The following is a 115,343-nucleotide window of genomic DNA, read 5'->3' as shown; positions in this document are numbered from 1 at the left end:
TGCCACAGTCATCGGGTGAGGTACCGCAGGCCAGTGCAACCATGGCCATCTCGCCCTGGCCTCGAACGAAATACCTTACTAGCGGATATGTGCGTTCCAATTGGCCCTTGGCCATATAAGAGATTTGCGGCCCACCAAGGACAACCTCTGCTCCGGTATTCTGAATCGAATGAGTCAAGGCGCGAACCTTGTCGTCGTTCCAGACAAAGGTGCCGAAGCCAACCAAGCAACCAGGGCCGGTCTGTGTGATGGCTTGCTGCAAACGAGCCTGTACCTGCTCCAGTGAGAAAGAAGGGCTGTTCACTTGTGCGTCGATAATCTGAAATGACACACCGGCTGCGCGCAAAGCCGCAGCGATAGAGGCGATACCTAATCCGGTTTTGCCGTCCTGCGGCCGACGCCAATCCAATGAAACCAAGATTACCGGCCTCATGGCGTCAGCTCCTGACCGGTGTGCCGGTATCGCTCGGCGTGACCACGTAAGCGTTGCTTTACATCACGGCGGAAGTTCTGGAATGCGCGGCAATCTCCGGGCGTGCTAGGCACGATAACCATGCCGCAGCCATTGGGTGGAAAGAGCTTGTAGTGCCGTCCTTTTGCATAGCTCCAGTCAAGTTGAAGCAGATCCAATACGAGTTTGTTGATGTCCTTGTTCTTACTGAAATACATGGTGGTTCCTCTGTTGCGTGGCTTGGCGCGCACGATGCAACAGAGGCTCAGATCAGGCCCGACAGCCAGCCGAAAGAAAAATCGAAAAATGTATCGTCAGTTTGTTGCGCGCTCAGGCAGCAGCGTCAGCAGGTACTCGATCACGCTGTGCCGCTTGTAGCTGACTGCGACCCAAAGCGCATTCTTCTCATCCCTAGGGCTGTCCTCGTCCAGTGAAAGCCAAGGGTTCCCACCAGCCTCGATCATGGCTTTGAGTACATCAAGATCACCCAACTGCGCTGCAAATAACGTAGGCGTCCAGAGATCGCGATGGCCGTTGAAGTCTGGGTAGCGCCGATTTGGATCTGCGTTCTTATCCAGCAATGCCATGACCACCTCACGACGCTCATCGGGGGGGCGGCTGTAATGCTGCTTTACAGCCTCGAAAATCAGCTTCTTTTGCGGGTTAGCGAGCATCGCATACACATCGAGGCGTTGAGCCGATAGTTCACAATCCAGAATGGCACCGTTCTTGGCATCGAAAGAATCGGCTGGAACGCGCCCTTCAAGGTAGGCTTTAAGCTGCGCAGGATCATTCAAATGGATGCTGTCATGGAGCAGTGCCATGGCATAAACCAGAGCACTAGGTGAGTTGAAACAGGGCTGTTCGATATCGGCTTTAAGATCAATGAGTCGCTCAACAATCTTCGCATCAGCCATATTCATGGCGATCTGCAATGGCGTTTCCCGCTTGCTGGACGCTGGCCGGTTGGCCATTTCTGGAGCGATATCCAAGGTCAGCAGATACTGCAGTATTTCCGGGTCCTTGCGGTCATAGGCTCGACGCAGCGCCATGATCAGGGCGTTCTCGCCTGATTCCGGGATAAAAACATTTGGATCTCCGCCTGCCAAAACAAGCTTTTTGACATCCCCAAGCGTCCCCAGCAGAACTGCATCCATCAGGGGTGTATAGCGGACGCGTCCATCGGACTGGGCGCGCTTTTGGTTTGGACTTGCAAGGTCTTTGGGTGACAGGACAAACGGTCCCACTACATAACGCATCGCTGGTGGAATGCGCTTCGCAGCCGTCTGTGGTGCAAACAGTCGTTCGAACTCAAAGGAGATTAGGCGCATTGCCTGTTCATCCAGCTCTCGTTTGGGTGGGTTGTTCAAACCCAGCAAAAAACATTTGTCCCAGTAGCGGTTTGCTTGAATCTGATCACCCATGCCAACGGCATAGCACAATGCTTCGTGGATGAGTGGATGCTGGTTAGACCCGGCCCGCCACCAGGCTGCATGGCATGCTGTTGCGTAGAGCTTTAGTGCATTGTCCTTCTCACCAAGATTTGCGGCCAACCTTGCCGAGAACCAGCACCAGAGGTACTCGTGGGCCACATGGATCTCAGGTGTGCTGCGTTGACAGAGCGAGCGTAGCCAGTCAAGGCGATCGCAAATGGCGTTTTGGTTGCCCACGGGATTGGCAAACAAACTTTGGATCTCGTTGAGCACGGGGGCTACCTGGTCGCGCACAGGCAGGCTATGCCGGTCTGCTGCCTCATGCTTCATTAAGGCGATGAGCTGCTCCTCTGTCCTAAGAGGCTGCTGACCTTGCTTAAAAAAATCGTGTTTGATGGCATCGCGCGTCTCGGCTTGCAATGACTGTATTGCGACCACCATGGTCAGCCAGCCTGTTAGACGCTCGATCTGAAGGCGGGGCAATTTGCAATCGCCAACGAGTGCCGTAACCGTATCGCGGTAAGGCCACAAGCCTTTACCGATAGCGTTACCCTGCTGCCAGCGTTCCAGCGTGCGCTCATCCAGATCCAAATGATTGGCAAGACGCTCTAGCAATTGTTGTGCAGAAAGTGAGCATTGTTGCTGTGCGACGATAAGCCAGGTGTCAAAGGGTGAATCCCACCACTGCCGCACATCTAGCAACGGTAACTCCTGATGTACGCGACGAACAAAGCCTGAGATTTCGGGGATCACAAGCATCCTCAAGATGGCAGACCTCGCACCATCCTGAATCATCCCGGTAGTATCTGCCTTTCGAGCTAGTGAGCGCAGCAGGTTGCTGTGCCTATTCCAGGCTGACTCGACCAAATTGCTCCAGTCCGCCCCAGCATCGTCCCGAATGGCCCGTAGCCATTGAGCTTGGCAGTTCTCCAATAAGTCGAAGTTGCCAGCCGGACGTTCTTCGAGGGCTAGGTGATCGATATCCCGGCCTAATCCTTTGCTTTCCAGGCAGGGGCGGTAACCGGTAGCGGTTAGCAATGTCCTAAAGAGATTACTAGGGGTAGGCAAAACCACCAAATCATTCATTTCGCATCCTTGCTACACATTGTTTACGAAGCCTGGCGCCAACAATGTACCAAATAGATGCTACTAGAGAACCCTGAACAGACGAGCTTCTCAAGCTGCTGGTGCTATCAAGTGATCTGTCTGCTTTTGGCCGCTAGCTGCCCTCCGCCGAGGGCGGTATCCACTCGAAATGTTTCAACCAACTCCCAGCGGATACCGTGCGGTGCCTCTATTTAAAGAACTTCAAGCATATGAACCCGGTCTTGATTTTCAGTTGTTGAATGAGGTCGATGTTTTCCTAGCCGCCGACTTTCTTGATGACGCCTATGCCACAGAAATGTTGCTCGCGGTTGAGGATCGGAAGAATGCCTGCCTGGGGCTTGCTCCAGAAACCTTGGGTCAAGGTATAGGTGGCGCCGTCCTCGGGCGTAAAGGAGAACGGTATCTTGCAAGCGCTGCCTCCTGCGGTCTGCCAATAGGTCAGGATCAGCTCCTTGTTCACGGCGACCCGAGACTCGATGTAGTCGCCGTCAGTGGGCAGGATGGTGTAACCCGCATAGCATCCATTGTCGCTGAATGTCATGGCATCCAGTCTCGCGCCATTTCCAGTCTTTGCTCTCTTGCCCCAGCCTTGCCAGGCATTGTTTCGATGTCTTCAAGCTTTGCTGTACGGACCGGAAAAGGACCGGATAAGCAAAGCACCACCCAATCCGGTCCCACAGTCACTAAAGCTTCAACGCGGCTCCACCCGCTCCAACGATCGATCCAGTTCAGTCCTGGCCATGCCGATCAGATGCACGACTGAAAAAGCCAGATCACGTTTCGGTCCATTGAGGCTGTCGCCGGATTCGTAGGCGGTGGCGGCTGCGCAGCGCAGCAGTTCGGAGATGTGCAGCAGGGATTCTTCGAGCGATGGAGCAGGTGGGGCGGGTGTTAGTTTTTTCATGGTAAGTATTCCTTATGGGGCCACCTTTCACTCGCTGCTAAACGAATGAGGGTGGCGGCTTTGTCGCGGGTTAGCAGACCGGGAATACTCACCAAAAACCGGCGCACCCGAAGGTGCCCCACGCAAAGCCGCCATAAGCAGTACCTTGCATGGTGAGTAATTAACGCAGGCTGCTAAACCCGATCACTGATGAGCAGTGACCGGCACAGCCTAGAGAGCCAAAAACACCGATGCAAGGGGATGGGATTTTCTAGGAAACTTCGTGCGGATGATAGGGAAAGGTCCGTAAGAAATGCCCTGCAAGCAGGGCATTTTCGTTAGTTTAAGTAACACCGAGGCCGGTCCTGAATGCCATATTCAACCCCGTCACGGAATCCTGAACCGCGCACTGACCTTGGTCTTGCCATCCGCCAGGGTCAGCAGGGCGCTGATCCGTGAACCCGACTGGTAACTCACGCCCTTGCTTTGCAGTTGATTGCCGCTGAGCGCGACGATGTCGGTTTTTACCCGTTTATGGCGGGTGGTGATGGTGAGTACCCCGGTGACGTTTTCGGCACTGATCGGCTGGTCGTGATCGGTCAGGTACAGGTCCACGGTATCGCCGTTGGTGACTATTTCGATGGCGACCAGCCCGGCATCCTCGATCAGGCCGCCGTGCTGTGGCTGAGGAACGCCATGGGCATTGGCCTGGTTCATGAACAGGGCACAGGCAACTAGCAGGCAATGGAAAACAGCTTTCATTGACAGGTTCCCCTCAATTACTTCTTGTTCAGACGAGCGATTTCCGACGCTGGCAGCGTTGATTCTGCGCGGGGCAGAGGTGCCAGACCGCTCGCCTTGTGGAACGAGAGCGACGAGCTGTAGGCCAGGATGTCGTATTTTTCCTTGTTGCCATCAAGGCCGACACGTTCTCCACCCGCCGAGCGGTCGCGGTATTCGATACCCAGCACATAGGTGCCTTTCCAGGGCAGCTTGAAGCTGACCTTGCCTTCGCCATCGGTATTGGCCAGCCGCACCCAGCCGGAGCCCGAAGACAGGGTCACGGGAACATTGCCCAACGGGTCTTGCAGGTGAAAGACCTGGAACTCCACTTCATCGCCCTTTACGACGCCTGTCGGTACGATATCCAGGTCCAGCTCTGGCTCGCGGGCACGAAAGTCGCTGACCCAGCGGGTGGCTGGCGTCCAGTAGGCGCTGACGGTCTTGCCTTCGTCCTTGACCTGAAAGATCGGGTACTGCTTGTCGAAGGCCAGCCATGAATCATTCTTGCCGGGCTTCTGAGCAACCGAAAAGTGGTCGCGCTCGAGTTTCATTTTCAGCGGAGTCGTTCCTGATGCGCTTGTCCACTGAGCTTCCAGGGCCTTGAAGCGATCCATGCCGCCAGGAGTGACCTCCAGCATATTGTTGTCATATTCGCCGTAGTAGAACGTCATGCTGCGGTCCGGGGCTTGCTCGAACCAGATCTGGTGAGCCTGTACTGAGGGGGCTGCAAGCAGGATTGCCGAAGCGGTAAGCAAGGTGCTCAGGGTTTTCTTCATGACGGTTTCATATCCATTGGGCCAAGCCGGCCAGAATACCCAGCGAAAGCTTCTGTGTCAGGCTTGTGCGAGCTTCTTCAGAGCTAAGGTCATGATCTGGCCGTTAATTTTTTTCGTATGAGCCCCAAAGCTTTTTCCGTTCAGGGCCGGAACACGTCTACTGTTTCAATACGGAATATGGACAAGGGAAGCGAGCAAATCTTGGAAATGATGGCAAAAGAATGGTACAGGGTTGGTGCACATCATGAGTGCGCAGGTTCAATGATGAATCCGTGTACGTCGAACATGTTTTCAACCTGCCTTGGAGGCTGCCTTTGAAGAGTGATCTTCGTCTTGCCTCATTGCTGATTTTTGTTGTGTGCCTGTGCGTCGTGTTACTGACGGTATGGCAGATAGTGACGGTGCGCCAGAATACGCTGGTGAGTATCGAAACCAATACCGTCAACCTCACCAGTGCCCTGAGCAACTACACCGAGGGCATGTTCAGGCAGAGTGAGCTGATGCTGGTCGGCCTTATCGAAAGGGTCGAGAAAGAGGGCGTGGGTGAAAAGCAGATCGAACGCCTGAGGTCGGTGGTTGCCCTGGAAATGGCTACACTGAAACCCTTGAACAGCGTGGTGCTGTATGACGCGGACGGCAGTGGGGTATTCCTGAGTAACCGGCATATTCCGAGGATGGGGGGGGAAGATCGAGAGTTCTTCATGTACCACAAGGAAAATCGCGACCGTGGAGTGTTCATCGGGCCTGCCTTTCGCAGCCGAGTCACCAATGCCTGGCTGGTTTCGATCAGTCGGCGGATCGATAATCCTGACTCGAGCTTTGGCGGGGTCATGCTGATCACCATCAGCATCGATCATTTGCTCAACTTCTATTCCAATATCGATGTCGGGCATACCGGGGTCATCAGCCTGAGTTCGTCTCAGGGACGGTTGCTGGTCAGGTATCCCTTCCGCGAGGCGGATATCAACCGCGACCTTTCCTCGGCACCGATTTTTGCCATTACCCGTAAAAATTTGTCCGGCACGGCCGAGTTCATTTCCAATGTGGACGGGGTTGATCGTCTCTACGCTTTCAAGAGAAGCGAGCATTACCCGTTGGTGACCACAGTTGCGGTTGGCCGGGAAGAGGCCATGCAAATCTGGTGGAACCAGGCCCGCCAGTCGATAGTGGTGGTGCTGGTGCTATTGGGGTTGCTGGTTGGATTGGGGATTCGCCTGATTGGCCATATCCACCGCCGCATACGGGCCGAAAGCGAGCTGCTGGTTTCCCAGGCCGCACTGATCGAACTGAACCAGAGCCTGGAACTTCTGGCTTCTCAGGACAAACTGACGGGCCTGGCCAACCGCAGGCGCTTCGATCAGTTTCTGGATATCGAATTCAAGCGGGCCAAGCGCGAGCGACGGGCCTTGTCGCTCATCCTTATCGATGTGGATTATTTCAAGCTCTATAACGACCATTACGGTCATCTGGCGGGTGACGAGTGCCTGAAGACCATCAGCCGGATCATCGAGCAATGCATCAGACGCCCCGGAGACATGGCGGCCCGCTATGGCGGTGAGGAGTTTGCGGTGGTCATTCCCGATACTGACGAGGCGGGTGCCCGCGCGGTCGCCGAGGCGATTCTGGAGCGCATCCGCACTCAATGCATCGAGCATATATCCAGCCCCTTCAACATCGTGACCATCAGCCTGGGTGTTGCAACGCTTGCGCAGCGCAATGAGCCGGTGAATCAGGAAGGGTTGATCGAACTGGCTGACCGGGCACTCTATTCGGCCAAGTCACAGGGCAAGAATCAGGTGAGCATGGCGTCGAAGTTCCTCCTCGACGCCAGCCCGGCCTGGTCACAGATCACGGCAAAAAATAATCCGTAGCGAATTCATTCGCGAATGAATTCGCTCCAGTACAGATTGCTGAGCTCTGCCTACTCCTGTTCGACTGGATGGGGCTTGCGACGCAATACCGACAGCACCCATACGAAGAAGATCGGTACCAGAATCACCCCCAGCAGTGTCGCGCTGAGCATGCCGCCGATCACGCCTGTACCGATGGCACGCTGGCTGGCAGCGCCAGCACCGGTGGCGATGGTCAACGGGACGACACCCAGGATAAAGGCCAGCGAGGTCATGACGATCGGGCGGAAGCGCAGGCGTGCTGCCTGGAGAGCCGAATCGCGCAGGGAATGCCCCTGTTCCCACAGTTCCTTGGCAAACTCGACGATCAGAATCGCGTTTTTCGCCGCCAGACCGATAATCGTGATCAGGCCAACCTTGAAGTACACATCGTTGGGCATGTCGACCGCGGTTACAGCCAGCACGGCTCCCAGGGCTCCGACCGGCACGATCAGCATGACCACCAGCGGAATCGCCCAGCTCTCATAAAGCGCAACCAGCAACAGGAACACGACCACCAGCGCCAGTGCGAACAACACCGTCGCCTGACCACTGGCCACTTTCTCCTGATAGGAGAGGCCGGTCCACTCGTAACCAATGCCCGGTGGCAGCTCGGAAACAATCCGCTCGATCTCGGCCATCGCCTCGCCGGTACTGACACCCGGTGGTGCATCGCCCGAAATCTTGAACGCCGGGTAGCCGTTGTAGCGGGCGATCTGCACCGGGCCTTCTTCCCAGTGAGTGGTGACGAACGCACCCAGCGGAACCAGTGTGCCGCTGCTGTTGGGAACATGGAGTTTCAGAACGCTTTCCGGTGTCATCCGCGAGTCCTGATCGGCCTGAACCACGACTCGTTGCTGTCTACCGGCGTTGGCAAAGTCACTGATGACCGAGGAACCAAATGCCGTGGACAGGGCATTGTTGATCGACTCGAAACTCACCCCCAGTGCGCGGGCTTTTTCCCGGTCGATACTCAGACGCAGTTGTGGCGCTTCGGCCAGGCCTTCCATCATGGCGTAGAGGATTTTCGGGTTGCCATTGGCCTTGCCCAGCAATTCATTACGTGCTGCCAGCAGTGCTTCGCGACCCAGACCGGCTCGGTCCTGCAAGCGCAATGCGAAGCCGCCCGAAGTGCCGAGGCCTTCGATAGGCGGTGGCGTGACCGCCATGACCGTACCGTCGCTCAGGCCGGCGAAATGCTGGTTGAACGCTGCCGCTTCGTCGGCGGCCGATTGCCCTTTGCCGCGCTCGGACCAGTCCTTCAGGGTCGGGAAAGCCAGACCGGCGTTTTCGCCCATGCCGGAGAAACTGAAACCCAGCAGCATCGTCACCGAGTCGGTGCTCTCGCGGGACATCAGGTACTTTTCCAGTAACTGTGCCGTTTCATCGGTCCGCGCACGGGTCGCACCGGGCGGCAGTTGCACGTCGACGATCAGGTAGCCCTGGTCTTCGACCGGCACGAAGGATTCCGGCAGGCGCAGATAAAAGAAGCCCAGCAGGCCGACGATGCCGACATACACCAGCATGTAGCGGCCCGCACGTTGCAGCATGCTCGAACTCAGTCGCTCGTAGCGGTGTGTCAGCTTTTCGAACAGGCGGTTGAAGCCGCCGAAGAAACCGCGTTTTTCGTGATGCCCGGCCGGAATAGGCTTGAGCAGGGTGGCGCACAGCGCGGGTGTGAACGTCAGGGCCAGGAAGCCCGAGAACAGGATCGACACCGCCAGCGACAGCGAGAACTGCTGGTAGATCACGCCGACCGAACCGCCCATGAAGGCCAGCGGCAGGAACACGGCAGCCAGCACCAGAGTGATGCCCAGAATCGCACCCGACACCTGACCCATCGCCTTGACCGTCGCGGCCGCCGGGGACAAGCCTTCTTCGGCCATGATCCGCTCGACGTTCTCCACCACCACAATGGCGTCGTCTACCAGGATACCGATGGCCAGGACCATGCCGAACATGGTCATCATGTTCACCGAGAAGCCCAGCAGGTACATGATCGCCAGCGTACCCGCCAGACAGACCGGCACCACGATGGTCGGGATCAGGGTATAGCGGATGTTCTGCAGGAACAGGAACATCACCAGAAACACCAGCACCATGGCTTCGATCAGGGTGTAGATCACCTTGTCGATGGCCACATCCACAAAGCGCGAGGTGTCATAGGGTACGGAGAACTCGACGTCGTCCGGGAAATTGACCGACAGCTCGGTCAGGCGTTGCTTGACGGCCTTTACCGTCTCGATGGCGTTGGCGCCCGGCGAGAGCTGGATGGCGGCTGCCACGGCACGCTTGCCGTTCAGGCGCGACTCGAAGTTGTAATCCTGGCTGCCCACGGCAAGGCGTGCGACATCGGCCAGATGCACGGTGGAGCCATCCTGATTGGCGCGCAGCACGATGCGCCCGAACTCTTCGGGATTATCCAGCGTGCCCTTGACCGCCAGGGTTGCGGTCAGCTCTTGCAGTGATGAGCCAGGCGTACTGCCGAAGCTGCCGGCAGGCACCTGAACGTTCTGGCCACGAATCGCCGTATTCACGTCATCGATGGACAGGCCGAAACCCACCAGTTTCTGTGGGTCGATCCACACGCGCATGGCCGCTTCTGCGGCAAAGAACTGCAGCTTGCCGACGCCGTTCACACGGCTGATTTCATTGTTGACGTTACGCGCCGCATAGTCGGCCAGGGCAACGGTGTCCTTGTTGGTCGAATCGCCCTTGTAGCTCAGGGCGAAAATCATCAGGAACCCGGAGCTGGCCTGTTCCACCTGCAAACCCTGGCTCAGCACCGGCTGCGGCAGGCGCGCTTCGGCTTTCTTGATGCGGTTCTGCACTTCGACCTGAGCCATGTCCGGGTTGGTCCCCGGATTGAAGGTCACGTTGATTTCGGCAGAACCGGTGGAGTTGCTGGTCGACTCGTAATACAGCATCCCCTTGGCGCCGTTGAGTTCGTCCTCGATGACGCTGGTGACCGAGTCCACCAACACCTTGGCGGAAGCGCCGGGGTAGGTGGCGGTGATGGTGATCTGCGGCGGCGCCACGACCGGGTATTGCGCCACCGGCAGCGACGGCAGCGCCATCAGGCCCGCCAGCAGGATGAACAAGGCAACGACCCACGCGAAGTTGGGGCGCTTGATAAAGAACAGTGACATAGAAAGTTATCCTTGATCGCGCTGAAGTCGGCCTTACTGAGCCTTGGCCTGCTGTTGAGCGGGTTGCGATTTGGGGACGACCTTGTCACCAGGATTGAGGCCGGTCATGTTGCCGACAATGATCTGCTCGCCCGCATTCAGGCCCTCGGTGATCTGCCAGCGCGAGCCCTGCATCGCACCGGTTTTCACCGGTCTGGACTCCACTGTCCCGTCCTTGCCGATGACCAGCACCTGAGCCGCGCCGTCGCTGGAGCGCTTGATGGCGCGCTGAGGAACAAGGATGGCGTTATCGTTCGTGCTCTGTGGTGTACGAACCCGCACATACATGCCCGGCAGCAGAATGCCGTCAGGGTTGGGGAAGCGGGCACGCAGGGAAACCTGTCCGGTGGTGGGGTCTACGGCGATATCGGTGAACAGCAGGGTGCCGCGGCTCTGGTAATCGGTGCCTTCGACACTCAGGGTCAAGGCGTCTTCACCGCCCTTGGGCAGGTTGCCGTTCTGGATGGCGGTACGCATGCGCAGGGCATCGGCCACCGGCTGGGTGAAGTCGGCATACACCGGGTCCAATTGCTGGATGGTCGCCATCAGTGTGGTTTCGCCCTGGCCAACCAGCGCACCTTCGGTGACGGTGGCGCGGCCGATACGACCGGAGATGGGCGCCTTGACCGTGGCATAACCCAGATCCAGCCGAGCCGTTTCGACGTCGGCCTGGGCCGAGCGCCTGGCAGCGCTGGCGTTCTGCAGTGCGGCTTTGGCGGTGTCGTAATCCTGCTGGCTGACCGCTTCGATTTTCACCAGGGGTTCATAGCGTTTGACGGTGGCCTGGGTTTCGTAAAGCGTTGCTTCGGTGCGCGCCAGCTCACCCTGTGCTTTGGAAAGGGCGGCCTTGAAAGGGGCAGGGTCGATCTGGAACAAGATATCGCCAGCCTTTACATCGGCGCCTTCCACGAAGTTGCGACTGAGTACGATACCCGCGACCCGGGCGCGTACCTGGGCGACCCTGACCGGCTCGATACGGCCGGGCAGCTCGTTGATCAGGGTGAAAGCCTCGGTCTTGACGGCAACAGAGTCGACCTCCCGTGGTGCGCCTGACGCTCCCCAGCCTTCCTGGGCCTTTTGATCACAACCTGCCAGACCCAGAGCTGCCAGCAGCATGACAACCGGAATAACACGCCATTCGCGCAACGTACTCATGCTTTCACCCGGGCAGCGCCCATTAATCGCTAAAGTTGCGAATGATCTGTTTTGTACTAATGTGAGTCAATATTGCCTCATGTGAATCTTTTGTGAGCAATTGTTAATGTGCTTTGAGGACACGGGCTTTTTCTGCACAATGCCCGCCATGCAATCTTGACGAGTGAAAGAACACCCAATGGATTTACCCGCTGCTGATGAAAAACTCCTGAAAGCCCTGGCTGTCGCGCTCGTCGAGCATCCGGCGGGTACGTTCAAGGACATCGCCCAGGCTGCAGGCGTGAGCAAAGCCACCCTCAATCGCTTCTGTGGAACACGCGGCAACCTCATCGAAATGTTGCTCAACCACGGCTCGTCCCTGATGAATCAGGTCATTGACGCGTCCGATCTGGAGCATGCTCCACCGCTGGAGGCATTGAGCCGCTTGATCGAAGGGCACCTGACTCACCGTGAAATACTGGTGTTCCTGTGCTTCCAGTGGCGCCCGGATTCCATGGACGAACGCTGTGGCGGCACCCGCTGGATGCCGTATTCGGGGGCGCTGGACGCCTTTTTCCTGCGCGGCCAGCGCGAAGGTGTTTTCCGGATCGATATCGGCGCGCCGGTGCTGACAGAAATCTTCGCGTCCCAGCTGTTCGGGCTGGTGGATGCAGAGCGACGTGGCCGGGTGGCACGTTCTGGGATGGCTGCGTTGTTGCAGCAGTTCTTCCTGCAAGGGGCAGGTGTGAAGTAAAGCTGGCTGAATCACAATCCGTGGTAGGGGCCTTGGCCGCGACAGCCGACTTTCAGGCGCTGAAAATATGCTGCTTGTAAGCAGGTCGTCGCGGCCAAGGCCCCTACCACACGTGACAGGTATCTCCTGCCGCTGGCCTATCCTTGTAACGCCTCACGCATGGTCTGCATCTTCAGATCACTCTCCCGATACTCGCTCTCCGGCTCCGATTCACTGACCAGCCCGCACCCGGCAAACAGTGTCGCCCTGTGGCCATCCAGCAGGGCAGAGCGCAGGGCGACGGCAAATTCGCAACTGCCGCGATCATCCAGCCAACCCACCGGCCCGGCGTACCAGCCACGGTCCAGATGCTCGTGATTGCGGATGTAATCCAGCGCCTTGCTTCGCGGCAAACCGCCCACCGCCGGGGTGGGGTGCAGGCTTTCGGCGATGCCCAGCAGGCTGGTGGTGGGTGCCAGCGTGCCCTGCACCGGTGTCAGCAGATGCTGAATATGCGGCAGCTTGTGCAGGCGCGGCTGCCTGGCTATATCCAGTTCCAGGCAGTGCTGGCTCAGACACTCCTTCAGGCTGGCGACCACCATCGCATGCTCGGCATTGTCCTTCTGACTGGCCAGCAATTGCTCGCCCAGCCTTGTATCGTCAGCCGTGTTCCGACCGCGAGGTGCGCTGCCGGCCAGGGCCATGGTTTGCAGCCTGTTGCCCTGCACGGTCAGCAGGCATTCGGGCGAGGCACCCATGAAGCAACTGTTCTGCCGGGCGAATGCAAACAGATAGGCATTGGGCTGTTTGTGCAACAGACGCTGCATGACCTGATGCAAGGGCTGTGCTGCCGGTATGTTCTGCGAGCGGGCCAGCACGACCTTTTTCAGATCGCTGCGCCGGATCTGACTGACGGCATTGCTCACGTCCTGTTTCCAGAGGTGCGCCATGGACAGGCGCACATAGTTATCGACCGGCACAGGGTCGCCTGGCACCGGGCGTGCGAGAACCGCTGCCCATTCATCCATGAGCTGTTCAGCCACCTGCTCGCAGACGGTGCCTTGCTCCACCAGCACATTGACGATCAGGCGTGTCCGGCCTTCGTTTTCGTGCAGCTCGAAACGCGGGAGGGTCATCGCGGCATCGGGAAAGTCGCGCCACAAACGGGTCCGGTGATGCTGCCGGTCGAAGGCAAAACCACCGAACAGCACCGGCCGGTGGGGACCATGCACAACGGCATCGGCCGCCAGACTTTGCCAGCGTGTTTCCAGCGTTTGCCAACTCTCGCTACCGTCGGCATTGAACTCATGGGCAAGCCCCAGCCCAAGGCGGTATTGCGCCTGAGCCTTGACGTGCCACAGGCTGGCCGGTTGCAGATGCTGCCGGTTGGCGCTGAACAAGGTCAGCGGTTCGACTTCCGGTGACGGCGTGGAGAACGACGCCAGCACCCGAGGCCGCTGCGGGCTGACCCGCTGCCGGGCTTGCTTCAAACACTCCAGAAGCCCGTCGAACGAGGGAAGTGGGTTCATTGTTCACCAGCCTCCGGATGCAGGGTGCGCCAGTGAGTGATCTGCTGATTGATGAACCAGTGGATCAGGTCCTTGAAGAAATCTTCGGTCTGATCCACCGGCAGGCCGACTTCTGCAGCCCATTGCCGCCGTTCTTCAAGCATGGCCGCGACCCGCTCCGGGGCCGGAATGCTCTGTTCGTCGGCCTTGAAACGGGTCGCGGCCTTTACATAGGTCAAGCGTCGGGCAAGCAGGTTGACGATCTGCTGGTCAATGCTGTCGATGCCCAGGCGTATGTCGCCCAGGTTCTGGCAATCGGGCGCGGACTTGATGGCATTCATGGAAAACTCCGGATTCACTGAGCCATGACGGCGAGTTGGCGTTTGTCGATCTTGCCCACGGCGGTCAGGGGCCAGGCCCCGATCCACTCGAACTGGTCGGGCAGCTTGTCTTCGCCCAGCCCGCATTGACGCAACTGGTCACGCACCTGCTGAGCCGCGCCCGGAGGTTGTTCGCCAAGAATGAAGGCACAGATGCGCTCGCCCAGCAGGGTGTCCGGCACGGCAACCACAACGGCTGCCTCGACTTCAGGCAAGGTATTGAGATGGGATTCGATCAGTGCGGCAGAGATCTTTTCCCCGCTGCGCTGGATCTGCTCCTTGATCCGGCCTTCGACGATGATGTTGCCTTCCGGTGTCCAGCGCGCCAGGTCGCCGCTGCGGTAAAAGCCATCCGGGGTAAAGCTGACGGCGTTGTGAGCATCGGCCCGGTAGTAACCGGAGATGGTGTAAGGGCCGCGGGTCAGCAGTTCACCGGTCTGGCCCGGTGCGACGTCCTGCAGATCGGCGTCCACCAGCCGCACTTCATCGAAGGGCGACAGCGGACGACCCTGGGTGTTGATCACCACATCCAGCGAGTCTGAGGGACGGGTGTAGCACAGCAGACCTTCGGCCATGCCGAATACCTGTTGCAGCCGACAGCCGAGGGCGTCCAGCAGTTGCTGCGCCAGAACCGGATCGAGCCGCGAGCCGCCGACCTGCAACAGCTTCAGGCTCGACAGGTCGCTGTCTTCCCATTCCCGGCCCTGTGCCCAGAGTTGCGCCAGTGGCGGCACCAGCGCCACATGGGTGACACGCTCGCGCTCGATCAACGGCATCGCCTGGTCGCAGCTGGCGCTTTCTCCCAGAATGACTGTCGCTCCCGCCGCCAGACTGCCCAGTATGCCGGGGCAGGCCAGGGTGAAGTTGTGGGCGGTCGGCAGCACTGCGAGGTACACGCTGCTGCTGTCGATTTCGCACAACGCTGCCGAAAGGGAAAAGTTGTAGGCGTAGGCCGCATGGCTGCGCGGAATCAGCTTGGGGGTTCCGGTGGTGCCGCCGGAAAGCAGCAACAGCGCCGTGTCTCGCGGATCGATGACTGGCCATGGCGGGCAGGGCGCATCCAGGGAAGACAAGGCCGTGAAGGTGCCCGGTTCGCCGTCGACAATGACATGGCGCAGTGAGGGCTGGCGCTCGACGATGCCAGCGGCCATTTCCCGGTAATCGAAGTCACGGATGCGATCGGGGATCAGGTAGGCCACCGGTTCGGCCAGTTGGCACAGCGCCTCGATATCCTGGGCCCGCTGGGTGGGCATGGTCAGGATCGGCAGCGCACCGAGGCGCATCACGGCGAAAAAGGCGCTGACAAAGGCCAGTCTGTTGGGCAGTTGCAGCATGACCCGGTCACCGGCCACGATGCCCAGTGCCGCCAGCCCGCCTGCCAGGCGTTCGACCCGTTGCTGGAGTTGCGTGTAACTCACGCGCAGCTCGCCCGCGACCAGGGCGGTGCGCGAGCCGTTGGCATGGGCCCAGTGTTGCAGGCGCTGGGGAAGCGTCACGTCGAGATAGGGTTGCAGCGGGTCATTGGCCAATCTGTGTTCTGTGTTCATGTCCGGTTCCCGTTAATGATGGAAAAGGCTGATGCTGTTCTCGATGAAGCCGAGAACCCGGGCCGCAAAGGCCCTGGGACGCTGAGTCAGATAAAAGTGATCGCCTGCCATGGCGTGTTGCTGGTAGTCGCCACATAGCCATTGGCTCCAGGCGGCGACTTCCTCGGCATCGGCTTCCGGGTCATGGCTGCCGTGCAGAAGCAACGTCGGGGTGCGTAGCCGCTGACGCTGTGGGTCAAGCTGGCGGTGATAGCTTTCGGTGGCCTGGAAGTCGGCGCGCAGCAATGGCATGAACAGCATCAGCAGGTCGCGGTCGGCCAGCAGCGCCTCGCTGCAACCCCCAATGGCGACCAGTTGTTCGATAAAGCGCTGGTCATCCAGATGGCTGAGCAGGCGTCTGCCGCTCAGGTGCGGTGCGTGGCAGGCAGACAGCACCAGTCCGGCAGGCGGTTTACCGGCTTTTTCCAGCAACAGGCAGGTCTCGAAAGCCACCTGGGCGCCCATGCTGTGCCCGGCCAGAATCAGCTTCTGGCGCTGCGGATTGGTCAGTGCCTGGATTTCCTCGGCAAGGCTTTCGGCCAGTGGCTGGACCTGGCGCACACAAGGTTCGTGCATGCGCTGGTCGCGTCCCGGATAGACCGCCAGCGACAGGTTCATGCCCAGTTCATCCAGGCCTCGCCAGCTGTGGAACGCACCACTGCTGGCCCCGGCGAACGGGCAGAGCAGCAGATGAGTGTCGCAGTGGTCGGCCTGAATATAAGGTCGCAACATCCCCATGACGTCAGACCTCCGCCCGCAATTGTCCGGCATCGATGATGCGCGGCGGCGCAGCCGAACGCTGCTCGGCAGGCCCCGCGCAGCGCAGGGTTTCCTGCCAGAGCCGGGCCAGGGCGAGTTGGTAGTCGCTGCTCAGGCTTGCAGCGACAGGTTCGCCCTGAATGCAGGCTTTCAGGTGTTGCAATAGCCAGGTGACGCCCGCAGGGCCTTCGATTTCATGGGCGCTGCGCCAGTGGCTGGCTGCCGGGTGCAGGGGCAATGCCGTGGCTCGCTCAAGATAGTGGGCGGTGCTGGCGTAGAGCGTCTGCCGATCGTCGTTGTGGGTATCGGCATGCAGCGCGGGCGTCCAGTTGACCGGGCCATAACTGGCGTCCAGCGACAGGTATCCGCTGCTCCAGGCCAGGTTCAACTGATGCATGACCAGGCTGTGCAGGTCGGGATCGTCGGGGTCCATCCAGCTTTGCAGGCGCAGCAGCACACGGCTGCCCGGCAGAGTGAGCGACAGGGTGTGAAAGTCCGTGTCGCGATCCACCAGGCTCACGCTGGCCTGTGCCGCCAGCTCGCAGCCCAAGGCTTGCAGCAGCAGGTCCAGGCTCGAATAGAGCAACTGGCGGCTGGTGGTCAGTTGCGCCAGTTGCGGCTTCTGACCGTCCAGCAACTGGCTGACACGTTGCGCTGCACCGGTCCAGCAACGACCGGCTTCGGTATGCGGGTAGAAACTGTTGACGATGTAATGCAACCCCGACTGTGCGGCCAGTGATTGATGACGGGCGATTTCATCCGGGTGAACCGGGTGCTCCTGAATGACGTGCAGGCCACGGCGCAGCAGCTTTTCCGTGAGCTGCCCGCCGACACCGCCAACGATGGCCGATCGCACCACGACACAGGCAATGTCCAGGTCGCCGGGCACTTGCTCGATGTCGGTGTAGAGCGGGATGCCGAAGGCATTGGCCAGCGCTCTGGAGCGCGGGTTGCCAGTGGCCAGCAGGCCAGCCAGTTGCAGGCCGGGTTGCTCGTCCAGAAAACTGTTGAGGTACAGCTCGCCGAATTTGGCCCCGACGATCAGGACTTTCAAAGGCGTACTCATTGTTGATGCTCCTTGTCAGTGGCGGCCAGCCAGTCATTGATGACGGCAGCGGTACGTTCGACCTGTTGCGGATCGAGCAACAATTGCCAGTGATCGCAGGCCATGGATTGGCGCCTGGCCTGTGCAGCCCAGTCCTGCCAGTCCTGTTCGGCGGGTTGCCAGTGCTGCGGGCGACCTTCGGCGGTCAGCCACAGGCACGGCAGGTCCAGGTGGTGCGGGCGTGAGTGGCGGGTCAGCAGCTTCATCAAGTGCTCGATGCGTTCCAGCCACTGTCGGGCCTGCTCCGGTTCCGGCGGGTTTTTCAGGACGCCGGCACGGGTGGCATTGCCCATGAACACTTCCAGTTGCCGGGATGCGGAAAGTTGTTCCAGATCGTCGGGCAACTCGACGGTCTTCGCGCCCTGGGCCATCAGGCGCAACAGGCCCGAACGGTTCTCGACGTGGAAGTCTTCACGGCAGACCGGGTCGAGCAGGATCAGACGCACCTGCTGACCATCGCGCTGCAACAGATGAGCAGCCGCTTCGGCCACGAATGTCCCGTAGGACCAGCCCAGCAGCACATACGGCCCGCTGGCCTGTTGGCGGCGAATGGCGCGAACGTAATGCGCTGCCAGCTCTTGCAAAGACTGAATACCCGGCGCATCGGCGGCCTGCAGGCCGAAGACCTGCAGATCCAGCGCCTGAGCCAGCGGCAGGTAAGAGCCTATTTCGCCATCGGATGCATGGAACACAAACATTGGCAGCGTGTTGCGGCCACGGGCCAGCGCCAGCGGGTTGTCGTCGGCGCGGGCCTCGGTGGTCTGCAATGTGGCGCAGAAGTCGCCCAGACGCGGGTTGTCGAACAGATTGCGCAGGCTGCTGCCGGGGTAACCCATGCGGTTGAGGCGCGCGATCATGCGGGTCGCGATCAGGCTGTCACCGCCACTCTGGAAGAAGTCGCTTTCGGCATCCAGACTTTGCCCGAGCAGTTCCTGCCATAGTCGGGCGACGGCATCCAGTGTTGCCGGGTTCACGACTGCTGCGGGACGAGACTCGGTGCTGGCTGCTTCGGCACGCTGGGTTTCAGTCGCGCTCAACAACTGTTCGACCTGACGCAATGCCAGTGGCCAGTGTGTCTGCTGCTCGATATCGGCCTGTACCGCCGCCAGATCCAGATGCGTGTTGCCTTCGGCGCGGGCCAGCATGAAATGCTGGCGCATGCTGTCCTGAGCCTGTTGCGGCCAGTTCATCACCCAACTGAAGCCCGAAGCCTGCACGGCAGTGCGCCAGCGCGGCAGATCCAGCATGGCCTTGTCGTCTTCGCTGCGCTCGTCTTCGAAGTTGCTCAGGCCTTCGATGAACCCGATGCTCGCCAGTTGCAGCGCGCTGTCGCGTTCGGTTGCCTCCAGCAGCAGCAAATGCCCGCCACTGCGTAACAGGCGATGCAAGCGCTTGAGTGAGCGTGTCACATGGGAAGCATCGTGCATCACGTTGACCGCCACGATCAGGTCGTAGCCTTGTGCCGGATGCTGGCTGAAGTCCACGGGCTGGTTCAGGTCCAGAATCGAGCTGGTCAGTTGTGGCCAGGCTGCGAAGCGCTCCTGGGCCTGCTTGAGGAACAGGCTGGAAACATCGGTAAAGCGGTATTCACTCAGATGGCTTTCCAGCATCGGCAGCAAATGGTTGGTGGTGGCACCGGTACCGGCGCCCACTTCCAGCACCCGCAGGTCACGACGTTTTCCGGCCAGCGCCTTGGCGGTCTGTGCGAGTGCGCTGTTCAGGCAATGCAGGACCGGGTTGTTGCTGTACAGGGCTTTCACGACTTCGTCGCTGTTACCGAACAGCAGGCTCAGCGGCGAGCGATCACCTCGCAGCAACTCTCCATGCAACTCGATGCAGGCATCCAGATAGGTGGAAAGTGTCTGGCTCCAGTCGGCATCGGGCAGTGTCTGCGCTGTCGCCGGGGCACCTTCTGGCGCCAGGGTCAGGTAGCGTTGCCCGTCCTGTTGTACCCAGCCTTGCTGGCAGAGCATGGCCAGCCATTGGCGCAGCAGGCCGCCAAATTGCGGCAATGCTCCCAGACGGGTCATCACCTGAGCCAGGTCATGGCTCTGACCGGCTTCAGTGAACAGCCCGTGCTTTTGCAGCGTGGCGAGGATGCCCTGGCGGGCACGGCTTTCGAGCGCTTGCCAGGTCAGGTCCACTTCCTGACGCTGGGCATCGCTCAGGTCCGGCAACTCGTTCAGTGCCAGTGGCAGCGGAGCGAGAAGGGTGTCATCAAGGGCTGCCGGTTCTCTGGCGACCAGTTCACCCAGCAAGGTACGGCCATCGGTATCGACGCTGATTCTTGCCGCCTGAACGCCTTGCGCACGGCGCAACTGTGCCTCAAGGGCTTGCGGATCGAAGCGCTCGCCGTCCAGATTGACTGACCAGTCGTGGCGTGGCAGATCCGGCAGGCCATCGAAGCCTTGAGGATGGCTTGCCAGTTTCTGCAACAATTCGCCATAGGCCTGGAACAGGCTGTCGATCAAACCGTCGGCCAGCACGTCCTCCATGCAGTACCAACTGAACACCAGCTCCCCGTCGATCTCCATGACCTGATGATCGAGCCAGACCTGCGGCGTCTGGGTGAAGACATGCACCGGGTCGCCGAGGGTCGAGGTCATGGCCTGATCGATGGCTTTACCGTCCAGCGACATGCCCAGCATGCTGGTGAACACCACCGGCATGGTTGGTTGACGGCTCTGGCCCTGACGACGCCCGAGTTCGCGCATCAGTTCCACGCCATTGACGTTGGTGTGGGTGAGGCGTTGCCAGAGACGTGCCTGGGTACTTTCCATGACCTGACGCAGGCTGTCGCCGCGTCCCAGTTGGAAGTCGATCAACAGCACCGAAGTGAAGTCGCCGATCAACTGCTGGACCTGCGGATGCAGTGGGCGGCGGTTGAAGTAAGTCAGGTTGAGGGTGAAGTCCGGCGTGCGGCTGACGCTTTCCAGCGTCTGGGCAAACAGCGCCAGCAAGGCCGCAGAGGCGGTGACGCCAGACTGTTGGCATTGCGTCTTGAAGCTGCTCCAGTGCTCGGCACCCAGCGTGGCCTGCAAAGTGCGGAAACGTGGCTGGCCCTGTTGCGGCACGGCGGCCATCGGCAACTGCGGTGCGGCCGGCAGGTGCGCCAGTGTTTCCTGCCAGTAGCGCCAGGATTGGCGCCATTGCAGGCTGTCGCGCTGGGCCAGATCGGTCAGTACATAGTCGCGGAAGGTCAATTGCAGAGGCGCGAGGTCCTGACCGGCATAGGCCGTGGCCAGATCGTCCATCATCACCTTGAAACTCTGCACATCGAACAGCAGCAGATCGAGGTTCATGTGCAGGCGGCAATGTCCGGCATCCAGTTCGCTGACCGTGACCTCGAACAGAGGCCAGCGGTCGGCGGGCAGGACCCGATACGACATTTCTTCGCGAATGCCCAGCAAACGCTGTTGCTGCTGCTCCTGAGGCATGTCGCGCAGGTCATTGCGCGGCAATGTGTACCAGGGCGTCTGTTCAAGGATGCGTTGCCGACCGTCGCTGTCCACCACCATGCGCAGCATGTCGTGGCGTGCGATCAGCGCATTCCAGGCCCGCTCGAAACGGTTCAGGTCAAAATCGGCATAGGCCTTGTCCCACTCGAACAACACATGGCAGGCCACACCGCCGTATTCGATCAGGTCGGTGCGCCCCAGCCAGTAGGCGTGCTGAATCGGTGTCAGCGGGAACGGCTCGAAGCGGGCCTTTGGATCCGGCACGATCTGCTGATCGTTCGCGGCCACCGGCGTTTTCCCGGCATCGGCCAGCAACAGGGCGCTCAGGCCACGGATGCTCAGGTCGCGATACGCCTGCTCGGCGTCCAGGCGAATGCCCAGTTGGCGCTGGATATCGCTGCTCAGTTCCAGGAACAGCAGGGAATCCAGGCCCAGTTGCATCAGGTCCTGATTTTCCGCAGGCGCAGAATCGGAGCCCAGGCGCAATTGTCGGCAGATCGATGCGCTCAGCCAGTGGCTCAGGGCCTGACGATCAGCCTTTGCTTCGCCGGTCAGCACCGGTGCCGCGATAGCATCGGTCTGCCGAGTGTTCTTGGCCTGAGGTCGGGCGGCAGGTTGTTCGGCCTGTTGTGCGAACAGGCGACGACGCGGGTCGATACGCTCATGATCCACGCGCATTGCCAGGTGCCATGGCGCACCGCGCATGACCGCCTGTTCCAGATGCCAGAGACCTTCGCCTGTTTGCAGCGTGCCCATTCCGCCCTGAGCCAGTCTGGCATGCAGGTTGTCTTCGGCAGCCCGGCCGATCTCACCCCAGGCACCCCAGGCAATGCTGATGGTGCGTAGGCTGGCGCGAGGATTGGCTTCGGCCAGACCGTCCAGATAGGCACTGGCCAGCGCATGGGCACCCTGGCCCGATGCGCCGAGGCTGGCAGCGGCCGAAGAGTAGAGCAGCAGATAGCGGCCCTGACCGGCCAGTGCGGTCTGAAGCTGGCTGGCCGCCGAGCATTTGACCTGCAACAGCGGTTGCATGCGTTCAGTGTCGAGGTTGGCCAGCGGCGTATCGTCCAGCAGCCCGGCGCTATGAACCGCACCCATCAGGCCGCCATCCAGTTGCAAGTCTTCCAGGCACATGCCCAGCGCAGCCGGGTCGCTGACATCGCAGTCGAACCAGCGCAATTCGCAGCCGTGTTCCTGTTGCAGGCGGGCGAACCACTGCCCGACGTCTTCAGGGCCGCGAGGGGCGAGCAGGGCAATACGACGGGCACCTTGATGAGCCAGCCACTCGACGCTCAAACGACCCAGCCCGCCAAAGGCGCCGGTTACCACATGCCAGCCGTTGCCGGTAAAGCTGTGCGCGGGCAGGTTGGCGGTGCTGTGGGGTTGGACGGCCAGTGTCTGGACCTGCACCAGGCCATTGCGTACCGCGATCCAGCGTTCGCCGCTCTGTGCGGCGCTCAGTCCCGGCAAGAGTTGTTGCCATTCGTCACTGCCATTCAGGTCGATAGCCGCCAGCGCCCGCTCTGGCTGCTCGGCACTGGCAACCTTTAGCAGACCCCAGATTGCACGTTGTTCCGGACTTACGGCGGTCGGTGCCCAGGCATTGCGTGTGACCACCAGCAACGGTTGGTCGGTGTTGTGGGTCAGGGCGTTGAGCACGTCGTTGGTGATGGCTTGCAGCTCGCCGTTTTCCACGACCAGCAGGCAGGCCTTGGCGTCAGGGTCATGAGCAATGCCCACTTCGGCCAGTGCGGATCGTGCGCTGGCCGGCTCAATGCGCAATGCGGGGACCGCGGCGTCCTGCACGTTCAGTGCCTGCCACTGCCAGGCGTAATGAGTGCCAGGCGCTGCCTTCAGTGCGGGCAGAGAAGCGTTGGCCACTGGCTGGTTATCGGCGCTGCCGAGCAATAGCCATTGCCCTTGGTCATTGCGCTGCTTGAGTGTCACACGGGCGACGCCGAACGGGCTGGCACACCATTCCAGCGACAAACCGTCCAGCCGTTCGGGCAACGCGACAGGCTGCGTGAATACCGGCACCTGACGTGTGTCGCCATGCCGTGATGCCAATTCGTTGCATGCCTGTTGAAGACGCGCCTGCCAGCGTTGCGCCTGGCCGGAGCAGTCTCGCCAGTCGGGTTGATAGAGGCTTTCGCCCAGTTGTCGACCCAGAACGGCACTGCCACTGTCGTGACCGGCACTGGCAGGGTTGGCGGTGACGTTCGACGCCTGGGTGCGGGCCAGCAGAATATGCTCGCTGATGTTTGCGGTCACGCTGCCATCGTCCGGCAACCAGTCCAGGCGCTCGAAACCGCTTTCCCGGCATTGCTGCTGCCAGTGTTCGGTGGACAGGAACAACTCGCCGCCACGGGCCTGTTCATCATGCAGCGGCAGTACCAGCGGGCCGAACACGAAGTCGAAAAGACGCATCGGGCGAGTGATTTCGCGCATCAACAGGCCACCACCGGGCTTGAGCAACGGACGCAGGTTTTGCAGCGTCTGGCCCACATGCTGGGTGGCGTGGATCACGTTGGCGGCGACGATCAGGTCATATTGCCCGGCCAGGAAGCCTTGCTCGCCGGCCGGTTTCTGCAGGTCGAACTGGGCGTAATCGACAAAGTCGTATTCGCTGAATTTTTCTTCGGCACGGCGGCTGAACAGGGCGGAAATATCGGTAAAGCAATAACGCACATCCGCCACGTCCTTGAGCTCGGGCAACAGCCAGGCGGTGGTGCCGCCTGTACCGCCACCGACTTCCAGAATGCGCAGCGGGCTACCACCGTTCTGCCGGTTCTGGTTGACCAGCCCGGATATCACGCCTGCGGCAATCTGGTTGAAGTAACGACCGAAACTGAATTGCTGATACAGCACTTCCACGCCGCTCGACGCGCTTTCCGGGAAGATCACCGCCACGGGCTCCACGGAGCCGTTCATCATGGCGAAAAGCTGCTCGCCAGCGCGTTCGACCGTTTCGGCGATCACGTCCAGGCCTTCGCAGCAGTCGCGCAGTTCCTTGAGCAGGGCTGCGCGCTGCTCGTAAGGCACCGGAATCGCGGTGCGATAGATACCGTGTTCCTGCGCGTAGTAGCCATCCTCGACACAGGCATTGAGCAGGCGCACCAGCAATTGCCGGTGACGCGGCAGCAGACGCCCGCCACGCAGGATGTCCAGCGCCGGAGCACCGGTATCGATGCGCTCGCCCACGCACTGGCGAACCATCTGGTCGACATAGATTGCATGCAGCTTGGTCACGCACACATAGAGGCGTTCCAGACGCGGCAGATCCAGGCTTGCGCCTTCTTGAATGACGGCCTGGCGACCGGCTTCCAGCAACGGATCCTGCTGAGTCACCGCGAGCGTTTGACGTGGCGTATCGCACCAGTAGCGTTGTTCATCAAAGGCATAAAGTGGCGCCTGGATGCGTTGCCCGCTGCTGGGCAGCAACTCGCGCCATGGCAGGTTGGCGCCCGCGGCGAACAGGCGCAGCAGGCTGTCTTGCAATACAACTTGCGCGGGCTTTTGGCGTCGGGCGCTGGCAATCCAGTGCACGCCCGGTTGTTGCAGGCGAGTGCCAATGCCGGTCAGCGGCGCATCGGGACCCAGTTCCAGGCTGATGCCGACGCCGGTTTGCAGGGCTTGTTGCAAGGCCTGATGGAAGCGTACTGGCTCGCGCATGTGTCGGCGCCAGTAATCACCGCTTTCCAGCTCGGCCTGAGTCAGCGGCTGGCCGGTCAGGGTCGAGATCAGCGGGATTTTCCCGGGGTTGGCATGCAGGCGGGCGCAGGCTTGCTGAAACTCGTCGAGGATTGGGTCGAGCAGACGAGAATGCGCTGCACCGGCCACGCTCAGGCGGTTATGGCGGATCTGCCGGTCTTGCAGTGTTTGCACCAGCGCCTCGATGCCGTCACGGCTGCCCGAAGCCACCAGATGCTGTTCGGCGTTATGCACGGCAATCTCGACGCCATGCTGGCGGGCCAGAGGCTCAAGGGTTGCGGCGTTGCAGAACACCGCGAGCATCGTGCCTTCGGCGGCGCTCTGGTTCATCAGGCGACCACGGGTAATGACCAGTGGCAGCACGTCTTCCAGGCGGTAGATCCCGGCGATCACCACGGCCGCGAACTCACCGACCGAATGACCGATCAGCAGGTCCGGCGTCAGGCCTTGTTCGCGCCAGTGGGCGGCCATGGCCACGGCAAAGGCCACGATGGCCGGTTGCGCATAATCCATGCGGTCGATCAGCGCGTCATGCTCGCCGAACATCACCGATTGCAGGGACGGCTGAAGGTGGGCAGCGCAGGCGGCGAAGCTGCGGTCCAGGCTTTCGGTAAATGCCTTGGCTTGGCCGTAGAGATTTTTGCCCATGCCTGCCCACTGGCTGCCCTGGCCGCTGCACAACCAGAGCTGCGCGGCCTGTTGTGCATGGCCGTCATGCAGCAGTGCATCGCTGTTGCCCTGGGCAAAGGCTTCAAGTGCCGGTGCCGTTTCTTCATGCAGTGGCACCGCCAGGCGATAAGGCAGGTCGAGTTGTCGACCGTGTAACGCGGTATGTGCCAGGTTGGCCGCAGCGTTGCTGTTCTTGAGTTGCAGGGCGTAGCGACCGGCCAGTTGTTGCAGCGATGCCTGGCTTGCGGCACTGAGCAACAGAGCGCTGGACTCAGGTTTGGGGCTGGTGCTGCGCAAGGTATCGGGTAGGGCTTCGACGATTACATGGCAGTTGGTGCCGCCGATTCCGAAGGAGGAAACGCCCGCGCGGCGCGGCCCGGCTGGCCAGTCACGTGGCTGGGTCGGGACCCTGAACGGGCTGTTTTCCAGTTGCAGCGCGGGATTGGCCTGCTCGAAGTTGATACTTGGCGGAATCCGCCCATGGCTGACGGCAAGCACCGTCTTGATCAGGCTGGCGATGCCGGCTGCGGTATCCAGATGCCCCAGGTTGCCCTTGACCGAGCCCAGCGCACAGCCGCCGATGTCGCTGCGCTGGGCGAAGACATCGCGCAGCGCCTGCACTTCGATGGGGTCGCCCAGTGGCGTGCCGGTGCCATGAGCCTCGATCATGCCGATGCTGGAGCATTCGATATCGGCCAGCAGCAGGGCATCGCTGATGACCTCACGCTGACCGACCACCGATGGCGCGGTATAGCCGACCTTGTGATGACCGTCGTTATTGATCGCACTGCCGCGCAGTACGGCAAGAATCGGATCGCCATCGCGCAAGGCATCTTCAAGGCGACGCAAGGTCACGGCACCGACGCCGTTGCCGGCAAAGGTGCCCTGGGCACTGGCGTCGAACGGGCGGCAGCGTCCGTCCGGCGAGAAAATCATGCCCGGCTGATAGAGGTAACCCGCCTGTTGCGGAAACGACACCGCAACGCCACCCGCCACGGCCATGGAGCATTCGCCGCTGCGCAGGCTTTCACAGGCCATGTGCACGGCGACCAGCGAACTGGAACAGGCCGTCTGCACCGTCATGGCCGGGCCGCGAAGGTTGAGCTTGTAAGCGGCGCGGCTGGCCAGGTAATCCTTGTCGTTGCCCATCAAGGCTTGCAGTCCCTTGACCTGAGCCACTTCGGTAACGCGGATGTTGTCGCGGCCCGGATAGGTGCTCATGCGTCCGGAGGCGAATACACCGGTCTTGTGAACAACGTCGCGTGGCGCAAAACCCGCATGCTCCAGAGCGTGCCAGACGGTTTGCAGGAACAGTCGTTGTTGCGGATCGATGGACTCGGCTTCCTGACGCGAATAGCCGAACAGCGCGGCATCGAACCGGTCAGGGTTATCGATGGTCGAGGCCACATTGACGAAATCGGGGTTGTCGATCAGCGCCGGGTCCAACCCGGCGGCCAGCAGTTCTTCACGGCTGAAACGGCGGCTGCATTCGCGGCCATTCAGTAAATTCTGCCAGTACTCGTTACTGTCGCTGGCGCCGGGGAAGCGGCAAGCCAGACCAATGACGGCGATGGGTTCACTGGTGCCGTAGAACTCTTCAAAGGTGTGCATGAATGACCTCTTGGGCAGGAGCGTTAGACGAAGTGGATGAAGCGCGTTCAAGGCGGCGACGCAGCCGCAACGCAGGCCATAGAGAAAGGCAGGCAATGGCCGCCAGAATGGCCAGCAACGCTGGATAGCCCAGGTGATGGGCGACTTGCAGGGCGGCCATGGAACCGAGCATGGCAATGGCAGCATCCACCGATTGCAGCAGGGCATAGTCCGAGGCCGGTTGGTGCGCTCGTACGACGCCCATCAACAGGTTGTAGAGCGTGACAAAGCTGATGGCCGCCGCGACATTGACCAGCGCGAACAGCGCCAGCCAGGCCGTGAGGCTGTAGAGCGTGGCGCCCAGCGCCGCCGCCACGGCAATCGCGGCGTGGATGGCCATGGCGGGCAGCAGGCAACGCCAGGCGCCGAAACGCTTGGCCAGCCAGCCGCCGAGGAATACGCCAAGAGCGCTGGCGAGGGTGCCGTACAACGTTGTTACAAAACCCAGGTCCGCGAGACTCAAGCCTTGATCCAGCAAGAGCACGGTTTGTACGGTCATCAGGCCGCGCATTGCCAGGTAGTAGATGGCGGTCAGGCAGAGCGCAGGCCACAGGGCCGTGAAGCTGCTGAGGTCCAGCCTTGGAGGTCGCGTTGGTTCAGTGCTGACCGTGCTGGCCGGTAGCAGGCTCACCGGCAATAACAGCAACAGTGAAACCGCCGCCATCCCGGTAAAGCCCGCACGCCAGCCCCAGTGCTCGGCCAGGTACAGAAACACGAACGAGCCGAACACCACGCCCAGATAACTGCCGCCCACTTGCGCGGTATTGGCGAACGGACGACTGGCTGCATCGCAAGTGGTAATGGTGATGCCGTCGGCATAGATGTCATGACTGGCCGAGAGCAACGCCAGCAACATCAGGCCGGCCATGATCGGGTAGATCGAATGCTCCGGTGCCAGAAAGCCGAGCGTCAGCAGGGTCACCGCCATGCACAGTTGCAGGATCACCAGGCTGCCCAGGTAGCGATTGCCGCGCAGGGGGATGCTGTGGCGTTCGCACCAGGGTGCCCAGAGAAACTTGCCGACCCAGGGCAGGAACGTCAGCGACAGCAAACTGAGGCTGGCAAGGTCCAGCCCCTTATGACGGAAGTAGCCGACCACCCCTTGCAGCATCAAGGCCGTGAGCATGCCTTGATGCAGGTAGTAACACCAATAAGGCAGATAGCGGCTCATGAAGCACTCCCGATGCGACGTAAGCGCCTGGCATTGCGCTGGGTCAACTGGGTACGACGCGCCTGTTCCAGGTCTTCGCTGACTGGCGCTGTCTGGCTCAGGTGCAAGGCCAGCGCATGGGCATTGGGGTAGCCGAACAGATCCGTGACTTGCAGTTGCGGATAGCCCGATTGAGTCAGACGGATATGCAACTGCACCAGCTTCAGGGAGCTGGCGCCCGCATCGAAGAAGTTCTGCCGGGCGTCGTGCAGTTTCAGCCCCATCACTTCACTGAAGCTCTGGCGGATCTGCTCGACGATCTGCTCATCGACCTGGCTGCCGGTGTCCACCGGCGTCGGTACTGGCAGTGCGCGGGGCAGGGTGGCGATTGAGGCCCCTGCCTGTTTGCGCGCCACCAGTTGCTCCAGCGGCAAGGCCCATGCCTGCGGTTGTTCGGCCAACTGATGCAACAGGGCAACATACTGGGTGAACATGGCGCGCAGCATGGCGGGCTCGAACAGCGCTTCGACCGCATCCCAGTTCAGGCACAGGTCGCCCTCCGACTCGTAGACCTGATGATCCAGCCAGATCTGTGGCGTCTGGGAAATGCCCCAGACCGGTTTGAGCCAGGACGACTCGGCCATGAAGCGGCCTTTGTCGAAGCCCAGCGCGCTGGTGAACACCACCGGCATCTGCGCGGCAGCCATACCGTTGCGCCTGGCCAGCTCACGCATCACCCGGATGGCCGAGTGATCCCGCTGGGCCAGGTCGCGCCAGAGCCGCTGTTGCAGGCGTTGAGCGCTGCCGAGCCACTGGCCGGTCGGTTGCCAGGCCAGCAACAGCAATGACGTGAAGTCGCCCAGTACCCGGTCGATGTGCGGGTGCAACGGCTGACGGTCGAACAGCGTCAGGTTCAGGGTCAGTTCACGCTCGCTGCTCCAGGCCGAAAGCACGGCGGCGAATGCACTGAGCAGCAGGCCTGAAGGCGTCAACTGGTGCTGGTGTGCCTGGGCTTTCAGGCGTTCCCAGGTGTCTGCCGGAATCCGTTCGGCCAGACGCACGAAGCGTGGCGTGCCGACTTCGCTCGGGTCCTGGCGCAATGGCAGGCGCGGCGCGGACGGCAGACTGTCCAGACGGCGCTGCCAGTAGGCCTGGGCGTTGACGGCCTCGCGTTGCTCGGCACGCAGGCACTGGTAATCCCTGAAGCCGATATCGATAGGCTCCAGTTCGCGGTCGGGTTGCTGATACAGCACTTCCAGTTCGGCCAGCAGAATCTGCATGCTCATACCGTCGAGCAACAGGTTGTCCAGGCTGATGAACACGCTGCTGTGCGTGCCGCCATCCTCGGCGATTTGCACATCGAACAATGGCCATTGTTCCGGGTTCAGCACTTGATGCGACAGGCGATCACGCAGCGCCAGGGTTTCCGGGGCCTGCAGCGAGCTGACGCGGTGACGTTGCGGCACAAAGGCGGGAACCTGCTCCAGCACTTGCATGCGCCCGTCACGCACCACTGCGCGCAGTGTGTCGTGGCGGTCGATCAACTGCTGCCAGACCGACTCGAAGCGCTGGATATCCAGTTGCTCGACGTTGAACTCGACAAAGAAATGCGCACCTACGCCGCCCAGTACGAAACCGGGCTGGCGACCCACCAGGTAGGCTTCCTGCACATCGCTCAAGGCAAAAGGTTGATAGCGGCCAGCGGGATCATGTTGCAGGGTTGTCGCAGGCGCGCTGTTGTCGGCGACCAGAGTGGCCGCGAACGCTTGCAGACCCGGGAAGTTGAACAGGTCATCGAGCCGGGCGCGATAGCCATGCTTGCCCAGTTCGCCGATCAGTCGGGTGGCCAGCAGAGAGTCGCCGCCCAGCTGGAAGAACTGGCTTTGGCAATGGACCGGACCGGTCTGCAACAGCTCTTCCCAGAGACGGGCCAGCAATTGCTCGCGGTCGGTGCTCGGGGCCTGAGTGTCGTCGAGGATTTCGACGGCAGGCTTGCAGAGCTGGGCTAGAGTCTTGTGGTCGATCTTGCCATTGGCTGTCAGGGGCAGGGCGTCGAGAAAGTACAGGCGCTGGGGGATCATATAGCCGGGCAGTTCGCCGGCCAGTGCCTTGGCCAGTCGTGCCGCGTCCGGTTTTTGCAGAGTGTCGCTGGCGCGCAGCACCAGACGTTGCACATCGCCCAGGCGATCGGCATGACCGCTGCTCAATCCGGCCTGAGCCAGCAGGGTTTGCCAGTGGGCCGTATCGTGCAGTTGTTGCGCGGCGCTCTGACCTTCGCTGAGCAGGTCGGCACTGACCAGGGCCAGCGGGGAAGCCTGCGCCAGTTCCAGCACACAGACAGCGGCGCCCGGCGCACAGAGTTTCAGCCAGCGTTGGAGTGCCAGCTCCGGCTGGTCGATGCGGTGCAACTGGTTATTGATCAACAAGACATCGGCGCTGTGGCGCAGGGTCTGGAGTTCGGCATCGGTGTCGCGACAGGCTTTGCCATGGGCAAAGCGGGCCAGACGTTCCCGGGCTTTGAGGACCAGCGCCTGGGACTCATCGATAGCCGTGTATTGCACCTGGGTGGCGCTCAGACGCTCCAGCAGATGAACGGCGGCCACGGCGCTGCGGGCACCGGCTTCGATCAGTCGCACGGGGCGTTGCAGACGCTGGCTCAGGCGGGCAATGGAGGTCGCCAGTTGTTCGAGGGCGGCGCTGCTGCCAGCGCTTTGCATCAACAGATGTTCGGGGGACCAGTAAGGGTGATCGAGCAAGGTCCGGGCATTGCGTTGGCCGCGCAGGATATCGCTGAGTGCGTCGTGGTGAGCGTTCAACGCTTCCTTGAGGGCGTAAGTCGAATCGTTGTCGGCGTTGCTGACCGATTCGGCGCTGTGTGTGCGCTGCCATTGTCCATCGGCATTGCAGTGCAGGCGGCCCTGGGTGCTCAACTCGTCCAGCCAGCGGCCCAACAGCGCCCGCCATTGTTCCTGAGCGCCATAGGTTTGCAGGGCCGCGTCGAGGCTGACCGGCGTGCTGAAGTCCAGGCCGTTGAGGGCCAGGTGCTGGATCAGAAAGTCAGCCAGCAGAGCATCTTGCGAGGTCGATAGCTCAGCAAGGCAAGGAGACGTCAGCCAGTCGCAATAGTCGGTCGGTGTGTGCGGGTCGGCTTCGACCGGGCTGCACAGGCTTGAACCCTGCGGCACGACAAAGGCCACCAGACTTTTTTCCCGTTCGCCCAGTGCCATGCTGATGGCACTCTTGACGCCTTCCAGACGGTTGAACGCTGCGTCGATCTCGCCCAGTTCGATGCGATAGCCGCCGACCTTGACCTGCTTGTCGCGACGGCCGAGGAATTCCAGGGTACCGTCGGGCCAGTAGCAGCCCATGTCGCCGGTGCGATACCAGCGTGCGCCGTCCACTTCGACGAATTGACGGGCGCTGCGCTCGATGTCGTTGAAGTAGCCTTGTGCGACGCCGATACCGCCGATCCACAGCTCCCCCGCAACCCAGTCGGGGCAGTCGCGGCCCAGCTCATCCACCACGCGATAGCTCTGGTTGGCCAGCGGCTGGCCGTAGGGAATCGAGCGCCAATTCGGCTCGACACGCGCCACGGTGCAGGTGTTGGACCAGATCGCCGCTTCCGTCGCACCGCCCATGGCCACGAACTCGCCGTCGGCGCGGTACTGGTGATAGCGCTCGGGCAGGTCCAGGCCGATCCAGTCGCCGGACAGCATGACCACCCGCAGATGCGCCGGGCTGTTCAGCTCGAAGCCTTCGCTGTAGGTCAGCAGCATGTCGAACAGGGCAGGTACGCTGTTCCATAGCGTGATGCCGTGTTTCACGATCAGGTCGCACCACAGCGCAGGATCACGGCGCTGCTGCTCGTTGACCAACACCACCGAAGCGCCTGAACCGAGCACGCCGAAGATGTCGTAGACCGACAGGTCGAAATGCAGCGCCGAGAGGGCCAGTACCCGGTCGTTTTCGTCGACTTGATGGCGCTGGCTGATATCCACGCAGGTGTTCAGGGCGCTCTGATGGCTGATGACCACGCCTTTGGGTTCGCCGGTGGAACCTGAGGTGTAGATGATGTAGGCCGGTTGTTGCACATCCACGGCCACTTGCTGAAACAGCGGTTCACCGAGGATTGCCTGCTGCCAGTCGAGACGGTTGTCGATTTCGTTTTCGCGAGGTTCGTCCGCGCTGGTCAGCACGCACTTGACCCCGGCACCTTTATAGATTCCCAGACGTCGCGCCAGCGGTTGATCAGGCGGCACGGGAACGTAAATGGCTCCGGCCTTGAGAATGCCCAGTACGGCAATGATCTGGCCGATATCCTTGAACATGCTGACCGCGACCGTATCGCCTGCGCTCACGCCTCGGGCTTGCAGGCTGCCGGCAAGGCGACTGGCCTGATCGATCAACTGGGCAAAACTCAACTGACGCTCGCCCTGAATCAGCGCGATGGCATCTGGACGGTGTACGGCCTGGGCGAAAACAGCGTCGTGCAGCAGGCCGGCAGGCACAGGACGCGCCGTGGCGTTCGCCAGCTCGCGGACCACGCGCTGGGTGGCAGGCATCAGTTCCGGCAGCGGACGTGACCAGCCGCTCGGGTCAGCAATCAAGGCCAGCACCTGCTCGAAATAGACCTCGAACAGCGTGTCGGTCAGCCCTTTGGGGAACAGGTCGTTGTTGCTGTCCCATTGCAGCATGATCTGGCCACGGTGCTCGAACGCCAGGTGGTCGATCCACACCTGCGGGGTCTGGGAAATGCCCCAGCCCGGTTCGCCGATGGAGCTTGCTTCGGCTTCGCCATACAGCGGGCGTCCCAGATTGCTGGTGAACACCAACGGCGCACCGTGGGGGTGGCGCTGGTGTTTCTTGAGTTCGCGCAGCACCTCGACGCCGGACCAGGCGCTGTGCTCATGGACCTCGGCAAACGTCCGCTGGTTGGCCAGTGCCAGTTCGGCAAAGGTCTGCCCGTCACATTCCACCGGTAACGGCAGGATATTGGTGAAGTCGGCAATCATGCCGGACACAGCCGGATGCAGTGGCTGACGGTCGAACAGGGTCAGGTTCAGCAGCAGTTTCTGTTGCCCGCTCCAGCGGCCCAGCACCGCGCTGAACAATGTGGCCAGCGCCATGGTCGGGGTTACGCCGTGGTTGCCGGCGTGCTCCTTGAAAACCTGCCATTGCCCGGCGTCCAGTTGTCCGCGGCGGCGGCTGATACGGACCTGTTCGATACGCTCGGGTTCTTGCGCCAAGGGCAGGATCGGGGCCAGCGGCAAATCGTCCAGACGTGCCATCCACCAGGCTTTGGCCTGTTCGATACGTGCCTGATCGTTGCGCTCGACCTGTGTCAGGTAACTGCAAAAGTCGTAATCGGTGGGCGAGGGTGGCAGCGGCTGGTCCGCTATCAGGGCAATCAGTTCCTCGAACAGCTGGTTGAAGCTGGCGGCATCGCAGACCAGCAGGTCGATATTGACCAGCAGCCGGTGTTTGCCTTCAGGCAGCAGGCACAACTGGAAGTCGAAGGTTTCACCGATCTCGACCTGCAGGCGACGATGGCCCAGTTGCTCACGCAATTGCAGGAGGGTTTGCTGGCGCGAAGCCTGGTCGTGCTGACGCAGGTCATGAACCTTCAGGCCCGGCCATGAGGCGTGTGGTTGCCATTGCTGGCGACCGTTGGCCAGAAAGCGGGTCTTGAGCATCGGATGGCGTTCGATCAGTTGATAGATCGCAGGCTCCAGCACCTGTGCTGTCAGCCCATGGCCATCGAATTCCTGATACAGATGGCAACCCACGCCGCCCAGTGGCTGCTCGCTGGAGCGGCCGACCAGATAAGCGTGCTGCACGGCGGTCAGCGGGAATGGCTGGCCATCGCTCATGCGCGGTAGCGGCTCTGTCGTTTGTGGTACAGCGGCACCCGGAGCTTTGGCGCGGGCATTGGTCAGCAGGTTTTGCCAGCCTTCCAGCGTCGGGTGGTCATAAAGCTCGCTCAAGGTCACCTTGAAGCCCAGGCGACGAAAGCGATTGAGCCAGGCCATCAGGTGCATTGAATCAAGGCCCAGCCGTAGAAGGTTGGCATCGCCTGGTAGCTGTTCGACGGGCAAGCGAAGTTGCTTGGCGATTTCATCAACCAGTGTTGCAGGGTCGAAGTCTTCAAGCGTTGTGCCGCGCGTAGTCGAGGCTTTTCTGGTCGATGTGTACATGGTAAGACTCCATCCAGACAAGTACTCGTGCCGCGCAGGATTTGCGCGGCGCGTAGGGTTCAGGTGTTCAGGTTCCAGTGCCGTGCCCGGCTCTGCTGATTCCATAAATGTGCGTAAAGACCGTTCAGCTCCAGAAGCTCGTCGTGACGGCCCTGTTCGACGATGCGCCCGCGATCCATGACCAGAATCTGGTCGGCGTGCTGAATGTTGTGCAGACGGTGAGCGATGACCAGCACGGTGCGGTCACGCACCAGCGCATCCAGTCCCAGTTGAATAGCGGCTTCCGAGGACGGATCGACGCTGGAAGTGGCTTCATCGAGTAACAGGATCGGGCTGTTCTTGAGCAGGGCGCGGGCAATCGAAAGGCGCTGGCGTTCACCCCCTGAAAGCCTGCCGCCGTTTTCGCCGATTCGTGTGGCGTAACCGTCTGGCAGGGCTTCGATAAAATCGTGGGCCTGGGCAAGGCGTGCGGCGTGGATGACTTCCTGCTCGCTTGCGTCGGGCTTGCCGACCAGCAGGTTGTCGAGCACGGTGCCGGAGAACAGCGTGACGTCCTGGAAGACCATGGCGATGTGTTCTTGCAGGCAATGGCTGCCAATCTCACGGGCCTCGATGCCGCCAATCTGCAATTGGCCGCTGTCGATGTCCCAGAGCCTTGCGACCAGATGCGCCAGGGTGCTTTTGCCTGCTCCGCTCGGGCCGACCAGTGCGGTCAGGGTGCCCGCTGGCAGGTGGCAGGAAATACCGTCGATCACCGTCGATTCACGCTCGGCGTAGCTGAAGCGCACATTCTTGAGTTCGATGTCGAAGTGCCGGGGTTTGCGTGGCGTGGACGGCTCCGGCATCGGCGCCTGTTCCAGCAACTGCTCGGTGCGGGTCAGCGCCAGATGGCCGAAGCGCAGCAGCAGGGTGGAGAAACCCAGGTCGATGGCCTGGCGATACAGCGGCAGGGACAGCACGGTAAAGATGAGCAGGTTTTCGATACTCAACTGCCCTTTGAGCAGCAGGTTGCAGCCCAGCAGCACCATCAGGATGAAACCGGCTTCGATCACCAGCCCGAACAGCCCGACCCAGGGTGCCGGTTTCAGTTCGATGCTGACCATTGCCTGATGTTGCGCATCCATCACTTTGTTCAAGCGTTGCAGGGCGCTGCCGAACCGGCCGAAGCTGCGGATCACCGCAATGCCTTGAATGTATTCCTGCAACGCTGCCTGGGTGCGGTTGTTATTGGTGAGCATGCGGTCGGCATGCACCAGGGTCTTGCGGATCGCCACATAGATGGCCAGGCAGGCCAATGGCAGCATGGCCAGTACGGCGCAGGCCAGCACGGGTTCCAGCCAGAACAGGAAGATCAGGAGAAAGGCCAGCTTCGCAAGCGACAGGGCGAAGACGCCGAGAAAGTGTGACCAGAGATGCTCTACCAGTGCCAGGTCACCGGTGACCCGAGCGCTGATTTCGCCGCTGTGGGTCTTGCCGAACCAGCCAAGAGGCAGCTTTTGCAGATGGTCCACAAGGCGAATGCGGGCGTTGGCCATCATGGCGTAGGCACCCGTGAAGATCAGCGGGGTGCCGATTGCACCGGTGACGATTCGGGCAATCAGGCAGGCGAGCATCGCCAGTGCCAGCCCGATCACGCTCAAGGTGGTGGCCGTGCCTTTGAGCAGGCTGTCGAGCAACCCGTACAACAAAGGGTAAGGCGCAGCGCTCAGCAGGCCTTCCAGCACTGCAAGGCGCAGGCCCTGATTCAGATGAGGGTCACGCTGGCCGGCCAGGCGTTCACCGGCTCGCATCAGATTGGCGATCATGCCGATACTCCTGTACTGCTCAGTTGCCATTGGCGAATACGTGTGTGGTCTTGCCAGAGCTGTCGATACAACGCGCAGTTTTCAAGCAGCTCTTCATGACGACCGGCGCCGCGCACTTGCCCTTGATCCAGCACGACGATGCGCTGGGCGGCAATCACGGTATGCAGGCGGTGGGCGATCATCAGCACCGTGCGGCCTCGACACAGATTGGCCAGTGCTTCCTGGATCAGCGCTTCGTTTTCGCTGTCGGCATAGGCGGTGGCTTCATCAAGAATCAGCACCGGAGCGTTCTTGAGCAGGGCGCGTGCGATGGACAGCCGCTGGCGTTCGCCACCGGACAGTTGCGCGCCGCCTTCGCCGATCCGGGTCTGATAGCCCTGTGGCAGACGCTGAATGAAATCGTGAGCGCAGGCGGCGCGGGTTGCGGCCTCGACGCTGGCCTGATCGGCATCGGGCCTGGCCAGCAGCAGGTTGTCGAGCACTGTGCCGTCGAACAGGTGAACCTGCTGGAATACCGACGCGACCCGTTCGAGCAAGGCTTCCAGCGGCCAGTCACGCAGGTCCGTTCCGCCCAGAGTGATACTGCCGCTGTCGGCATCGAACAGGCGGCAAACCAGTTGCGCTATGGTGCTCTTGCCGGAGCCGCTGGGGCCGACCAGCGCTGTCAACTGGCCCGCCTGGGCGCTGAAGCTGACCTGGTTCAGGGCTTTTCTTTCGCCATAGGCGTGGGAGACGTTTTCCAGACGCAGGTCCAGTGGCGCATCGGGGATGCGGGCGTCCGGGTTTTCGCTCATCGCCGGGCTGAGCAACACCGCGTTGATACGGGCCAGTGCCGCATTGCGCTGTACCTGATCGCCGAGCATGTAGGTCAGGCGCAGCAGTGGCATCAGTACGGCGGGAGCGAGAAGCAGAAACAACAGCAATGTTTCCAGGGTGATCTTGCCTGCCAGCAGCAGCCAGGCACCCAGCGGCGCCACGATGATCAGGTTGGCGCTGAGCAGGCCCGAGAACACCACCCAGAACAGCGAACTCTTGCGGGCAAACCCGGCCACCCACTCAGCGGCACCGCGAATGTCCTTGCTCAGTGTGCCGAAGCGCAGGCTGGTCAGGCCGAAGCTTTTCACGACCTGGATACCTTGCAGGTACTCGCTGAAGCTCTGGGAAATCTGCTGTTGCAGGCTTTGCCATTTGGCCATGCGTTCGGCCGAGCCCTTGACCATCAGCATCTGCGCCATAAAGGCCAGGGGCAGCGGGGCAATACAGGCCAGTGCCAGTCGCCAGTCGATGCAAAGCAGCACGATCAGGGTCAGCGGCGGCATTACGGCGGCGGCTATGGAGTCGGGGAGTGAGTGAGCAAAAAAGCCTTCAAGAGAGCCGACGTCGTCGTTGATGGTGCGACGCAGGTCCGTGCTGCTGTTCTTGTTGAAGAAGCTCAAGGGGACTTCGCCCAGATGCCGGGCGATACGGCTGCGCAACTGGCGTAATAGCTCGAAGGCCGCCAGGTGGGCGGTTACATGGCTGACGGTCATGATCAGCCAGCGCAGCAGAACGGCAAAAAGCGCTGCCAGCCCCCAGCCCAGGGCGGCTTCGGCATTGGGGGCGGTATTGAGCAGCATCTGCGCAATCTTGTAGATACACCACAGCGGCACCAGGCTGAGCAGGGTCGAGGCCACGGCGCAACCGATGGCGATGGCAAACAGTGTGGGTGCCAGTTTCAGTAGCCCGGTATGGCTCAAGGGCTCGGTTGTGGTCGTGCCGACAGTGTCGTGTTGTGGGCTCATTCAGAACTCCTGTGGGTTTCTGTGCTTTTCAGGAGGGTGCACGGGGCCAGGCTGACGGCTGAAGGGCCGTGGCCACGGGTTATTCCGTTGAAAGAGCGAAGCGCTTGTCGGCTTCGCTCGTTACACCTTTCCCGACGTGTCTCGCGTCAGAAGGTTATTTTGGTGCTCACGCCCAGTTCGCGGCCTTGGCCGGGTTGACTGAACTGGGCGCCGGAGGTGATGTAGGAGTAGGTGCGATAGTCCTTGTCCCCCAGGTTGTTGCCGTACAGCGCCAGTTCCAGGTCCGGTTTGGGCAGCCAGGAAAGGCGGGCGTCCACCAGGCTGTAACCGCCTTGCGAGACTTCGTTGTCCACATCGAAGTAGTGCTGGCCGGTGTAGCTGATGCCGACACTCGGGCGCAGCTCGCCCAGCAGGTTATCGAAGTAGAAACTGCGTTCTGCCGAGGCACGCAAGGTGCGTCCGGGCGTGTAGGTCAGGCTGTTGCCCTGACGGTCGGAGTCCAGCAGGCGGTTACGGTTGACGGTGCCGGCCAGACGAATCAGGGTGGCTTCGTCGGCGCGCCAGTCCAGAGACATTTCCGCGCCTTCGCTGCGGGCCTTGCCGATGTTGCTCAAGGCCTGGGTACCGGTGCCTGCGGCGCCGATGAACTGCTGCACATCGTCGATATCGATGCGGTACAGCGCCGCATTCAGCCAGAGACGCTTGTCCAGCAGGCTGGATTTGACGCCGACTTCCATGTTCAGCGATTTTTCCGGCGAGTACGCCACCGAGTCGGAAGTGATCGAGCCAATGCGGTTGTAGCCACCGGCCTTGAAGCCTTTGCTGACCGATGCGTACAGGCGGGTATCGGGCGTTACCTGGAAGCCCAGCGCCACTTTGGGCGTGGTGCTGGTGAAGGTGTCGTTGCCTTTATAGACGAAGCCCGGTGTGAACAGCGCGTCCACCTGGTTGTAGGTGGTTTCGGCCTTTTCCTCGCTGTGACGGGCGCCCAGGGTCAGGTCCCAGCGCGGCGCCAGGTGCCAGATGAACTCGCCGAACACGGCTTTTTCGGTGTTCTCGATGCGGCTGTCGGCTGCGCCATACACGCCGAACAGCGGGGCGCCAGCGTCTGGAGTCCGTTCTGAATGGCTGCGGCTCTTCTGCCAGTACAGGCCGCCGACCGCATCCCAGGCACGGTCTTCACCCTGTGTGGAAAGGCGCAGTTCCTGGCTGACGGTGCGCTGAGCTTCCGGCCAGAGAAAACCCATGTCGCCGAACAGACGCTCGTGACGGTAATTCTGCAGGGACGTGATGGACGTCAATTTCAGCGAGTCGCTGAGGTTCCAGTCAATGCTTGCGCTGCTGGTTTCCACCCGGCGCACGTAGACCGATTCCATCAACGGCACGCTGGCCCGGCGCTTCTCATAGGTTTCGTCGGCCAGATATTGCTCGTTGTAGGACGTTAGCCGGTCACGGGCATAGGCCAGTTTCAGACTGAAGTCTTCGTTGGGCCTGAAGGTCAGTGCGACATTGCCGCCACCGTTGTCGCTGTCGCCATGATGTTCGCTGCGGGTCAGCTCGCCATCGGTATCATCGTGGTAGACCGTGCCCTGGATGAACAGCTTGTCCGCAACCAGTGGTGCCGAGCCGCTGACGGCGACTTGTTGGTGCAGGTTGCTGAAGCGGCTTTGTATCGTCGCCGTCGGTGTGTTGTCCGGCTGGCGGGTAATGATGTTTAGCGCACCGGCATGGGCGTTGCGTCCGTACAGGGTGCCTTGCGGCCCTTTGAGCAGTTCGATGTGTTCGACGTCGAGTAGTTGCTGATTGAAGGTGCCCAGGTATTGCGGGACGCCATCGACGTAGATTGCCACTGGCGCGTTGTAAGGGTCCGAAGACGAAATGCCGCGCATGCTCAGGCTCGGGAACACGCCGGCACCGGTATTACGCACCAGCAGTTCGGGGAATACTCTTTCCAGCTCGCCGCTGTTATAGACGTTGGCACGCTCAAGGTCAGTCTCACTGGCAACCGAAAGCGCCAGATCGGTCTGATCCTGGGCCTGGGTTCGCTTGCTGGCAGTCACTTGCATTTCCGGCAAGTTCAGAACATCGTCCGCCAGAACCTGGCCGGATAGGGCGAGCGTGATCGCCAGACTGAGGGTAGAGCGCTGCATGGGAAGACTCGGCTGGTAAGTGGAAGCCGCTATCTTCTGGTTATGGTTATGTTGTTGCGCGTGCGATCGGGGTATAAATGCGCGCAATCGGCACTATAGTTGATAAGTGTTATCATTTGAGTCTGATTCCCAAAAGAGTGTGTGCCCATGAGCCTTAATCATTACCGCGCTGATTATGAATTGCCCAAGGTGCTCACCGAGGAGGTGGGGGACGAACTCGACATCCGCCTGATCGAATGGCAGGTCGATGAAGACCGGCATCTGGATGCCTCTTGCGAGGCATCGCTGACAGTGTCCTATCACGCCAATTGCGCGGGCTGGCGAAGTTTTGCCGATACCTCACCCTTGAGTTGGCGCGAGGATCACTGTTGTCTGTTTCACTCTACGGTGCCGCTGCAGGGCGTGGGCTTTGTTCCGGCGGGGACGCGCTGGCGCGGGGTGAATATCAGCTTCGCCGCTCACCGGCTGGGCATGCTGGACCTGGCCACGCAACTGTTCGAGTACGACGGCCCATGGGAGAAAACCCGCACGGTGGACAGCGCAGCACGCCTGGCACAGTTTCCGGCACCTCACGTCGTCAGGCGTATCGGCCAGGAAATGCTGGGCTGTCGGCTGGAGGGCGTTGCCAGGGACTTGCTGTTGCGGGGCAAGGCCTATGAAATGCTCGGGCAACTGACTGCACATATCCAGGACCTTGCGCGGTTCACCGGGCTCAGTGCTGGTGGCCGTGATCTGGCCCGTGTGGAGCGTGCGCGCAAGCTGCTTGAGGCTCATCCGGAACAGGACTGGACCATCGAGTCACTGGCTCAGTGTGTGGAACTCAATACCAAGAAACTCAAGCAGGGCTTTCGTGACGTCTATGACAGCGGCGTGTACGGCTATCTGCAGAAAGTCCGTATCGAGCGGGCCGCGCAATTGCTCAAGCAGCGGGGATCGGTCAGCGAAGTGGCGGCGGCAGTCGGGTATTCCAACGCCAGCCACTTCGCCAAGGTTTTTCGCCGCTACTACGGCATCAACCCGCTGCACTTCAGCACGCTGGCTGCCAATGGCATTGATGAGGTGGCGATCCGGGCCGGTGTCGATCCATTCTGATCCGCAAGACGTGCTTCAGAAGTCATAAGCGATCTTGCTGTACCAGAACCCGCCACCCGGATAGAACGGCGGGTTGCTGTAGAGGTTCAGACCATTGGCCGAAGGGATTGCGTTCTTGTCCGGGCGCACATTGAAAATGTTCGTGCCGCCTAGGCTGACCGTGATGTTTTCCTGGAGGGTATAGGACAGGTCCAGATCGGTAATCCATTTGGCGCCGAAGCTGCGGTCGCCACTCTCCAGTTGCTGCAGCGTCTTGACCTTGCCGTAACGGGTGGTCTGCAGGTTCACGCCCAGGTCGCCGAGGGTCCAGTTGGCACCCAGCACCCATTTGGTTTTTGGTTGCGCGTCGGTCAGATCGCCTTCCCGGGCACGGCCGACCCAGGTCAGGCTGCCGCCGGTGTTGTCGCCCAGGCCCTGTAAGGCTGAGGGCTCGCTCTTGACGTCGGTGATGATGGTCTTGTTGTAGTTGAATCCTGCGCTCCAGCGCACATCACCCAAGGCACCATAACGGCTGGAATGATCGAGCACGATATCCAGGCCGCGGGTGCGGGTGTCGAAAGCGTTGGCGTAATACGAGGTCCAGGTGCTGGTGTCGACGTTCTGGGCGGTGAGAATCGACGCCAGTGCCGGGCCATACAGGCTTTCGGTGCGTGCGATGCGGTCGGCAATCTCGATCCAGTACGCATCGACCGTCAGGCTGGTGCGCGGCGCCGGTTGCCAGGTCACGCCCAGGCCCAGGTTGCGGGACTTTTCCGGGTCCAGAGGTGTGGCGCCCAGCGCCTGGGCCAGGGACGAATTGACCGGCGCGATGCGGGTCACGGCGGGCACGACGGTACCGTCAGGGGCTGTACCCACCCGGTTATCGGAGATGCTGTAGCCGATCTGGGTCAGGGAGGGAGCCCGAAAGCCTGTGCCGATTGTGCCGCGCACCGCAAAAGTGTCGGTGAATTCGTAGCGGGAGTTGAGCTTGGCACTGAGGGTGTTGCCCGAGTCGTCATCGAAGTGCTCTGCGCGCAGGGCCAGGTCAATGAACAGTGGCTCGATGGGCGTGATGCCGAAGTCCACATAGGCTGCATAGTTGTTGCGTTTGATGCTGGTTGCATCCTGAGGCGAGATGACCGCCGCAGCCTGTGCGGCAATCGACGCCAACTGGCCTGCCAGCGGATTGGGCTGGCCATTGGGCAGCGAGGCCGGGAAACGATAGCCACCCACTTGATAGGCCTGTGCATCACCGGCGAAGGTCCGGAAGCGCTCCCAGCGATGTTCGAGCCCTGCGGAAACCTGCAACGGCACACCGAACACGCCGTCAAAGGCGCGGGTGATATCCAGGTTGTTGACCCACTGCTCGAAGCGATAGGTCGCCAGGTCATCGAACGAAGTCGGTGAAGCCGGACCCAGTGACGGGTTTATGGTCAGGTCACTGTATTGATGATTGTTGTTGCGTCCGTAGGTGGTGCTCAGGTCCCAGTTCCAGCCCAGGGATTCGCCTTTGGCACCGATCAGGTACTGGTAGTCGGTGTCGTCCAGATTGTTCTGCGGGTAGTAGCCGTCGGGGAACAGTTCCGGGATGTTGGCGTTACCATTGGGGTAGCGGAAGTAGTTATTGATGATGGCGTCGCGTTGGCCATAGGTGCCGTAGGAATACAGCTTTGTCTGATCATCCAGTGGCAGTTCGGCGTTGTAGGCCAGGTTGAAGGCCTTGATCTGCGGGTCGCCGTTCTTGACGGCTACCCGGTCCCAGGTCGCTTCCCGAGGGTCGCCGGGGAAATAGGCAGTATTGGTAGCCTTTTCATTCCAGCTGGCATCGCCGCGTTTGCGCGCATCGGCGGACAGGTGCAGGAAACCTCCATCCCCCAGCTCAAAGCCCTTGTCGCCCTCAAACTTGGTCACTTCGCCTTCGCCACTGTAGAGCTTTCCGTAGGTCACGCCCAGGTGGCCGCCCTGAGCGCTGGACTTGAGGATCACGTTGATCACGCCCGCAATGGCATCGGAGCCATATTGAGCGGCGGCGCTGTCCTTGAGGACTTCGATGCGCTCCACCGCGCTGACGGGGATCATGTCAATGTCCACCGAGTTGGCGCCGCTGCTGTCGGTGGAACCGTTGGCGGGCAGGGCGCTGTTATGGCGTCGCTTGCCGTTCACCAGCACCAATGTATAAGCCGGTGCCAGGCTGCGGTTGGACAAGGGGCGGATAGTGGAGTTGTAGCCGGCGACGTTGGTGCCGTAGTTGAACGAAGGCAGCAGCTTGGCGATGGCTTCGGTCAGATCGGCGCGGCCGGTCTTGAGCAGTTGTTCGCTGGTAACGATATCGATGGGCGCCGGGCTGTTGGTCACCGTGCGTTCGGTGCCGCGAATCCCGGTGGAGATGACCGTGACCTTGTCCAGGCGTGTGTCATTGCCGGTTTCTTCTGCTGCTTGCACGGGCGTTATCAAGCCCAGGCCGGCAAAGGCGATGCCTTTCAACAGATGAGGGGGCAGGGGCTTTCTGGCTGCGCGAGCAGTGGAGGCCATGGGGAGTGATCCTTGTCAGTTTCGAGAAGTTTTTCTGAGCCTCCACGGGTAAGGGTCGGTCTGTAAGCGGGAATATATGGTTATGAAACAGTCCTGTGAAAGTTCTTTTCGGTATAAGCTAATTATGAATTATTTGAATTTAAATATTGTTTATAGATAAATAAATTGCATTTTGTTCGAGGGGAATGAACCGTTCTCGAGCGGTCCTGGCATCCCTGTTGTGCTGCCTGCGCCACTTTGTCGCACCTCGGGTTGTGGCCCGTAACCGCACGCTTCATGCCTTTGCCTGCATGCCGTCCGTGGATTCGCGGTGTTCGACAGAGCGTGAGAGTGGTAGATTCGCCGCCATGAAATTCGTCCGAACTCACCGCTCGCTCATTGCCTGGATGCTGTATGGCTTCATCCTGTTCAATGGGTTCATGTGCAGCATCAGCCATGGGCAGATGCTGGGGACGTTTTCCTCTGTAGCAGCCGCCGATATCTGTGGCGATAACCCGGACACTTCCATGTCGATGGAAGGCCCGGACGAGGCCAGGCATTCACTGGTCATGCAACTGGCCATGCTGGACTGCACTTTTGCCGGCAAGCTGACCGGTTTCGTGGCGTTCTTCATCGGACTGGGCTGGCTGCTGCGCTCGCGCAATGTCAGGCTGCGTATCCCGCCGGGCCTGATGCGCGAGTCCTCCCGTCACACTTCGCCGGGGCTGGTGCCGCAGGCGCCCTGAAACCCCGTCTTGCGTTCACTGGTTGTCTGCAGCGCATCCGTTATGTGACGTGCTGCATGCCTTGCCTGTTTTCCTTCAAAGGACCGTAATGCATGACTCAATACCTGACCCGTCGCGAAGTGGTCGCGGGCCTCTCCTTGCTGAGCCTTGGCGTTCTGACCGGTTGCAATAACTCCAATGCCTTGCCGTTCAAGTACGGCAAGGATCTGAGCAACAAGATCATCGGGCGCAACTTCAGGCTGCGCAACACTCATGGCGACGTGCTGACCCTGTCGAATTTCCGGGGTTACATGCCGATGGTGTTCTTCGGCTTCACCCAATGTCCGGCGGTCTGCCCGACTGCGCTGGCCCGTGCCGCGCAGATCAAGAAGCTGATGGGCGCCGATGCCGATACCTTCCAGGTGGTGTTCATCACCCTGGACCCGGAGCGTGACACGCCGCAAGTCATCGAATCCTATGTAAAGGCTTTCGATCCAAGCTTTGTGGCACTGTCCGGCACCCTGGAAGAAACCGCGGCCACGGCCAAGGAATTCGGCGTGTTCTACGAGAAGGTGCCGCTGGGCGACACTTATACGATTTCCCACACCTCCACCAGCTATGTGTTCGATACCCGTGGCGTGTTGCGCCTTGGCCTGTCTCACTCGCTGTCCGCGCAGCAATGCGCAGAAGATTTGCTCACTTTGATGGAAGTATGCTGATGACTACTCTGATCCGTAATGCCCTGATCGCTACCCCGTGCAAAAGCCTGCTGCTGGCTCTGTCCATGCTGGGTGTCAGCCTTCAGGCCCATGCGCAGACCACCGTGGACGATGCCTGGGTGCGTGCCACGGTTGCCGGGCAGCCAGCGACCGGCGCTTTCATGAACATCACGTCGAGCACGGGCGGCAAGCTGGTTGAGGTCAGTTCGCCTGCTGCGAAAGACGTGCAGATCCATCAGATGAGCATGAAGAACGATGTGATGAACATGCAGCAGGTCAAATCCATCGACCTGCCGGCTGGCAAGACGGTTGTGCTGGACTCCAACGGCTATCACGTGATGCTCATGGGCCTGGTGGCTCAGGTGAAGGAGGGTGATCAGGTGCCGCTGACCCTGACCGTCGAGGACGAAAAGGGCGTCAAGGAGTCGATCAAGGTCAGCGCGCCTGTCAGGGCCCTGACGGCTCAGGGGCATTCCGGCCATGGCGATCATAGCGGTCATTGATTGAGGTTTACCCCAGTCTGCTCCAGGCCCCGCCATGTTCGTGCATGCCGGGGCTTTTTGATGGGTGAGGTTTTATATTCAATTTATGAATAACAGGAGAACTAAATATTCTTTTCAGGAACAAGCGCGATCATGGATGATTGCCCGGCGCTACCAAATTGGAAAGGTGACTGATACCAACAGAACCTGGATTTTTACTGAAAAAATGCAGGAGTGTATCAATGGGCAATGTCCAGACCGCAGCCAGTGCACATGAAGTGCCTTGGCGCCAAACGCCGAGCGGCGAATTGGTCGATCTGGGGCGTCCTTTTCGGGGACCCTTGGCGCAGTCGCGGTTGCAGCGCACGCCCAAGCCTGTTCTGGGACGTCGGGAAGGCATTCTGCTGGGTGCATTTGCCTTGGTGCTGCATGGTGCAGTGATTTACTGGCTGAGCCAGACTCCAACCCCTGTTCTGCCGATCGTCCCGCCGGAAATTCCGCCGATGACCATCGAATTTTCCCAGCCCGCGCCGCCCGTGGTTGAAACGCCGCCACCGCCGCCCGAGCCAATCGTTCAACCTGTGGTCGAGCCGCCGCCTCCCGTTGAGGATGAGCTGGCCGTCAAGCCACCGCCCAAGCCAAAACCCAAGCCGGTCGTCAAACCGCCGACTCCAAAGCCTGTTGCCAAGCCCGTTGAGCAGCCGCCCGCACCACCTGCACCGCCACAACCGGTTGCAGCGCCTGCGCCACCGGCACCGCCTGCGCCAGCACCCGTGACGCCGGCTTCGGCCAGCGCCGGTTACCTGCGCAATCCGGCTCCGGAATACCCATCGCTGGCCATGCGCCGCGGTTGGGAAGGGACGGTCCTGTTGCGAGTGCATGTACTGGCCAGCGGCAAACCGGGCGAGATCCAGATTCAGAAAAGCAGCGGTCGTGATTCGCTCGACGAAGCCGCAGTAACGGCAGTCAAGCGCTGGAGCTTCGTTCCCGCCAAGCAGGGCGATGTCGCCCAGGATGGCTGGGTCAGCGTGCCCATCGACTTCAAGATCAAATAAATAACGGTTTCAACGCTTCAATGCGAGCCACCTGACAAAAGGAGCATCGCAACACCAGAACCTGACGTATCAGCACAGCACGAGAGTACAGATCATGAATCTACTGGCATCCCCTTTTGAATCCATCGAACACGCCGTCATCTGGCTGCTGGTGGTCTTTTCCGTCGCGACCTGGGGCCTGGCCTTGCTCAAGGGCGTACAGTTTTCACGTCTGAAATCCCAGGATCGCAAGTTCCACAAGCAGTTCTGGGCGGCCTCCAGCCTGGATTCGGCCGCTGAACTGGCTCAGCAACAGCCTGGTGCTGCCGCTCGTGTTGCCCAGGCCGGTTATGCCGCCATCCAGGTTCATGAAGGCGGTCAGCAGACCGACCTGAGCCAGTCGATCAATCATCAGGATCGCCTGGAGCGCGCCTTGCGCCAGCAGATCGTGCGTGAACGTCGCTCGCTGGAAACCGGCCTGGCTGTTCTGGCCAGTATCGGCAGCACCTCGCCCTTCATCGGCCTGTTCGGTACGGTGTGGGGCATCATGACTGCACTTCAGGGCATCAGCGCAGCGGGTTCCGCCAGCCTGGAAACGGTGGCCGGTCCTATCGGTGCTGCACTGGTCGCTACCGGTGTCGGTATCGCGGTCGCGGTACCTGCGGTACTGGTTTACAACTACTTCCTGCGTCGCCTGAAACTGACTGCCGCCGACCTGGACGACTTTGCCCATGACTTCTACAGCCTGGCGCAGAAAAACTCTTTCCGTGTCCTGCTGCACCCGGTTCTGACCAAGAATGGCGCCGGTGCCGGCCAGAAAGTGAAGGAGGCGTCCTGATATGGCCTTCTCCACTCAAGACAATGATGAAGTGCTCAGCGAAATCAACGTAACGCCTCTGGTGGACGTGATGCTGGTACTGCTGGTGGTGTTCATCGTAACCGCGCCGCTGCTGACCAACTCGATCCCGATCAACCTGCCCAAGACCGAAGCGGTCGCTCCGGCAGAGCAGAAGGACCCGCTGGTAGTGAGCATTGACGGACAAGGCAAGGTGTTCATCAACAAGGACGAGATTCAGGCAGACCTGCTGGAAACCAACCTTCAGGCCGCCAAGGCCAAGGATGCGCAGGTTCGTGTGCAACTTCAGGCAGACAACGGCGTGAACTACGGCGAAGTAGCCCGCGCCATGGCCTCGATCGAACGTGCAGGCATCACCAAGTTGTCGGTGATTACTGCCAAATAGAGCAATACCCTTCAAGACAGTGAAGCCTTTAAGGTCGTACCCTCAGGTAGGTACGGCCTTTTTTTTGTGTGGTATTCAATGGTCTTTCGCGAATGAATTCGCTCCCGCACGGCGCGAATTCATTCGCGAAAGGGGTAGGACTCAATGAGCCCCAGCCGCCTTGTTCAGGTCGCTTTCTGCCCATTGGGTGTAGATACAGGCATCGGCTGTGGCCCAGCGGACGCGGACGGTATCACCGGCTTTCAGTTGCAAGCCGGTGGCTGAAAGCGCCTTGACGGTCATGGCGGTACCGCCTGAAGTGACGACCGCACAGGTCTGGCTTTCGCCCAGGAACAAGACTTCCGTCACCTTTGCCGTGACTTCGTTCCAGCCATGCTCCAGTGGGGTGGCTTCGGCCTGTTGAGTGCTCAGGGCCTGAGCTTTCTCCGGACGTATCATCAGCAACACGTCCTGATCGGTTTTCAGGCCTGAAGTCAGACGGATCGACAGGGGATTGCCTTCAAACGTCGCCACCGCATTGCCCTGTGCCTTGAGCTTCAGGAAGTTCGAGTTGCCCAGGAACGAGGCGACAAAGGCATTGGGCGGGTTCTGATAAAGGTCATAGCCGGTGCCCAGGCCGACGATCTTGCCATGGCTGAAGATCGCGATGCGCTGAGACAGGCGCATGGCTTCTTCCTGGTCGTGGGTCACGTAGACAATGGTGATGCCCAGGCGACGATGCAGTTGCCGCAGTTCATCCTGCAGGTCTTCACGCAGTTTCTTGTCCAGAGCGCCCAGAGGTTCGTCCATCAGCAGAATGCGTGGTTCGTAAACCAGCGCCCGGGCAATGGCCACACGTTGCTGCTGGCCGCCGGACAGTTGCGAAGGGCGGCGATGGGCGAATTGTTCCAGTTGCACCAGCTTGAGCATGGCGTCCACACGCTTGTCGCGCTCGGCCGCCGGCAGTTTGCGGATGGCCAGCGGGAAGGCGATGTTGTCGCGTACCGACAGGTGCGGAAACAGCGAATAGCGCTGGAACACCATGCCGATATCCCGCTTGTGGGGCGGCACGTTCACCAGGGATTTGCCACCTACCAGGATTTCTCCCGAGCTGGGTGTTTCAAACCCTGCCAGCATCGACAGTGTGGTGCTCTTGCCCGAGCCGCTGGAGCCCAGGAAGGTCAGGAACTCGCCGTCCTGGATATCCAGGTCGATATTGTCCACTGCAGCGAAATCGCCGTAATGCTTGTTCAGGTTGCACAGGCTGACCAGGGTTTTCGGGTCGTGTTGTGCGCTGTCTTTGATCACTGCACTCATGAGGTACTCCTGGCTTCGTTGCGGCGACGCAGGGTCGCGGCGATGAACATGACCAGCACCGACAGGGCGATCAGCAGCGTCGAAGCGACTGCAATGACCGGGGTCAGATCCTGACGCAAAGTGGTCCACATTTTGACGGGTAGGGTTTGCAGGGTCGGGCTGGCCATCATCACGCTCAGGACCACCTCGTCCCACGACACCAGGAACGCGAACAACGCGCCGGCGATCATGCCGGGACGAATGGCCGGAAAGGTGACCTTGATCACTGCCTGGATTCGCGATGCGCCGCAGATCACGGCGGCATCCTCGATGGACTGGTCAAACAGTTTCAGCGAGTTGATGATCGAGATGATGGTAAATGGCAGCGCCACGATCACATGGCTGACCACGAAGGAAAACAGCGTGCCGGTGTAGCCAAGCTTGAGAAACAGCGCATACACGGCCACGGCAATGATCACCAGCGGCACGATCATCGGCAGGGTAAAGATGCCGTACAGCATGTCACGGCCCGGAAAACGTCCACGCACCAGCGCAAAGGCTGTGGGCAGGCCCAGAGCGACGGCGCTGATGGTGGTCAGTACGGCGACCTTGAAGCTTGACATCGCCGCCTGCATCCATTCCGGATTGGAGAAGAACTGCTGATACCACTTCAGGGTCCAGCCCGGTGGCGGGAAGACCAGCCACTGGGATGAGCCGAACGAAAGCAGCACGATGAACAGGATCGGCAGCAACAGAAACAGCGCGATCACCCCGGTGGTCAGGTACAGACCGACCCGCAGGCGCGTGCTCATGGCATTGGGAGTCAGGAGCATGGCTTACCTCGCATTGCTGGCGCCGACCGGGGATTCCGGCTGGAGCTTGAGATAGAAGTAGAACAGCACCAGAGTAATCAGGATCAGCAGTGCGGCTGCGGCACTGGCCAGTCCCCAGTTCAGGAAGGACTGCACCTGCTGGACGATGAACTCGGGCAGCATCATGTTCTGTGCGCCACCCAGCAGAGCGGGGGTGACGTAGTAACCCAGGGACATCACAAACACCATCAGACCACCGGAAAACAGCCCCGAGCGGCACAGTGGCAGGAACACCCTGAAGAAGTTGGTCCACGGGCTTGCACCGCAGATGGAGCCGGCCTGCAACACCATCGGGTCAATGGCCTGCATGGTCGCCTGCAACGGCAGCACGATGAACGGAATCATGATGTAGCTCATGCCGATCACCACGCCTGTGAGGTTATGCACCATCTCCAGCGGCTGATCGATGATGCCCATGGCCATCAGTGTCTTGTTGATGACCCCTGAAGCCTGGAGCAATACCAGCCAGGAGTAGGTGCGGGCCAGCAGGCTGGTCCACATCGACAGCAGCACGATATTGAGAATCCAGCGGCCCCAGCCGCGTGGCACAAGGGTGATCGCCCAGGCCAGCGGGAAACCCAGCAGCACACTGAACAGGGTGACCAGACCCGCCACCGAGAACGTGTTGAACAACACCCTGGCGTAGGCGGAGTTGGCGAACAGTTGTTCGTAGTTGCCCAGGCCCGGAGTGGGTTCCAGCACACCGCGAAGCAACAGGCCTATCAGTGGTGCGAAGAAAAAAAGCCCCAGAAAGAGCAGTGCCGGGAGCAGGTTGCGACTGCCGCGCCAGCGTTGTGACAAAGACGTTTTTGGCTGCATCTTCACTGCCTTGGTGCAAGCCGCGCCAGCGGTGCTTGACGCACCACCGGCCGGGTTGGGTTGACGGGAAGCAATAGCCGTCATTTTTACTTGACCAGCCATTCGTTCCACCGTGTCGCAATGTCAGAGCCGTTCTTGGCCCAGTATGCGAAGTCGAGAGTGATCTGGTCTGATGCATAGGCGGTCGGCAGGTTCGGCGCCAGCGTCGAATCCAGGCGCGGTATGCTGTCCAGGTTGACCGGTGCATAGGCGCTCAGGTTCGAGAAGTCGGCCTGGCCTTTGGGGCTGGTCGCTTCGGCGATGAACTTCATGGCAGCTTCCTTGTTCTTGGCGCCTTTGGGGACGACCAGGAAATCAGCCATGACCAGGTTCTGCTTCCAGCTCACACCCACTGGAGCGCCATCCTGTTGCAGGGCGTAGACGCGACCGTTCCACATCTGGCCCATGGACGCTTCACCCGAAGCCAGCAGTTGCTGGGATTGAGCGCCGCCGCCCCACCAGACGATGTCTTTCTTGATGGTGTCGAGTTTCTTGAAGGCGCGGTCCAGATCCAGCGGGTAGAGCTTGTCAGGGGCTACGCCATCGGCCAGCAGTGCCAGCTCAAGTACGCCGGGGCTCGGCCATTTGTACAGGGCGCGTTTGCCGGGGTAGGTCTTGGTGTCGAACATGGCAGACCAGTCTTGCGGGGTTTTGGCGCCTACCTTGCTTTCGTTGTAGCCCAGTACGAAGGAGAAGAAGAACGAGCCGGCGCCGTGGTCAGACACAAAGCGAGGGTCGATCCGGTCACGCTTGATGGTGGTGAAATCGAGGGGTTCAAGCAGGCCTTCGCTGGCGGCACGCAGGGCGAAGTCGGCTTCCACATCCACGACATCCCATTGCACGTTGCCGCTTTCAACCATGGCCTTCAGTTTGCCGTAGTCGGTAGGGCCATCCAGCACAACGTTGATACCGCTGGCTTTGGTGAAAGGCGTTGCCCAGGCCTGCTTCTGTGCGTCCTGGGTAGAACCACCCCAACTGACGAAGTTGACGCTTTCAGCGGCCATGGCTGTGAGACTCGAGATAGCCAAAATGCCGGCAGCAAGAGCTGCAGTTGCTCGTTTGTTCAACACCATTTTCACGCCCTCATTTGTTGTGTTTTGAGCGGGCTTTTTTTGCCCGCGTATTCGGGAGCAGTAGGTCCAGAGGACCGGAGAAACTGGCGACCGTGTCGGGCACTGTTGTTAGCCTTATCCCTTGGCGGGGGCACCTGACAAAACCTTCGGTCTACGGAATGTCATATTATGGTATTCCAAACTTTGTGCAAGTATTTTGCCCTGTCGGAACCTGTTCATTTTGCTTTTTTTACCGGTGAAAACCTTGTTTTACGGGGGTGAACGTCTCTTCTTCAGCGTTGTTGCCTGCCTCCTTTCAGCACTGAAATCAGCCAGTAAAGGGAATACTTTCAACCACTTCCAGATCGTATCCGGTCAGTCCTGCGTATTTGAGAGGAGGGCCCAGATGGCGTAGTTTGCCCACGCCAAGGTCTTGCAGAATCTGTGCGCCAGTGCCGACTTCAGAATAAATGCGCGACTGGGAACGGGTGTACTGACGCGGCGGCTGGGTAAGTTGCGGGATACGCTCCAGCAGTGCCTGGGAGGACTCGTGATTGGCCAGTACCACGACCACGCCGCGACCTTCTTCGGCGACTTTCTGCAGGGCGGCCCACAGGGTCCAGTTCGCTGGGCCCGTGTACTCGGCACCTACCAGGTCGCGCAGTGGATCAACCACGTGTACTCGCACCAAGGTCGGGTAATCGCGCTGGATGTCGCCCATGACCATGGCCATGTGTACACCACCTTCGATCCGGTCCTCGTAGCTGAACAGGCGGAAGGTTCCATGAACCGTGGGCAACTCGCGTTCGCCGATGCGTACCACAGTGTGTTCGGTGCTCAGGCGGTAATGGATCAGGTCGGCAATGGTGCCGATGCGGATACCATGTTTTTCGGCGAACAGTTCCAGATCGGGGCGGCGGGCCATGGTGCCGTCATCGTTCATGACTTCCACGATCACTGACGCAGGCGTCAGGCCTGCCAGACGGGCCAGGTCACAGCCGGCTTCGGTGTGACCGGCGCGGGTCAGCACGCCGCCTTCGCGGGCGCGCAGCGGGAAAATATGGCCGGGCTGTACCAGGTCGTCGGCACAGGCTTCTGGGTTGACGGCAGCCTGGACGGTGCGGGCTCGGTCGGCGGCAGAAATACCGGTGCTGACGCCTGTTGCGGCTTCGATGGAAACCGTGAACGCCGTGGCGAATACGCTGCCATTGCTGGGCACCATCTGCTCCAGCCCCAGGCGCTGACAATGTTCGTCGGTCAGGGTAAGGCAGATCAGGCCGCGTGCTTCGCGGGCCATGAAGCTGATGGCCTGAGGTGTGCAGAGGTCGGCAGCAAGCAGCAGGTCACCTTCGTTTTCCCGGTCTTCGTCGTCCACCAGCAGGACCATCTTGCCCTGACGGTAGTCTTCAATGATGTCTTCGATGCGATCGAACGCCATACTCAGGATCTCGGTGTTATGGATGAAAAATCGTGGTATACCATAAGACAGAATATTTCACAGATTCCCTATCATTGAAACAGTGAGATCGCGATGAAGGCTTATTGGATTGCAAACGTGGACGTAACCGACCCTAAGCAGTACAGCGAATATACCCAGCGAGCGCCAGCGGCATTTGAATTATTTGGTGGCAAATTCATGGCTCGTGGTGGGCGTTCCGAAGCCGTCGAAGGCCGCGACACGCCGCAACGCACGGTTGTGATTGAGTTTGAATCGTATGAGCAGGCTTTGGCCTGTTATCGCTCGGCCGAGTATCAGGAAGCGATGAGGCATCGCCTGGGTGTGGCGAAGGCCGAGATCGTGATTGTCGAAGGGGTTTGATGTTGTGACTTGTGTGGGGGGCGAATTTATTCGCAAAGAGCCGTTTCGCGAATAAATTCGCTCACTCAGAGGCAATTCACCGAATGAAATGCACCTTGCCGGTGTCGTCATTGCCCATGTACAGGCCATACACCCCGGCCTGACGCTCGGCGATATAACGTTCGAGGATTTGCCGGATGGCAGGGTAGTAGATGCTGTCCCACGGGATGTCTTCGGGGGCGAAGAATTTGTAATCCAGGGTCTCCGGCCCGAACTGGCCGGTGATTTCCAGGGCTATGGCGCGGAAGACGATATACACCTCGCTGATCTTCGGCACGCTGAAGATGGAGTAGGGCGAGATGATTTCTGCGCGTACGCCGCTTTCTTCCCAGACTTCCCGCAGGGCGGCCTGTTCGGTGGTTTCGCCACTCTCCATGAAACCGGCCGGTAGCGTCCAGGTGCCGGGGCGTGGCGCGATTGCCCGCTGGCACAGCAGGTATTTGCCTTCCTGCTCGATGATGCAGCCGGCAATGATCTTCGGATTGACGTAATGAATGTAATTGCAACTGCCGCACATCAGCCGCGCATGGGTATCGCCCGGTGGGATGCGCTGATCGAGATCGGCACTGCCACATTGCGGACAAAAGCGCGGTGCGGGCATGTCAGCGTCCTATTCGGGGTTCTTTGATGGCAATCGGAGCAATGATGTCGCGGACCTTGGCGTCATCGTCCTGCTTGGATTTCAGGTATTCCAGCGCCACAGCGGCAGCGTTGCGCACGTGATCGACGGAAGCCTTGTGGGCCGCCAGCGGGTCGCCGCTCTTGATGGCTTCGACGATGTGTTCCATTTCCTTGCTGCTGGCACCGCGGCGGTTGATCTGTGACACCGAGGTGGCCCGCAGGTAGCTGATGCGAGCCTGCAACTGACGCAACTGGGTGGCGGCGATGTGATTGCCAGACCCTTCGAGCAGTACATCGTAGAAACTTTGTACCGAATCGATGACCTGTTGCAACTCGCCATCGTCGAGGGCCTTGCGGTTCTCTTCGAGGGCCTTTTCCAGGGCACGGATATCTTTCGCCTTGGCTCGCAGGGTGAAAAGCTGCACGATCAGCCCTTCGAGCACGCAACGCAGCTCATAGATATCGCAGGCATCTTCCAGCGTGATGATCGCGACCCGCGGCCCCTTGGCGTCGGCGAACTCCACCAGACCTTCGGACTCCAGATGGCGCAAGGCTTCACGCACCGAGGTCCGGCTGACCCCGAGACGATCACACAGATCTCGCTCGACCAGACGATCACCCGGCAGAAGCTGGAAGTTCATGATTGCGCTGCGCAGTTTGTCCAGCACGATTTCGCGCAGGGTAACGGGATTGCGATTGACCTTGAAGTTGTCGTCGAGTGGCAGGCGTTTCATCGGGTGTGCTCGGAGTGGGGCTGTCTATGTGAAAAACACGGCCAGAACAAGGCGGTCGCGTTCATGGCGTCAGCCTGAAAACCGGCCTGGCTGACGCATGACCGGGCCTGCATCGCCCGGATAGACGCCGAGTTTATCACGCCGTTGCTCTTGACTACCAAGAACCCCGTCTCATGCAAAAGGTGGCAGAGCCCCCAGTTTGCCGCGGTAGTAGAGCATCGGTGTAGCAGGTGTTTCCGGCAGGATCAGGTTTTTCACCGCGCCGACGATGATGGCGTGATCGCCGCCGTCATATTCGCGCCACAGTTCGCACTCGATGATCGCCGTCGCCTTGCTCAGCAACGGGTTGCCGAGCTCGCTCAGGTGCCATTCGATACCCTTGGTCTTGTCCTTGCCCTTGCTGGCGAACGCATAGGCTTCAGCCTGCTGCTCGGCAGAGAGCAAATGGATCGCGAACTTTTTACTGTCGCGCAGCACAGGGTAAGTGTCGCTGGCGTAGTTCGGGCAGAACAGCACCAGTGCCGGGTCGATGGACAGCGCGCTGAAAGCGCTGGCGGTGATGCCTACCAGACCGCCTTCGGCGTCCAGTGTGGTGACGATGGTCACGCCCGAAGGAAAGGACGCCATGACTTCTTTATAAATGCCGGGTTCTATCATTGCCGCCGCCTCACTCAACGCATTACAAAAGGATCAGGCATGGGGGCCTGCGATAGATTGATCCATACCGTTTTCAGTTCGGTATAGGCCAGGACCGAGTCAATGCCGCTCTCACGGCCATAGCCGCTGTTCTTGAACCCGCCGATGGGGGCCATGGCAGATACGGCTCGATAGGTGTTGACCCAGATGATACCTGAACGGATGTCCCGTGCCAGACGGTGTGCGCGGCCAAGATCCCGGGTCCAGATTCCTGCTGCAAGGCCGAACTGCGAGTCGTTGGCAATCGCCAGGGCTTCGGCTTCATCCTTGAAACGGATCACCGACGCGACAGGACCGAAGACCTCTTCCTGCATGATCTTCATGGAGTTGCGGTCGCACTCGAACAGGGTCGGCTCGTAGAACCAGCCTTCGCTGGCCATTTCGGGCCGCTTGCCACCCAGTCGCAGGCGTGCGCCTTCGGCCAGTGCATCAGCCACCAGACCTTCGACCACGGCCAGTTGCTGGGCAGTGGCCATGGGGCCCATTTCAGTGGTTTCGTCCTGAGGATTGCCGATGCGGATACGGCTGGCGCGTTCGGCCAGGCGCTCGACGAATTCGTCGTAGATCTCGTCCTGGACCAGCAGTCGCGAGCCCGACACACAGCTTTGCCCTGAAGCGGCATAGATACCAGCGACCGCGCCATTGATGGCGCTGTCCAGATCGGCGTCGGCAAAGATGATGTTGGGAGATTTGCCTCCCAGTTCCAGGGACAGCTTGGCGAAGTTTTCGGCGCTGCTGCGCACCACATGGCGTGCAGTCGCGGCGCCGCCGGTAAAGGCGATCTTGCGCACCAGCGGATGACGGGTCAGGGCGGCGCCGGTACTCGGGCCGTACCCGGTCACGACATTGACCACGCCCGGCGGAATACCGGCTTCCAGCGCCAGACGCGCCAGTTCCAGAATGGTGGCCGAGGCGTGTTCGGAAGGCTTGAGTACAATGGTGTTGCCCGCTGCCAGTGCCGGAGCCAGTTTGATGGCTGTCAGGTACAGCGGGCTGTTCCAGGGAATGATCCCGGCGACCACGCCCATGGGTTCATGGACCGTGTAGGCAAACAGATCGGGCTTGTCGAGGGGCAGGGTGCCGCCTTCGAGTTTGTCCGCAAGGCCGGCCGTGTAGTGGAAAAATTCCGGCAGATAGCTCACCTGACCACGGGTTTCGCGGATCAGCTTGCCGTTGTCGCGGCTTTCCAGTTGGGCCAGTTGTTCCTTGTTCTCGGCGATCAGGTCGCCCAGCCTGCGCAGCAGCTTGCCTCGTGCCGTGGCTGTCAGCCCGCGCCAGGATTTGTCTTCAAAGGCCTTTTGTGCGGCCTGGACGGCGCGCTCCACGTCCGCCTCATCGGCGTCGGGCAACTGCGCCCAAGGTTCGGCCAATGCAGGGTTGAGACTGTCGAAGGTCTTGCCGGAAAGTGCGTCGACCCATTGGCCGTCTATGCACATCTGAAAGCGCGTGAGAGTCATGCAACGATTCCCTTTGCCGGATTATGTAGAGCTGCCGACTTGTCGAGAAAGTCCAGCAACACCTGATTGACCAGACGCGGCGATTCCACCGGCATCATGTGCCGCTGCTCGGGCAGTATCGCAACCTCTGCACCATGGATACGCATCGCCAGTTGACGGGCCATGTCCGGTGTCGAACCGGGGTCCAGCTCGCCGGTGGCAATCAGCGTCGGTGCGCGAATATCGCCCAGATCTTCGGCGCGGTACATATCCTGTGTGGCAAACAGCTTGTAAGTGGTCAGGTAGCCCTGTGGATCGTTGCTGGCCAGGTTCTGCCGGATGGCTGCGATCTGTGCAGGGTTGGCCGCCTGGTATTCCCTGCTGAACCAGCGCGACAAGGCCTCTGCGGCATTGGCGTCCGGCCCGTGTTCGGCGGCCTGGCTGGTGCGTGCGATGACACCGGCACGTTGCTCGGGCGTGCGATTGAACACGCTGTTGAGGATGACCATGCCGGACAGGTGCTGCGGGAAGTGCAGGGCAAAGGCCCGCGCAACCAGCCCACCCATGGAGAAGCCGATGATCGTGGCCTGAGGCAGGCCCAGATGGTCGAGCAATTCTCGCAGTTGTTCTGCATAACCGGGCAGGCCGGTATCCGGGTCCGGGCGCGGACTCGAACCATGACCCAGCATGTCGTAGGCAATGACTCGGTAATGCGGGGCCAGGCCGACAATCTGGCCGCCCCACATTTCTTTGTTCAGACCCACCCCGTGAATCAACACCACAGGGTGGCCCTGGCCGGTGGCCAGATAACTGGTTCCGGCCGGGGTGCGTTCAGCGGTGAGCTGAATCATGGATCGCTCCTGCGCAGGCATTCATTATTGTTGGGAGGGGATTACTGAGCCTTTTCGGCAGCCAGCTCTTCCAGGTCGATATAACGGTTGCCGATGCGCGGGTGCAGACGGCCACCGTTGGCAGCGCCCAGCACGACGATGATTTCGTCGGCGCGTGGTGCGTCTTCGATCTGCATTTCCAGGGTGATGTAGTGCGAGCGCAGGCCTTCGTCATCCTTGTGCATCATCGGGATCTGGATGGAAGTGCCCGGGCCGCCGCGCTTGTTGGTGAAGCTCAGGTAGCTCTTGGCCTTGACCGCTTCACGGTAGTGGTTGCCGAAGCGCAGGGTGTGAATCACCGCTGAAGCGTGTTCGATCTCGCCTTCGGCGCCGACCACTGCGGCCTTGCCGTAGGCTTCGATCTTGTCTGCACCACCGATGGCGGCCGTCAGGCGCTTGACCATCAGTTCGCCCAGCTCGGAGCAGTTTGCGCGGATTTCAGGCTTGAGGTCTTCGACAAAACCACGACCGAGCCAAGGGTTCTTGATCACGACAGCCAGGCCGACCATGGTCACCGGTTTGTCGGTCGCCTTGCCGCCTTCGATGAAGGTCTCTTCGGTGTAATTGACGATCTTGCGAATTTCAAAGCTCATGTAGGACTCCCGGATCGAGCACTGTTGTATTTCGTATGATGGTATACCATAAGATTGTGTGTGCAAGTGCTTTATTCGAGCGGGTTGCAAAAACCTTCCTCGACGACCATTCGTCAGTGGTGTCCTGTGGTTCTTTGAACGTTGTCCGGCGCTGGCAGGCCAGATATTTCATGGGCCATGGACGGTTTTCGTTTCCTCCAGCCCACTACAGGAGAAAGAAATGACTGACTACCCAAGACCTCCTTTCCCGCAACAGGCGCAGTCGGTGCCTGGTTCGCAAGCGAAGATGGAGCCCTATCCCGATTGCGGCGAGCAGAGCTACCGTGGCTCTGAGCGACTGCAAGACAGAATTGCCCTGATCACCGGCGGGGACAGCGGCATTGGCCGCGCAGTGGCCATTGCCTTTGCGCGAGAGGGTGCTGATGTCGCGCTCTCTTATCTCGATGAGCATGAGGATGCTCAGGAAACCGCTCGCTGGGTCGAGCAGGCTGGCAGGCAGTGTTTGTTGCTGCCGGGCGATCTTGCTCAGAAAGAGCAGTGCCGCCACATTGTGGAAGAAACCGTCGGGCGCTTTGGCCGTATCGATGTGCTGGTCAACAACGCAGCCTTCCAGATGACTCACGAAACCTTTGAAGAAATCCCCGATGAAGAATGGGTGAGGACCTTCGATATCAATATCACGGCGATATTCCGCATCTGTCAGGCGGCAGTGCCACACATGGCTGCAGGCAGTTCGATCATCAACACCAGTTCGGTGAACGCCGACATGCCCAAGCCGACCCTGCTGCCTTATGCCTCCACCAAAGGCGCCATTGCCAATTTTTCCGGCGGCCTGGCGCAACTGCTGGGCGAACGTGGAATCCGGGTCAACAGTGTCGCTCCGGGCCCGATCTGGACACCCTTGATCGTGTCGACCATGACGGACGAAGAAGTCCGCAACTTCGGCAGCCAGACGCCGCTGGGGCGTCCGGGCCAGCCTGTTGAGGTGGCACCGATTTATGTGCTGCTGGCTTCAGACCAGTCCAGCTATACCTCCGGTGCGCTCTATAGCGTGACGGGCGGCAAGCCGATTTTGTAGCGAACATTCTGCTTTGGCTGCACTCCCATACAGTGACGGCCTGTCGATGAGGTGCTGGCAGGTCGTTACTGTTTGCATCTGTCATTCATTCTTGACTGTGCCTTGACTCTTACGGGTATATCCCCGTAAGTTGGTCGACTCAGTCATGCATCAACTTCAGGAGAAATGCCATGTATCCCGATGTTCAGCTCTATATCGATGGCCAATGGCGTGCAAGCCGCGATGGCCGCACCTTGTCGGTCATCGATCCTGCCACCGGCCAGTCGCTGGGAACGGTGGCCCATGCCAGCATTCCCGATCTGGACGAAGCCCTGGCGGCAGCTGAACGTGGTTTTGCAACCTGGCGCGCCACTTCGGCCTATGATCGCTACAAGATCATGCAAAAGGCTGCGCAATTGCTGCGCGAGCGCGCCGACAGCATTGCCCGCATCATGACTCAGGAACAGGGCAAGCCGCTGGCCGAAGCGCGTATGGAAACCCAGTCCGCTGCCGATATCATCGACTGGCTGGCCGAGGAGGGGCGTCGCAGCTATGGCCGTCTCGTGCCGTCGCGCAATCCTTCCATCGAGCAGAAGGTGATCAAGGAGCCGGTCGGTCCCGTTGCCGCGTTCACGCCCTGGAACTTCCCGATCAACCAGGTGGTGCGCAAGCTGTCGTCGGCACTGGCGGCCGGTTGCTCGATCATCATCAAGGCCCCGGAAGAAACTCCGGCATCGCCTGCTGAACTGGTCCGTGCCTTTGCCGATGCCGGTGTGCCGGCTGGCGTGATTGGGCTGGTATACGGCGTGCCTGCCGAGATCTCCAATTACCTGATCCCGCATCCGGTGATCCGCAAAGTGACCTTCACCGGCTCCACTCCAGTAGGCAAGCAACTGGCGGCCTTGGCTGGCCAGCACATGAAGCGCGCCACCATGGAGCTGGGCGGCCATGCGCCTGCACTGGTCTTCGACGACGCCGATCTGGATCTGGCTGCGCGAGTGCTGTCCACCGCCAAGTTCCGCAATGCCGGTCAGGTCTGTGTTTCACCGACGCGGATTCTGGTACAGCGCAAGGTATTCGAGGCTTTCACCGAGAAATTCGTGGGGCTGACCCGGGAAGTCAAGGTTGGCAATGGCCTGGAAGCGGGCACGACCATGGGGCCGGTGGCCAATGAACGCCGCATTCCGGCGCTGACGGATCTGATCGAAGATGCAGTGGGTGCCGGTGCGAAGCTGGAAACGGGCGGCAAGGCCGTTGAAGGGGCAGGCTATTTCTTCGAGCCAACCGTATTGAGCGGTCTGACCCGTGAAATGCGCATCATGAACGAAGAGCCTTTCGGTCCTGTTGCGTTGTTGGTGCCGTTCGACACGCTGGAAGAGGTTATCGCCGAGTCCAACCGTGTGCCGTTTGGTCTGGCGTCCTATGCCTTCACCACTTCGATGAAGACTGCCCAGGCGCTGAGCAATGGTATCGAGGCAGGTATGCTGTCGATCAACCATCAGGGTATTGGCCTGCCTGAGATTCCGTTTGGCGGGATCAAGGACTCAGGCTACGGCTCCGAAGGCGGCACCGAAGCCATCGAGGCCTACCTCAATACCAAGCTGGTGACGCAGTTCAACTAAACCTGCCCCGGTAGGAGCGAATTCATTCGCGAAGGAAGCCCATAAGGGCCTTTTCGCGGATAAATCCGCTCCTGCGCAGATGGGGGGTTATTCCCGCGCCTGCTGAATACCGTTCTGCTTCATCACCAGATTCTTTTCCTTCTTGTACTGCAAGGCGACTTCCGGCGCAGGACCGCTCTCGCCGGTTTCCATCCAGCGGCGCAGGCGGCTGGCATCGGCGAAGTGGGTGTATTTGCCGAAGGCGTCGAGAATCACCACGGAAACCTGACGGTTAGCCATGGTGGTCAGCAGCACCAGGCAGTGACCTGCCTGATTGGTGAAACCGGTCTTGGTCAGCTTGATGTCCCAGTTGTCCTTGCGCACCAGGTGATCCGTGTTGCTGAAGCCCAGGTTGTAAGTGGGCTTGCGGAAGGTCACGGTCTTTTCCGCAGTGGTGCTCAGCTCAGTGATCATCGGGTATTTGCGAGCAGCCATGATCAGCTTGGTGAGGTCGCGAGCCGTGGAAACGTTATAGACCGACAGCCCGGTAGGCTCGACATAGGCCGTATGCTTCATGCCCAGCGCCTTGGCCTTTGCATTCATGGCCAGGATGAAGGCCGGATAGCCGCCCGGGTAACTGTGGGCCAGGCTCGCGGCGGCACGGTTTTCCGAAGACATCAGCGTGATCAGCAGCATGTCCTTGCGATTCATTTCGCTGCCCAGCTTGACGCGGGAGAACACGCCTTTCATTTCCGGGGTCTGGGAAATGTTGACTGGAATGACTTCGTCCATCGACTGTTTGGCGTCCAGCACGACCATGGCGGTCATGAGTTTGGTGACCGAAGCGATGGGGACGATAACGTCAGGGTTGTGTGAATACAGGACCTTGTCGGTTTGCACATCAATGACCAGTGTGCTGCCGGAAGCCAGATGAAGTTTTGATGGGTCCCGGTTCAGGGCCGCGATTTCGTTTGCAGTGGCGTTGATGGAAACTACAGGGCCCGTAAGTGCAAATAAAAGACCCAGAAGTGGCAGACGAATTTTCAAGAACAGGGCTCACTCGATAAATGTGCAGTTTTGCACGTGGATATAGGAAAAACGCTGCATTTTAGGAGCGGACTTTGCCCAAAGTCGATGGGGTGAGCAGGGCGATTCGTCAATTAATTCAGGAATCGTGGTTTTATTAAGTTGCTGTTAAGTAGGAAAGCCACGAATGGGGGGTGTGTTTTCAATATTCGTGGTGTCCACGGCTCGCACCGATTAGCATTCACGCCATCAAGGCTCATCGATTTAAGGAAGCGTTCAATGCTCAAGGGGTTTATCAGCAAGGATTACGTTGTTCTGGTGATCGCTGCATCTCTGGTCGCGGTCGTACTGCTTGTCAGCGGTTTTTTTTCACGGCCTGCCGACTGGGCCGGCTGGGTTCAGGCCACCGGGCTGATCGTCGGCATGATGGTCGCTGTGGGGGTTCCGGGTATCCAGCGCAAGCAGGAAGCGGCAGTGGCCCACAAGCAACTGCGTGAACGCGAAACCGGTTATGCCCGCCGTATTCAATACCTGTGCGGCGAGTTGACCGAGCTGCAGGCCAGAACCAGTCTGAATCTTACCCATTTGCGCGCCAGCGACCGGCATCGCCTGAAATATACGCTGCAGGATTATCTGCACCGCTTGTTCGAGTCCCATAAACAGGATTTGAATGATGATCGTGTAGTTCTGGCTTATGAACTGCGTCAGGTGGCCAACGACCTGATCGATGAACTGGACAGCGGTCGTACCGATCGTGTCGTGTTCCTCGCTCTGGAAAAGCGCCTGCAAAAACTGGCTCATCGCTGCCAGGTCAATGCGGCAATGGCCGAGCGCGTCTGAGACTTTTTCGAGCCCATAAAAAAGCCCACATCAAAGGATGTGGGCAAGGGGATGTGCGGAGCAAACGCACGAAGACTGTGAAACCGGGCACTGCACTCAGCCGTTGAGCTTGTGGCTTTCCAGCTTGTCGGAGCTGGCCTGTGCTGCTGGCAATGAAGCGAAAGGGCCGCTGACGGGCTCGCCGTTGTGCATCAGATACCAGCAAGCCAGAAAACCGCGTTCTCTGAGTGTGGCCGGAACGGCGCTGCCAACTACTGACATGATCTGAACCTTGTTCATGGCTGTCTCCATCAATCGATGGCGCTACTTTACTCAGCCATCGTCTCTGGCAGAAATCATCGTTCTCGATAGTGGTCATTGATAATCACGAGGGTTGTGCGTCTTGACGGGCAACCTCCGTTTGATAGCAAAGCAACGAAAAGCCCCGCACCAGGCGGGGCTTTTGTCGGTTACCAGTGGCCGCGTGGCGGGCCATAGTAGGCGGGTGGCGGCGCATAACGACGGTAGTAGACCGGTGGCGGAGCCGGGTAACGTTCCACAACCTCATAAGCCGGCGCCGGCTGGTAGTAAACCACTGGTGGAGGAGGCGGCGCGTAGTAGACCGGCTGCGGTTGAACATAGACCGGCTGGCGTTCTACATACACTGTCCTGTCACGGCTGGACGAAACTGCGGCTCCAACCACGGCAGCGCCGACGATTGCACCCAGTACGGCTGGCCCACCCCAGCCACGATCAGCGTTGGCCTGGCCTGCCAATGCCAAGGCACCTATAAACAAGGCAATTTTGGGGATATGACGAATCATGACTGTTCCTCGCTCTCAACCCGTTGTCGCGGGCCTGCATTACGCTCAAGCACTGCCACGGGATAACTCTAAGACATCGTAATTTGAGAAAACGGCGAAGCCGTTAGGTAAATTTTGTGTAAGGGGGCCGGCGATGTTTGTGCCGCCTGTTCATCGTTTGGGCTCGGAGCAGATTTTACGCTTGCTCCGAGGGGTTAATCCAATACCGTTTGGTAGGAAAGGTGTAGATGAAGTGCAAGACTGAAGGATTAAAAGAACTTGCCCAAGCCAAGGCGTCTAAAGCGCCACAGTGGTATAAAACCAAAGAAAGCAAGGGCGAGTCCTGAAGAAAGCTTACGACCCAGACTGGCGTGTTGTCATTAGCCAGGTGTCGATCTGTGCAGGGGGGCACGCGCGCCTTGGCGACGCTGAGCGAGCAGGGGGAGTTGAGTCATACGCAAACTCACTCCAGCCTCGCCAGCCGCTCTTCAAGCGCCGCAATCCTTGCTTCCAGCTCATCAATTCTCTCGCTCGATGCGGATGCCGACTGCCGCTCCGGCTGGTTTTGCCGGGCTGCAAGGAGGTCTTGCAGGTCTGCCGGGTCGCCCAGCGAATGCATGTAGCGATCTTCGCGCTGACCGGGCTGGCGTGGCAGCAGGGTTGCCAGGCCTCGGGCGATGAGGCGGTCCAATTGGTGGACGACTTGTTCGCTGTCTTCAAAATCGTGCATGCGGTTGCTGCGGGTCAGCAGTTCGTTGCTGGTTTGCGGGCCGCGCAGCAGTAGCAGGCCGGTCAGGATCATCTGGGCTGGCACCAGCTCCAGGTGCTTGTCGACCTTGTGTTCCCAGCGGTCGGCGCGGCTGCCCATGACCAGGCGGGCGAGGCCCCGATTTTCCAGGGCGCGCAGGCTTTGGCCAACCTGGCCCTGAGTCAGATTCATCACCGGGTCGCGGCTGGTTTTCTGGTTACAGGCAATGACCAGTGCATTGAGTGTCAGAGGGTAGGTTTCCGGGCTGGTGGCCTGTTTTTCGATCAGGCAGCCGAGAATGCGCACTTCGGTGCTGTTGAGTTGCAACGATTCGGTGTCATCGGCCGATTCGGTTGAAGAATGTTCCATTACGCTTTCCCTGAGCGATGGCGGGGTGTCAGCCTAGGGGCTGCGCTGAATTATTGCCAGTGCGCCGATGATTCGCGTCATGGTATGGAGAAAAGACTCGCCATCTTTCCTGAAGAGCATGTCTATAATTCCTGACTTTCACTTTCAGGATTTGTCATGTCTATTTCCCTGTACGCCGCTTCCGTTCCTGTATTCCAGCAAATGCTCAACGCGCTGAATGACGTTCTGGTCAAGGCCGAGGCCCACGCGACCGAGAAGAAAATCCAGCCTGAAGCCCTGTTGCAGGCGCGCCTGTTCCCGGACATGCTGCCTTTCACTCGTCAGATTCAGATTGCCGTGGATTTCGCCAAAGGCGCTTCGGCCCGTCTGGCAGGCGTCGAGATTCCAAAGTACGAAGACACCGAAACCACCTTTGCCGATCTGCAAGCCCTGATCGCCAAGACTCTGGCCTTCATCGCCAGCATCAAGCCGGAAGATGTCGACGGCAAGGAAGGCATCGAGATCGTTCTGCGTCCTGGCACCGACAAGGAGAAACGCCTCAACGGCCAGGCTTACCTGCTCAGCTATGCCTTGCCGCAGTTCTTTTTCCATGTCACCACAGCCTATGACCTGCTGCGTCACAATGGCGTGGAAATCGGCAAGCGCGATTACATGGGCAAGTTCTAAGCTCAGTCGGTAAACAGCTTGTTTCGGGCACTCTCGGTAATGGCGACAATACCGGGGTGCCTGACCTTTCGTTCGACGGTAATGGCATAGAACGATTCGGTCACCGATTCGGTCTGGCCGATGATTTTCACGTCATATTGGCTCTGTACTTCATCGGCGATCACGCTGGGCGCGACGAATACGCCGCTGCCGGATTTGCCAAAAGCTTTCATCAGGGCGCTGTCATCGAACTCCCCGATAATCCGCGGCTGGATTTTCTGTTCGGCGAACCAGCGCATCAACCTGCCACGAACCACGGTGTCCTGCCCGGGAATCAATAGTGGTGCTCCATGCATGCACTGCGGAAAGTCACCCCACAGACTTTCAGCCACGCCCTGGGTCGCGAAGAAGCTGACGCCACACTCTCCCAGTTTCTGGTTGTAGCCTTTAATGTCCAAATGTGGTGGCATAGGGCTGTCAGATATCACCATGTCCAGTCTCTGGATTGCCAGGTCGGCCAGCAGGCGTTCGAGCTTGTCTTCGCGGCAGGTGATACGGATCGATTCATCGAGCTCCATGGTGGGCGCGATCAGTCGATAGACGATGGATTTGGGCACGACATCGGCCACACCGATGCGAAACAGGAGCTGTTGTTCGTCGGGCTGTGAGCGCAGCATGGTTTCCAGCTCATTGCCCAACTGGAACATCTGTTCGGCATAGGGCAGTGCCAGGCGACCGGCTTCAGTCAGCTCCAGTTGCCGGCCTACACGGCGGAAGAGATCGACGCCCAGGGTTTCCTCGAACAGGCTGATCTGGCCGCTGATGGTCTGGGGGGTGAGGTTCAATTGTTCGCAGGCGCGTACAATGCTGCCGGTTTTGGCCACGACCCAGAAATAGTGGAGTTGACGATAATTGAGCATAAAGATTGTCGATTCGGTAAAACCGAAGTATACACCTTGAAAAAGCGAATTTTTCTGATGTTTCCATGTCTCTAGAATGCTTCGCTGACGCCGGACCAAAGGTGATGTCCGGCCTTGCATATCGAGGGAAACATGATCAAACCCGTTTACGCCGCATTGCTGGCATGTTCGCTGGTTGTAATGGCTGGCTGTGACCAGGTAGAAACATCGACCAAGCAAATCCTGGACACGGCTGCCAATACAGCCAAACAGGCGATTGACGATACCCATGAAGCTGCAACCAAGGCGCTGGAAGATACCCGCAAGGATCTTTCGGTACTTGAACCCAAAAAACAGCCCGAGTCTCCCGAAGAGAAGTCTGGTAAAGAAATCTAACGCTCAACATTGGCTCAAGCAGGACACGATCTATGGAATACCTTTTGGAACTCGCTACAAGTCCCGCCGCCTGGATTGCCTTGGCCACGCTGGTGGTTATGGAAGTCGTGTTGGGTATCGATAACCTGATCTTCATTTCCATTCTGACCAACAAGTTGCCGGAGCATCAGCGTGCCAAGGCCCGTCGTCTGGGTATCAGTGCGGCCTTGATCATGCGTCTGGGCCTGCTCAGCACCGTGGCTTTCATCGTCCAGTTGACCGAACCTGTGCTCGACGTGTTCGGCCAGGCGTTCTCCTGGAAAGACATGATCCTGATCGCGGGTGGCTTGTTCCTGGTCTGGAAGGCGACCACGGAAATCCATCACAGCATGGACAGCAAGGCTGAGCAGGAAAAGACCATCGGGTCCGCTGTGACGCTGAGCATGGGCGCGGCAATCTTCCAGATCCTGCTGCTGGACCTGGTGTTCTCCATCGACAGTATCATCACTGCGGTGGGCATGACCGAGCACTTGCCGATCATGATTATCGCGGTAGTGTCTGCTGTGATCGTGATGATGGTGGCTGCCAACCCGCTGGCCAAGTTCATCAATGACAACCCGACGGTGGTGATGCTGGCGCTGGGCTTCCTGATCATGATCGGTATGACACTGATCGCTGAAGGTTTTGGTGCCCATGTACCTAAAGGCTACATCTACGCCGCCATGACGTTCTCGGCAGCGGTTGAGATCCTCAACATCCTGGCTCGCAAGGCCAAGCGTAAAAAGACTGCTGCTGAAGCTGCCAAAGCCTGATCTCTCGATCAGTGAAGCAAAAAAATGGTCGGCCCTGTAATGGGGCCGACCATTTTGCATTTCATGAGCGCTGATCAGTGAGCGACTGCAGGCTGTCTTTTTTCCAGCCGGACCACTGGGGTCGGTCGTACGACGCGCGGTTGGTGACGACGGGAAACTCTCAGTACTCCCCAAAGCATGGCGCCTGCAACCATCAGCCATGCCACGATCAGCATCACGATTGTCATTTCCAGGCTCATAAGTGCCTCCGTATTTACCGCATCTTCTTGCTGTCTGAATAAGTGACAGTCTAGTCCCTCACATGTTTCGATTAATTGACGGCTATGACCAATTTGATCTATCCAGTCACTCTGACTGTGTCAGAAGGCTATACCCAGGCGCTGTGCGGCTCTATGATCGGTGTCCGAGTCAGGTCGTGTGTTGCCTGACACCCGTTGAAGTGAGTGAAAATGCTGCCGGTATCTTTCTTGTTCAACGCCGCCAGGACCCGGCGGCCGTGGTGGGTGATGGTCCTGGCCTTGAGCCTGACCGCCTGCGCTTCTATGGTTACGCCAGAAATTCAGCGCTTGCCGGACCGGGTTGAACTCAACTCTGTGCCGTTCTTCCGTGGCAACGCGTATCAAAGCGGACCTGGCGCATTGGCGGGCATGCTGGCCAACCGTCAGGTGCTGATTACACCCGGGCTCCTCGATAAGCCCCTGCAATTGCCGGGCGGCGAGGGGAAGCTTGAAAGCAATATGCAGAATGCGGCGCGCCAATACGGTTTCATGGTTTACCCACTCGATGGCGAACTGCACGCTTTGCTGGAGCAGGTTTCGGCGGGTTATCCGGTGATGCTGCGGCTGTCCGAAGGCTCGGCCTGGTGGAAAGGGCCTCGTTATGGCGTGCTGGTGGGCTATAACCGCATCAAGCAGACCGTTCTGCTGCAGGTGGGCATGAATCGTCGGCAGATGATGAGCTTTGGCAGCTTCAGCTCTGCCTGGAAGGATGCAGGCAGTTGGGCGGTCCTGATTCAGGGGCCACGGCAACTGCCTGCCAATGTGGATCAGCAGCGCTGGCTGAAAGCTGCCAATGAACTGTCTCAGGCCGGACAGGAGCAGGCTGCCGGTGAAGCAGTGAAGGCATTGGCCCGTCAGGGTGTTAAATAAGTTTGGTCTGAAGCAGTGAAAACCCCGATCTACAGGGTTTTCACGCTATCCATCAAAAGCCCAGTCTGTCGCGCAGGCTGTAATACCAGGCGCCCAGTGCTGTAAGCGGCGTGCGCAGCAACTGGCCGCCAGGGAATGGGTAGTGGGGCAGGTCGGCGAATGCATCGAAACGCTCGGCCTGGCCACGCAAGGCTTCGCAAAGCACCTTGCCTGCCAGATGGGTATAGGTCACGCCATGCCCGCTGCAACCCTGAGAGTAATAGATGTTGTCGCCCAGGCGCCCGACCTGCGGAAGTCGTGACAGGGTCAGCAGGAAATTGCCGGTCCAGGCGTAATCGATCTTCACATCCTTGAGTTGCGGGAAGGCCTTGAGCATCTTGGGACGAATGATGGCTTCGATATTGGCCGGGTCGCGGGCGCCATAGACCACGCCACCACCAAAGATCAGGCGCTTGTCGGCGCTGAGGCGGTAGTAGTCCAGCAGGTAATTACAGTCCTCGACGCAGTAATCCTGAGGCAGCAGGGATTTGGCCAGCTCTTCGGTCAGCGGTTCGGTGGTGATCACCTGAGTGCCGCATGGCATCGACTTGGCCGCCAGTTCCGGCACCAGATTGCCCAGATAGGCATTGCCGGCCACGATGATGAATCTGGCCCGGACTTTCCCTTGTGCCGTATGCACGACCGGGTTGGCGCCACGTTCGATACGGATCGCCGCCGATTGTTCATGGATGACACCGCCCAGCGATTCCACGGCAGTCGCTTCGCCCAGCGCCAGGTTCAGTGGATGGATATGGCCGCCGGTCATGTCCAGCATGCCGCCGATATATTGCTCGCAGGCAACGACTTCGCGGATGCGGTTTTTATCCATCAGCTCCAGATGCGAATGCCCATAGCGTTCCCACAAACGCTTCTGAGCTTCCAGATGCGCCATCTGCTTGTTGGTCAGGGCTGCGAATACGCCGCCGTCCTTCAGGTCGCATTGAATACCGTAACGGGAAACACGATCTCGAATGATCGCCGCGCCCTCGAATGCCATCTGCCCCAGCAGTTGCGCCTGTTTGGGGCCTACGCTGCGCTCGATGACATCGATATCGCGGCTATAGCTGTTGACGATCTGCCCGCCGTTACGGCCCGAGGCGCCAAAGCCGACCTTCGCGGCCTCCAGCACGGTGACTCTGAAGCCATGCTCAAGCAGGAAGAGGGCGCTGGACAACCCTGTATAGCCTGCGCCGATGACGCATACGTCCGTCTCCACTTCACCCTGCAAGGCAGGACGTTCCGGGACCGGATTGGCTGATGCGGCGTAGTAGGACTGCGGATAGAGCGTGTTCGCCATCCTGAAGCTCCGTTTAAAATTCTTGACGAGTGCCGTGATCCTACCCCAGTTAAAAAACCTCTGCCAGCCACGGGATAAAACATATTTACCTGCGCAGCACCTAAAAGCGTTGCGAATTCATAGGCTTAGCTGAAAAAGAGATTGACAGGCCAGCCAATGTCCGTAGAATGCGCACCCACAGCAGGCACGTAGCTCAGTTGGTTAGAGCACCACCTTGACATGGTGGGGGTCGTTGGTTCGAGTCCAATCGCGCCTACCAGACAAATCCGCTCTGCTGGGCGGTGAAGAAGGGCGATCCGAAAGGGTCGCCCTTTTTTCGTTCGACCGTGAAGTGCATGATGCCGGTTGTCTATGGGTATTGCGCCAGAGCTTTATGTCTAGAGTCGGATTACAACATATATGGTGCTCTCCTTCTGAATGTTGTAATCGCTCAGGCTTCTCTGATCTTCAAGCTGTTTCCCGGCAAAGATAAGCCTCTGTGCTTCGGGGGAAATGCCAGATTTATCCTGAATCTTGCATTTCACGTTACTGATCGTATCTGAGGGTTCAACATCCAGTTCCCAGAGTTCTCCGGTCAATTTCTTTGCATAAATAATCATTTCGTCACCTGGCGTGAATGGCATAGGAGACGCGAACAGGAGTGCCTTGAACGTGTTCGTGCAGATAGCTACATTCGCTTGCGCGCGTGCGTACAGATTAAAAGTGGGGGGAAATGACGGGAACTGACAGAACTGTCAGCGCCGTGCGCTTTCAGACAGTTGGCTTGATGCCCTTGCCGGAGCTTGCGTCTGATGGCATGTACTGAATTCAGAGCTAAAAATTTGAATATATCAGTGGGTTACTGCAAAAATCCGTTGACACCTTTTTCAATATCCGTAGAATGCGCTCCCACAGCAGGCACGTAGCTCAGTTGGTTAGAGCACCACCTTGACATGGTGGGGGTCGTTGGTTCGAGTCCAATCGCGCCTACCAAACAAAATCCGCTCTGCTGGGCGGTGAAGAAGGGCGATCCGAAAGGGTCGCCCTTTTTTCGTTTGCGCAGATTGAAACCCGACCCTATTTGGGCCGGGCAAACGATTTGACGATGGATTTGGTCGCTGTGCTTGCCTTGAGGTCGCTGATGTTTCCAGTCGCGAGCCATTTGCAGGCGGCAATCTCGTTCCGTGGCGAGGGCTCGCTGGAGGAGGGGATCACGGCTGTGAATATGTGGTGAATGACCCGATCCTTTTCGTATTCATCCACATACATGAGGTCCAGGTTTTCAAGGCCCGTTTCCTCACTCAGTTCGCGCACGGCTGCCTGGGCTGGCGTTTCTCCCGCTTCGATCCTGCCGCCGGGCAATGCCCATTTCGATTTTGGTTTGCGAACGTAGAGGATCTGGTCGTCACGCTTGCAGATGACTGTTGCTCGTTCTTTCATCTTTCCACCTGTTAACGTCCAGTCATTCTTGATATCTGCACGCTTGCCCTGAAACTTGAATCTGTTGAGATAACAGATATCAATGTCATAAAAATGTAATAAAAAGTTAATCTTTCACCAAGCACAATCGGTGCCAGAACGCTTGTTGAAAAAGGATAGCCGGGCCATAACGAAAGAGCCCGGCGCAGGGCCGGGTTCTTGTCACGCAGTGGGGGCTGTTACATGAAGTCGGACACAGGGATATCCTGCGCCATTTTTCGGTAGGTGTTTTCATCGGTGGCGGCGAGCAGGCTCCTGCCGTCCTTGAGCGTTGCTACAAAGGTTATCTCTTTCTCTTCGCTCGCCAGGAACATGCCGGCGGCAGCTCCCACGGGGCCTAACATCAATGCACCTGCAAGACCGAACCCGATAGTGTCATCCATTTTCCTGTTTGATGCTTTGCTGGCAATTTCCATTGACTTGATTTCGTCCTGTTTGAAACAGATTCCAGGCCATGGAAAGAGGGGGGTTACAAGAGTAATGGTGCCAGCACGGTATTCCCCATTACCTTGAAGAAAATCACCCGCTAAAACATTGATCTTAGCCATGTGCATTTCCCCATCGTTTCATCCAATACCCATTGCGCGCCCCATTACAGGGCGTGTCAACAGGCTGGAGGGGCGGATAAGGGCTTTATGACGAATGGTTTGACAAAGCGTGCAGTTATTTGCGGCAAGATATTTCAATGATGAGGTTTGTTGTTTAAAGGCGCTGAATCGAGACTTTTTGTCATATGGCCCTGACGATAAAACAGGCTGCCCGATCCTGCCGGACAGCCTGAATGTTCGCTATCAGGCCGCAGAAGCCTCCTGTTTCAGCGTGGCCATATCAATCACGAAGCGATATTTCACGTCACCCTTGAGCATGCGCTCGTAGGCCTCGTTGATATCTCGCATCGCGATGATTTCGATATCCGAAACAATGCCGTGTTCGGCACAGAAATCCAGCATCTCCTGGGTTTCCTGGATGCCGCCTATCAATGAACCGGCCAGGCTGCGACGCTTGAAGATCAGCCCGAACACGGCCGGTGATGGGTGAGGCTCGGCAGGTGCGCCAACCAGCGTCATGGTGCCGTCACGCTTGAGCAATCCCAGGAAGGCATCGAGGTCGTGGGGCGCGGCGACTGTATTGAGGATGAAGTCCAGGCTGTTGGCCTGTGCTGCCATTTCGGCAGGGTCTTTGGAAACCACGACTTCATCAGCGCCCAGGCGCAGGCCATCTTCACGCTTGTTGGGCGAGGTGGTGAACAGCACCACATGCGCGCCCATGGCGTGGGCAATCTTCACGGCCATATGACCCAGCCCGCCAAGGCCGACGACACCGACCCGTTTTCCTGGCCCGACTTTCCAGTGGCGCAGCGGTGAGTAGGTGGTAATGCCTGCACAGAGCAACGGAGCGACAGCAGCCAGATTGTCGCTGTGGGAGATGCGCAGGACGAATTTCTCCTTGACTACGATATTGTCGGAGTAACCGCCAAAGGTGTTTTCGCCACCAAAGACCGGGCCGTTATAGGTGCCGGTAAAACCGTTCTCACAGTATTGCTCTTCACCTTCGGCGCAGGAGGCGCAGTGTTGGCAACTGTCGACCATGCAGCCGACGCCTGCCAGGTCTCCCACCTTGAAGTGCTTGACGTCGGCGCCCACAGCGGTGACCCGGCCGACGATTTCATGGCCCGGTACCGAAGGGTAGAGCGTGTTGTGCCATTCGTTACGGGCGGTGTGCAGGTCCGAGTGGCAGACGCCGCAGTACAGAATGTCTATCTGTACATCGTCGGCACCGGGAGTGCGGCGTTCAAAACGATAAGGTTTCAGGGTGTCGGTCGGTTTCTGGGCGGCGTAACTGTAAGTCTTGACCATTGCGATCACCTTTTGCGAAGGGTTGAAAGAAGTCGTAAGCCAGCATAGCGGTTGAACAGGCTTCGATTATTACAACGTGACCCGATTCGACCTGCTCAAGAACCGGATAGTGCCGACTGAGTGTCAGCTTTTCTGTCGTAAGGAGTGCTTGATGCACTTCGTAATACACACTTTCTTGCCTTCAATCACATATCCTGCTTGCCACCCTCGGGCGCTGCCGCCGAAGATAGCCGCAGCCAGTTACAGGATTTGGTGTTTTTCATGCAGGTTCCTCCTTTTTCCCCGGCCTTGAACCAATCCACCGATGATTGCGCTGCATCGCCTGCGCTTTCCAGTGAAGCGCTCATGGAAACCTTGCTGCGCGAGGCGCGCATCAGCATGCCCGATGTGGTCTGGGCGGCTTACGGTGCCGGTACGCACAAGCGCCTGCTGGGGAGTGGATCTGCACAGGCCGATTGGCTGGGCGAGATTCCCTGTGACGGTTTCGATGACTTCTGCAACAAGCGCCAGTTGCATCGCTGGGTCGTGGGCATGGGCGAAACCCCGCTGGGCTGGCTGCTGGCACCCAAGGCCGAATCAGCCAATCCGGCCCTGGCCGACCTGGCCTTGCGACTGGGCTATCTGTTGCAAAGTGTCGCACTGGTAAGAGCGCAGAATACTCAGCGGGTGCTCTATGAAATCAGTCATCTGGCCAGCTCGACACGGGATCGCAGCACCTTCCTCAAGGGCATCCACAAGCAACTGGCGACGCTGATCGATGCCGAGAACTTCTATCTGGCGCTTTATGACGATCAGAGAGAAAAGATCACTTATCCCTATTACATCGACGTAGCCGATCACGAGGCGATGGAGCCGGAAAGCTTCGAGTACCTCGACCGCTCGCGGCTGAGCATGACGGGCTATGTGCTGACCACGGGCCAGCCGTTGTTCGTCGATGCCACGGCTATAAAGCAGGCTCAGGCTCAGGGGCTGTTCTTCTGTGAGGGCCGTCCTTCCGAGTTCTGGATGGGCGCACCGCTGAAGAAATCATCCGACGAAGTCTTCGGCATGCTGGCCATGCAGGTATACGACGTCTCGCGCATCTATAGCGTCGAAGACCGCGCGCTGTTTCTGGTGGTTGCCCGGCATGTGGCGATGGCGCTGGACCGGATTCTGCACCGGGCCGACCTTGAGCATACCGTGCTGCTGCGCACCCAGCAGTTGTCTGCTGCCAACGACGCCCTGAGGCAAGAGGTGGCCGATCGCGAACGGGCGGAGCACCTGCAGAGTGCGCTGTTCCAGATTACCGAGCTGTCCAGCCAGCCGGGTGACATGGCGGAACTGTTCCATAGCCTGCACATGATCGTCGGCGAGTTGCTGGTGGCCTACAACTTCTATATCGCCCTTTATGACGGCTCCACCGAAGAAGTGACGTTCCCCTATTACAGCGATGAACGACTGGCCACGCCGCCCAGGTCACGGCGTGGTCAGCGTGGCTTTACCGAGTATGTCATCCGCCAGCGCCGTCCTTGCCTGATTGATCGTGAAGATGCTTACAGGCTGGAAAGGGAAGGCGAGATCGAGACCCAGAATGACTCCAATCGGTCCTCATCCTGGCTGGGCATACCTTTGTTCGAGGGGGATGATGTCCGGGGCGTGCTGGCGGTGCAGAGCTATTCGCAGAATGTGAGTTACACCCTGCGGGATCAGGAACTGTTGACCTTCGTCTCCCGGCACATCGACACGGCTCTGTCCCGGCGAAGCGCCGCCGAAGCGATCCATACCGCCAATCTTCGGCTGGAGGCGCGGGTTCAGGACCGTACCCGTGAGCTGGATCTGGCCAATGCCCGGCTTCAGCATGAAAACTCCCATGACTCGCTCACCAGCCTGCCCAATCGCAGCCAGTTGCAGCAGCGTCTGAAAGAGGCCTGGCAGGCTTTCAATCAACATGACCAGCAATTGGTGGTCATGTTTATTGACCTGGACCGGTTCAAGGTCGTCAACGACAGCCTGGGTCATCACTTTGGCGATATCCTGTTGGTCCAGGCGGCTGCGCGGTTGCGCAGTTGTATCCGCGATTGCGATCTGCTTGCGCGTCTGGGGGGCGATGAGTTTGCTGTGCTGGGGATCGGTGCGCCGCTGGCTGTCGGGGTCGGGATTGCCGAGCGCATTCTTGAAGCGTTCGACCTGCCGTTCTTTATCAGCGGCCATTCGGTCTTTTCTTCGTGCAGCATCGGTGTGGTCGGGGCTGATCGTCAGTTTCATCAGGAGCCAGCCGAGTTGCTGCGCGATGCCGACACGGCCATGTACCGGGCCAAGAATGGCGGTCGTGACAGCTTTGTGGTGTTCAATCAGGAGTTGCGCCGTGAGGTTTCCGATCAGGTCGAGCGTGAGGGCGCACTGCGCAAGGCGCTCAAGCACACCAATGAGCTGATTCCGTATTTTCAGCCGATTATCTGCGTCAATACTGGCAAGCTGTTTGCCCTTGAAGCCCTGATTCGCTGGCGTCAGCCCGATGGCCGGGTCATCGCTCCCGGCAGTTTTCTACCGGCTCTGGAAGGTTTGCGCCTTATCGGTCGCCTGGACATTTACATGTTGCAGCGCGTCATTGCCATTCTGGCCGATCCGGCCAATGCCCACTGGCCGCCGGTGCATGTGAACTGCTCCAGTTACAGCATCACTCGCCCTGAATTTGCCGCAGAGGTGCTGAACCTGCTGACGGAATATGGTGTTGCGCCTTCGCGCCTGTGCCTTGAACTCACCGAGGGGGCGCTGGTGGCCGATCCGGCGCAGGCGCGTGAGTCCATGAAGCAGTTGGCCGACAAGGGCATGTCGGTGGTGCTCGACGACTTCGGTGCAGGTTTCTCGTCGCTCAGCTATGTGCATCAGTATCACTTCAGCGGCCTGAAGATCGACAAGTCCTTTGTTCTGGAACTGACGACCAGCGCCAGAAGCCGGGCGATTGTGCGTGCCATCGTGCGGATGGCCGAGTCTCTTGATCTGACCGTGGTAGCGGAAGGCGTTGAGGATCATGCGACTCTGGAATTGCTGCGGGGCATGGGGGCGGGCCAGGCTCAGGGCTATTATTTCGCAATGCCGTTACCCCTTGAACAGCTCGATCTGAGCAAAGATATCGAGTTGGGCCTGCACTGGACCCAGGCCGGCAATGACTTGCCATGATCGGCAGTGTTTCTCCGTTTTCTTCCGGTCGTTGTTCGTGGTTCCTTTTTAAAGCCTTTTGAAAACAGTGGGTTGAAGGTTTTTGATACGGCTGGCACTGGTTTTGCTGCGTAAGGGTCGCACCCACCGCAGGAGGTGAAAGATGATTATCAACAACGGCACGCTCGAAGGTCTGGTTTCCAGATTCGTCGGGCGCAAGACAGTGGATGAAGTTTCCCAGAACTCATTCAGTACTGTTGCGGCTGCTGAGAGTCTGGTTCCGGCTGTTAATCCGGTGACCGCCAGGGCTGACAGTTCCGCGTCCCAGGACAGTACCAAGAGCAACAATGGCTATGACGAATCCTTTGCCCGGATGATGTTCAACATCAAGACCCTGGCCGAGAAAACCCTGTCCGAGAAAACCGCCGACAGCGACAATGGTGTGATCGCATCGAACGGGGCGGGCAGCACGACCAGCACCGGTAGTTCGACCAGCTCGATTCAGCAGGAATTCATGGATTACATGAAGCAGACTGCCGAAGAGAAAATGCGTGAAAAACTCACGGGTGTCAGCAAGGCTGAATATGAGGCCATGAGCCCTGAAGAGAAGCTGGCCGTGGACAAGAAAGTCCAGGAAGCCCTCAAGGGGCATCAGACTGCGGCTGTTGATGACATCAATGCGAGAATCAATGGCATCAAGGCCGGGATGCTTGCGTAGCGCTCTTTCGCGAATGAATTCGCTCCTTCAACCCGCGTAGGAGCGACTTCAGTCGCGAAAATCACGCCAGCTGATGCCGATACGGCAGATCCGGTCCCACCCTGGTGCAGGTCAGCGCCGCCGCCCTGACGGCAAAGCCGAGCATTTCATCCAGGGCTTCCCGTGTCAGTGATTCAAGACTTTGCGGCGTATCCAGCTGGCGCTCGCTGAGAAAGGTCAGCAAGGCCGCCTGGAACGTATCGCCTGCGCCCACCGTGTCCACGGTCTTGACGCTTTGCGCCGCCACCGACCAGCTCCCGTGTTGCCGGGTAAAAATGCTGGCACCTTCCGAACCCCGGGTCAGAACCACCAACTGGCAGCGTTTGCTCAGCCATTCTTGCGCAATGCTTTGCGGATCGCTGTCCGGGTAGAGCAGGTGCAGGTCTTCATCGCTGACCTTGATGATATGCGCGTGTTCGGCAAAGGCGCGGATCTGAGCGCGCCAGCGTTCTATGTCCGGCTCCGGGTTGAGCCGCACGTTGGGGTCCAGGCTGATAAGCCGGTTGTTGCTCTCCCGGGCGACCAGCGCCAGCACGGTATCGGCAATCGGCTGCACAACCAGCGAAAACGAGCCGACATGAATGCCGCGCACTTTCTCATCCAGAACGGGCAGGTGCTCCAGCCGCAACTGCCGGTCGGCACAACCCTCGCCACGAAAACTGTAGGTGGGCGAGCCATCGGCACCGACCGCCACCATGGCCAGTGTCGTAGGCGCTTCAACGTCGATCAGGTAAGCGGGGCTGACCGCTTCCTGATCAAGTACGGCACGCAAGCGGCGACCCAGGTAGTCGGTGGACAGCCCGGCGAAAAAAGCGGCCTCGACCCCGAGGCGGCGCAAACCGATCGCCACGTTGAAAGGTGAACCCCCGGCAACGGCTTCAAGGCCCAGCCTGTTGAGCGAACCGTTGTCGTCCGCTCGGGTGAAAATATCGAAAAGAGCTTCGCCGCAGACAAGAAACATAAGTGCTCCGTGAAATGGCAGGGATCAGACTGCCCGCAATTGATCCTGATAACGTGCGTAGACGCGCTCGTAAGCGGCCACATTTTCTGCGACAGGGTAGGTTTCGCTGTCGGGGTCGAGCCTGACGCAGCGTTCGCAAAGTGTGTGCAGATCCGTTGCTTGCCCATTCTCGCCAGAACTGCACCAGGCCGCCTGAATAGCAGCGCCCAGGGCCGCCGCTTCGGCGTACTCGGTGCAAATGACTGGAGTATCCATGATGTCGGCAATCATCTGCCGCCAGATGGCGCTTTTCGAGCCGCCACCGATCAGGCGGATGGTCTGGCTCTTGATACCGCTGGCCCTCAGCAGGTCCAGCCCGTAGCGTAATCCGAGGCTGGTTCCTTCAACCACGGCCCGGCACAGATTGGCCTGGGTCAGGTTGGTGCTGTTGAGGCCCAGAATGCTGCCGGTGGCATCGGGCAGGGCGGGGACTCGTTCGCCGTTGAGAAACGGCAGCATGAGCACACCTTCCGCTCCGATGGGTGATTGGGTGACGGCCTGATTGAAACCGTCGATATCCAGCGTGAACAACTCGCGAATGGCACTAGTGGCGTTGGTCAGGTTCATGGTGCAGATCAGCGGCAGCCAGCCATCGGACGAAGAACAGAAGGTTGCCACCGACGCTTGCTCGCTGACAAAGGGCTGATCGGCAAAGGCATACACGGTGCCTGATGACCCAAGGCTCATGGTGATCAGGCCGGGCTTGATATTGCCGGTGCCGATGGCCCCCATCATGTTGTCGCCACCGCCGCTGGACACCACCGCGTCAGGGTTCAGGCCCAGCAGGCTGGCGATTTCGCCTCGAATCGTGCCGACTTTGTGCTGTGCCGGCAGCAACTCAGGAAGCGCCTTGCCCAGACGACCAGTCGGATCGATATGCGCCAGCAATGGCAAGTCCCATTCCCGGGTGCGCACATTGAAGTAACCGGTCCCCGACGCATCGCCATAGTCCGTGCAGCAACGCCCGGTCAGCCAGTAATTGAGGTAATCGTGAGGCAGCAGGATCCTGTCGATACGCTCGAACAGTTCCGGGTGCTGCTCCTTGGTCCACAACAGCTTGGAAACCGTATAGCCCGGCGCAATGACCAGCCCCAAACGTTGCAGCGAACCTTGCTCGCCCCCCAGATAATCCAGCAGGCGCTGGTTCTCGGGTGTGGTTTCGGTGTCGCACCATAATTTGGCCGGGCGCAGCACCTGGCCCTGAGCGTCCAGCAGCACCAGGCCGTGCTGCTGACCGGAAACGCCGATGCCCCTGATCTGCTGGCCTGAAATACCAGCCTTGGCCAGCGCACTGCGGGTCGCCAGCGCCAGCGCGTCCAGCCACTGCTGCACATCCTGTTCGCGTCGGCCATGGGCGTTGCTGATCAGACTGTGAGGGGCAGAACCTTCGCCCAGTACCTGACCGCTATCAGCATCCAGAATGATCGCTTTTGTACCTTGGGTCCCGCAATCGATTCCAAGAAACATGGTTGCCTCTCAAAGGCCGTTGGCCAGGATTTTTTCCAGTGTACCGCTGACTCCCAGGTCCCGCAGATTATTGACGTTCTGCTCGAAAGCAGCGACGAATTCGGCAGAGCGCGGGATTGCCAGGCCAAAGATTTCTTCCACGCCGAGCAACCGCTGGGTCAGCAACGCATCGTCGGCCACCAGGGCCTGACAGAAGTCAGCCCGTGGGTCGGGAATCCGGTAGGGGGTGCCGTTTTCGTCCACGCCCTTGAGGTACAAGGCCCAGGCAGCCACCACCAGTGAAGCGCGCTCCAGATTGCCTTGGTCGAGAATCAGCCGGTTGATGGTCGGAATCGTGAACTTGGGAAATTTCGAGGAGCCGTCCGAACACACCCGCTCCAGCTGGTCGGCAATCGCCTGATTGGAGAAGCGCTCGATCAGGGTGTCCTTGTAGCCCTCCAGATCGATACCCGGTACCGAGGCCAGTTGCGGGGTGACATCCAGGTCCATGTAGGTGCGGATATAGCGCACGAACAGCGGATCGTTCATGGTTTCGTGAACGAAGCGATAGCCTTTCAGGAAGCCCAGATAGGTCAGGGCCAGATGGCTGCCGTTGAGCAGCTTGATCTTCATTTCTTCGTAGGGGGTCACGTCGTCGGTGAACTGCACGCCGACCTTTTCCCAGGCCGGGCGACCATTGACGAACTTGTCTTCCAGTACCCATTGCACGAAAGGCTCGCACACCACTGGCCAGGCGTCGTCGATATGTTTTTCATCGGCCAGTTTCAGGCGATGGGCCGAGCTGGTCATGGGCGTGATGCGGTCGACCATGGCATTGGGGAAGCTGACGTTTTCGGCAATCCAGTCATGCAGGTCGGCGTCGCGCAGGGCGGCAAAGGCCAGCAGCGCCTTGCGGGTCACGGCGCCGTTGTGGGGCAGGTTGTCGCAGGACATCAGGGTAAAGGCCGGTATGCCGGCTGCACGCCGACGGGCCAGCGCAGCACACAGAAAGCCGAATACTGTGCCGGGAGTATTGGGGTGGGTCAGGTCGTGGCGGATCTGCGGCAGGTGCGCCATGAACTGGCCGTTGCTGTCATCGATGCAGTAGCCGCCTTCGGTGATGGTCAGCGAAACGATGCGGATGTCCGGGCTGGCCAGTTTGTCGATCAGGGCCTGGGGATCGTCTTCGGCCAGCAGCATGCCGCTGATGGACGCGATGATCCGGGTTTCGGTGTCCGGTGTGTCGCCCAGCTCATACAGGGTGTAGAGATAGTCCTGGCCGGCCAGTGCATCGCGCACGCTTCGGTCTTCGGGACGCAGGCCGACGCCGCAGATGCTCCAGTCCAGCCCTTCGCCGCTGTTCATCAGCGCATCGGTGTAAAACGCCTGATGCGCCCGGTGAAAGCCACCGACGCCGATATGGGCGATGCCGTGGCGGGTTTCGCTGGCCGAGTAGGCGGGGCGGGCAATATCGGCGCCCAGTTGTGACAGGTTCTGTTTGTTCAGTTTCATGTCAGAGGCTCTCCAATACGTTAAGCAGCGACCGCTACGGCCTTGGCAATCACCAGTCCCTGTTCATCGAACAGATGGCAATGGGCGCTATCGAGATGCAGGTTCAGGGTTTCGCCGTACTGGCTAGCCAGATCGCCACGGATACGCATGGTCAGGGCTTCGCCCGAGCGGGTACGGACATGGCAATAGGTATCGCTGCCCAGGCGTTCACTGACATCGGCGGTGACCTGCAACTGACACTCGCCACTCTGGGCAATGTTCAGATGCTCGGGACGGATACCCAGCGTGACCGGAGCCCCGACACTCAAGCCGGCACGGCTTACCGGCAGGGTGATGCGTGTACCGGCATCCAGTTCGACTTCGCACTCATGGCTGTCGACCTGGCTGAGCCGGCCCTTGAGGAAGCCCATTTTCGGCGTGCCGAGAAAACCTGCGACAAACAGGTTGGCCGGGTAGTGATACAGCTCCAGTGGCGAGCCCACCTGTTCCACCTTGCCGCCATTGAGTACCACCACCTTGTCGGCCAGGGTCATGGCCTCGACCTGATCGTGAGTGACGTAAATCATCGTGGCCTGCAGCTCCTTGTGCAGGCGCGACAGCTCCAGCCGGGTCTGCACCCGCAAGGCGGCGTCGAGGTTGGAGAGGGGTTCGTCGAACAGGAAGATTTTCGGGTTGCGCACGATGGCCCGGCCAATGGCGACCCGCTGGCGCTGGCCACCTGAAAGTTGCTTGGGTTTACGCTCCAGCAGTGGCCCAAGCTCCAGGATGCGTGCGGCTTCATCCACTTTCTTCTTGATCTCGGCCTTATCACCGCCCGCCAGGTCCAGGGCAAAGGACAGATTCTTGCCCACGGTCATGTGCGGGTATAGGGCGTAGGTCTGGAACACCATGGCCAGGTCGCGCTTGGCCGGTGTGACCTGGGTGATCTCGCGGCCATCGAGTTCGATGCTCCCCGAGGTGACTTCCTCAAGCCCGGCAATCAGGCGCAGCAGGGTGGACTTGCCGCAACCCGACGGGCCGACAAAGACCACGAACTCGCGGTCCTTCACATCGAGGTCGATGCCTTTGATGATCTGATGGCCGTCGAAGCCTTTTTGCAGATTTCTGATACTGAGATTAGCCATGCTTGACTCCGTTTTTATTCTTGAATTCGGGCTATTTGACTGCGCCGAACGACAGGCCGCGGACCAGTTGTTTCTGGCTGATCCAGCCGAAAATCAGGATCGGTGCGCAGGCCAGGGTCGAGACGGCCGAGAGCTTGGCCCAGAACAACCCTTCAGGGCTTGAGTACGAGGCGATGAGTGCAGTGAGCGGCGCGGCGTTGGACGAGGTGAGGTTCAGGGACCAGAAGGCCTCGTTCCAGCACAGGATCAAGGACAGCAGCGCCGTCGAGGCCAGGCCGCCCTTGCAGATCGGCATCAGCACCCGGAATATTTCCTGGCGCGTGCTGGCACCGTCCAGACGCGAGGCTTCGAGGATTTCTCCCGGAATGTCCTTGAAGTAGGTGTAAATCATCCAGACCACGATCGGCAGGTTGATCAGCGTGTAGATGATGATCAGCGCCAGACGCGAATCCAGCAGGCCGAAGGTCTTGGCCAGCAGGTAGATCGGCATCAGCACGCCCACCGGCGGCAACATCTTGGTGGAGAGCATCCACAGCAGCGTGCTCTTGGTGCGCTTGGTTTCAAAGAAGGCCATGGAGTAGGCCGCCGGGATTGCCACCAGCATGGACAGGATCGTGGCACTGAACGAGATCAGCACCGAGTTCCAGGCAAAGTGGAAGTAATCGCTGCGCTCCTGAATGTGCAGGTAGTTTTCCAGCGTCGGCGTGAAGAACAGTTGCGGCGGCGTTGCGAAGGCGTCGATCTCGGTCTTGAAGCTGGTCAGCACCATCCAGAAAATCGGGAAGAATATCAGTGCGGCGATAAGCCAGGACAAGGCCCCGAGCAGCAGGCTTTGCAGGCGTCGTGATTGTTTGAGCGTCATCATGGCAAGGCCCTCATGACTTGTCGGTGAGGTTTTTGCCGATCATCCGGATCAGGATGATCGCCGCGATATTGGCAATGACGACCGCGATCAGGCCGCCCGCCGAGGCCATGCCGACATCGAACTGCAGCAATGCCTGGATGTAGATCAGGTACGCCAGGTTGGTCGAAGCGAAGCCCGGGCCACCATTGGTGGTGGTGAAGATTTCGGCAAACACTGAGAGCAGGAAAATCGTCTCGATCATCACCACTACGGCAATCGGCCGGGCCAGGTGGGGCAGGGTCAGGTGCCAGAAAATCGCAATCGGGCCAGCGCCATCGAGTCGCGCCGCTTCCTTCTGCTCCTGGTCCAGCGACTGCATGGCGGTCATCAGGATCAGGATGGCGAACGGCAGCCATTGCCAGGAGACGATGATAATGATCGACAGCATCGGGTAATGGGCGAACCAGTCGACGGGTTCTGCACCGAAGAAGCGCCACACGGCGGCCAGCACACCAGACACCGGGTGAAAGATCAGGTTCTTCCAGATCAGGGCGCTGACGGTGGGCATGATGAAGAACGGCGAGATCAACAGCACCCGTACGATGCCGCGGCCGAAAAACTCGCTGGCTTCCAGCAGGGCGGAAATCAATACGCCGAGGATCACGCTGATCGCCAGTACGCTGCCCACCAGCAACAAGGTATTACCGGCACCGGGCAGAAAACCGCTGTCGGTGACGAAGTACGTGAAGTTTTCCAGCCCGACGAATTCGTTTTCACCGGGGCTCAACAGGTTGTAGCGAATCAGCGAGAAGTAGATGGTCATGCCCAGTGGCACGATCATCCAGACCAGCAAGAGCGCCACGGAAGGGCTGACCAGAAACCATCCGGGTTTGAACCGGCTGTTTCTGGCCTTTGGGGTCTCGCCGGATAAATCCGGACGAGCAGGAGTGGCTGAGGTCTTCATGGGGAACTCCGAACCGGGATTTGCCTGTCAGCGGGAGTCGAGGGGCTGGCGCCCCCCGGCTTGAGTCACGCGGTCTACTTTTTCGGGTAGCCGGCTCTTTTCATGTCGCGCTCGGTGGAGTTCTGCGCCATTTTCAAGGCGTTCTCCACGGTCGACTGGCCGATCAGGGCTGCCGAGAACTGCTGGCCGACACTGGTGCCGATGGCCTGGAACTCGGGAATGGTCACCAACTGGATGCCCACGTAAGGCACCGGCTTGAGGGTCGGGGTCTTGGGTGTCACAGCCATCAGGGACTTGAGGGTGATATCGGCGAACGGTGCGGCTTTCTTGTATTCATCGGTGTAGGTCGATGCACGTGTGCCTGGTGGCACGTTGGAAACGCCATCCTTCTCGGCAACCAGCGCGGCATATTCCCTGGACGTTGCCCACTGAGTGAAGGTCTGTGCGTCCTTGGTGTTCTTGGCGCTGGTCGGAATCGCCAGCGACCAGGAGTACAGCCACGACGAGCCTTTTTCCGTCACTTGATGAGGTGCATAGGTGAAGCCGACATGGTCTGCCACCTTGCTCTGGCTCTTGTCGGTGACAAAGGAGCCTGCCACGCTGGCATCGACCCACATGGCGCACTTGCCGCTGTTGAACAGCGCCAGGTTTTCGTTGAAACCGTTGCTCGATGCGCCCGGTGGCCCGGATTGCTTCATGGTGTTGACGTAGAAGTTGAGGGCGTCTTTCCATTCCGGCTGATCGAACTGGGGTTTCCATTGTTCATCGAACCAGCGTGCACCGTAGGCGTTGGCCACTGTGGTAATCAGCGCCATGTTCTCGCCCCAGCCAGCCTTGCCGCGCAGGCAGATGCCGTATTGCTCCTTGGATTTGTCCGTCAGCTTGCCCGCGAACTCGGCAATCTGGGTCCAGGTCGGACGCTCCGGCATGGTCAGGCCGGCGTTCTGGAACAGATCCTTGCGGTAGTAGGTGATCGAGCTTTCCGCATAGAACGGCAGGGCGAACAGCTTGCCATCCACCGACAGCCCGTCGCGCACGGAAGGGAATACATCATCGAGCTGGTAGCTGGCAGGCAGGTCTTTCATTTCCTGCAGCCAGCCCTTGGCGCCCCAGAGTGAGGCTTCGTACATGCCGATGGTCAGCACATCGAACTGGCCGCCCTTGGTGGCAATGTCGGTGGTCAGGCGCTGGCGCAGGACGTTTTCTTCCAGCACGACCCAGTTGAGCTTGATGTCGGGATGCTGTTCTTCAAAGGTCTTGGAGAGGCGTTGCATGCGGATCATGTCGCTGTTGTTGACCGTGGCGATGGTCACGGTTCCTGCAGCAGCGGTGCCGCCGAACAGGAAACCGGCGCTGAGGACTGAACTGGCAAGCAGGAATTTTGCTGAGGTCTTCATGGGTCACTCCTCTTCCATGCTCGGAGAGCCTGGAGGGTCGGTTATTGTTTTTGTCTCTTCCGGAGGTAAGGAAGATGTGAGCTGATTACACCGGCCTTGAGGCGCGATGACAAATCCTGCGCCGCACTTCAACTGATACTTTTTTGCATTCGGCAAGGGTGTGAAAACCCACTGCAGCCGCGCCAAGGCAGGCTGCAATGCAGAATCAGCGTAGACGAGATGGCCGCAGGCAGGGTGAATCAGTACAGGTTCTGCTCGGTCAGGCGCTGGACGGCAAGGCGTCGGTAATGGGAGGGCGTCATGCCTTTGAGTTGCTGGAAACGGCGGTTGAAGTTGGAAATGTTGTTGAAACCCGACTCGAAACAGATATCCGTCACCGGCTTGTCGCCGTCGGCCAGCAGCTCGCACGACTTGCTGATGCGCAGGCGATTGACGAACTCCACGAAGCAGCGCCCGGTGGCCTGTTTGAACACCCTGGAAAAGTACGTGGGTTTCATCCCCAGGTACTCGGCGACCTCTTCAAGAGGCAGTTCGCGCCCGTAATGGGCAAAGATATAGTCCACCGCCCGGTTGGTCCGCTCCACGCTGTGCTCGTCGGCCATGTGCGACACCGTGGTCCCCGAGAGCAGTTGAAAATCGTCGCTGGCCGCCAGCAGCTCCAGCAGAATCAGGAAGTGCCCGAGCCGGGTGATACCGCTGGAGTCGGCGATTTTCTGCATCAGCTTCATGGCCTGACGGATCGTGCGTTTGCAGCGAAACTCGATACCGTACTGGGCGCGCTCCAGCAGGGGGGTCAGGCTCTTGAGTTCGGTAAACACCTGATTGCCGCTTTCCAGCAGCTCATCGGTGAAGTTGACCAGCATGTCGCGCTTTGGCACCACTTCATCTTCCTGGATCTGGCTGATCCAGTTGTGCGGCAGGTTAGGCCCGGTGAGAAACAGGCTGCCTGGATTGAAGTTGCCGATATAGTCGCCGACGAATACCTTGCCGGAGCTGGCGACGATCAGGTGCAGCTCGTACTCCTTGTGGAAGTGCCAGCGCACCAGCGGGCAGGGAAAACCGTGTTCGCGATAGATGATCGACAGGCCATTGTGGTCGTCCATCAATTCGTAGGAAGGGTCTGTAATTCTTGCTGTTCTTGTCATGGTCTGACCGCCTTCAGAAGTTGCCAGTCTGCTAATGTGCCTCAATTGTTCTGTTCATGCCCAGTCGTCTAATGTTGTCCGCATCGAAACCGGAGTCATTGCCTGATGAAACAGATCCTTCTGATCGGTATTGGTGCCGGAGATCCCGAACAAATTACAGTGCAGGCCATCAATGCCCTGAACCGCGCCACTGTGTTCTTTCTTCTGGACAAGGGCTATGCCGAGGATGATCTGCTGCGCCTGAGAAAAGACATCTGTCAGCGTTATATCCAGAACGACGACTATCGACTGGTGCAGGTCCGGGACCCGCAGCGCGAAGATGACCCTCAGGGCTATGAGCGCGGCATCGAACATTGGCATGAGCAGCGGGCGGTTCTGTTCGAGCGGCTGATCGGTGATGAGCTGAGAATGGGGGAGGTAGGTGCGTTTCTGGTCTGGGGTGATCCGTCACTGTACGACAGCACCCTCAGGATTCTCGATCGGGTGCTGGCCCGGGGCCGGGAAGTTTTCGACTATCAGGTGATTCCCGGCATCACCAGTGTCCAGGCGCTGGTGGCGCAGCATCGTGTGCCGTTGAACCGGGTTGGCGAGCAGATTCGTATCACCACCGGCAGGCGACTGGCGGGTATGGCGGCAGATGAAGTGGACAATGTGGTGGTGATGCTTGATGCGCACTGTACGTTCGAGCGCTTTGTCGGGCAGGGGCTGGACATCTATTGGGGCGCTTATCTGGGCACGCCGGACGAGATATTGCTGTGCGGCCCGCTCGATCAGGTCGGTGGGCAGATCAGGCGGCTACGCGATGAGGCGCGCAGCCGCAAGGGCTGGATCATGGATACTTATCTGTTGCGCAAGGGCTGATTCAATCCTTGCGATTCTTCGCCTCAATCCACTGCGCCATATATTGGGTACTTTTGTGGTGGTGATGGCGCAGCATCGCGCCGGTGAAGTTGGCGAGGCGATGGCGGGGTAGATCCTGGCGCAGTGTTTCGATGCGTTCGATCAGGCTCGCGCAGTGTTGCTTGTGCTGAAAGCGTGTTTGCAGGATGGTCCGGCCCGCCGCCTGGGCTTCGGTCCATAAGGTTTGATCCTGATACAGGCGCACCGCCGCGCTGGCGATTTCGCTGGCACTGCGAGCGATGGTCCCCGGCCATGGCAGGTCGCCGCTCATGGCTTCGGCGCCCACGGGCGTTGTCACCGAAGGCGTGCCGCTGAGCATGGCATCCATCAGCTTGCCCTTGATACCCGCCCCGAAGCGTAGCGGTGCCAGACAAATACGCGCGCCGGACATCACCAGCAGGGCGTCTTCAGCCCAGTTCATGACATGAAAACCCTGCGCCGCATTATGCAGTGCCGTGGCCTTGGGCGGCGTATAAGCGCCGTAGATATGCAATTGCGCAGTCGGCAACTGTTGGCGAATCAGCGGCCAGATGGCGTTTTTCATCCAGAGGACTGCGTCCCAGTTGGGCGCATGGCGAAAGTTGCCGATGCTGAGAAAGTGCGCCCGCTGCTCGAACGGTGCCACGCTTTCCGGTACGCCATCGAGCATCAGCGGGCACCAGTGCAGCAGGGACTTAGGCACGCCAAACTGGTCGCTCAGCAAGTCGATCTCGACATCCGAAACCATCAGGTTCAGGTCGCAGCGATAGAGCGAGGCCACTTCCCTTTGCGCCAGATCGCTGCTGGCGATCCGGGCAAAGAGCTGCGAGTTATCTATATCGAAAAAACTATTTAAATCATCGGGTTGTGAAGATTCATTCAAGTGCTCTTTAAGCAGTTGATGGCGCGTGTGGCGCAGGCTCTGAAAGTCGCAGGTCTCCAGAATCCGCAAGGCATCGGGGCAATGCTTTTCTACCCGCCAGCCAAACTGTTCCTCGATCAGGAACTGGTCGAACAGCACCACATCAGGCTGAAGCTCGCTGACGAAGGTATCGAAGCTGCTGTTGTTGAGCTCGATGTGGACCTCGTCGATGCCCAGGCTTTGCAGGTCGGCCCGGTGTTCACCCTCGGTGGCCGGGCTGGCAAAGGTGATGTGCCAGTCCTGTTCGAGAAAACACTGGATCAGTTGCATGACATGGCCGCTGGCCGCCGAGGAACGGGGCTCGGGCCATACATAGCCAATGATCAACAGTCGGGTTTTTGCTCGCAGCGGCGTCTGGGCTGGGTGAAGGTCGTTATTAGCCAAGGATGCTTTTTACCTTGTCACGCAGGTCATCGATGGAAAACGGCTTTCCGATCGAGTACATGCCATCCGGGACCTCGATGTTTTCCGAATAGCCGCTGGCAAACAGGATCGGTAGTTGCGGGCGCAGTTGCCGTGTCTGTCGGGCCAGTTCCGTGCCGCGCATGTCAGGCAGGCCCTGATCCGTCATCAACAGGTCGATGTGGGTGGCGTCGTCCTTGATGTGGGCAAGCGCCTCCTGGGCATCCGCAGCTTCAAGCACCTGATACTCCAGTTCTTCAAGCACATCGACGATCAGCATGCGCACGATGCTGTCATCTTCGACTACAAGAATGGTGTTGGCTGTTTCAGGCATGGCAAATTCCTAAAGAATGGTAGTGAAGGCTATGCACCTGGCGCAGCCTGCGGGCTTTTGTACGAAAAGTCACTGCATTTGGATCATGTTGCCTTGAAAACAGGCCAATCTGATCGATAACAATCGACTCTGTGCCCGTGTCTATCCATCAGTAAATAAAACACAACCAGAAGTTCCATCTGATTTTAGTAGGTAGCTATCCTTTGCCAGGAGGCTTTACTTGCTGGAGGTGGCGAGCTTATCGCCGATTTATGTGTGAAATTTCAATCCTCTATGCGAGAAAAGTGAGTCTTTTTCTTGCTGTTACGGCAAACTCTACCGTTTTGATATAACGCCAGGGACTTTTCATGAACCGGACGTCTGTCGTCGATGAGCAGCGCTTTCGCAAATTACTGGTCCGCAACATCAGTCTGCCGCTGGGCGTTGGCGTTTTAAGCGCGCTTTTCTTTGCCATCCTGATCGGCTATCTGCTCTCGGTCATTCAGTGGGTCGAGCATACGGATCGGGTGCTCAACAGCACCAACCGTGCGATGAAGCTCTCCATTGACATGGAAACCGGCATGCGCGGTTTCCTGCTGACCGGGCAGGAAAACTTTCTTGACCCCTATGAAGTCGCGAAACCCTTGCTCAGGGCCGAGTTGAAAAACCTGGAAGAGCTGGTGTTCGATAACCCGACGCAAGTGGACCGTTTCCGCCGGTTGTCCACCTTGCAGGAAGAGTGGGGACATTTCGCTCAGGAAATGATCGAGATGCGCCGTCAGAACGGTGATTTCGTCCTCGCCACTCGTGCCGGGCGCGGCAAGCGCATTACCGATGAAATCCGTACCGAGTACGATCAGGTCATTTCCATGGAGCAGCAGTTGCGACTTGCCCGCAACGCTGACGTGACCCGCACGACCATTGCGTGCGTGGTGCTGTACATGATCTTTGTGCTGGCGGTCAGCGGCATCCTGGCGTATTTCGGAAGGCGTGACCTGCTTTCCCTGTCCACGACTTACAGCTCCAACCTGAACCAGCTTGAAGATAACGCCGAGCGTCTGCAGAAGGTCGCCTGGCTGCGCAATGGCCAGAGCGAACTGGCCGAGCAGGTGCTTGGCCAGTTGACGCTCAATACCCTCGGGCAGCATATCCTGCAGTTCTTCGCCCAGTACCTGGGCGCGGTGGTGGCGGCTGTCTATGTCCGTCAGGAGCACGGTGGCCTGTTGCGTGTCGCTTCTTACGGGTTCTCCCGGGAGCATGAGCAGCAGGAGCAGACAATCTTCAGTGGCGAAGGCGTCATTGGCCAGGCCGCACAGCAGAACCGCATCGTCACCCTGGACGGGTTGCCCGGCGATTACTTCAAATACAGCTCCGGCCTGGGCGAAGGTTTGCCGAGCAGTGTGGTCATCGTGCCGACCAGCAATGACGATCAGGTCAATGGTGTAATCGAACTGGGCTTCATGCGCGCACTCACCGAAAAGGACGTCGAGTTTCTAGAGCTGGTGGCCGCAAATATCGGCACCTCCATTGAAGCGGCGCGTTATCGCCAGCGTCTTCAGGAAGTCCTGACCGAAACCCAGCAGCTCAACGAAGAGTTGCAGGTCCAGCAGGAAGAGCTGCGCACCGCCAACGAAGAACTCGAAGAGCAATCGCGGATCCTCAAGGAGTCCCAGGCCCATCTGGAAACCCAGCAGGCCGAGCTCGAGCAGACCAATACCCAGTTGGCTGAACAGAGCCAGGCCCTGGAAGACCAGCGCGATATCCTGGACAGCAAGAACGAAGAGCTGAGCCTGGCTCAGGTGGAGTTGCAAGCCCGTGCCGATGAGCTGCAGCGCTCCAGCAAGTACAAGTCCGAATTCCTGGCCAACATGTCCCATGAGTTGCGCACGCCGCTCAACAGTTCGTTGATCCTGGCCAAGCTGCTGGCGGAAAACCCGACCGAGAACCTGACTCAGGAGCAGGTCAAGTTTGCCGAATCGATCTACTCGGCCGGCAATGACCTGTTGAACCTGATCAACGACATTCTGGATATCTCCAAGGTCGAGGCGGGCAAGCTGGAAGTCCGTCCCGAGAACAGCAGCGTGTCGCGTCTGGTGGATGGCCTGCGTGGCATGTTCCAGCCATTGGCGACCGAAAAGAATCTGGACTTCGTCGTGGAAGTGCAGCCTGGCACGCCAACCATGCTGTTTACCGACCGTCAGCGTCTGGAGCAGATCCTCAAGAACCTCTTGTCCAACGCCATCAAGTTCACCGAGAGCGGCACCGTGAGCATGATCGTCTCTCGTCAGCCGGGTTCGGGCATTGTGTTTACCGTGCGTGATTCGGGTATCGGTATCGCCCCGGAGCATCAGCAGAGCATTTTCGAGGCCTTCCGTCAGGCCGATGGCACCACCAACCGGCGTTACGGCGGCACCGGTCTGGGGCTGTCGATTTCCCGGGATCTGGCAGCCTTGCTGGGAGGCTCCATCAGCGTCACCAGTGCGCCGGGCCAAGGCAGCATTTTCTCTCTGGTGTTGCCAGAGCAGTACGTCGAGCAGGAGCGCGAAGAGGAGGGCGGCGAACGGTCGGTGATCATTTCGTCGCCTGTTGTCACGTTGCCGGTAGCAAGCCAGCCGGCTATCGAACCCAAGCCGGCAATGCCGGAGTCGGCCTTTGCCGATGATCGCCACAAGGCACCGTTCAGCGGGCGCTGCATTCTGGTCATCGAAGATGAAGTGCGGTTTGCGCAGATCCTTTTCGATCTGGCCCATGAGCTGGGTTACAGCTGTCTGGTCGCCCACGCCGCCGACGAAGGCTTCAACCTGGCCGCGGAGTTCACCCCCGACGCCATCCTGCTGGACATGCGCCTGCCGGACCACTCGGGTCTGACCGTGTTGCAGCGTCTCAAGGAGCTGGCGCCTACCCGGCACATTCCGGTGCACGTGATTTCTGTCGAGGATCGTCAGGAGGCCGCCATGCACATGGGAGCCATCGGTTATGCGGTCAAGCCGACCACCCGTGAGGAACTCAAGGATGTATTCGCCAGGCTTGAAGCCAAGCTGACCCAGAAGGTCAAGCACATCCTGCTGGTCGAGGACGATGCCTTGCAGCGCGACAGCATTGCGCGCCTGATCGGCGACGATGATATTGAAATTACCGCTGTTGGCTTCGCTCAGGAGGCGCTGGATCTGCTGCGCGAAAACATCTATGACTGCATGATCATCGACCTGAAGTTGCCGGACATGCTGGGCAATGAACTGCTCAAGCGCATGTCCACCGAAGACATTCGTTCCTTCCCGCCGGTGATCGTCTACACGGGGCGCAACATGACCCGTGACGAAGAAACCGAACTGATGAAGTACTCGCGTTCGATCATCATCAAGGGCGCCCGCTCGCCGGAGCGCCTGCTGGATGAAGTGACCCTGTTCCTGCACAAGGTCGAGTCGCAGCTCTCCAACGAGCGTCAGAAAATGCTCAAGACTGCCCGCAGCCGTGACAAGGTCTTCGAGGCGCGCAAGATCCTGGTGGTCGATGACGATGTGCGCAATATCTTCGCCCTGACCAGTGCCCTGGAACACAAGGGCGCTGTGGTGGAGATCGCCCGTAACGGCATCGAGGCGATTGCAAAGCTCAATGAGGTCGAAGATATCGATCTGGTGCTGATGGACGTGATGATGCCGGAAATGGACGGCTACGAAGCGACCGTTGAAATCCGCAAGGACCCTCGCTGGCGCAAACTGCCGATCATTGCAGTGACCGCCAAGGCCATGAAGGACGATCAGGAGCGTTGCCTGCAGGCAGGTTCCAACGACTATCTGGCCAAGCCCATCGATCTGGACCGGCTGTTCTCTTTGATTCGGGTCTGGCTGCCGAAAATGGAACGTATTTGAGTGATGGCGGCCCAAACGATTTATTTTCTCAGGTTTATCCATGGCACTTGATCGAAGCGCTGATATCGAGCTGCAACTGCTGATTGATGCGATTTATCTGAAATACAGCTATGACTTTCGGGACTATTCCGGCGCTTCCATCAAGCGCCGGGTGAACCATGCCCTGCGTCAGTTCGATTGCAGCACCATTTCTGCCTTGCAGGAGCGTGTGCTGCACGATCCGGCCGCGTTCATGCAGTTGCTGCAATTGCTGACGATTCCGGTCAGCGAGATGTTTCGCGATCCTTCGCATTTTCTGGCCATTCGCCAGGAAGTGGTGCCGTTGCTCAGGACCTATCCGTCGATCAAGGTCTGGATCGCCGGTTGCAGCACGGGGGAAGAAGTCTATTCGACGGCGATTCTCTTGCGCGAAGAGGGGTTGCTTGAACGCACCATCATTTACGCCACCGATATCAACCCAAGCTCCCTGGAAAAAGCCAAGCAGGGGATCTTCTCCATGGAAAGCGTGCGGGCCTATGCCGAAAACTACCGCAAGGCCGGTGGTCAGCGCGAGCTCTCGGATTACTACACCTCGGCCTATGATTACGCGATCTTCGACAAGACCCTGCGCGAGAATGTCACGTTCGCCGATCATAGCCTGGCCACCGACAGCGTCTTCTCCGAGACGCAGCTCATTTCATGCCGGAACGTGTTGATCTATTTCAACAAGAGTCTTCAGAACCGAACCTTCGGGTTGTTCCATGAGTCATTATGCCATCGCGGATTTCTCGCATTGGGCAGCAAGGAAACTCTGGATTTTTCCGAGTACAGCAATGTTTTTGAAACACTGGTGAAACCGGAACGGATCTACCGGAAAAAATGAAAACGACCTTCAGTGTCGAGTCGGCCGATTGCACTCTGCCGGCAGTGGATGCCATTGTCGTCGGTGCGTCGGCGGGCGGTGTGGAAGCGTTGCTGAAAATATTCGGCATGCTCAGGCCCGGCTTTCCTCTTCCGATCATTGCTGTCCTGCATCTGCCGGAGTCGCGGCGCAGCCAGTTGGCTCATGTATTCCAGAATCGTCTGGCGATACCGGTCAAGGAAGCTGACGACAAGGAGTCGATTGTGCCCGGCACGCTGTATTTTGCGCCTGCCGGTTATCACCTGTCGGTGGAGAACGATCACAGCTTTTCGTTGAGCCAGGAAGAGCGCGTATTTCATTCGCGGCCCAGCATCGATATTTTGTTCGATTCGGCTGCGGATGCCTTTGGCTCACGCCTTGCAGGCGTATTGCTGACCGGCGCCAATAACGATGGGGCACTCGGGTTGGCGCAAATAAACAGATACGGTGGTTTTACCGTGATTCAGGATCCGGATCAGGCCCTGGCGCGCACCATGCCCGAGGCGGCCCTGGCGCTCCATTCGCCTGATTACCTTCTGCCTTTGAATGAAATAGGCCAACTGCTGGTCAAGCTGGAACGAATCACATGCTAAATGAAATCCAGGCAAAACTGCTCATAGTCGACGATTTGCCGGAAAACCTGCTTGCCCTCGAAGCGTTGATCAAGCGTGATGACCGCACCGTATACAAGGCCTTGTCGGCAGACGAAGCCTTGTCCCTGCTGTTGCAGCATGAATTCGCCCTGGCCATTCTCGACGTGCAGATGCCCGGCATGAACGGTTTCGAGCTGGCCGAGATGATGCGCAGCACCGAAAAGACCAAGAACATTCCTATCGTGTTTGTCAGTGCCGCCGGGCGTGAACTCAACTATGCCTTCAAAGGCTACGAAAGCGGAGCCGTGGACTTCCTGCACAAGCCGCTGGATATCCATGCGGTCAAGAGCAAGGTCAACGTCTTCGTCGAGCTGTATCGCCAGCGCAAGGCGGTGAAAATGCAGGTCGAAGCGCTGGAGCAGAGTCGCCACGAACAGGAAATACTGCTCAAGCGTCTGCAGGCGACCCAGGGCGAGCTCGAACATGCCATCCGCATGCGCGACGACTTCATGTCCATCGTCTCCCATGAAGTGCGCACACCGCTCAATGGCCTGATCCTGGAAACCCAGTTGCGCAAGTTGCATCTGGCCAAGGACAACACAGCGGCTTTCACCCTGGATAAGCTGCGGGGCATGGTCGATCGCGACGAGCGTCAGATCCAGAGCCTGATCCGGCTGATCGAGGACATGCTCGATGTGTCTCGTATCCGCACCGGCAAGCTGTCGATCCGGCCAAACGCCTTTGACCTGAGCGAGTTGGTGGGCCAGTTACTGGAAAACTTCGCGGCCCAGATTGCCGCGACCGAATCCACCGTCACCCTGTTTGCCGAAGAGACAGTCATCGGGGTATGGGACGAGTTCCGGATCGAGCAGGTGGTGGCCAACCTGTTGACCAATGCAATGCGCTACGGTGCCCGCAAGCCGATCGAGGTGCATGTGTATTGTGAAAGCGGCGAGGCGCGGGTCGAAGTGATCGATCAGGGGATCGGGATTTCCGAGGAAAACCAGAAGCGCATCTTCCAGCAGTTCGAGCGGGTAACGGCCAAGCATGCCGTGGCCGGCCTGGGGCTTGGGTTGTTCATCTCCGAACAGATCGTTCTGGCCCATGGCGGCCGGATTGTCGTGGAGAGCGAAGAGGGCAAGGGCTCGACATTCCGGGTCTGCCTGCCGTTGTAACATTAATTTTTTTCATTCGTGGGTGGTGCGAAGTTTCAAAAAGATTTGCGCAACCTCTACCAAGCGCTGTGGTCGTATTGGCAGCTATTTACAGAACAAAAGGCAGTTCCATGAGCGCTGATGCAGAAAACGTCGTACTAATCGTCGAAGACGAACCCTTGATCCTGATGCTGCTGGCTGATTATCTGTCGGGCGAGGGCTATCGGGTCTTGCAGGCCTCCAACGGCGAGCAGGCGTTCGAGATTCTGGCGACCAAGCCCCACCTGGACCTGATGATCACCGACTATCGCCTGCCAGGCGGGTTCTCCGGTGTGATGATTGCCGAGCCAGCGGTCAAGCTGCGACCTGAGCTGAAGGTCATCTTTATCAGCGGTTACCCGGCGGAAATCCTCGATTGCGACAGCCCGATCACTCGCAAGGCGCCGATTCTGGCCAAGCCGTTCACCATGGAAACCCTGCACACGCAGATCCAGCGTCTGCTGGCCTGAGGCTTCGGCGGTTCAGGCCTCGATCATCTCTCTCACCTTGGACGTCAGGTGATCGAAGGCAAAGGGCTTGGTGATCATCTGCATGCCGGTATCCAGAAAACCCGAGCGAGCGGCTGCGTGCTCGGCATAGCCGGTGATAAACAGCACTTTCAGCTCAGGCCTTAGCTGCCGGGCTATTTCCGCCAGTTGCCGACCGTTCATGCCGGGCAGGCCGACGTCGCTGATCAGCAGGTCGATACGCTGATCGGACTCCAGGACCGGCACGGCACCTCGTGCGTCGCCTGCCTCTACATAGGCATACCCCAATTCGCTGAGTACCGAGCTGACCAGAGCCCGCACGGAGGGATCGTCTTCGACTATCAGGATCGTTTCGCCTTCTCTGGCGCAGATAGTATTGCCCTGATAGCTCTGTTCGTTTTCGGGCTGATCGCCCTGGAAGCGTGGCAGAAACAACTGCACGGTCGTGCCGCGCCCGACTTCGCTCTGTATGGCGACATGACCGTGAGACTGCTTGCTGAAGCCATAGATCATCGACAACCCGAGGCCGGTACCCTGGCCGATGGGTTTGGTGGTAAAGAACGGGTCGAAGGCACGGCTGACAATGGCTTCGGGCATGCCGCAACCATTGTCGCTGACGTTCAGGACCACATAATCGCCCGGCAAGAGGTTTTCATGGGCGTTGGTGAACGACTTGTCCAGCCGCTGATTGAACGTCTCGATCTGCAACTGCCCCCCATCGGGCATGGCGTCCCGGGCATTGAGCACCAGATTGAGCAGGGCATTTTCCAGTTGGTTGGGATCGGCTTCGGCGGTCCATAGCTCGGCGTTCAGGCGCATGTCCAGGTGAATGCTTTCATTGAGGCTGCGCTGGATCAGTTCCCCCATGGAGCTGACCAACTGGTTCATCTCCACAGGCTTGGAGTCCAGCGACTGGCGTCTGGAAAACGCCAGCAGTCGATGGGTGAGGGAGGCTGCCCGGTTGGCGGAAGTCACGCCCAGATCGATCAGTTTATCCAGGTCGTCGAGTCGGCCTCGCTCCAGGCGGCGCCTGATCATTTCGAGACTGCCGATGATGCCCGTGAGCATGTTGTTGAAATCGTGGGCGATGCCGCCAGTCAATTGGCCGACGGCCTCCATCTTTTGTGACTGGCGCAGGATCTCTTCTTTATGGCGCAGTTGTGAAGTGCGCTCTTCGACCTGCTGTTCAAGGGTTTCGTTGAGGCTTCTGAGCTGGGCTTCGGCCTGCTTGCGCTCAGAGATATCGGAGGTCACTCCGGACAATGCGCTGACCTGGCCGTTCTTGGCCCGTATGGCCCGTGCGCGTACATCGACCCAGTTGACCGAGCCGTCTGGCCAGATGTCCCGGTATTCAATAATGAAATCGACGCCCGTATCCAGGCTGCGCTGCAAGGCTGATTGCATGCGTGGCTGATCTTCGGGGTGAACCGCTTCCAGCCAGTCGTCGTAGGTGAAGTTTTCGTGCTCTTCGCGGCCATAGTGGGATTTGCTGATGGCCGAGCAGGTCAGAACCAGAAATCCGGCTTCCAGTTGCCACGAGCCGAGCCGACCCGCCTTGAGGGCGTTTTGCAAACGCCTCTCACCCTCCACAAGATCCTCCATGCGTGCCCGAGCCTCGTACTGGCGTCGACGGCCGCGTACGGCCGTTGACACCAGGCTGACCAGCGTGATGGGGTGGAAGGGGCGCTCCAGGAACGTGATGTTGCCCAACAGGCTGCCCAGCCGTGCCGAAGGGTTCTGGTCCGGGCCGCCATGGTGAGTGAGCAACACGATAGGCAGGTCGGACCAGGCGGGCTGGTTGGCCAGAAGGCTCACCAGCGGATCGATATCCGCACCGTGCAGTGCCTCATCGGCAATGATCGCGAGTCCCGCTCCGGCAGCCAGCTCCTGGCCAAGTTCGTTGAGGTCGCGGGCAATCGTTGCCCGATAGCCCGCTTCCTCAAGGATCATTACCGCAATCTGACTGTCACGTCCTCTGGGGGCCAGAATGACAGCCCGTTCCGATAGCAATCCGCTGACACTCACTCGTCTTCATCCTTGAGCAGTGGCTTGCTTTCGCCAACGTAATCGGGAGCGCCTCGCAAGACACCCTGAAAGGCTGATAACGGCTCGCCTATTCTCAGGCCGCTCCTGCCGATGCGGTATTCGCGAATCGTCGATTCGTGAGTGCCGGTTCGTTTCTTGATGATGGATATGGCCCTGCGTATCTGGCCGAGCGCTTCAAAGTAGCGCAACAGGATGACGGTGTCTGCCAGATAGGTAATGTCCACTGGCGTTTGCATATCGCCGACCAAGCCGTGTTGAGCCACGGTCATGAAGGTCGAGGCTCCTTGTCGGTTGAGATAAAGCAGAAGTTCATGTACGTGCAGAACCAGTGAATTCTCTTCCGGCATTGCCGCCTGATAGCCGTTGATGCTGTCGATGACAACGGTCTTGATCTGCTTGTCATCCACGCAGTGGCGGACCCGATGGGAAAACTCCCCCGGAGACAATTCGGCAGCGTCCACCTGTTCGATCATCAGGTTGCCCGTGGCCTGCAAGGCCTTGAGGTCGATGCCTATCTTTTTCATCCGGTCAAACAGCAGGCCCAGTTCTTCGTCGAAGATAAACAGGCCGACCCGTTCGCCACGAGAGACGGCTTCTGCGGCGAACACCAGTGCGATCAACGATTTGCCAGTGCCGGCCGGGCCGAGGATCAGCGTACTTGAGCCGCCATCCGTACCCCCGCCGAGCAAGTCGTCGAGTTCCTTGATGCCGCTGCCAAGTTGCGTGCGGATGTAGTCGTTACGGTGTTCGGCCGCGACCAGGCGCGGGAACACATGGATTCCGTCTTCCATGATGGTGAAGTCATGGAAGCCGCCGCGATACTTCTGACCGCGATACTTGACGATCTTGATGCGCCGCCGCTCTGCGCCATAGTTGGGTGTCAGTTCTTCCAGGCGGATGACGCCGTGGGCGACGCTGTGTACGGTCTTGTCCAGAGACTCCGTAGTCAGGTCGTCGAGCAGAATGACGGTTGCGTCATAGCGAGCAAAATAATGCTTGATGGCCAGAATCTGCCGTCTGTAGCGCAACGAACTCTGCGCCAGCAGGCGAATTTCCGAAAGGCTGTCTATGACTACGCGAGTTGGTCTGATGCGTTCCACCACGTCAAAGATCTGCCGTGTTGCTTCCCCCAGCTCAAGGTCAGAGGAGTACAGCAGGCTTTGATGCTGCTCGGTATTGAGCAGGGTTTCAGGAGGCGTCAGCTCGAAAATCTCGATATGTTCATCCAGTTCCCAGCCATGGGAACGCGCTCCCTCACGCAGCTCTCGTTCGGTTTCCGATAGTGTGATGTACAGGCCGACTTCACCCGCTTGCGCACCCGCCAGCAGAAACTGCAGCGCGACGGTGGTCTTGCCGGTTCCGGGTTCCCCTTCGAGAAGGAAAACGTGATTGCGTGAAAGACCTCCTGACAGGATGTCATCCAGACCGTCTATACCGGTTACCGCTTTTGACTTTTCCAAGTATTGCCCTCTTGTTTCCGAATGCAGGCAATGAATCTGGACCCCTTGAGGCCTCGACGGTTCATACTTTTTATATGGCAGGCCATGGAGCATGGCCGATTTGCGGTCCGGGAAATGTCACAAAAGTCGCCTTACGACAGCCGTGAAGGGCTTGGTATAGTCCGCCTCAGACAGACAATAACCACCCTGAGGATAATGCCGTGTCCGACTACCAAACCTTTCTCGTCGAGCTGACTGACCACATCGCTCATGTGCAGCTTAATCGACCGGACAAGGTCAATGCCATGAATGCCGCTTTCTGGACCGAAATCATCGAGATATTCCAGTGGGTCGAGGAAAACGACGAGGTTCGCGTCGTGGTTCTGAGTGGTGCGGGCAAGCACTTTTCCTCAGGGATCGATCTTGCGTTGCTGGCCTCCATCGCCGGTGAAATGGGCAAGGATGTCGGGCGCAATGCGCGTCTGTTGCGGCGCAAAATCCAGCAGATGCAGGCTTCGTTCACTGCCGTGGACAACTGCCGCAAGCCGGTGCTCGCGGCGATTCACGGTTACTGCCTGGGCGGTGCCATCGATCTGGTTTCCGCGTGTGACATGCGTTATGCAGCGGCTGATGCGCAGTTCTCGATCCGCGAAATCGACATGGGCATGGCAGCTGATGTCGGCACCCTGCAACGCCTGCCACGAATCATTGGCGATGGCATGATGCGTGAGCTGGCCTATACCGGGCGCACGGTCGGCGCCGAAGAAGCCCAGCGCATCGGTCTGGTCAACAGCACTTTTGCCGATGCGCCGAGCCTGCTGGAAGCTGTCTTTGCCATCGCCCGTGAAATAGCCGCCAAGTCGCCAATTGCGATAGAAGGCACCAAGCAGATGATCGCCTACATGCGCGATCATCGTATCGATGATGGTCTTGAGCACGTTGCCATCTGGAACTCTGCCATGCTGCAATCGGTCGATCTCAGGGTGGCAATGGCTGCGCACATGAGCAAACAGAAGCCGGTTTTCGACAATTAAGGAGTTCTTGTCATGACACGCCCGGCGCGTTGGACAACTGCAGTTCTGGATACGTCAGCAACAGGTGGCTGGGCCGTGGTTCATGGTGATCAGGGTTTTCTGCTTGACGGTAATGGCGTCATGTTTCCCAGGGAATGGCTAAAGCGCCAGGACCTGCCGGTGCAAAGCGAGCATGGCATCGGCCACTTCGATGGCGAACCGGTCTATGTGCTGGTGCTCGATCGGTCGGTGGAGGTCGAAGGCTGTACCTGGCAGGGGCTGCGCCAGTTCATGTTGCAGGGGGATTTTGCGATCTATCAGAAACTCGGCTATGCGGCGCAGATCAGCACCTGGGCTCGCGAGCATCGATTCTGTGGTGCCTGTGGCCGCCCGACGGTGCAGATTCCCGGTGAGCGGGCGATGTACTGCGAGCATGACAACCTGCGTTTCTACCCGCGCATCTCGCCGAGCATGATCGTGCTGATTACCCGTGGCGATGAAATCCTGCTGGCTCGTTCACCGCGTTTCGTGACCGGTGTCTACAGCACCCTGGCCGGTTTTGCCGAGCCCGGCGAGTCGGCCGAGGATTGCGTGCGTCGGGAGGTGATGGAAGAGGTGCAGATCCGCATCCGCAACATCACCTACATGGGCAGCCAGTGCTGGCCATTCCCGCATTCGATGATGCTGGGTTTCCATGCCGAATATGAGAGCGGTGAAATCGTGCCTCAGGCCGATGAGATCGAAGATGCGCGCTGGTTTCATGTCGATGACCTTCCGCCGTTACCGGCCAGCCGTTCCATTGCGCGCTATCTGATCGAGTCTTACCTGGCCCGTCGTTCAGGCGCCCCCGAACCAGTGTTGCCAGGCTAGGCGCACGGTCAGGCCGAGTACCACGATGATGAATACCGGACGAATGAATTTGGCGCCGCCCTTGATGGCGGTGCCTGCGCCGAAGTAGGCGCCGAGCATCACTGACAGGCCCATGCTCAGGCCGATGACGAAGTCCACCTGGCCCGAAAAGATGAATATCGACAAGGCAACGGCATTGCTGACGAAGTTCATGCTGCGTGCCACGCCGCTGGCCTTTACCAGATCCACCGGGTACATCATCAGCGTGCTGACGGTCCAGAAAGCGCCGGTGCCCGGGCCAGCCACGCCGTCATAGAAGCCCAGTGTCAGGCCCTGAGGCAGTTGCCATTTCTTCCTGATCGGCGCGTTGCTGTCCAGTGGCGCCTTGGGCGTACCGCCGAACAGCAGGTACAGACCGCAACCGAACACAATCACGGGCAGCATCTGATTGATCCATTCGGCAGGCAGGTAATGGGCGATCACCGCGCCGATTGCAGCGCCCACGGCAGTGCCTACCAAGGCATGAGCCCATTGCCGGGGATGGAAAAGCTTGCGGCGGTAGTAGGTGAAGCTGGCGGTTGCAGAACCGAAGGTCGAGCTGAGTTTGTTGGTGCCCAGCACCAGATGCGGCGGCAGGCCGGCCGTCATCAGGGCAGGGGTGGTCAACAGCCCGCCGCCTCCGGCAATGGCATCGATGAATCCGGCAATGAAGGCAACAACGATCAGAATGGCGAGGGTGGCAAGGTCGACACTGAGTTCAAAAGGCATGATCGGTACGGCTTATAGGGCAGGGGGCAGAATGGCTGCCCGAAGGCGCGCATTCTACTCCCCTGTTTGCCCTGTGTCAGACAATGGTCGAAGGCGTTTTTCAGATTTCACCCAGTCCGACCCAGCGCTGTTCGCGTGCTGCGAGACGAATCGCTGCTGCCAGGCGTTCGATCTGCCAGGCCTCTTCAAAGTCAGGCCCTCGCTTGCCAACACCGCACACGGCCTGAATCAGTGAATGCACTTCCAGCGCCTTGAGCTCGTTGTACCCCAGTTGATGGCCGGGCGCCGGGCAGAAGGCGGCATAGCCTGCCTGGGCCGGACCTGCGAGTATCCGCTGGAAACCATCGCGTCCGGTTGCGCCGCTGCGATAGATGCGCAGCTCGTTCAAGCGCTCCTGATCGAAGGTCAGAGTGCCGCGGGTGCCGCTGATTTCAAAGCTCAGATGGTTCTTGTAGCCGTGCTTGAGCCAACTGCTGCTGAAGGTGCCGCGTGCGCCACTGGCAAAGCGCAGCAGGGCATGAGTCTGATCGTCCACCGCAATCGAACGCATCTCGTTACTGCCGCGGGTGGCGGGGCGCTGGCGATGCACGGTGCTTGAATCGGCGCATACCGCTTCGATATCGCCCAGCAGGTAGCGGGCCATGGCCAGCAGATGGCTGCCAAGATCGGCCAGTGCGCCACCGGCATGCTCGGCTTCACAGCGCCAGGACCATGGCGATGCCGGGTCGCCCATGAAGTCTTCGCTGAACTCTCCCTGGAAACTGATGATTTCCCCCAGCTCTCCCGCGTCGATCATTTCTCTTGCGAGGTCGATCATCGGGTTGTGCTGATAGTTGTAACCCACTTGCGTCACGACGCCTGCGGCCTCGGCACTACGGCGCATTTCATCCGCCTGGGCCAGGCTGACTGCCAGAGGCTTTTCGCAATACACCGCTTTTCCTGCAGCGATGGCGGCCATGGCCATGGGGAAGTGCAAATGATTGGGCGTGGTGATCGCGACGATCTGTACCTGAGGATCGTCGATCAGTTGTTGCCAGTCACTGTGGCTGCGCTCAAAGCCCCATGCCTGAGCACATTGCCCGGCGCGGGCACTGTCTGCATCGGCGAGGGCTGCGAGGTGAATAGGGGCAGGAAGTTCAAAGGCTGCACTGACATTGCGAAACGCCAGGGCATGGGCGCGGCCCATGAAGCCGGTGCCGATCAGGCCGATACCCAAGGGTGCGGGGAGGGGGTTTTTCCGCATGACAATCTCCGTGATGGATTATTGTTTTCGGAAAATATATTCCACAAATTATAATTATGGAAATTTAATTCTTGTTTTGTTGGTGTGGTCATTCTTCGCGAATGAATTCGCTCTCACGGGGAGTGGGGGATTCATTCGCGAAAGGATCAGGAAAGAAACCCGCCATCCACATTCAGTGCGACCCCGGTCGTGTAGCTCGACGCTTCACTGGCCAGATACAGCACCGCGCCTGCCATTTCGCTGGGAGCAGCCACGCGCTTGAGGGGGATCTGGGCCAGTGCCATGTTGAGGATGGCGTCGTTCTTGACCAGCGCCGAGGCAAATTTGGTGTCGGTGAGGCCCGGCAGCAGGGCATTGCAGCGGATACCGAACGCTGCACATTCCTTGGCGAACACTTTGGTCATATTGATGACCGCCGCCTTGGTTACCGAATAGATGCCCTGGAATTGCCCTGGCGATACGCCATTGATCGAGGCCACATTGATGATGCTGCCGCCACCGTTGTCGCGCATCAGCTTGCCGGCTTCCACCGACATGAAGAAATACCCGCGAATGTTCACGTCCACGGTCTTCTGAAAAGCCCCGAGGTCCGTATCCAGCACATTGCAGAACTGCGGGTTGGTGGCTGCGTTGTTGACCAGCACGTCCAGACGTCCGAACTGTTGGCGAATCTGCTCGAACACGTTTTGAATCTGTTCCATTTCACCGATATGACAGGCGATGGCTGTCGCCTTGCCACCTTCGGCAACAATGGCATCTGCAACCTGCTGGCAGCCCTCGATCTTGCGGCTGGAAACAATCACGTGTGCGCCTTGCTGGGCCAGCAGTCTGGCGATGGCTTCACCAATGCCGCGACTGGCGCCGGAAACGAAGGCGATCTTGCCATCAAGGTCGAATAACTGGGTTCTGGACATGGTGGTTTCCTTGGGTCACTGCACTCAAAGGCTGGATTTTTCGATCACTTGCAGGCTCGTGCGCTCCAGCAGCAGGTTCATCTGGATGAACTGTGCGAAACGTTTGTCCTGAGTCTGGCCGTGGAAGAAACGGTAGTAGATCTGCTGCACGATGCCCGCCAGACGGAACAGGCCATAGGTGTAATAGAAGTCGAAATTATCGATACAAATGCCTGAGCGTTCGGCGTAGTAGTCGACAAACTGCTGACGAGTCAGCATGCCCGGGGCATTGCTGGGCTGGCGACGCATCAGTTGCACGGGCGCAGGGTCGTCGGCCTGAATCCAGTAAGCCAGGGTGTTGCCCAGGTCCATCAGCGGATCGCCCAGCGTGGTCAGTTCCCAATCCAGCACACCGATGATGCGCATCGGGTTTTCGGGGTCGAGAATCACGTTGTCGAAACGGTAATCGTTGTGCACGATGGCCGGTTTCGGATGGTCGGCGGGCATTTTCGCTACCAGCCAGTTCCTGACCTTTTCCCAGGCGGGAGCATCGGGAGTCATGGCTTTCTCGTAGCGCTCGCTCCAGCCCAGAATCTGCCGTTTCACATAACCCTGCGGCTTGCCCAGGTCCGCCAGGCCGCAGGCCTGATAGTCGACCTGATGCAGCTCCACCAGTTTGTCGATGAAGCTTTTGCACAATTCTTCGGTCTGCCCGGCATCCAGGTTCAATTCCGGCGGCAGGTCCGAGCGCAGGATGATGCCCTTGACCCGCTCCATGACATAGAAGTCGGAGCCGATCAGGCTTTCATCGGTGCAGTGTGCATAGGCTTTCGGGCAGTAGGGGAACGCATCCTTGAGGCCGTTGAGAATGCGGTACTCGCGGCCCATGTCGTGAGCCGACCTGGCTTTTTGCCCGAATGGCGGGCGGCGCAGAACGAACTCCTGTCCGGGGTAGCGGACCAGATACGTGAGGTTCGAGGCACCTCCCGGAAACTGGCTGATCTGCGGCAAACCGCTGAGACCGGGAATCCGGGTTTTGAGGTAGGGATCGATGAGATGTGCGTCCAGCTCTTCACCGGGACGAATATCCGTGGACTGGTCGGTTAGCGCCATGCTTATTCCTGCTTATTATGGTCTGCCAGGATCATTGGCTAATCTAATGAACGGCGTGTCTGCGAACAACCTTGGGCGAGCCTTATAGGCTAGCGTGTTGCCCGTCGATCAGCCGGTTTGATTCAGGCGAAAAAAAACCGAAGCCATGAAGCTTCGGTTTTTTGTGCGTCGCAAGAATCAACTCCCTGATCAGACCGGGAATAAATCGCTCAGCTTCATGGCCAGCATCATATCGCCTTCGGCGCGCAGCTTGCCGCCCATGAAAGCCTGCATGCCATCGGTTTCGCCGCTGACGATGCCTTTGAGGGTTTCGCTGTCCATGATCAGGGTCACGTTGGCGTCAGGGTTCTCGCCTTCCTGCAGTTCGCAGGTGCTGTCCTTGACGATCAGGGCGTAGTGCTTGCCTTCGTCAGTGATGTTGAAGCCGAAAACCAGGTCCAGGCCCGCAGCGGCGCTTGGGTTGAACTTGGCTTTCATGGTTTGGACAGCTTCGGCTACTGAGGTCATGGTTTTATCCTTTTATGGTTGGTTCTGGCGCCGGTCAGGGCGCGGTTGGCCGGACTCAGCGGTAAGTGATGAGTTCCGGCACCTTCAGCAGTTGCAGGTGTGTGTCACTGTTGAAGGAAGCCAGGGTCACCTTGCTGCCACTGAATTCCAGCCGGTTCAGCGAGGTGTTGACGATATGCCAGTTAAGCTCGAATGCCTGCTGTGCGGGCATTCCGGTAACAAGGTGCAGCAAGGCCGTAATGGTGCCGCCGGAAGTGAACACGGCGATGCGCTCACGTTTGCCGGCAGTTTCGATGATTCTGTCCAGGCCAGCCTTTACGCCAGAGACGAATGCCAGCCAGCTTTGCATGCCCGGTGTGTCGTGTTTGCCGCCCAGCCAGCGGCTGACGATCTGCGCAAACAGTCGCTGGAACTCGGCCGGGTTATGACCGGCATTGCGCAGGATGTGCAGGGCGTCGGGTTCATCGGGCAGCATCTCGGGTATCAGGGCACGCACGACACCTTCGGCATCGAATTCATTGAAAGCGCTGTCGATTTCCAGTGCGGGCGGTTCAAGACCGGCCTCGGCCAGTTGTGCCAGGGCATTTTGCGCGGTGTCTTTCTGGCGCCGCAGACTGCCGGACAGGCAACGGTCCAGGCGCAGGCCCATCTGTGCCAGATGCGCGCCCAGTACCTGAGCCTGGCGAATGCCGACAGGCGACAGCACGTCGTAATCGTCTGCACCGAATGAAGCCTGGCCATGTCGTATCAGATAAATGCTGCCCACGTCCGTGTCGTCTCGGTACGTTGAAGGTCCGGCGAGGTTATGGGGGATGGCCGGGGCCTGTCAACGAAAAAACATACGCTCGTTTGAAATTGCTGTTTTAACTATTTGCAATATGTAGCGCGCTGGTGAACCTCCTGGCTCGTCGGTATGCTGGAGTCATCGCAGCCCTTGACTGGAAAGGGCGCAACGCAAGTGAGGAGCATCTGTGGATTTTGTCGCTGATTACGCAAGTTTTCTGGCCAAGACGGTTACGCTGGTCATTGCCATCGTCATCGTGCTGGTGGCTATTGCGTCAGTACGTGGAAAAGGCCGTCGCAAGTCGGCAGGACAGCTTCACGTCACCAGGCTCAACGAGTTCTACAAAGGTCTGCGCGAGCATCTGGAACAATCGTTGCTGGATAAGGATCGCCTCAAGGCCTTGCGCAAAGAGCAGGCCAAGGCTCTGAAGAAAGAGAAGAAACAGGCCGAGCCCGAGGTCAAGCCACGGGTCTACGTGCTGGATTTCGATGGCGACATCAAGGCTTCTGCCACCGAAAGCATGCGTCATGAAATCACCGCATTGCTGACCATGGCCACTGAAAAGGACGAAGTGGTCCTGCGCCTGGAAAGCGGCGGCGGCATGGTTCACAGCTATGGCCTGGCTTCATCGCAACTGGCGCGTATCCGTCAGGCGGGGATTCCACTGACCATCTGCATCGACAAGGTCGCGGCCAGCGGCGGTTACATGATGGCTTGCATCGGCAACAAGATCATCAGCGCACCGTTCGCGATCCTCGGTTCCATCGGCGTCGTGGCGCAGTTGCCCAACGTCAACCGTCTGCTGAAAAAGCACGATATCGATTTTGAAGTGCTGACCGCAGGCGAGTACAAGCGCACTCTGACCGTGTTTGGCGAAAACACCGAGAAGGGCCGCGAGAAGTTTCAGCAGGACCTGGACATCACCCATGATCTGTTCAAAGGCTTCGTCGCCAGCTATCGCCCGCAGTTGTCCATCGATGAAGTGGCCACCGGTGAAGTCTGGCTGGGCATGGCGGCTATTGAGAAACAGCTGGTCGATGAGCTGCAGACCAGTGATCAGTATCTGGCCGACCGGGCCAAGGAAGCTGAGGTCTTTCACCTGAACTACGCCCAGCGCAAAAGCCTGCAGGAGCGGGTAGGGCTGGCGGCTGAGTCATCGGTGGATCGACTGGTGACCGGCTGGTGGAGTCGGTTGACCCGGCAGCGGTTCTGGTGATGCCTTCGCGAATGAATGCGCTCCCACGGGAGGAGCGAATTCATTCGCGAAACCTGCCCGTCAGCGACGACGGAACAGCGGCAGAGGCTCGTCGGTTGCAGCCTGGTAGGTTACCGAGAAGTCCTTGAGACCTTCGAGGGCATCGTAAGGGTCTTTATCGGCGCGGACGGCGAAAGCATCGAAGCCGCAGCGACGCAGGTAGAACAACTGGTCGCGCAATACATCGCCAATTGCCCGCAATTCGCCCTTGTAGCCATAGCGATCACGCAGCAGGCGTGCATTGGAGTAGCTACGGCCATCGGTGAACGCCGGGAAGTTCAGGGCAATGACCTGAAACTGGTCGACGTGCTCGCCGATTTCCTCTGCTTCTTCATCGCTGTCCAGCCATACGCCCAGGCCGCCATCGCGAGCCTTGAGTGCATGGCCATGTTCGCGCCACAACGCCAGCGGGACGATCAGGTCATCGCAGTTGGACAGGCTGTCAAAGGTCGTTTCCTTGGGCAGCATGTGCCAGGTTTCGTCGATGACTTCGTTGTTCTTAATGATTCGCTGCATAGACGCGCTCCTTGAAAGGGTCAATGCCAATACGCTGATAGGTGTCGATGAAGCGTTCGTCTTCGGTGCGTTTCTCGACGTAGACGTCAATCAGCTTCTCGATCACGTCCGGCATCACGTCCTGAGCGAAGGACGGGCCGAGGATCTTGCCCAGGCTTGCATCACGGCTGGCACTGCCGCCGAGGGAAACCTGATAGAACTCTTCGCCTTTCTTGTCCACGCCCAGAATGCCGATATGACCGACGTGGTGGTGGCCACAGGCGTTCATGCAGCCGGAAATGTTCAGGTCCAGTTCGCCGATATCGAACAGGTAGTCCAGGTCATCGAAGCGGCGCTGGATGGATTCGGCGATCGGGATCGACTTGGCGTTGGCCAGTGAGCAGAAATCACCGCCAGGGCAGCAGATGATGTCGGTCAGCAGGCCGATGTTCGGTGTGGCGAAGCCGCCTTCACGCAGTTCGTTCCAGAGAGTGAACAACTCCGATTGCTCGACGTCGGCCAGAATGATGTTCTGCTCGTGAGAGGTGCGCAGTTGGCCGAAGCTGTAGCGGTCAGCCAGGTCGGCAACGGCGTCCAGCTGTTTGTCGGTCAGGTCGCCAGGAGCAACGCCGGTTGGCTTGAGCGACAGGGTCACGGCAACGTAGCCCGGCTTTTTATGGGCCAGGACATTGCGGGTACGCCAGCGGGCGAAGCCCGGGTGTTGAGCGTCCAGGGCAGCCAACTCGTCGTGCTGGTCGCTGAGCGCCTTGTACTGCGGATCGACGAAGTGCTTGGCAACGCGCTGCACTTCGGCTTCGGTCAGAGTGGTCTGGCCGCCACGCAGGTGAGCCATTTCGGCGTCGACCTTCTGGGCGAAGACTTCAGGCGTGAGAGCCTTGACCAGAATCTTGATCCGGGCCTTGTACTTGTTGTCGCGACGACCGTAGCGGTTGTAGACCCGCAGGATGGCGTCCAGGTAGCTCAACAGATCCTGCCATGGCAGGAATTCGTTGATGAAGGCACCCACCACCGGAGTACGACCAAGGCCACCGCCGACAAGCACGCGGAAACCCAGCTCGCCAGCAGCGTTGTATACCGGCTCCAGGCCGATATCGTGCACTTCAATGGCGGCGCGGTCGCTTTTCGAGCCGTTGATCGCAATCTTGAACTTGCGCGGCAGGTAGGCGAATTCCGGGTGGAAGGTGGTCCACTGGCGAACGATTTCACACCATGGGCGCGGGTCGATCACTTCGTCGGCGGCAACGCCGGCGAACTGGTCGGTGGTCACGTTGCGCAGGCAGTTGCCGCTGGTCTGGATGGCGTGCATCTGCACGGTAGCCAGTTCGGCCAGAATATCCGGCACGTCTTCCAGGGCTGGCCAGTTGAACTGTACGTTCTGGCGGGTACTGATATGCGCATAGCCCTTGTCATAATCCCGGGCTATCTTGGCCATCATGCGCGTCTGGCGCGACGTCAGTTGGCCGTAAGGCACGGCAACGCGCAGCATCGGCGCGAAACGCTGGACATAAAGACCGTTTTGCAGGCGCAACGGTCGAAACTCTTCTTCGCTCAGTTCGCCCGCCAGATAGCGTCGGGTCTGGTCACGGAACTGCTTGACGCGGTCCTCGATGATCCGCTGATCGTACTCGTCGTATACGTACATATAGGTCCTGTTCTCAGGCTTCGTAATGAAGCAAGGGCTGCTGCGTCAAACACGACTGTTGTCAACACAGTCAGCCTTCGCTGCCAAGCCTTGCGCCACCTAGACAATTCTGCGCGCACGGTCGCGCACTCCCTACGGAGCGCGGCGAAGATAACAGTTTGCTGATATCGGTAAAAGTGATGTTTATATATATGCAAATCGTTAAAAGCGATAAGCAAAATCCGCTGGCCCTATGACCTTGCTTGCCGTGTGGGAAATTATCGACTTTACTCAGTGCCTATCGATGCCTGATGAGGGCGCGACCTGATTTTTTCATATGCAATCACCTATAAAACCGACAAGAGGCGATGCGATGAGCAAGCACCCGAAGACCACCCGGTCCGATAGTCATGTGGATGCCTGGGCTATTTCTTTCATCATTCTATTGGTAGTAGGCGCTGCTGTTTTCTGGGTCAGCGGGCAATAGCCGCCGCCTGACTTTCTGGAAGGTCGATTGCGCAGTTCTCCAGTATTTGCAGAGGACGGCCGATAACCATTCATTGCTTGGTTGCTCCAAGGCTTTGTGAATATGAATGGTTTTATCTGTCGCTGCCTGATCATTCTTGCCAGCACATGGAGCGGTTCGCTTCTGGCCGCTTCAGTCGTTTTTCTAAGCCCGGGCTTTGCGGACGATGGCTACTGGCAAAGCTATGCCCGTGTCATGCAGTCGGCTGCCGAAGGAACCGGCATGTCGCTCAAGGTGTTGTACACCGATCGCGATACCCGGAAATTGCTGTCCATGGCGCGAGAAGCGCTGCAGGGCAATGGCGAACGTCCCGACTATCTGGTGTTTTCCAATGAGCTGAACGTGGCACCTCAGGTGTTGCGTCTTTCCGAGGGCAGTGGCGTCAAGCTGCTGGCCGTCAACAACACGCTGACCGAGGATCAGGTCCGGATTCTCGGTGATCTTCCTACGCGATACCCCAATTTCCTTGGCAGCCTGATCGGTAATGACGAGGAGGGCGGCTATCTGACGGCAAAGCGGCTGATCAGCCTTTATCCCGGGCTCAACACGGGTAAGCCCATCGAGATGCTGGCGTTTTCCGGAACCAACTCCACGCCGGTTTCCCTGGAGCGAGAGCGCGGAATGCGCCGTGCGCTTACCGAGTTTCCTCAGGTTCATCTGCGCCAGATCGTGCTGGGTGGCTGGCGTCGGGACCGGGCGCAGGAACAGGCGCGTGTATTGCTCAAGCGTTACCCGGATATTCGCCTGATCTGGTCTGCCAACGAGCAGATGGCTTTCGGTGCCATCGACGCCTTGCGCGAGCGTGGCGGGGAGCCGGGCAAGGACATCCTTTTCAGTGCCATTAACGGCACGAAGATTTCATTGCAGGCACAGTTGAGTGGTCATCTGAGCGTGGTAGCGACAGGGCATTTCACCATTGGCGGCTGGGCGATGCTTCTGTTGAATGACTATGAGATGGCTGACGCAAAGACCCGCAAGCGAATCGGCGACCGTTGTGTCCGCGTGCTGGAGCTGGTCGAGCGACATGATGCCATGCGTTTTCTGGAGGCGGCGAAAGTCGAGCGCTACTACCTGGACAAACAGGCATTCAGTCGTGAGCCGCTGGGCGATGATTCGCCGTTTGCCCTGAAAAACATGCTGCCGCTGGTTCATCCCGAGGCGAAATAAAGCACCAGTTGCACGATACCGAACAGGGTCAGGGCGAAGAAAACCGTAAACAGCAGGCCCAGCAGCAGGAAGTGGGCCGGCTTGCCGTGGGTGAAGTCGCGCTGGCGATTCCTGTTGCTTTGCACGCCAAAGGCTGCCGCCATGATGCTGTGCAGCATTTGCCAGAAGGTTGGCGGTTTGCCCTGGTCTTTTGGCGAGTCATCGGATGGATCGCCCATAAGCCCTCGCTGACCGGCATTCGAGTGATCGGGTCACTTGCAGCATAGCCAGCGTCGCCTTTCCATGAGCGACGATGCGTCCATGGAAAGGCGGCAGGCGACGAATTACTCGTCGTAACCCAGGTTGGGCGCCAGCCAGCGCTCGGTCACGCTGAGGTCCTGACCTTTGCGAGCGGTGTAGCTTTCGACCTGATCCTTGTCGATCTTGCCCACGGCGAAGTATTGCGCCTGCGGGTGTGCGAAGTACCAGCCACTGACGGCGGCTGCCGGGAACATGGCGTAGTGCTCGGTGAGGAACACGCCGCTTTTGCCTGGAGTATGGATCGGCGTGCCTTCAGGCAGCGGGTCGAGCAGGGCGAACAGGGTGCTTTTCTCGGTGTGATCCGGGCAGGCCGGATATCCAGGAGCAGGCCGGATACCCACGTATTGCTCTTTGATGAGCGCTTCGTTGTCCAGGTGCTCGTCCTTGGCGTAACCCCAATATTCCTTGCGCACCTGCTGGTGCAGCCATTCGGCGCAGGCTTCGGCCAGGCGGTCGGCCAAAGCCTTGACCATGATCGAGTTGTAGTCGTCGCCGTTGTCCTGATAGGCCTTGGCCACTTCTTCGGCACCAATGCCTGCGGTGGTGATGAAGCCACCTACATAGTCGGTGATGCCGCTGTCCTTGGGCGCCACGAAGTCGGCCAGGGAGAAGTTCGGTTTGCCATCGGTCTTGATGATCTGCTGGCGCAGGTGATGCAGTTTCGCCAGTGGCTGACCGTCTTCGCCGTAGACTTCCAGGTCATCGTCATTGACCTGGTTGGCAGGCCAGAAACCGAATACCGCACGGGCGCTGATGAGTTTCTCGTCGATGAGCTTGCGCAGCATCTGCTGGGCATCGGCAAACAGCGTGGTCGCAGCCTCACCCACCACTTCGTCGGTGAGGATGCGCGGGTATTTGCCGGCCAGGTCCCAGGATATGAAGAATGGCGTCCAGTCGATGTATTCGGCCAGCACGTCCAGGTCGATATCTTCAAGAATGCGGGTGCCGGTGAAGGTTGGTTTGGCCGGCTCGTAGCTGCTCCAGTCGAACTGCGGCTTTTTCGCCACGGCCGCGCCATAGCTCAGGCGTTCGGTGCGAGCGCTGCGGGCCGAGGTGCGTTCGCGGACTTCAACGTACTCGCGGCGAGTCTTTTCGATAAAGCCGGCTTTCAGTTCCTTGGACAGTAACTGGGTGGCAACACCCACGGCACGTGAGGCGTCCGTGACATAGATCACGGCGTCATTGCTGTACTTGGGCTCGATCTTGACGGCGGTGTGGGCCTTGGAAGTGGTGGCGCCGCCGATCATCAGGGGCAGGTGGAAATCCTGGCGCTGCATTTCCCGGGCAACATGGACCATTTCATCCAGCGACGGGGTAATCAGGCCGGACAGGCCGATGATGTCGCACTTCTCGTCGCGGGCTACTTGCAGGATCTTCTCGGCAGGCACCATGACGCCCAGGTCAACGATGTCATAGCCGTTGCAGCCCAGTACCACGCCGACGATGTTCTTTCCGATGTCGTGCACGTCGCCCTTGACCGTGGCCATCAGGATCTTGCCCTTGGCTTCGGGCTTGTCGCCTTTTTCCAGTTCGATGAACGGGATCAGGTGCGCTACGGCCTGTTTCATCACGCGGGCGGATTTCACCACCTGGGGCAGGAACATTTTCCCGGAGCCGAACAGATCGCCCACCACGTTCATGCCGGACATCAGCGGGCCTTCGATCACTTCGATCGGGCGCGAGAAGGACTGGCGTGACTCTTCGGTGTCTTCGACGATATGGGTCGTGATGCCCTTGACCAGCGCATGTTCCAGGCGCTGGTTCACCGGCCAGGTGCGCCACTCTTCGGTTTCGGCTTCTTTTACGCTGCCGTCGCCCTTGAAGCTGTCGGCAATGGCCAGCAGTGCATCGGTGCCTTCGGGGGTGCGATTGAGCACCACGTCTTCGACCCGGTCGCGCAACTCGGTGGGGATCTGGTCGTAGATTTCCAGCTGGCCGGCGTTGACGATACCCATGCTCAGGCCGTTGCGGATCGCATGCAGCAGGAACACCGAGTGAATCGCTTCGCGCACCGGGTTGTTGCCGCGGAACGAGAACGATACGTTGGAAACACCGCCGGACGTCAGAGCGTAGGGCAGTTCGTCACGGATATAGGCACAGGCGTTGATGAAGTCTACGGCGTAGTTGTTGTGTTCTTCGATGCCGGTGGCGATGGCGAAGATGTTCGGGTCGAAGATGATGTCTTCCGGCGGGAAGCCCACTTCGTTGACCAGGATGTCGTAAGAGCGCTTGCAGATTTCCTTCTTGCGCGCTTCGGTGTCGGCCTGACCGGCCTCGTCGAACGCCATGACTACCACTGCCGCGCCATAGCGCTTGCAGAGTTTTGCATGGTGGATGAACTGCTCGACGCCTTCCTTCATGCTGATGGAGTTGACGATGCCCTTGCCCTGGATGCATTTGAGGCCGGCTTCGATCACGTCCCACTTGGAGGAGTCGATCATGATCGGCACACGGGAGATGTCCGGCTCGCCTGCGATCAGGTTGAGGAAGGTCACCATGGCCTTCTTCGAGTCCAGCATCCCTTCGTCCATGTT

At 59.2% G+C, this 115,343-nt stretch carries 93 protein-coding genes and 2 tRNA genes (2 of these 95 running past the window's edge); 31 read left to right on the top strand and 64 right to left on the bottom strand.

What is annotated here, in order from left to right; translation table 11 throughout:
* From CKW23_RS11950 to CKW23_RS11920, 7 genes are all read right to left on the bottom strand, one after another.
* Nucleotides 1–433 carry the beginning of a B12-binding domain-containing radical SAM protein gene (locus tag CKW23_RS11950; protein ID WP_095067609.1) on the bottom strand. Its footprint begins 794 nt before the window's first position, so the window shows 433 of its 1,227 coding nt (coding positions 1–433); it begins with the start codon at nucleotides 431–433; its stop codon lies off the left edge, out of view.
* Complete coding sequence (locus CKW23_RS11945; RefSeq protein WP_177434635.1) at nucleotides 430–669, bottom strand: phosphoribosylglycinamide formyltransferase; 240 nt, start codon at nucleotides 667–669, stop codon at nucleotides 430–432. Before CKW23_RS11945 ends, CKW23_RS11950 begins: the two co-directional genes overlap by 4 nt.
* Before the next feature lie 96 nt (nucleotides 670–765).
* Nucleotides 766–2,970 carry an ankyrin repeat domain-containing protein gene (locus tag CKW23_RS11940; RefSeq protein WP_095067608.1) on the bottom strand — a complete coding sequence of 735 codons (2,205 nt, stop codon included), beginning with the start codon at nucleotides 2,968–2,970 and terminating at the stop codon, nucleotides 766–768.
* 277 nt (nucleotides 2,971–3,247) lie between these two features.
* Nucleotides 3,248–3,532, bottom strand: coding sequence for a hypothetical protein (locus CKW23_RS11935; protein WP_095067607.1), 285 nt, complete (start codon nucleotides 3,530–3,532; stop codon nucleotides 3,248–3,250).
* A 150-nt stretch (nucleotides 3,533–3,682) separates the two neighbouring features.
* On the bottom strand, nucleotides 3,683–3,895 hold the full coding sequence (locus tag CKW23_RS11930; protein WP_095067606.1) for a DUF6124 family protein: 213 nt from the start codon (nucleotides 3,893–3,895) through the stop codon (nucleotides 3,683–3,685).
* A gap of 366 nt (nucleotides 3,896–4,261) precedes the next feature.
* A complete protein-coding gene (locus CKW23_RS11925) occupies nucleotides 4,262–4,636 on the bottom strand; it encodes a hypothetical protein (RefSeq protein WP_095067605.1) in 375 nt (124 codons plus the stop codon).
* Nucleotides 4,637–4,653: 17 nt separating this feature from the next.
* Nucleotides 4,654–5,433: a nickel uptake transporter family protein gene (locus tag CKW23_RS11920; protein WP_025259789.1), complete on the bottom strand. Its 780-nt coding sequence runs from the start codon at nucleotides 5,431–5,433 to the stop codon at nucleotides 4,654–4,656.
* 314 nt (nucleotides 5,434–5,747) lie between these two features.
* Between CKW23_RS11920 and CKW23_RS11915 the strand changes: the two genes are divergently transcribed.
* The gene (locus tag CKW23_RS11915) at nucleotides 5,748–7,304 is read left to right on the top strand and encodes a sensor domain-containing diguanylate cyclase (protein WP_025259790.1); all 1,557 of its coding nucleotides are present in this window, start codon (nucleotides 5,748–5,750) and stop codon (nucleotides 7,302–7,304) included.
* 50 nt (nucleotides 7,305–7,354) lie between these two features.
* Here the strand turns inward: CKW23_RS11915 and CKW23_RS11910 are convergent, their stop codons facing one another.
* A complete protein-coding gene (locus tag CKW23_RS11910; protein WP_038399812.1) occupies nucleotides 7,355–10,471 on the bottom strand; it encodes an efflux RND transporter permease subunit in 3,117 nt (1,038 codons plus the stop codon).
* Nucleotides 10,472–10,504: 33 nt separating this feature from the next.
* Nucleotides 10,505–11,665: a MexC family multidrug efflux RND transporter periplasmic adaptor subunit gene (locus tag CKW23_RS11905; RefSeq protein ID WP_095067604.1), complete on the bottom strand. Its 1,161-nt coding sequence runs from the start codon at nucleotides 11,663–11,665 to the stop codon at nucleotides 10,505–10,507.
* Nucleotides 11,666–11,843: 178 nt separating this feature from the next.
* Here CKW23_RS11905 and CKW23_RS11900 point away from each other — a divergent pair, with 178 nt between their 5' ends.
* Complete coding sequence (locus CKW23_RS11900; RefSeq protein WP_095067603.1) at nucleotides 11,844–12,398, top strand: TetR/AcrR family transcriptional regulator; 555 nt, start codon at nucleotides 11,844–11,846, stop codon at nucleotides 12,396–12,398.
* Nucleotides 12,399–12,535: 137 nt separating this feature from the next.
* Here the strand turns inward: CKW23_RS11900 and CKW23_RS11895 are convergent, their stop codons facing one another.
* The 11 genes from CKW23_RS11895 to CKW23_RS11845 form a co-directional block, all read right to left on the bottom strand.
* A complete protein-coding gene (locus CKW23_RS11895; protein WP_095067602.1) occupies nucleotides 12,536–13,906 on the bottom strand; it encodes an isochorismate synthase in 1,371 nt (456 codons plus the stop codon).
* Nucleotides 13,903–14,226, bottom strand: a complete 324-nt coding sequence (locus CKW23_RS11890) for an isochorismate lyase (protein ID WP_095067601.1) — start codon at nucleotides 14,224–14,226, stop codon at nucleotides 13,903–13,905. The genes CKW23_RS11895 and CKW23_RS11890 overlap by 4 nt, the downstream gene beginning before the upstream one ends.
* Before the next feature lie 14 nt (nucleotides 14,227–14,240).
* Nucleotides 14,241–15,812, bottom strand: coding sequence for a (2,3-dihydroxybenzoyl)adenylate synthase (locus CKW23_RS11885; protein WP_095067600.1), 1,572 nt, complete (start codon nucleotides 15,810–15,812; stop codon nucleotides 14,241–14,243).
* Nucleotides 15,813–15,824: 12 nt separating this feature from the next.
* Entirely contained in the window at nucleotides 15,825–16,589 is a 765-nt protein-coding gene (locus CKW23_RS11880) for a thioesterase II family protein (protein ID WP_177434634.1), read from the bottom strand.
* A gap of 4 nt (nucleotides 16,590–16,593) precedes the next feature.
* A complete protein-coding gene (locus CKW23_RS11875; protein WP_095067598.1) occupies nucleotides 16,594–17,676 on the bottom strand; it encodes a Gfo/Idh/MocA family oxidoreductase in 1,083 nt (360 codons plus the stop codon).
* Nucleotides 17,673–27,164, bottom strand: coding sequence for a type I polyketide synthase (locus CKW23_RS11870; RefSeq protein WP_095067597.1), 9,492 nt, complete (start codon nucleotides 27,162–27,164; stop codon nucleotides 17,673–17,675). The genes CKW23_RS11875 and CKW23_RS11870 overlap by 4 nt, the downstream gene beginning before the upstream one ends.
* A complete protein-coding gene (locus CKW23_RS11865) occupies nucleotides 27,151–28,374 on the bottom strand; it encodes an MFS transporter (RefSeq protein ID WP_025259799.1) in 1,224 nt (407 codons plus the stop codon). Before CKW23_RS11865 ends, CKW23_RS11870 begins: the two co-directional genes overlap by 14 nt.
* Nucleotides 28,371–34,547, bottom strand: coding sequence for a non-ribosomal peptide synthetase (locus CKW23_RS11860; RefSeq protein ID WP_095067596.1), 6,177 nt, complete (start codon nucleotides 34,545–34,547; stop codon nucleotides 28,371–28,373). Before CKW23_RS11860 ends, CKW23_RS11865 begins: the two co-directional genes overlap by 4 nt.
* Before the next feature lie 59 nt (nucleotides 34,548–34,606).
* The gene (locus CKW23_RS11855) at nucleotides 34,607–36,352 is read right to left on the bottom strand and encodes an ABC transporter ATP-binding protein (RefSeq protein ID WP_025259801.1); all 1,746 of its coding nucleotides are present in this window, start codon (nucleotides 36,350–36,352) and stop codon (nucleotides 34,607–34,609) included.
* Nucleotides 36,349–38,133, bottom strand: coding sequence for an ABC transporter ATP-binding protein (locus CKW23_RS11850; RefSeq protein WP_025259802.1), 1,785 nt, complete (start codon nucleotides 38,131–38,133; stop codon nucleotides 36,349–36,351). The genes CKW23_RS11855 and CKW23_RS11850 overlap by 4 nt, the downstream gene beginning before the upstream one ends.
* Before the next feature lie 146 nt (nucleotides 38,134–38,279).
* The gene (locus tag CKW23_RS11845; RefSeq protein WP_025259803.1) at nucleotides 38,280–40,283 is read right to left on the bottom strand and encodes a TonB-dependent receptor; all 2,004 of its coding nucleotides are present in this window, start codon (nucleotides 40,281–40,283) and stop codon (nucleotides 38,280–38,282) included.
* A gap of 147 nt (nucleotides 40,284–40,430) precedes the next feature.
* On the opposite strand from CKW23_RS11845, the gene CKW23_RS11840 reads away from it, so the two are divergent.
* Nucleotides 40,431–41,375, top strand: a complete 945-nt coding sequence (locus CKW23_RS11840) for an AraC family transcriptional regulator (protein WP_025259804.1) — start codon at nucleotides 40,431–40,433, stop codon at nucleotides 41,373–41,375.
* Between the two features lie 15 nt (nucleotides 41,376–41,390).
* Here CKW23_RS11840 and CKW23_RS11835 read toward each other — a convergent pair whose 3' ends face one another.
* The gene (locus CKW23_RS11835; protein ID WP_095067595.1) at nucleotides 41,391–43,886 is read right to left on the bottom strand and encodes a TonB-dependent siderophore receptor; all 2,496 of its coding nucleotides are present in this window, start codon (nucleotides 43,884–43,886) and stop codon (nucleotides 41,391–41,393) included.
* A gap of 347 nt (nucleotides 43,887–44,233) precedes the next feature.
* Between CKW23_RS11835 and CKW23_RS26935 the strand changes: the two genes are divergently transcribed.
* The 6 genes from CKW23_RS26935 to CKW23_RS11805 all read left to right on the top strand — a co-directional run bounded on the left by CKW23_RS26935 (nucleotide 44,234) and on the right by CKW23_RS11805 (nucleotide 48,066).
* Nucleotides 44,234–44,611 carry a DUF2946 domain-containing protein gene (locus CKW23_RS26935; RefSeq protein WP_095067594.1) on the top strand — a complete coding sequence of 126 codons (378 nt, stop codon included), beginning with the start codon at nucleotides 44,234–44,236 and terminating at the stop codon, nucleotides 44,609–44,611.
* Nucleotides 44,612–44,703: 92 nt separating this feature from the next.
* A complete protein-coding gene (locus CKW23_RS11825) occupies nucleotides 44,704–45,309 on the top strand; it encodes an SCO family protein (RefSeq protein WP_025259807.1) in 606 nt (201 codons plus the stop codon).
* Entirely contained in the window at nucleotides 45,303–45,812 is a 510-nt protein-coding gene (locus CKW23_RS11820; RefSeq protein WP_025259808.1) for a copper chaperone PCu(A)C, read from the top strand. The genes CKW23_RS11825 and CKW23_RS11820 overlap by 7 nt, the downstream gene beginning before the upstream one ends.
* Before the next feature lie 221 nt (nucleotides 45,813–46,033).
* Entirely contained in the window at nucleotides 46,034–46,846 is an 813-nt protein-coding gene (locus tag CKW23_RS11815; RefSeq protein ID WP_095067593.1) for an energy transducer TonB, read from the top strand.
* A gap of 94 nt (nucleotides 46,847–46,940) precedes the next feature.
* On the top strand, nucleotides 46,941–47,663 hold the full coding sequence (locus tag CKW23_RS11810; RefSeq protein WP_095067592.1) for a MotA/TolQ/ExbB proton channel family protein: 723 nt from the start codon (nucleotides 46,941–46,943) through the stop codon (nucleotides 47,661–47,663).
* Between the two features lies 1 nt (nucleotide 47,664).
* A complete protein-coding gene (locus tag CKW23_RS11805; protein ID WP_025259811.1) occupies nucleotides 47,665–48,066 on the top strand; it encodes a biopolymer transporter ExbD in 402 nt (133 codons plus the stop codon).
* Nucleotides 48,067–48,207: 141 nt separating this feature from the next.
* On the opposite strand, the gene CKW23_RS11800 is transcribed toward CKW23_RS11805, so the two are convergent.
* From CKW23_RS11800 to ribBA, 5 genes are all read right to left on the bottom strand, one after another.
* A complete protein-coding gene (locus CKW23_RS11800; RefSeq protein ID WP_025259812.1) occupies nucleotides 48,208–49,362 on the bottom strand; it encodes an ABC transporter ATP-binding protein in 1,155 nt (384 codons plus the stop codon).
* Nucleotides 49,359–50,174 (bottom strand): ABC transporter permease, encoded by an 816-nt coding sequence (locus CKW23_RS11795; RefSeq protein WP_025259813.1) that lies wholly within the window; start codon nucleotides 50,172–50,174, stop codon nucleotides 49,359–49,361. Before CKW23_RS11795 ends, CKW23_RS11800 begins: the two co-directional genes overlap by 4 nt.
* 3 nt (nucleotides 50,175–50,177) lie before the next feature.
* A complete protein-coding gene (locus CKW23_RS11790) occupies nucleotides 50,178–51,134 on the bottom strand; it encodes an ABC transporter permease (RefSeq protein ID WP_025259814.1) in 957 nt (318 codons plus the stop codon).
* The gene (locus CKW23_RS11785) at nucleotides 51,119–52,144 is read right to left on the bottom strand and encodes an ABC transporter substrate-binding protein (protein WP_025259815.1); all 1,026 of its coding nucleotides are present in this window, start codon (nucleotides 52,142–52,144) and stop codon (nucleotides 51,119–51,121) included. The genes CKW23_RS11790 and CKW23_RS11785 overlap by 16 nt, the downstream gene beginning before the upstream one ends.
* 307 nt (nucleotides 52,145–52,451) lie before the next feature.
* Nucleotides 52,452–53,561 carry a bifunctional 3,4-dihydroxy-2-butanone-4-phosphate synthase/GTP cyclohydrolase II gene (gene ribBA / locus CKW23_RS11780; protein ID WP_025259816.1) on the bottom strand — a complete coding sequence of 370 codons (1,110 nt, stop codon included), beginning with the start codon at nucleotides 53,559–53,561 and terminating at the stop codon, nucleotides 52,452–52,454.
* 93 nt (nucleotides 53,562–53,654) lie between these two features.
* On the opposite strand from ribBA, the gene CKW23_RS11775 reads away from it, so the two are divergent.
* Entirely contained in the window at nucleotides 53,655–53,942 is a 288-nt protein-coding gene (locus CKW23_RS11775; RefSeq protein ID WP_025259817.1) for a DUF1330 domain-containing protein, read from the top strand.
* A gap of 76 nt (nucleotides 53,943–54,018) precedes the next feature.
* On the opposite strand, the gene CKW23_RS11770 is transcribed toward CKW23_RS11775, so the two are convergent.
* From CKW23_RS11770 to CKW23_RS11745, 6 genes are all read right to left on the bottom strand, one after another.
* The gene (locus CKW23_RS11770) at nucleotides 54,019–54,582 is read right to left on the bottom strand and encodes an NUDIX hydrolase (protein ID WP_095067591.1); all 564 of its coding nucleotides are present in this window, start codon (nucleotides 54,580–54,582) and stop codon (nucleotides 54,019–54,021) included.
* A gap of 1 nt (nucleotide 54,583) precedes the next feature.
* Nucleotides 54,584–55,336 carry a GntR family transcriptional regulator gene (locus CKW23_RS11765; RefSeq protein WP_025259819.1) on the bottom strand — a complete coding sequence of 251 codons (753 nt, stop codon included), beginning with the start codon at nucleotides 55,334–55,336 and terminating at the stop codon, nucleotides 54,584–54,586.
* A 171-nt stretch (nucleotides 55,337–55,507) separates the two neighbouring features.
* A complete protein-coding gene (locus CKW23_RS11760; protein ID WP_025259820.1) occupies nucleotides 55,508–55,993 on the bottom strand; it encodes a flavin reductase family protein in 486 nt (161 codons plus the stop codon).
* Nucleotides 55,994–56,007: 14 nt separating this feature from the next.
* Nucleotides 56,008–57,489 carry an aldehyde dehydrogenase gene (locus CKW23_RS11755; protein ID WP_025259821.1) on the bottom strand — a complete coding sequence of 494 codons (1,482 nt, stop codon included), beginning with the start codon at nucleotides 57,487–57,489 and terminating at the stop codon, nucleotides 56,008–56,010.
* The gene (locus tag CKW23_RS11750; RefSeq protein ID WP_025259822.1) at nucleotides 57,486–58,319 is read right to left on the bottom strand and encodes an alpha/beta fold hydrolase; all 834 of its coding nucleotides are present in this window, start codon (nucleotides 58,317–58,319) and stop codon (nucleotides 57,486–57,488) included. Before CKW23_RS11750 ends, CKW23_RS11755 begins: the two co-directional genes overlap by 4 nt.
* A 41-nt stretch (nucleotides 58,320–58,360) precedes the next feature.
* Entirely contained in the window at nucleotides 58,361–58,951 is a 591-nt protein-coding gene (locus CKW23_RS11745; protein WP_095067590.1) for an amino acid synthesis family protein, read from the bottom strand.
* A gap of 220 nt (nucleotides 58,952–59,171) precedes the next feature.
* On the opposite strand from CKW23_RS11745, the gene CKW23_RS11740 reads away from it, so the two are divergent.
* Nucleotides 59,172–60,029, top strand: coding sequence for an SDR family oxidoreductase (locus CKW23_RS11740; protein ID WP_025259824.1), 858 nt, complete (start codon nucleotides 59,172–59,174; stop codon nucleotides 60,027–60,029).
* Nucleotides 60,030–60,199: 170 nt separating this feature from the next.
* Nucleotides 60,200–61,630 (top strand): NAD-dependent succinate-semialdehyde dehydrogenase, encoded by a 1,431-nt coding sequence (locus CKW23_RS11735; RefSeq protein WP_025259825.1) that lies wholly within the window; start codon nucleotides 60,200–60,202, stop codon nucleotides 61,628–61,630.
* A gap of 87 nt (nucleotides 61,631–61,717) precedes the next feature.
* Here CKW23_RS11735 and pbpG read toward each other — a convergent pair whose 3' ends face one another.
* The gene (gene pbpG, locus CKW23_RS11730; RefSeq protein WP_025259826.1) at nucleotides 61,718–62,662 is read right to left on the bottom strand and encodes a D-alanyl-D-alanine endopeptidase; all 945 of its coding nucleotides are present in this window, start codon (nucleotides 62,660–62,662) and stop codon (nucleotides 61,718–61,720) included.
* 252 nt (nucleotides 62,663–62,914) lie between these two features.
* Between pbpG and CKW23_RS11725 the strand changes: the two genes are divergently transcribed.
* Complete coding sequence (locus CKW23_RS11725; protein ID WP_025259827.1) at nucleotides 62,915–63,475, top strand: hypothetical protein; 561 nt, start codon at nucleotides 62,915–62,917, stop codon at nucleotides 63,473–63,475.
* Nucleotides 63,476–63,571: 96 nt separating this feature from the next.
* Here the strand turns inward: CKW23_RS11725 and CKW23_RS11720 are convergent, their stop codons facing one another.
* The 3 genes from CKW23_RS11720 to CKW23_RS11710 form a co-directional block, all read right to left on the bottom strand.
* A complete protein-coding gene (locus CKW23_RS11720; RefSeq protein ID WP_025259828.1) occupies nucleotides 63,572–63,754 on the bottom strand; it encodes a hypothetical protein in 183 nt (60 codons plus the stop codon).
* Nucleotides 63,755–63,924: 170 nt separating this feature from the next.
* Nucleotides 63,925–64,278 carry a hypothetical protein gene (locus tag CKW23_RS11715; RefSeq protein WP_025259829.1) on the bottom strand — a complete coding sequence of 118 codons (354 nt, stop codon included), beginning with the start codon at nucleotides 64,276–64,278 and terminating at the stop codon, nucleotides 63,925–63,927.
* 442 nt (nucleotides 64,279–64,720) lie between these two features.
* Nucleotides 64,721–65,374: a YceH family protein gene (locus CKW23_RS11710; RefSeq protein WP_095067589.1), complete on the bottom strand. Its 654-nt coding sequence runs from the start codon at nucleotides 65,372–65,374 to the stop codon at nucleotides 64,721–64,723.
* Between the two features lie 156 nt (nucleotides 65,375–65,530).
* Here CKW23_RS11710 and CKW23_RS11705 point away from each other — a divergent pair, with 156 nt between their 5' ends.
* Nucleotides 65,531–66,040, top strand: a complete 510-nt coding sequence (locus tag CKW23_RS11705) for a DUF1993 family protein (RefSeq protein WP_025259831.1) — start codon at nucleotides 65,531–65,533, stop codon at nucleotides 66,038–66,040.
* Between the two features lie 2 nt (nucleotides 66,041–66,042).
* Here CKW23_RS11705 and nhaR read toward each other — a convergent pair whose 3' ends face one another.
* A complete protein-coding gene (gene nhaR / locus CKW23_RS11700; protein ID WP_038399818.1) occupies nucleotides 66,043–66,939 on the bottom strand; it encodes a transcriptional activator NhaR in 897 nt (298 codons plus the stop codon).
* A 132-nt stretch (nucleotides 66,940–67,071) separates the two neighbouring features.
* On the opposite strand from nhaR, the gene CKW23_RS11695 reads away from it, so the two are divergent.
* The 3 genes from CKW23_RS11695 (at nucleotide 67,072) to CKW23_RS11685 (ending at nucleotide 69,253) form a co-directional block, all read left to right on the top strand.
* Nucleotides 67,072–67,314, top strand: a complete 243-nt coding sequence (locus CKW23_RS11695) for a hypothetical protein (protein ID WP_025259832.1) — start codon at nucleotides 67,072–67,074, stop codon at nucleotides 67,312–67,314.
* A gap of 32 nt (nucleotides 67,315–67,346) precedes the next feature.
* Nucleotides 67,347–68,105 carry a TerC family protein gene (locus tag CKW23_RS11690; RefSeq protein WP_025259833.1) on the top strand — a complete coding sequence of 253 codons (759 nt, stop codon included), beginning with the start codon at nucleotides 67,347–67,349 and terminating at the stop codon, nucleotides 68,103–68,105.
* 449 nt (nucleotides 68,106–68,554) lie between these two features.
* The gene (locus tag CKW23_RS11685) at nucleotides 68,555–69,253 is read left to right on the top strand and encodes a hypothetical protein (RefSeq protein WP_025259834.1); all 699 of its coding nucleotides are present in this window, start codon (nucleotides 68,555–68,557) and stop codon (nucleotides 69,251–69,253) included.
* Nucleotides 69,254–69,305: 52 nt separating this feature from the next.
* Here the strand turns inward: CKW23_RS11685 and CKW23_RS11680 are convergent, their stop codons facing one another.
* On the bottom strand, nucleotides 69,306–70,589 hold the full coding sequence (locus CKW23_RS11680) for an FAD-binding oxidoreductase (protein WP_025259835.1): 1,284 nt from the start codon (nucleotides 70,587–70,589) through the stop codon (nucleotides 69,306–69,308).
* Nucleotides 70,590–70,771: 182 nt separating this feature from the next.
* On the opposite strand from CKW23_RS11680, the gene CKW23_RS11675 reads away from it, so the two are divergent.
* Nucleotides 70,772–70,848: transfer RNA gene (locus CKW23_RS11675), tRNA-Val, on the top strand.
* Between the two features lie 118 nt (nucleotides 70,849–70,966).
* On the opposite strand, the gene CKW23_RS11670 is transcribed toward CKW23_RS11675, so the two are convergent.
* Nucleotides 70,967–71,188, bottom strand: coding sequence for a ubiquitin-like protein (locus CKW23_RS11670; RefSeq protein ID WP_025259836.1), 222 nt, complete (start codon nucleotides 71,186–71,188; stop codon nucleotides 70,967–70,969).
* A 296-nt stretch (nucleotides 71,189–71,484) separates the two neighbouring features.
* On the opposite strand from CKW23_RS11670, the gene CKW23_RS11665 reads away from it, so the two are divergent.
* Nucleotides 71,485–71,561, top strand: a tRNA-Val gene (locus CKW23_RS11665).
* 84 nt (nucleotides 71,562–71,645) lie between these two features.
* Here the strand turns inward: CKW23_RS11665 and CKW23_RS11660 are convergent.
* The 3 genes from CKW23_RS11660 to CKW23_RS11650 all read right to left on the bottom strand — a co-directional run bounded on the left by CKW23_RS11660 (nucleotide 71,646) and on the right by CKW23_RS11650 (nucleotide 73,903).
* Nucleotides 71,646–72,008, bottom strand: a complete 363-nt coding sequence (locus tag CKW23_RS11660; protein WP_025259837.1) for an NUDIX hydrolase — start codon at nucleotides 72,006–72,008, stop codon at nucleotides 71,646–71,648.
* Nucleotides 72,009–72,226: 218 nt separating this feature from the next.
* Entirely contained in the window at nucleotides 72,227–72,595 is a 369-nt protein-coding gene (locus CKW23_RS11655; protein ID WP_025259838.1) for a hypothetical protein, read from the bottom strand.
* 243 nt (nucleotides 72,596–72,838) lie between these two features.
* Nucleotides 72,839–73,903, bottom strand: coding sequence for an NAD(P)-dependent alcohol dehydrogenase (locus CKW23_RS11650; protein ID WP_025259839.1), 1,065 nt, complete (start codon nucleotides 73,901–73,903; stop codon nucleotides 72,839–72,841).
* A gap of 345 nt (nucleotides 73,904–74,248) precedes the next feature.
* Between CKW23_RS11650 and CKW23_RS11645 the strand changes: the two genes are divergently transcribed.
* Both CKW23_RS11645 and CKW23_RS11640 read left to right on the top strand, forming a co-directional pair.
* Nucleotides 74,249–77,062, top strand: a complete 2,814-nt coding sequence (locus CKW23_RS11645; protein ID WP_236249433.1) for an EAL domain-containing protein — start codon at nucleotides 74,249–74,251, stop codon at nucleotides 77,060–77,062.
* 142 nt (nucleotides 77,063–77,204) lie between these two features.
* Nucleotides 77,205–77,759, top strand: a complete 555-nt coding sequence (locus CKW23_RS11640) for a hypothetical protein (RefSeq protein WP_025259841.1) — start codon at nucleotides 77,205–77,207, stop codon at nucleotides 77,757–77,759.
* Nucleotides 77,760–77,820: 61 nt separating this feature from the next.
* Here the strand turns inward: CKW23_RS11640 and CKW23_RS11635 are convergent, their stop codons facing one another.
* From CKW23_RS11635 to CKW23_RS11600, 8 genes are all read right to left on the bottom strand, one after another.
* Complete coding sequence (locus CKW23_RS11635) at nucleotides 77,821–78,759, bottom strand: carbohydrate kinase (RefSeq protein ID WP_025259842.1); 939 nt, start codon at nucleotides 78,757–78,759, stop codon at nucleotides 77,821–77,823.
* 24 nt (nucleotides 78,760–78,783) lie between these two features.
* Nucleotides 78,784–80,265 carry a xylulokinase gene (xylB, locus tag CKW23_RS11630; RefSeq protein ID WP_025259843.1) on the bottom strand — a complete coding sequence of 494 codons (1,482 nt, stop codon included), beginning with the start codon at nucleotides 80,263–80,265 and terminating at the stop codon, nucleotides 78,784–78,786.
* Nucleotides 80,266–80,274: 9 nt separating this feature from the next.
* On the bottom strand, nucleotides 80,275–81,756 hold the full coding sequence (locus CKW23_RS11625) for a mannitol dehydrogenase family protein (RefSeq protein WP_025259844.1): 1,482 nt from the start codon (nucleotides 81,754–81,756) through the stop codon (nucleotides 80,275–80,277).
* A 20-nt stretch (nucleotides 81,757–81,776) separates the two neighbouring features.
* The gene (locus CKW23_RS11620; RefSeq protein WP_025259845.1) at nucleotides 81,777–82,880 is read right to left on the bottom strand and encodes an ABC transporter ATP-binding protein; all 1,104 of its coding nucleotides are present in this window, start codon (nucleotides 82,878–82,880) and stop codon (nucleotides 81,777–81,779) included.
* A gap of 31 nt (nucleotides 82,881–82,911) precedes the next feature.
* Nucleotides 82,912–83,745 carry a carbohydrate ABC transporter permease gene (locus CKW23_RS11615; protein ID WP_025259846.1) on the bottom strand — a complete coding sequence of 278 codons (834 nt, stop codon included), beginning with the start codon at nucleotides 83,743–83,745 and terminating at the stop codon, nucleotides 82,912–82,914.
* Between the two features lie 10 nt (nucleotides 83,746–83,755).
* Complete coding sequence (locus CKW23_RS11610) at nucleotides 83,756–84,688, bottom strand: carbohydrate ABC transporter permease (RefSeq protein WP_025259847.1); 933 nt, start codon at nucleotides 84,686–84,688, stop codon at nucleotides 83,756–83,758.
* Between the two features lie 74 nt (nucleotides 84,689–84,762).
* Nucleotides 84,763–86,085, bottom strand: coding sequence for a sugar ABC transporter substrate-binding protein (locus tag CKW23_RS11605; RefSeq protein ID WP_025259848.1), 1,323 nt, complete (start codon nucleotides 86,083–86,085; stop codon nucleotides 84,763–84,765).
* 239 nt (nucleotides 86,086–86,324) lie between these two features.
* Nucleotides 86,325–87,230, bottom strand: coding sequence for an AraC family transcriptional regulator (locus CKW23_RS11600; RefSeq protein WP_025259849.1), 906 nt, complete (start codon nucleotides 87,228–87,230; stop codon nucleotides 86,325–86,327).
* A 105-nt stretch (nucleotides 87,231–87,335) separates the two neighbouring features.
* Between CKW23_RS11600 and cobF the strand changes: the two genes are divergently transcribed.
* Complete coding sequence (gene cobF / locus CKW23_RS11595) at nucleotides 87,336–88,091, top strand: precorrin-6A synthase (deacetylating) (protein WP_025259850.1); 756 nt, start codon at nucleotides 87,336–87,338, stop codon at nucleotides 88,089–88,091.
* A gap of 1 nt (nucleotide 88,092) precedes the next feature.
* On the opposite strand, the gene CKW23_RS11590 is transcribed toward cobF, so the two are convergent.
* Together CKW23_RS11590 and CKW23_RS11585 are read right to left on the bottom strand one after the other, a co-directional pair.
* Nucleotides 88,093–89,415: a glycosyltransferase gene (locus CKW23_RS11590; RefSeq protein WP_025259851.1), complete on the bottom strand. Its 1,323-nt coding sequence runs from the start codon at nucleotides 89,413–89,415 to the stop codon at nucleotides 88,093–88,095.
* Nucleotides 89,408–89,767 carry a response regulator gene (locus CKW23_RS11585; RefSeq protein ID WP_025259852.1) on the bottom strand — a complete coding sequence of 120 codons (360 nt, stop codon included), beginning with the start codon at nucleotides 89,765–89,767 and terminating at the stop codon, nucleotides 89,408–89,410. The genes CKW23_RS11590 and CKW23_RS11585 overlap by 8 nt, the downstream gene beginning before the upstream one ends.
* A 347-nt stretch (nucleotides 89,768–90,114) precedes the next feature.
* Between CKW23_RS11585 and CKW23_RS11580 the strand changes: the two genes are divergently transcribed.
* The 5 genes from CKW23_RS11580 to CKW23_RS11560 all read left to right on the top strand — a co-directional run bounded on the left by CKW23_RS11580 (nucleotide 90,115) and on the right by CKW23_RS11560 (nucleotide 96,751).
* Nucleotides 90,115–93,615: a response regulator gene (locus CKW23_RS11580; protein ID WP_025259853.1), complete on the top strand. Its 3,501-nt coding sequence runs from the start codon at nucleotides 90,115–90,117 to the stop codon at nucleotides 93,613–93,615.
* Between the two features lie 40 nt (nucleotides 93,616–93,655).
* Complete coding sequence (locus CKW23_RS11575; protein ID WP_025259854.1) at nucleotides 93,656–94,477, top strand: protein-glutamate O-methyltransferase CheR; 822 nt, start codon at nucleotides 93,656–93,658, stop codon at nucleotides 94,475–94,477.
* Entirely contained in the window at nucleotides 94,474–95,088 is a 615-nt protein-coding gene (locus tag CKW23_RS11570; RefSeq protein ID WP_025259855.1) for a chemotaxis protein CheB, read from the top strand. Before CKW23_RS11575 ends, CKW23_RS11570 begins: the two co-directional genes overlap by 4 nt.
* Nucleotides 95,082–96,263 carry a hybrid sensor histidine kinase/response regulator gene (locus CKW23_RS11565; protein ID WP_025259856.1) on the top strand — a complete coding sequence of 394 codons (1,182 nt, stop codon included), beginning with the start codon at nucleotides 95,082–95,084 and terminating at the stop codon, nucleotides 96,261–96,263. The genes CKW23_RS11570 and CKW23_RS11565 overlap by 7 nt, the downstream gene beginning before the upstream one ends.
* Nucleotides 96,264–96,373: 110 nt before the next feature.
* Nucleotides 96,374–96,751 (top strand): response regulator, encoded by a 378-nt coding sequence (locus CKW23_RS11560; RefSeq protein WP_025259857.1) that lies wholly within the window; start codon nucleotides 96,374–96,376, stop codon nucleotides 96,749–96,751.
* A gap of 12 nt (nucleotides 96,752–96,763) precedes the next feature.
* Here CKW23_RS11560 and CKW23_RS11555 read toward each other — a convergent pair whose 3' ends face one another.
* Together CKW23_RS11555 and CKW23_RS11550 are read right to left on the bottom strand one after the other, a co-directional pair.
* The gene (locus CKW23_RS11555) at nucleotides 96,764–98,794 is read right to left on the bottom strand and encodes a response regulator (protein WP_025259858.1); all 2,031 of its coding nucleotides are present in this window, start codon (nucleotides 98,792–98,794) and stop codon (nucleotides 96,764–96,766) included.
* Nucleotides 98,791–100,275, bottom strand: coding sequence for an ATPase domain-containing protein (locus tag CKW23_RS11550; RefSeq protein ID WP_095067588.1), 1,485 nt, complete (start codon nucleotides 100,273–100,275; stop codon nucleotides 98,791–98,793). The genes CKW23_RS11555 and CKW23_RS11550 overlap by 4 nt, the downstream gene beginning before the upstream one ends.
* Before the next feature lie 200 nt (nucleotides 100,276–100,475).
* Between CKW23_RS11550 and CKW23_RS11545 the strand changes: the two genes are divergently transcribed.
* Both CKW23_RS11545 and nudC read left to right on the top strand, forming a co-directional pair.
* Nucleotides 100,476–101,288 (top strand): crotonase/enoyl-CoA hydratase family protein, encoded by an 813-nt coding sequence (locus CKW23_RS11545; RefSeq protein ID WP_025259860.1) that lies wholly within the window; start codon nucleotides 100,476–100,478, stop codon nucleotides 101,286–101,288.
* A 12-nt stretch (nucleotides 101,289–101,300) separates the two neighbouring features.
* Complete coding sequence (gene nudC, locus CKW23_RS11540) at nucleotides 101,301–102,137, top strand: NAD(+) diphosphatase (RefSeq protein WP_025259861.1); 837 nt, start codon at nucleotides 101,301–101,303, stop codon at nucleotides 102,135–102,137.
* Here the strand turns inward: nudC and CKW23_RS11535 are convergent.
* The 6 genes from CKW23_RS11535 to CKW23_RS11510 all read right to left on the bottom strand — a co-directional run bounded on the left by CKW23_RS11535 (nucleotide 102,105) and on the right by CKW23_RS11510 (nucleotide 107,406).
* Nucleotides 102,105–102,884 (bottom strand): TSUP family transporter, encoded by a 780-nt coding sequence (locus CKW23_RS11535; RefSeq protein WP_025259862.1) that lies wholly within the window; start codon nucleotides 102,882–102,884, stop codon nucleotides 102,105–102,107. The genes nudC and CKW23_RS11535 overlap by 33 nt on opposite strands.
* Before the next feature lie 100 nt (nucleotides 102,885–102,984).
* The gene (locus tag CKW23_RS11530) at nucleotides 102,985–104,127 is read right to left on the bottom strand and encodes a Gfo/Idh/MocA family protein (protein WP_025259863.1); all 1,143 of its coding nucleotides are present in this window, start codon (nucleotides 104,125–104,127) and stop codon (nucleotides 102,985–102,987) included.
* Nucleotides 104,128–104,273: 146 nt separating this feature from the next.
* Complete coding sequence (locus CKW23_RS11525; RefSeq protein WP_025259864.1) at nucleotides 104,274–105,041, bottom strand: SDR family oxidoreductase; 768 nt, start codon at nucleotides 105,039–105,041, stop codon at nucleotides 104,274–104,276.
* A 24-nt stretch (nucleotides 105,042–105,065) separates the two neighbouring features.
* Entirely contained in the window at nucleotides 105,066–106,133 is a 1,068-nt protein-coding gene (locus tag CKW23_RS11520) for a phosphotransferase family protein (RefSeq protein WP_025259865.1), read from the bottom strand.
* Nucleotides 106,134–106,322: 189 nt separating this feature from the next.
* Nucleotides 106,323–106,640: an SCP2 sterol-binding domain-containing protein gene (locus CKW23_RS11515; protein WP_025259866.1), complete on the bottom strand. Its 318-nt coding sequence runs from the start codon at nucleotides 106,638–106,640 to the stop codon at nucleotides 106,323–106,325.
* Between the two features lie 55 nt (nucleotides 106,641–106,695).
* Nucleotides 106,696–107,406: a histidine phosphatase family protein gene (locus CKW23_RS11510; RefSeq protein WP_025259867.1), complete on the bottom strand. Its 711-nt coding sequence runs from the start codon at nucleotides 107,404–107,406 to the stop codon at nucleotides 106,696–106,698.
* Between the two features lie 205 nt (nucleotides 107,407–107,611).
* Here CKW23_RS11510 and sohB point away from each other — a divergent pair, with 205 nt between their 5' ends.
* Entirely contained in the window at nucleotides 107,612–108,640 is a 1,029-nt protein-coding gene (gene sohB / locus CKW23_RS11505) for a protease SohB (protein WP_025259868.1), read from the top strand.
* A 60-nt stretch (nucleotides 108,641–108,700) separates the two neighbouring features.
* On the opposite strand, the gene CKW23_RS11500 is transcribed toward sohB, so the two are convergent.
* Nucleotides 108,701–109,195: a DUF934 domain-containing protein gene (locus CKW23_RS11500; protein ID WP_025259869.1), complete on the bottom strand. Its 495-nt coding sequence runs from the start codon at nucleotides 109,193–109,195 to the stop codon at nucleotides 108,701–108,703.
* Nucleotides 109,179–110,837, bottom strand: coding sequence for a nitrite/sulfite reductase (locus tag CKW23_RS11495; protein WP_025259870.1), 1,659 nt, complete (start codon nucleotides 110,835–110,837; stop codon nucleotides 109,179–109,181). The genes CKW23_RS11500 and CKW23_RS11495 overlap by 17 nt, the downstream gene beginning before the upstream one ends.
* 568 nt (nucleotides 110,838–111,405) lie before the next feature.
* Between CKW23_RS11495 and CKW23_RS11490 the strand changes: the two genes are divergently transcribed.
* Nucleotides 111,406–112,509, top strand: a complete 1,104-nt coding sequence (locus CKW23_RS11490; RefSeq protein ID WP_038399820.1) for an ABC transporter substrate-binding protein — start codon at nucleotides 111,406–111,408, stop codon at nucleotides 112,507–112,509.
* Here CKW23_RS11490 and CKW23_RS11485 read toward each other — a convergent pair.
* Both CKW23_RS11485 and metH read right to left on the bottom strand, forming a co-directional pair.
* Nucleotides 112,491–112,727: a DUF2970 domain-containing protein gene (locus tag CKW23_RS11485; RefSeq protein ID WP_025259872.1), complete on the bottom strand. Its 237-nt coding sequence runs from the start codon at nucleotides 112,725–112,727 to the stop codon at nucleotides 112,491–112,493. The genes CKW23_RS11490 and CKW23_RS11485 overlap by 19 nt on opposite strands.
* A gap of 105 nt (nucleotides 112,728–112,832) precedes the next feature.
* On the bottom strand, nucleotides 112,833–115,343 hold the 3' portion of the coding sequence (metH, locus tag CKW23_RS11480; RefSeq protein ID WP_025259873.1) for a methionine synthase. 1,209 nt of this gene lie beyond the right edge of the window; only the last 2,511 of its 3,720 coding nucleotides appear in the window; its start codon lies off the right edge, out of view; the stop codon is at nucleotides 112,833–112,835.

It is taken from the genome of Pseudomonas sp. Irchel 3A18, from assembly GCF_900187465.1.
GTDB classification, from domain to species: Bacteria; Pseudomonadota; Gammaproteobacteria; order Pseudomonadales; family Pseudomonadaceae; genus Aquipseudomonas; species Aquipseudomonas cichorii.
This window is presented reverse-complemented; position numbering and strand designations above follow the sequence as displayed.

Coding starts and splice junctions, on each gene's coding strand:
- CKW23_RS11565 (WP_025259856.1), top strand. CDS start 95,082: ATGCTAAATGAAATCCAGGCAAAACTGCTCATAGTCGACGATTTGCCG.
- CKW23_RS11805 (WP_025259811.1), top strand. CDS start 47,665: ATGGCCTTCTCCACTCAAGACAATGATGAAGTGCTCAGCGAAATCAAC.
- CKW23_RS11640 (WP_025259841.1), top strand. CDS start 77,205: ATGATTATCAACAACGGCACGCTCGAAGGTCTGGTTTCCAGATTCGTC.
- CKW23_RS11725 (WP_025259827.1), top strand. CDS start 62,915: ATGCTCAAGGGGTTTATCAGCAAGGATTACGTTGTTCTGGTGATCGCT.
- CKW23_RS11865 (WP_025259799.1), bottom strand. CDS start 28,374: ATGAGCCGCTATCTGCCTTATTGGTGTTACTACCTGCATCAAGGCATG.
- CKW23_RS11600 (WP_025259849.1), bottom strand. CDS start 87,230: ATGACAAGAACAGCAAGAATTACAGACCCTTCCTACGAATTGATGGAC.
- cobF (WP_025259850.1), top strand. CDS start 87,336: ATGAAACAGATCCTTCTGATCGGTATTGGTGCCGGAGATCCCGAACAA.
- ribBA (WP_025259816.1), bottom strand. CDS start 53,561: ATGGCGTTCGATCGCATCGAAGACATCATTGAAGACTACCGTCAGGGC.
- CKW23_RS11745 (WP_095067590.1), bottom strand. CDS start 58,951: ATGAGCTTTGAAATTCGCAAGATCGTCAATTACACCGAAGAGACCTTC.
- CKW23_RS11530 (WP_025259863.1), bottom strand. CDS start 104,127: ATGCGGAAAAACCCCCTCCCCGCACCCTTGGGTATCGGCCTGATCGGC.
- CKW23_RS11765 (WP_025259819.1), bottom strand. CDS start 55,336: ATGAAACGCCTGCCACTCGACGACAACTTCAAGGTCAATCGCAATCCC.
- CKW23_RS11560 (WP_025259857.1), top strand. CDS start 96,374: ATGAGCGCTGATGCAGAAAACGTCGTACTAATCGTCGAAGACGAACCC.
- CKW23_RS11680 (WP_025259835.1), bottom strand. CDS start 70,589: ATGGCGAACACGCTCTATCCGCAGTCCTACTACGCCGCATCAGCCAAT.
- CKW23_RS11695 (WP_025259832.1), top strand. CDS start 67,072: ATGATCAAACCCGTTTACGCCGCATTGCTGGCATGTTCGCTGGTTGTA.
- nudC (WP_025259861.1), top strand. CDS start 101,301: ATGACACGCCCGGCGCGTTGGACAACTGCAGTTCTGGATACGTCAGCA.
- CKW23_RS11920 (WP_025259789.1), bottom strand. CDS start 5,433: ATGAAGAAAACCCTGAGCACCTTGCTTACCGCTTCGGCAATCCTGCTT.
- CKW23_RS11500 (WP_025259869.1), bottom strand. CDS start 109,195: ATGCAGCGAATCATTAAGAACAACGAAGTCATCGACGAAACCTGGCAC.
- CKW23_RS11495 (WP_025259870.1), bottom strand. CDS start 110,837: ATGTACGTATACGACGAGTACGATCAGCGGATCATCGAGGACCGCGTC.
- CKW23_RS11610 (WP_025259847.1), bottom strand. CDS start 84,688: ATGAAGACCTCAGCCACTCCTGCTCGTCCGGATTTATCCGGCGAGACC.
- CKW23_RS11860 (WP_095067596.1), bottom strand. CDS start 34,547: ATGTACACATCGACCAGAAAAGCCTCGACTACGCGCGGCACAACGCTT.
- CKW23_RS11580 (WP_025259853.1), top strand. CDS start 90,115: ATGAACCGGACGTCTGTCGTCGATGAGCAGCGCTTTCGCAAATTACTG.
- CKW23_RS11870 (WP_095067597.1), bottom strand. CDS start 27,164: ATGCACACCTTTGAAGAGTTCTACGGCACCAGTGAACCCATCGCCGTC.
- CKW23_RS11775 (WP_025259817.1), top strand. CDS start 53,655: ATGAAGGCTTATTGGATTGCAAACGTGGACGTAACCGACCCTAAGCAG.
- CKW23_RS11520 (WP_025259865.1), bottom strand. CDS start 106,133: ATGGCGCTAACCGACCAGTCCACGGATATTCGTCCCGGTGAAGAGCTG.
- CKW23_RS11855 (WP_025259801.1), bottom strand. CDS start 36,352: ATGATCGCCAATCTGATGCGAGCCGGTGAACGCCTGGCCGGCCAGCGT.
- CKW23_RS11820 (WP_025259808.1), top strand. CDS start 45,303: ATGCTGATGACTACTCTGATCCGTAATGCCCTGATCGCTACCCCGTGC.
- CKW23_RS11800 (WP_025259812.1), bottom strand. CDS start 49,362: ATGAGTGCAGTGATCAAAGACAGCGCACAACACGACCCGAAAACCCTG.
- CKW23_RS11900 (WP_095067603.1), top strand. CDS start 11,844: ATGGATTTACCCGCTGCTGATGAAAAACTCCTGAAAGCCCTGGCTGTC.
- CKW23_RS11715 (WP_025259829.1), bottom strand. CDS start 64,278: ATGATTCGTCATATCCCCAAAATTGCCTTGTTTATAGGTGCCTTGGCA.
- CKW23_RS11740 (WP_025259824.1), top strand. CDS start 59,172: ATGACTGACTACCCAAGACCTCCTTTCCCGCAACAGGCGCAGTCGGTG.
- CKW23_RS11575 (WP_025259854.1), top strand. CDS start 93,656: ATGGCACTTGATCGAAGCGCTGATATCGAGCTGCAACTGCTGATTGAT.
- CKW23_RS11655 (WP_025259838.1), bottom strand. CDS start 72,595: ATGGCTAAGATCAATGTTTTAGCGGGTGATTTTCTTCAAGGTAATGGG.
- CKW23_RS11910 (WP_038399812.1), bottom strand. CDS start 10,471: ATGTCACTGTTCTTTATCAAGCGCCCCAACTTCGCGTGGGTCGTTGCC.
- CKW23_RS11895 (WP_095067602.1), bottom strand. CDS start 13,906: ATGAACCCACTTCCCTCGTTCGACGGGCTTCTGGAGTGTTTGAAGCAA.
- CKW23_RS11755 (WP_025259821.1), bottom strand. CDS start 57,489: ATGACTCTCACGCGCTTTCAGATGTGCATAGACGGCCAATGGGTCGAC.
- CKW23_RS26935 (WP_095067594.1), top strand. CDS start 44,234: ATGAAATTCGTCCGAACTCACCGCTCGCTCATTGCCTGGATGCTGTAT.
- CKW23_RS11650 (WP_025259839.1), bottom strand. CDS start 73,903: ATGGTCAAGACTTACAGTTACGCCGCCCAGAAACCGACCGACACCCTG.
- CKW23_RS11705 (WP_025259831.1), top strand. CDS start 65,531: ATGTCTATTTCCCTGTACGCCGCTTCCGTTCCTGTATTCCAGCAAATG.
- CKW23_RS11825 (WP_025259807.1), top strand. CDS start 44,704: ATGACTCAATACCTGACCCGTCGCGAAGTGGTCGCGGGCCTCTCCTTG.
- CKW23_RS11840 (WP_025259804.1), top strand. CDS start 40,431: ATGAGCCTTAATCATTACCGCGCTGATTATGAATTGCCCAAGGTGCTC.
- CKW23_RS11625 (WP_025259844.1), bottom strand. CDS start 81,756: ATGAAACTGAACAAACAGAACCTGTCACAACTGGGCGCCGATATTGCC.
- CKW23_RS11905 (WP_095067604.1), bottom strand. CDS start 11,665: ATGAGTACGTTGCGCGAATGGCGTGTTATTCCGGTTGTCATGCTGCTG.
- CKW23_RS11570 (WP_025259855.1), top strand. CDS start 94,474: ATGAAAACGACCTTCAGTGTCGAGTCGGCCGATTGCACTCTGCCGGCA.
- CKW23_RS11875 (WP_095067598.1), bottom strand. CDS start 17,676: ATGAGTACGCCTTTGAAAGTCCTGATCGTCGGGGCCAAATTCGGCGAG.
- xylB (WP_025259843.1), bottom strand. CDS start 80,265: ATGTTTCTTGGAATCGATTGCGGGACCCAAGGTACAAAAGCGATCATT.
- CKW23_RS11785 (WP_025259815.1), bottom strand. CDS start 52,144: ATGGTGTTGAACAAACGAGCAACTGCAGCTCTTGCTGCCGGCATTTTG.
- CKW23_RS11810 (WP_095067592.1), top strand. CDS start 46,941: ATGAATCTACTGGCATCCCCTTTTGAATCCATCGAACACGCCGTCATC.
- CKW23_RS11670 (WP_025259836.1), bottom strand. CDS start 71,188: ATGATTATTTATGCAAAGAAATTGACCGGAGAACTCTGGGAACTGGAT.
- CKW23_RS11850 (WP_025259802.1), bottom strand. CDS start 38,133: ATGAGCCCACAACACGACACTGTCGGCACGACCACAACCGAGCCCTTG.
- CKW23_RS11735 (WP_025259825.1), top strand. CDS start 60,200: ATGTATCCCGATGTTCAGCTCTATATCGATGGCCAATGGCGTGCAAGC.
- CKW23_RS11535 (WP_025259862.1), bottom strand. CDS start 102,884: ATGCCTTTTGAACTCAGTGTCGACCTTGCCACCCTCGCCATTCTGATC.
- CKW23_RS11885 (WP_095067600.1), bottom strand. CDS start 15,812: ATGAACACAGAACACAGATTGGCCAATGACCCGCTGCAACCCTATCTC.
- CKW23_RS11635 (WP_025259842.1), bottom strand. CDS start 78,759: ATGTTTCTTGTCTGCGGCGAAGCTCTTTTCGATATTTTCACCCGAGCG.
- CKW23_RS11760 (WP_025259820.1), bottom strand. CDS start 55,993: ATGATAGAACCCGGCATTTATAAAGAAGTCATGGCGTCCTTTCCTTCG.
- CKW23_RS11945 (WP_177434635.1), bottom strand. CDS start 669: ATGTATTTCAGTAAGAACAAGGACATCAACAAACTCGTATTGGATCTG.
- CKW23_RS11790 (WP_025259814.1), bottom strand. CDS start 51,134: ATGGCTGGTCAAGTAAAAATGACGGCTATTGCTTCCCGTCAACCCAAC.
- CKW23_RS11880 (WP_177434634.1), bottom strand. CDS start 16,589: ATGGGGATGTTGCGACCTTATATTCAGGCCGACCACTGCGACACTCAT.
- CKW23_RS11930 (WP_095067606.1), bottom strand. CDS start 3,895: ATGAAAAAACTAACACCCGCCCCACCTGCTCCATCGCTCGAAGAATCC.
- CKW23_RS11890 (WP_095067601.1), bottom strand. CDS start 14,226: ATGAATGCCATCAAGTCCGCGCCCGATTGCCAGAACCTGGGCGACATA.
- CKW23_RS11795 (WP_025259813.1), bottom strand. CDS start 50,174: ATGCTCCTGACTCCCAATGCCATGAGCACGCGCCTGCGGGTCGGTCTG.
- CKW23_RS11605 (WP_025259848.1), bottom strand. CDS start 86,085: ATGAAGACCTCAGCAAAATTCCTGCTTGCCAGTTCAGTCCTCAGCGCC.
- CKW23_RS11835 (WP_095067595.1), bottom strand. CDS start 43,886: ATGGCCTCCACTGCTCGCGCAGCCAGAAAGCCCCTGCCCCCTCATCTG.
- CKW23_RS11660 (WP_025259837.1), bottom strand. CDS start 72,008: ATGAAAGAACGAGCAACAGTCATCTGCAAGCGTGACGACCAGATCCTC.
- CKW23_RS11685 (WP_025259834.1), top strand. CDS start 68,555: ATGCTGCCGGTATCTTTCTTGTTCAACGCCGCCAGGACCCGGCGGCCG.
- CKW23_RS11585 (WP_025259852.1), bottom strand. CDS start 89,767: ATGCCTGAAACAGCCAACACCATTCTTGTAGTCGAAGATGACAGCATC.
- CKW23_RS11845 (WP_025259803.1), bottom strand. CDS start 40,283: ATGCAGCGCTCTACCCTCAGTCTGGCGATCACGCTCGCCCTATCCGGC.
- CKW23_RS11615 (WP_025259846.1), bottom strand. CDS start 83,745: ATGATGACGCTCAAACAATCACGACGCCTGCAAAGCCTGCTGCTCGGG.
- nhaR (WP_038399818.1), bottom strand. CDS start 66,939: ATGCTCAATTATCGTCAACTCCACTATTTCTGGGTCGTGGCCAAAACC.
- CKW23_RS11690 (WP_025259833.1), top strand. CDS start 67,347: ATGGAATACCTTTTGGAACTCGCTACAAGTCCCGCCGCCTGGATTGCC.
- CKW23_RS11645 (WP_236249433.1), top strand. CDS start 74,249: ATGGAAACCTTGCTGCGCGAGGCGCGCATCAGCATGCCCGATGTGGTC.
- CKW23_RS11525 (WP_025259864.1), bottom strand. CDS start 105,041: ATGTCCAGAACCCAGTTATTCGACCTTGATGGCAAGATCGCCTTCGTT.
- CKW23_RS11710 (WP_095067589.1), bottom strand. CDS start 65,374: ATGGAACATTCTTCAACCGAATCGGCCGATGACACCGAATCGTTGCAA.
- CKW23_RS11940 (WP_095067608.1), bottom strand. CDS start 2,970: ATGAATGATTTGGTGGTTTTGCCTACCCCTAGTAATCTCTTTAGGACA.
- CKW23_RS11720 (WP_025259828.1), bottom strand. CDS start 63,754: ATGAACAAGGTTCAGATCATGTCAGTAGTTGGCAGCGCCGTTCCGGCC.
- CKW23_RS11490 (WP_038399820.1), top strand. CDS start 111,406: ATGAATGGTTTTATCTGTCGCTGCCTGATCATTCTTGCCAGCACATGG.
- CKW23_RS11770 (WP_095067591.1), bottom strand. CDS start 54,582: ATGCCCGCACCGCGCTTTTGTCCGCAATGTGGCAGTGCCGATCTCGAT.
- CKW23_RS11515 (WP_025259866.1), bottom strand. CDS start 106,640: ATGACCTCAGTAGCCGAAGCTGTCCAAACCATGAAAGCCAAGTTCAAC.
- CKW23_RS11485 (WP_025259872.1), bottom strand. CDS start 112,727: ATGGGCGATCCATCCGATGACTCGCCAAAAGACCAGGGCAAACCGCCA.
- CKW23_RS11935 (WP_095067607.1), bottom strand. CDS start 3,532: ATGACATTCAGCGACAATGGATGCTATGCGGGTTACACCATCCTGCCC.
- CKW23_RS11815 (WP_095067593.1), top strand. CDS start 46,034: ATGGGCAATGTCCAGACCGCAGCCAGTGCACATGAAGTGCCTTGGCGC.
- CKW23_RS11925 (WP_095067605.1), bottom strand. CDS start 4,636: ATGAAAGCTGTTTTCCATTGCCTGCTAGTTGCCTGTGCCCTGTTCATG.
- CKW23_RS11750 (WP_025259822.1), bottom strand. CDS start 58,319: ATGATTCAGCTCACCGCTGAACGCACCCCGGCCGGAACCAGTTATCTG.
- CKW23_RS11620 (WP_025259845.1), bottom strand. CDS start 82,880: ATGGCTAATCTCAGTATCAGAAATCTGCAAAAAGGCTTCGACGGCCAT.